Source organism: Pseudomonas sp. UBA4617 (genome assembly GCF_002386445.1).
GTDB lineage: Bacteria > Pseudomonadota > Gammaproteobacteria > Pseudomonadales > Pseudomonadaceae > Aquipseudomonas.
The window spans coordinates 1-114,431 of record NZ_DGIR01000022.1 but is presented as its reverse complement, the minus strand read 5'-3'; the positions used below and the strand labels follow the sequence as shown (position 1 = coordinate 114,431).

Genomic DNA, 114,431 nt, shown 5'->3' with positions numbered 1-114,431 from the left:
TCACCCTGCTCGTCGGCCTGTCGCTGTACCGCATGGACCACAGCTCGGACCTGGTCAAGGCCAGCAGCATGCAGATGCTCACCGAGTCGGCGCAGTCGCGCATCGAATCGCAGGGCGAAGTGCAGGCACTGAACATCCGCCGCCAGTTCATGGACGCCTACCAGTACGGTGCCGGCTTCGCCCGCCAGGTGCTGTTCCTGCGTGAGCAGGCCGAAAAGCGTTTTCTCGATGCCTTCGACCTGCGCGAGGACATGACCCGCCAGGTGCGCGCCGCCTTGCAGGCCAACCCTGACCTGCTGGGCCTGTCGCTGGTATTCGAACCCAATGCGCTGGACAACAAGGACAGCCTGTTCGCCGGCAAGGCGGACCTGGGTAGCAACGCAACCGGGCGCTTCGCCCTGTACTGGTCGCAGCCGCGGGTCGGCCAGCTGACTTCCATGGCCCTGCCGGAAAGCGACATGGCCAACACCGAGATCGGCCCCAGCGGCCAGCCAGCCAACACCTGGTGGGTCTGCCCGCGTACATCCGGCAAGGTCTGCGTGGTGGAACCGTACTTCTATGACATCGATGGCCAACAGGTACTGATGACCAGCATCGTCTTCCCGCTGCGGGTAGACGGCAAGGTGATCGCCACCCTGTCCGTGGACATCAACCTCAACAGTCTGCAGGCCCTGAGCCAAGAGGCCAGCCGCAGCCTTTACGAAGGCCGGACCACGGTCGGCATCCTCAGCCCGGTCGGCCTGCTGGCCGGCTACAGCGCCGACGCCAGCAAGCTGGCCCAGCGCTTCGACCAGGTCGATACGGCCAAGGGCGCCGAACTGGTGCGCACGCTGGCCGATGGTAAGTTGACCACCTTGCACGACCAGCAGCGCCTCAAAGTGCTGGCAGCGTTCCGTCCGATCCCGGATGCCCAGCCATGGGGCGTATTGCTGGACGTGCCGGAAGATGCCCTGACCGGGCCGGCCGAGGCGCTGAAGCAGGAACTGGACGCGCTGAACACCAGCGGCACCCTGCTGGAGCTGGGCCTTGGCCTGGCCGCGGCAGTTGCCGGCCTGTTACTGGTGTGGCTGATGGCCCGCGGCGTGACCCGGCCGATCCTCGGCGTGGCGGCCATGCTCAAGGACATCGCCAGTGGCGAAGGCGACCTGACCCGCCGCCTGACCTATCAGAAGCATGATGAGCTGGGCGAACTGGCCGGCTGGTTCAACCGCTTCCTCGACAAGCTGCAACCGACCATCGCCGAGGTCAAGCGCTCGGTGCAGGCTGCCCGTGGCACCGCCGACCAGTCTTCGGCCATTGCCACGCAGACCAGCGCCGGCATGGAGCAGCAGTACCGCCAGGTCGACCAGGTGGCCACCGCCTCGCACGAGATGAGTGCCACCGCCCAGGATGTCGCCCGCAGCGCCGCACAGGCCGCCCAGGCCGCACGTGACGCCGACCAGGCGACCCGCGAAGGCCTGGCGGTGATCGAGCGTACGACCACCAGCATCGATGCGCTGGCTGCCAACATGAGCGAAGCCATGGCCGAGGTCGAGGGCCTGGCGCAGAACAGCGAGAAGATCGGTTCGGTGCTGGAGGTGATCCGCTCGATCGCCGAACAGACCAACCTGCTGGCACTCAACGCCGCCATCGAGGCCGCCCGCGCCGGTGAGGCAGGACGTGGTTTTGCCGTGGTGGCCGACGAAGTGCGCAACCTGGCCCAGCGTACCCAGGAGTCGGTGGAAGAGACCCGCCAGGTGATCGAGGCGCTGCAGAACGGTACCCGTGAAGTGGTCGGGGCGATGGACAACAGCCACCGCCAGGCCCAGGGTGGTGTCGAGCAGGTTGGCCAGGCGGTCACTGCGCTGCAACGCATCGGCCAGGCGGTGACGGTGATTACCGACATGAACCTGCAGATCGCCTCGGCCGCCGAGGAACAGAGCGCCGTGGCCGAAGAAATCAACAGCAACGTGGCGACCATCCGCGACGTCACCGAGTCGCTGTCGGGCCAGGCCAACGAATCGGCGCGGGTCAGTCAGTCGCTGAACAGCCTGGCCAACCAGCAACAGGCCTTGATGGACCAGTTCCGCGTATGACCGCAGGCAGGGCGGGCCTCCGCCGGCCCTGCAACCTCGTGGTCGCCGGGCAACCGGGCGGGTCGTCTACACTTGCCGCACCACTCAACGGCAACCGACGAGGGCCTGGATGAAGAAGATCCCCACACTGTTGGCCGGCCTGCTGCTCACCGTAGGCCTGGCCAGCACCGACAGCGCCGCCTCGGCTGAACGCAGCGAGCCCATCCACTTTGGCGCCATAGGCTGGGAAAGCGGTGCCTTGACCACCGAAATCCTGCGGCTGATCGTGGAGCGTGGCTATGGCTACCCCACCGACACCCTGCCCGGCAGCACGGTCAGCATGGAGGTGGCGCTGGCCCGTAACGACCTGCAGGTGATAGCCGAGGAGTGGGCCGGGCGCAGCCCCGCCTGGGTCAAGGCCGAGCAGGCGGGTGAAGTGTATGCCTTGGGCGATACGGTGAAAAACGCCGAAGAAGGCTGGTGGGTGCCGGCTTATGTGGTCGAAGGCGACGCTTCCCGCAACCTGAAGCCCATGGCACCCGATCTTCGCAGTGTCGAGGACCTCAAGCGCTACCCGCAGGTTTTTCGTGACCCCGAATCGCCCGGAAAAGGGCGTTTTCTGAACAGCCCCAGCGGCTGGACCTCGGAAACCGTCAACACCCAGAAACTCAAGGCCTATGGCCTGGATACGCTGTACAGCAACTTTCGCACGGGCTCGGGCGCCGCGATGGATGCCGAGATCGGCTCGGCTATCCGCCGTGGTCAAGCCGTGCTGTTCTATTACTGGAACCCGACCCCGTTGATGGGCCGCTACAAGCTCATACGCCTGGAAGAACCGCCGTTCGATGCCCAGGCCTGGGCCACCCTCACCGATGCCGGCAACCCCAACCCGAAAGGCAGCCGTTCGCTGCCGGCGAAGTTGTCGATCGGGGTGTCCAAGGCCTTCCATCAACACTACCCGGAGCTGGTGAAGGTGTTCGAGCAGGTCGAGTTGCCCATCGATCGGTTGAACCAGGCGCTGGCCGAGATGAGCGAAAAGCGCACCCCACCCCGTGATGCCGCCCTCGCCTTCCTGCGCGACAACCGCGAAGTGTGGAAAGCCTGGCTGCCTGCGGATGTCGCTAGCAAGGTCGAGGCTAGCCTCTGAGCAGCGGCTTGCCGGCTACAGGGCCGGGCCTGACAATGCAGCACTGACCGTTCAGCCCGGACCCACCTGCATGTCCCTCAAAGCCCTGCGCACCTTGGTGACCATTGCCCGCCACGGCACTTTCGCCCGTGCCGCCGACCTGCTCAGCCTCACCCCCTCGGCGGTGAGCCTGCACATCAAGACCCTCGAAGACGAACTGCACGTGACACTGTTCGACCGCAGCCGCCGGCAAGTGGCATTGACCGAGGCCGGCCAGTTGGCGGTTGCCCGTGCCGAGACCATCCTGGCTGCCTATGACGAACTGGCCGACGCCCTGGCCAGCGGACCGAGCCTGCGCGGCCGCCTGCGCCTGGGGGCGATCCATACGGTACTGGCGCGGCGCTTGCCCAAGGCGCTGGTGTGGCTGAAGGCACACCACCTGCAGTTGCACATCAGCGTCGCCTCCGGCATGTCGGCAGAACTGGCGCGACGCGTGGAAGATGGCGAACTCGATGCAGCGATCACCACCGAACCGGTCAGTCCCTACCCGCAGAGCCTGGAATTCACAGCGCTGTTCGAAGACCGCTTCTGGGCCATCGCCAGCCCCGAGCTGGCCGGGCGCAGCGTGGCGCAGTTGCTGGCCAGCCAGCCGTTCCTGCGTTTCGACAAGCGGGCCTGGGCCGGGCGACAGATCGAACAGGAACTGCGCCGCCAGCATCTGCAAGTGAGCGAACAGATGGAGCTCGACAGCCAGGAAGCCTTGGCACGCATGGCCGTCATGGGCCTGGGCGTAGCCATCATTCCCATGGCTGACGAGGACCTTGCCCGGTTGCCACCGGCCACTTGCTTGCCGTTTGGCGAACCGCAACTGATACGGCGGGTGGTGTTGCTGGAGCATGAGAAAAGCCAGCGGCGCCATCTGAGTGCAGTGCTGAAGACCGCGCTTGAAGCTTGAGATCGCGGCCGCTGCTGCGTAAGCCTGCTTGCCGGCCAACATGCAGTTTTTCTCAACGGTCAATGAAGAAAACAACGTTTTTACAGATCGGTCGCGACCCGTAGTCTGTGCCTGGTACCCGTCCATGGAACACTGACCATGCTCCACTTGCTGCTGACCACCCTGCTACCGATCATCCTGCTGATTGCCCTGGGCTCCTTCCTGCGCTTGCGCGGCTTCCTCGCCGAAAGCTTCTGGCCTGGCGCCGAACGCCTGAGTTACTACGTGCTGTTGCCATCGTTGTTTCTGCACGGCCTGGCCAGCGCCAACCTCGACGGCGTGCCGGTGCTGGGCATGGTCGCCGTGCTGATGCTCTCGACCCTGGCCGGGGCGCTTCTGCTGGTGCTGTACCAGGGCGCAATGAACCACGATGGTGCCGATTTCACCTCGGTGTTCCAGGGCGGCATCCGCTTCAACAACTACATCGGGGCCACCCTGGCAGCCGGCATCTACGGCAGCGCCGGCATCGCCCTGGCTGCAGTAGCCAACGCCGCCATCGTACCCTTGGTCAACCTGCTTTGCGTGCTGGTGTTCGCCCGTTTCAGTGCCCGCCATAGCTCACCTGCCACGGTGCTACGGGCGATCTTCGCCAACCCCTTGATCATCGGTTGCGCTGGCGGCTTGCTGCTGCGTGCCAGCGGGCTCGGCCTGCCGGCCGGTCTCGAACCTACGATCAAGGCCCTGGGCCAGGCCGCCCTGCCGCTGGGCCTGCTGTGCGTCGGGGCCGCCCTGGGCGGCGCCAGCCTTGGCCGGCAGGTACGCCCGCTGATGGCCGCAGCGGCGTTCAAGTTCCTGGTCATGCCACTGACCACCTGGGGCTTGTGCCGGCTGCTCGGCCTGGGTGGTCAGGCGGCGACGGTGGCGGTGCTGTTCCAGGCGCTGCCCACGGCTTCCTCGTCCTATGTAATGGCCCGACAGATGGGCGGTAACGCACCGCTGATGGCGGCCATCATCGCCTTGCAGACCGTGGCCGCCGCCGCGACCTTGCCCTTGGTACTCATGCTTACGCTTGACTAGACTGTGAACCAGCCCACAGATCGGGAGCGTGCCCATGCGCCTTGCTTGGATAGTGATCGGCCTGGCCTCGGCGTTGCTCGCGGGCCCCTTGCAGGCGGCCGATGCGGCCAAGGCCGCCGTCGCCGAGGACAAGGCCGAAGTACTCGAAGAAAAAGTGGTGGATGACGCCCCACCTCCCAGGAAGGCCGAAATCCTCACCCCAGGTGAGGCGCAGGCCGTGGACCCGGCCGGCCAGGCGCCGCTGGATGACAGCCTCACCTGCCTGGCCCGCACCGTCTACTGGGAAGCCAAGGGTGCCGACGCCGAAGACATGGCCGCCGTGGCCAGTGTGGTGCTCAATCGCCTGGGCCGCGAGGGCTTCCCGGACACCATCTGCGGCGTGGTCAAGCAGGGTGTCGAAAGCAAGGCCTGCCAGTTCTCCTGGTGGTGCGACGGGCGACCCGACCAGGTGGAGGAGCCGCAGCGCTACGGCATCGCCAAGGAGATCGCGCGCAAGGCGCTCAACCAGCAACTGAAAGACACCACCGGTGGCGCGCTGTATTTTCATGATCGCAACGTGCACCCGGACTGGGCCAAGGTCTATCGCAGGACGGCCAAGACACGGCATTTTCTCTTCTATAAGCCAAACCAGGCGCTGGCCCGCTGAACCTCGCCCAGGTCAGTCACGGCAATGAGGCGCCTGATCGCACTTTTTCGGCGCTGGCAGGTCTACTCCATCTTTTGCCGCCAGCGACGAGTGCCGGCGTTTTCATTGCTTTGCACGATCCCGGGCCAAAAGCCCCGGGCTTGTGTAGGATGAGCAGCGCAAACCACGACGCTGCCAGTCATAGGGAGATCCACATGCGCGTCCTGTCATCCGTTGCCGCCTTGTCGCTGGCCCTGGTCGTCTCGACCAGTGCACTGGCTGCCACCGGCGAAGAGGCGCAACTGATCGATTCGATCAATACCTACCGCAGCAAGGCCCAGCCTTGTGGTGGCGAAGCGTCGCTGGAGCTGCCGCCGCTCAACAGCGATACCCGCCTGGCGTTGTCGCCAGAAGGTACCCGCGACCTGCAGCAGGCCATGACTCGCGCCGCCTACCCCATGGTCAACGTGCAAGCCATCAGCCTGTCCGGGCCGCGTGATGCGCGCGCCGCGATGCATGCCATCGAAGAAAGTTTCTGCCAGGTGGTGCTTGACCCGCAGTTCGTCGATATCGGCGTCAGCCAGGAAAGCCGCGAGTGGCGCATCGTGCTGGCCAGGCCGCTGCTCAGTGGCCGCCTGGGCGACTGGCAGGCCGAAGGACAGAAAGTGCTTCAGGAAATCAATGCCGCGCGCAAGGTGCCGCGCCAGTGCGGTGGCCAGCCGTTTGCCGCCGCCCCCGCGCTGAGCTGGAGCGGGGTATTGGCCGGCGTCGCCGCCAACCACACCCGGGCCATGGCCAACCAGAACTTCTTCGACCACATCGACAAGGATGGCCGTACCCCCGGTGACCGGGCCGAACTGGCCGGCTACCTGTACCGGCAGATTGGCGAGAACATCGCCGCAGGGCGTGATACCGCGCACAAGGTAGTCGATGGCTGGCTGGACAGCCCGGGGCATTGCGCCACGCTGATGAATCCGGAGTTCCGTGAACTGGGGGCTGCCTATGCGGTGGATCCTAAAAGCGATGCGGGCATCTACTGGACGGGGGTGTTCGGCGCCCCGCAATGAACCAGGTTCACAGGTGATGCGGCTACCGTCGATGCTGTACAGTTGCTCACTTACGTCGCCCTCAACGAGGCATACCCCGCCATGGCACTGGACACCTGGCTGATCTACCTGCTGGCCAGCATCGGCCTGTCGCTCACCCCAGGCCCCAACAGCCTGCTGGCCCTGAGCCACGGCGCCATGTACGGCGCACGGCGGACGTTGTTCACCATCATCGGCGGGGTGTTCGGCTTCAGCGCCCTGATCGCCCTGGCCATGTTCGGCCTCAGCGCGTTGCTGCAGGCCTCGGCCTCGGTACTGAACGTGCTCAAGTGGGTGGGGGGAGCCTACCTGGTCTGGCTGGGAATCCAGCTGTGGCGCAGCCCGGGCCTGCACCTTGAGTTGACCGGGCAAAGCGCCCGGATGGGTAATGCCAGCCTGTTCCGCCAGGGCCTGTTGTCGGCCATGGCCAACCCCAAGGTGCTGTTGTTCTATGGTGCGTTCCTGCCGCAATTCATCGATCCGCAGCGTGGGCTGTTGTCGCAGTTCGTGGTCATGGCCGCGACCTTTGCCAGTGTCGAGTGCCTGGTCGAATACCTGTTGGCCCGCCTGGCGTTTCGCATCCGCCCCTGGCTGGCCAAGGGCGGCAAAGGCTTCAATCGCTGCTGTGGCAGCCTGTTCGCCCTGATCGGCGTGGCGCTGCCGCTTGGGCGATGAGCCAGGCAGCTTGCGCAGCAGGCGCGTCGTCCTTCAGTTGCGGCGGGCCTTGGCCAGGAAGATGACCAAGGCTACACCCGGCAACCCTGCCCCCACCCACGCCACGCCCTGCCAGCCGAACTGGCTGAACACTGCGCTGGCGACCGCCGAGCCCAGCGCCCCGCCGAGGAAGATGCTGGTCATGTACACCGCGTTGAGCCGCCCGCGGCTGGCCGGGTCCAGCGCGTACACCTCGCGCTGGCCGATCACCATGTTCATCTGCACGGCGAAATCCAGCAGCACCCCGGTCACGCCCAGACCAATCACGCTGTAGCCCGGCGCTGTCAGCCCCAGTAGCAGGGCCGCCGGGGCCAGCAGCAGCGCCAGCAGCGAGCCAGCACGGGCATGCCCGGCATCGGCGAGGCGACCGGCCAGCGGGGCGGCAACGGCACCCACCGCGCCCACCAGGGCGAATACGGCGATCTGGCTCTGTGACAAGCCATGCTCACCGGCCAGGGCCATCGGCACCGCGGTCCAGTACAGGCTGAACGCCGCGAACATCAACGCCTGGTACAGCGAGCGCTGGCGCAGCAAGGGGTAGCGGCGCAGCAGTGTCAGCAGCGACAGCATCAAGCCGGCATAGCTGGCCTTGTGCTCGGGGCGACGCTGCGGCAAGGTCAGCGCCAGCAACAGGATGATCGCCAGCATGACCCCGGCGGCACCGATGAACACCGCGCGCCAGCCAAAGTGGTCGGCCACCACGCTCGACAGCGGGCGCGCCAGCAGGATGCCCAGCAGCAGGCCGCCCATGATGTTGCCGACCACGCGTCCACGCTGCTGCTCCGGCGCCAGGTGCGCCGCCAGCGGGATGAGCATCTGCACCGCTACCGAACTGAAACCGATCAGCAGCGCATAGCCGAGGAACAGCTGGCCCTGGTCACTGCGGCTGGTACCCGCCAGCAGCAGGCTGACCCCGGCGAGCACCGCCGTGGCCACCATCAGCCGGCGGTTTTCCAGCAGGTCGGCCAGCGGCACCAGCAACAACAGGCCCAAGGCGTAGCCTAGCTGGGTGAGCGAGACGATCAGGCTGGCATGTTCGGTGGACAGCCCAAGGTCCGGGGCGATCAGCCCGACGATGGGCTGGGCATAGTAGATGTTGGCGACAATCGCGCCGCAGCAGAACGCCAGCAGTGCGACCAGGGTCCGGCTCAGGCCGGTGACTGCCGGCTGCGCGGCGGCAAGGGAGGGATTCATGCGAGGTTCCTCGGCAACGGATGGAATATGCTGTCACCTTAACCAGCGACGCTGACGCCGGGAATCCGGCGCTGGCGCAACGCGCTTTTGCGGGCTGCGCAACGCTAGCCACGCGGTGTCAGCAAGTCTTCGCAAAAGTGCATGAACGCATTCACCCGCCTGGAGCCACGGTGGTTGGGCAGGTACAGGGCGTTGATACTGCTGTTGGCCGCCCCGGGGCTGGCTTGCCAGTCCGCAAACACCCGCTGCAGGCGCCCCGCGGCGACATCCTCGTGCACCAGCCAATCGGCCAGCAGCGCAATGCCGCTGCCGGCCAACGCGGTTTCGCGCAACAGGTCGGCATTGGCACTGCGCAACGGCCCGCTCACATCCAGTTCCAGGCTCTCCTGCGCCCGGGCCAGACGCCAGGGGCGGCCTTTCTGCCCGTAGCGAAAGCGCAGGCAGGCGTGCTCGAGCAACTGCCGTGGATGCTCCAGTGCCTCACGCCCGGCCAGGTAAGCCGGGCTGGCCACCAGCCACCGCTCGAAGCGACCCAACTGGCGACACACCAGCTCGTCATTGGGTGAAGGGTCACCCAGGCGGATCGACAGGTCGTAGCGGCCATCGAGCAAGTCATCCAGGCGGTCGCTGAGGTCGATGTCCAGTTCCAGTGCCGGGTGCTGCGCCAGGAACGCCCCGAGGTGCGGGGCGATGACCCGCCTGCCGAATTCCACCGGCAAGCACAGGCGCAGCACGCCAACAGGCTCCTCGCCGCGGTCGGCGACGCTGGCATCGGCCTCGTCCAGCGCTTCAAAAATGCCCCGGGCGCGCTCGTAATAGCGCGCGCCGGCCTCGGTCAGGCTGACCTGGCGCGTCGAGCGGTTGAGCAAGGTGGCGCCCAACGCGGTTTCCAGGGCATCGACCAGGCGCGTCACCGACGAGGTCGCCAGCCCAAGCCTGCGCGCGGCAGCCGAAAAGCCCTGGGCATCGACGGTGGCCACGAACATTTTCATCGCCAGGAGTTTGTCCATTTGCTGCCCGTCTTCCAAATCTCGGAAAGTTCTTACAAACGACCGGGCGGGTCAAGAAGCGCGGCGCCTGGAAATCGCGTCCATAGTGGAAGCAGTCCCCTTCGAGCGAGGCACTCCATGACTTTGCACAACCTCTTGACCGACCTGCCCCCTTGCGCCGCCACCAGCGCCGAACGTGTCGATGAACTGCTCAGCCGCCCGGGCGTACGCGTGGAACGTATCGTCTCCACTGGCCAGGCCAGCCCGCCCGGGTTCTGGTACGACCAGGCCGAAGGCGAATGGGTGGTCCTGCTCAGCGGTGCCGCGGGCCTGCGCTTCGAACATGAACAGTACACCCGCCTGCTGGCAGCGGGCGATTTTCTGGACATCCCGCCGCATTACCGCCATCGCGTGGAATGGACTGCCCCCGGCACAGCGACGATCTGGCTTGTGGTTTTCTACAGCAATGGCAGTCCGTGGCCGGCGCAACCGGAGGACCTCCCGGCCTGGCCCGCATGAACGGTTTCTTTCTCGTCATTTTCATCACCTGATCCATACTTTTAGCGGCACTCAGCCCAGTTAGACCCTGCGACAATCAGTCCCGGTAAATTATGTACCAACTTGTTAATTAGCAAGCTAAGCGTTTAAACTGCGCGCATTCCACCTGCTGAGATCCCTGGCATGAAAGCAATACCGCGCGCTTCCGGCGCCACACACATCATCCTGGTCGGCCTGGGCGTGATCATCGCCCTGCTTGGCCTCCTCCTGGCGGCGGGCGGCGTCAAGCTGGCCGGCCTGGGCGGTTCCTGGTACTTCCTGATCGGCGGCCTGGCCATGGCCATCGCCGGCGCTCTCATCGCATGTCGCAAGCCGGCTGGCGCCTGGCTGTACGCGGCGTTCCTGGTGGGTACCGCGATCTGGGCACTGGTCGACGCGGGCCTGGTGTTCTGGCCACTGTTCTCGCGCCTGTTCATGTTCGGCGCCATCGGCATGGTGGTGGCACTGGCCTATCCGCTGCTGGCGCGTGCCAGCGGCGCCAGCAGCGGCCGTGGTGCCTATGGCGTGGCCGCAGCCATGGCCGGGGCGCTGGTCATCGCCGTCGGCAACATGTTCGTTGCCCACCCCACTGTCGCCCCTGCCGGCAAAGGCCCGGGCATCACCCCGGTCGAAGCAGGCAAGCAGCAGAAGGACTGGGCTCACTACGGCAACACCGAAGGCGGCAGCCGCTTCGCCGCGCTGGACCAGATCAATCGCGACAACGTCAGCAAGCTGCAGGTGGCCTGGACCTACCACACCGGTGACTTGGCCATCAGCGACGGCAACGGTGCCGAGGACCAGCTGACCCCACTGCAGGTTGGCAACAAGGTGTTCATCTGCACCCCACACAACAATCTCATCGCGCTTGACGCCGACTCCGGCAAGGAGTTGTGGAAGAACCAGATCAACGCCCAGTCCAAGGTCTGGCAGCGCTGCCGTGGCATGGCCTATTTCGACGCCGGCGCGCCAATCGCCCAGCCAACCCAGCCCAACAGCACGCCGGTCACCCTCGGTAGCGTGCCGGCCGGTGCCAACTGCCAGCGTCGCCTGCTGACCAACACCATCGATGGCCGCCTGATTGCCGTAGACGCCGACACTGGCGAGTTCTGCCGGGGCTTCGGCAACAACGGCCAGGTCAACCTGATGGCCGGCCTGGGCAACGTACCGGACTCCTACTACCAGCTGTCCTCTGCACCGCTGATGGCCGGCACCACGGTGGTGGTCGGCGGGCGTGTCGCCGATAACGTGCAGACCGACATGCCTGGCGGCGTGATCCGTGGTTTCGACGTGTTCAGCGGTGAAATGCGCTGGGCCTTCGACCCGGGCAACCCGCAAGACCGGCAGGCGCCACAGGGCGACAAGACCTACGTGCGCAGCACCCCGAACAGCTGGGCACCGATGTCCTACGACCCGGCGATGAACACCGTATTCCTGCCGATGGGCTCGTCGTCCACCGATATCTACGGCGTCGAACGCACCCGGCTGGACCACACCTACGGCGCTTCGGTGCTGGCCCTGGACGCCACCACTGGCAACCAGAAATGGGTATTCCAGACCGTGCACAACGACCTGTGGGACTTCGACCTGCCGATGCAACCGAGCCTGATCGACTTCACCAAGGACGACGGCCAGGCGGTACCGGCGGTGGTGATCGGCACCAAGGCGGGGCAGATCTACGTGCTCGACCGCGCCACCGGCAAGCCGCTGACCCAGGTCGACGAAGTGCCGGTCAAGCCCGGCAACATTCCCAACGAACCCTATTCCCTGACCCAGCCGAAGTCGGTGGGCATGCCACAGATCGGCGCACAGACCCTGACCGAATCGGACATGTGGGGCGCCACCCCGTATGACCAGCTGCTGTGCCGTATCGACTTCAAGAAGATGCGTTATGACGGCCTGTACACCGCACCAGGCACCGACCTGTCGCTGAGCTTCCCGGGATCGTTGGGCGGCATGAACTGGGGCAGCATTTCCACCGACCCGGTGCATGGTTTCATCTTCGTCAATGACATGCGCCTGGGCCTGTGGATCCAGATGATTCCGTCGCAGAACAAGGGCAGCGCGGCCTCCGGGGGCGAGGCCCTGAACACCGGCATGGGCGCCGTACCGCTCAAGGGCACGCCGTATGCGGTGAACAAGAACCGCTTCCTGTCGGTAGCCGGTATTCCGTGCCAGGCGCCACCATTCGGCACCCTGACCGCCATCGACATGAAGACCCGCCAGGTGGCCTGGCAGGTGCCGGTCGGTACCGTCGAGGACACCGGCCCGCTCGGCATCCGCATGCACCTGCCGATCAAGATCGGCCTGCCGACCCTCGGCGGCACTCTGTCGACCCAAGGTGGCCTGGTGTTCATCGCCGGTACCCAGGATTTCTACCTGCGTGCCTATGACAGCAGCAACGGCAACGAGATCTGGAAAGCCCGCCTGCCCGTGGGCAGCCAGGGAGGCCCGATGACCTATGTCTCGCCGAAAACCGGCAAGCAATACGTGGTGGTCACTGCTGGCGGCGCGCGCCAGTCGACTGACCGTGGCGACTACGTGATGGCTTACGCGCTGCCTTAAGACCGCGTCGCCTGCTTCGCGGGGCACGCCCGCTCCCACAGGGCCACCAGCGGCCTTCGTGGGAAGCGGGCTGGCTTGCAAATACCCCTGGAACACACACCGAGATTCAGTAATGCCCTGCGTAACCCGCATCACCCCCACCCTGCTGCTGGCCCTGGCCAGCACCACCGCCCTGGCCGACGCCGACCTGACTACCCGCAGCACGCTTAGCGGCGACTGGGGCGGCCTGCGCCATCAACTGGAAGCAGATGGCGTCAAGTTCACAGGCGACTACAGTGGCGAAACCGCCTACAACGCCCATGGCGGCCTGCACCGCTCGGCACGCTATTCGCAAAACCTGAAACTGGGCGTGCAGTTCGACCTGTCGAAGCTGTATGGCCTGGACAATGGCGGAAAGGTCCAGCTGACCGTCAACGATCGCCGCGGCAACAGCGCCTCGGAAGACCTGGTAGGCAACCGCCTGCCGATCCAGGAAAACTACGGTGGCCTCTACACCCGGCTCACCGAACTGAGTTACGAGCGCACCCTGTTGACCCCGGCGCTGAACGTCAAGCTCGGCTACATGGCCATGGGCAATGACCTGGGTGGCCTGGACAGCGGCATCCTGTGCAACTTCATGAATGCCGGTTTCTGCGGCCACCCGCTGAACATGTCCAGCGGCAGTGGCTGGACCAACTACCCCAATGCGCACTTGGGCGTGCGGGTGAAATACGACTTGTCGCCAGCCTGGCAAGTGCGCGTGGCAGCGTTCAATGTCGACCCCGAGAGCAACGGCAACGCCAGCCGGGCCTGGCACCTGGGGCCCAAGCACACCACCGGCACCGTGGTACCGGTCGAGCTGGTGTACAGGCTGCAGCACGAGCTGCCTGGCGAGTACAAGCTGGGCTACTACTACGACAGCTCCGATGTGAAGCGCATCGGCAGCGATGAACACGTGTCAGGCCGCGGCGGCCACTACCTGCTGGTCGACCAGGCGCTGTGGAATGACCAACGCTCGCCGGGCCGCAGCCTGCATGCCTTCGGCCAGTACTCGGCATCGAGCAAGGCCGCCTCGCCGTTCACCCGCTGGTATGGTGCCGGCGTGGTGCTGTACCAGCCGTTCGAGGGGCGCCCGAAGGATACCGTGGCGCTGGGCTATGGCCGCGCCGTGCCCAACCCGCGTAGCCGCGACGTACTGGAGGATGCCGCATACAACGCTGGCCAGCCGTTCCCCGATATCGACAGCGCCGAGCAGCTGATCGAGCTGAGCTATGGCTACCAGGCCACGCCGTGGCTGAACCTGCGCCCGGACATGCAGTACATCATCGAGCCAGGGGCATTCTCCGGGAAAGCCATCGACAACGCGCTGGTGCTTGGCCTGCAGGTCAAGGCAACCTTCTGAATACCGGGGCCGCGGGCCCATTCGCGGGTGAACCCGCTCCCACAGGTACTGCATAGGCCTTGAGACTGACGAGATCCTGTGGGAGCGGGTTTACCCGCGAATGGGCCGCAGCGCAATCAATCCTGCCTGAGGTAATCCACCAGCCTCAGCAACATGGCATCACAGCCCCGCAACTGTTCGACACTGACAAACTCGTCCGGCTTATGCCCCTGCTCCATGCTCCCGGGCCCGCACACCACGGTCGGGATGCCCGCCTGGTCGAACAACCCGCCTTCGGTGCCAAACGCCACCGTACCGAATGCCTCCGAGCCGCTGAGCAACGCCACCAACTGCGCCGCCTCACCGTCTGCCGGTGTCGCCAGCCCGGGATAGGCACTCAACGGTTGCAGGCGTATGGCGCTGGCCGCGTCGACCTTGCGCATGCGCGGTAGCAGCTCGGTCTCGGCATAGGTCTGCAATTGGTCGGCCACTGCCTGCGCTGCAAAGCCTGGCAATGCGCGTACTTCGAAATCGAACTCGCACTCTGCCGGCACGATGTTCAGCGCCCTGCCCCCCTTGATCACACCGGTCTGCACCGTAGAGAACGGTGGATCGAAGCGCGTGTCGTGATGTTCCGGCAGGGCCAGGGCCTCACCGATATCGCCGAGCTTGCCGATCAGCTTCGCCGCAAATTCGATGGCATTCACCCCGTACGGCGCATAGGCCGAGTGACAAGCCGCACCCTGCACCTGGCAGCGCATCGCCAGCTTGCCCTTGTGCCCAAGTACCGGCTTGAGCTCGGTGGGTTCGCCAATCAGGCACAAGCGGGGCTTGTGCGGACGCTGCTCAAGGGCAGCCAGCATCGAGCGTACGCCCAGGCAGCCGACTTCCTCGTCATAGGAAAACGCCAGGTGCACCGGCAGACGCAACGGCTGCGCAACCAACGCAGGCACAGCCGCCAGGACCGAGGCGATGAAGCCCTTCATGTCGGCGGTGCCGCGGCCATACAGGCGGCCGTCACGCTCGCTCAGGGCAAACGGTTCGACGCTCCAGGCCTGGCCGTCCACCGGCACCACATCGGTATGCCCGGACAGCACTATGCCGCCAACGTCGCTGGGCCCGATGGTGGCGAACAGGTTGGCCTTGGTGCCCTCCGGGTTATGAAACAGTTCGCTTTCCACGCCCAGCCCGGCCAGGTAATCGCGGATGAAACCGATCAGCGCCAGGTTGGAGTCGCGGCTGACCGTGGCAAAACCGATCAACCGGGCCAGCAGCACGCGGCTGGCATCTTCACTCATCGCCTGGTACCCCGTAGCTTGGCGCCGCAGTGGGGTTGAGCGCACGGGTCACGTAGTCCTGCATCTGCGGCCGGTACGCCTGCCACAGGCCCTCGAGCACACCGATCGGGTCGGCATCGGCCCAGTCCACCCGCAGGTCCACCAGCGGCCAGGTCAATTCGCCGGCAATTTTCAATGCCGCCGAATGCACCGGCCCGGCCTCGCCACCAGCGGCCATCGCCGCCTGCATGGCCGCCAGCAGGCGATCGGCCAGGTGCCCTGCAGCCTGTTCGAAAGCCTGCACCATCGCCTCGATCACCTGGGGCGAAGCCAGCAGGTTGCCGGCTGCCGCGCATTGCCCACCGGCCACGGCATGGTGCTTGCCCAGGGCTTCCTTGCCGGTGAACAGCGCAACCTGGCCATGGCTGTCGATCACCGTCACCTGGCGGTATTCGCTCCAGCCATTGGCGCTCAGCACCCTGTCCAGCGCTGCGGCGGGTGGCAACTGGCCCTGTTCCAGGACATCGAGAATCTGCGGCCCGAGCGCCGGCAAGGTGATGTTCTGGGTGGCCACCGCGCCGACGCCGGCCCGCACCCACGGGCAGCGGGCGCCCACCGCGATGCTCGACGAGCTGATGGCGATACCTAGCTGCCCGGTTTCCTGACAGCGGCCGATGATGGAAAAAGTCATGTCATGGTTCCTGTTGTGCTGTGCGATACAGGGCATTCTGGGTGGACCTTCCGGGAGGCGAAACCACCTTTTTCCGAGGCCTTGCAGAGGAAAAAACTAAGGCTGGGCCAAGCCCCGCCGAATCCGCGCAAATGCTGCTGCACTCGGCCCTGCAAGCCACAGGAACCGGGGCCTTCGCCGATTTATCGGCAAGCCCAAGCTAAATACTATTTTCGCCGTTTCCACGGCATCCCTAGTCTGGCCCCAGGTAACGGCGGTCCTCCAAACCGACCTGACAAAAACCGCCTGAACAAGGGCTCGGACATGACACTGAACAATCTCGAAATCGACACCCTCGTGGTCGGCGCCGGCCAGGCCGGCGTGGCCATGAGCGAACACCTGAGCAAGCTTGGCGTGCCACACCTGGTGCTGGAGCGCAAGCGTATCGCCGAGGCCTGGCGCAGCGGCCGCTGGGACTCGTTGGTGGCCAATGGCCCGGCCTGGCACGACCGCTTCCCGGGGCTGGAATTCGACCTCGACGCCGATGCCTTTGCCGGTAAAGACCAGGTAGCCGAGTACTTCGAGCAATACGTACGCAAGTACAACCTGCCAGTGCGCACCGGTATCGAAGTGAAGAAGGTCGTGCGCAACAGCGACCGCCCCGGCTTCACCATCGAAACCAATGAAGGCGTTATCCGCGCCAACCGTGTCGTCGCTGCCACCGGCCCGTTCCAGAAACCGGTGATTCCGGCCATTGCGCCGCAAGACAGCAACCTGCACCAGATCCACTCGGCGGCCTATTACAACCCCGAACAACTGCCTGCAGGGGCTGTGCTGGTCGTGGGCGCCGGCTCCTCGGGTGTACAGATCGCCGAGGAGCTGATGCGCGCCGGGCGCCAGGTCTACCTGTCGGTCGGTGCCCACGACCGCCCGCCACGCGCCTACCGCAACCGTGACTTCTGCTGGTGGCTGGGGGTGCTGGGTGAGTGGGATGCGGAAGTCGCCAAGCCCGGCCGCGAGCACGTGACCATTGCCGTCAGCGGTGCCCGTGGTGGCCACACCGTGGACTTCCGTGCCCTCGCCCACCAAGGCATGACCCTGGTCGGCCTGACCCAGTCGTTCGAAAACGGAGTGGCACGCTTCCAGGACAACCTGGTCGAGAACATCAACCGTGGCGACGAAAACTACCTGGCCCTGCTGGACGCCGCCGATGCCTACATCCAGCGCAACGGCCTTGACCTGCCGGAAGAGCCCGAAGCCCGTGAACGCCTGGCCGACCCGGAATGCATGCGCAACCCACTGCTGCAACTGGACCTGGCCGAGGCCGGTGTCACCAGCATCATCTGGGCCACCGGTTACAGCGTGGATTTCAGCTGGCTGCAGGTCGACACCTTCGACGCCAATGGCAAGCCCCAGCACCAGCGCGGCGTGGCCCGCGAGCCGGGCATCTACTTCCTTGGCCTGCCGTGGCTGTCGCGGCGTGGCTCATCGTTCATCTGGGGCGTGTGGCACGACGCCAAGCACGTCGCCGGCCACATCGCCACGCAACGCACCTACAGCGCCTACCGCGACCGCCAGCAACGCGCCGCGGATGCGCAGCAACCAACCCGGATCAGCAACGTCAGCACCCTCGGAGCCCACTGATGCCTACCCATACTCGCATCCGCATGTTCAACACCAAGGCCACCTACCCCAACCAGACCCTGGACAACGACTTGTGCCAGGCAGTACGTGCCGGTAATACCATCTATGTGCGCGGCCAGGTCGGCACCGACTTCGAAGGCAACCTGGTGGGCCTGGGCGATCCGCGGGCGCAGGCCGAGCAGGCGATGAAAAACGTCAAGCAACTGCTCGAAGAGGCCGGCTCGGACCTGTCGCACATCGTCAAGACCACCACCTACATCACCGACCCGCGCTTCCGCGAGCCGGTGTACAAGGAAGTGGGTAAATGGTTGAAGGGGGTGTTCCCGATTTCCACCGGCCTGGTGGTGGCCGGGTTGGCCCAGGCCGAGTGGCTGATGGAAATCGACGTGATCGCCGTGGTGCCCGACCAGGCCTAGCGGGATAAGCGTAGCGGGCTTGCCCTGATACCTGTCAGTGCTCTTGCAGCTGCTTGATCTGACAGGCATCAGGCATCATGGCAGACAGGCCGCAACCACTGACCTGCTAGAAACCTACAGTCGCTGACAGCAAGTAGGTACGCGGCGTAGAAAGCGTCAACCCCGGCTCGCTGTCATCCGAGGCCCCGGCCGAACTCCAGTAGCGGTCGTCCAGCACGTTCTCGACACTGGCACGCAAGGTCAGCTGTGTGGCATCCACCTTGAAGGCATAACGCGCGCCCAGGTCATAACGCTCCCAACCGTCGATCTGCTTGCTGTTGTTCTGGTCCAGGTACTGCGAGCTCGAGTGGATGCCTCGCGCCGTGAGGGTCAGGCCGTTCACCCCAGGCACGTCCCATTCGGCGCCGAAGTTGACGTTGTACTCGGGCGTGGCCGGCGCCCGGTTGCCATCGTAGACGCCACCGATGGTGCCAGTCAGCTCGCTGTCGATGTACATCACCCCGCCCAGCACTCGCACGCCTTGCATGGGCTCGCCGAACACGCTCAGTTCGATACCGCGGTTGTCGCGCTTGCCATTGGGGCCGAACACCCGCGACCTGGGGTTGGTTTCATAGGCGGGCTGGCGGATGCGGAAGGCACTGGCAGTGAAGGCAACCTGACCCAGGTCGTACTTTGCCCCCACCTCGACCTGGCGGCTGGTGAACGGCGGGAAGATCTGGTCTTCGTTGATCGATGTCGATGGCGCAATCTTGCCCTGGCTCAGGCCCTCCATGTAGTTGGCATACAACGACAGCTGGTCGGTAACCTTGAGCAGCACACCGCCTGAGGGCGACACCTTCTCTTCATCGTAGGCGGTATCGCCCTTGATACCGTCGCTCCAGTCTTCCACCTGCACCCGTTGCCAGCGCGCGCCCAGGGTCAGCAGCAGGCGGTCGTCGAAGAAGCCGAGGGTGTCGGCCAGGGCCACGCCGGAAAAGCGGTTTTCCGTGTACACCTCGGGGTCGATGCGGGTTGGCGTGGCTGGGGTCGGCGTGGCTACCGGGTGATAGAGGTTGCTGGGCGCCGAGGCATAGCGGGCGCCGCCGTTGGTGAAGTCCATGTAGAAGTAGGTGGCGGCCAGGTTCAGCTCATGGCTGACCGGCCCGGTATGGAACCAGTTGCGCACACCGGCCATGGCGGTTCGCACGGATTCATCCCGGGTAAAGTCGCGCGGCTGCACGGTGAAGTCGCCGGCATCGTTGCTGATGGACACGTTGTGGCGCAGGAAGTCATGGTTGCTCTCGCGTGCACCGACCGCGCCATAGGCCAGCAGCGACTCGCTGATATCGTACTCGGCATGCAGCGCGCCAAAGGTGTCGTTGGTGCGCGCCTTGCTCCAGGCCTGGGCATAGTTGTGGCGCACGTCGTTGGCATCCGGCACCTTGGCATTGGCGCCGATCAGCACCCGCTCCTGCGGTGCATCGGTGTCGCGCTCGGTATGGCCCAGGTCTGCCGAAAGCCGCAGGCGCTCGCCACGAAAGTCCAGGCCCAACACCGCCATTTCGCGCTCGACACGCTGGTGGTCCCATTCGGTGTCGCCCGCCTGTTGCACGCCATTGAAGCGCACGCCGAACTGCTGGCCTTGGCCAAAGCGCCGGCCAACGTCCACCGCACCGCCTGCCTGGCCTGCCGACGCATAGCTGCCGGTAAACTCGGTGAGCGGCTGGTCACCGGCCCGCTTGGGTTGCACATTGATGCCGCCGCCGACACTGCCTCGCGGCGAAATGCCATTGATCAGCTGGCTGGGGCCTTTCAGCACGTCTACCCGGTCGGCCATTTCCATGTCGATGGAGTAGGTCGGCAGGATACCGTACAGTCCGTTGTAGGCCACATCACTGTTGAACAGGCTGAAGCCGCGAATGGTGAACTGCTCGAAGCGCCCACCCGCCGGGTTGGTGGCGCGCACCGATGGGTCGCTGGCGATCAGCTCGCCCAACGTCCGCGCCTGCTGGTTCTTCACCAGTTCGCTGGTGTAGCTGCTGATGCTGAACGGGGTTTCCATGAAGTCGCGCGTGCCAAGCAGGCCCTGTGAACCCTGACGGGCCACCTGGCCACCGGCATAAGGTTGCGTTTCGTTGCCTGCGGCCATGCCGCCGACGATGCTGGTCGGGGCGATTTCCAGGGCACCACCCGCCTGGGGGGCCGGCACCAAGGTGAAAGCGCCCTCGCCCACCGGCAGCAACTGCAGGCCGCTGCCGCGCAGCAGCTGGGTGAAGCCTTCGTTGACACTGTAGCTGCCGGACAGGCCACTGCTCTGCCGGCCGTTGACCAGCGTCGGGTCCAGCGACAGGCTGACCCCGGCCTGGTCGGCAAACCGGGTAAGTGCCGCACCCAGGCTTGCGGCCGGCACCTGATAGCTGCGCCGGGCGGGTTCATCGGCCCAGGCCGGTGCACACAACAACAGGCTCATGGCGAACAGCGGATGTGCCGCACGCGTCAGTGGACGCAGGCGGCAGGACATGACAACAGGCATTGAACAAGGCTCCCCTTTATTTGCTCCTACCGGTAATGACCGGCGAGCAGAAAAAAGGGGACAACCTCATGCGCGATTTTCTCGCGCGGTCAGGCTCACCCAGTAACGCGTGCGCGTGTGCACCTGCAACGGCAGGCTGCCGGCGAGCAAGGCCAGCACCCGGTCGGTGTCGTCGAGGCGGAACGTACCGGTCACCCGCAGGGCCTCCAGTTCAGGCGCCCAACGCAGCACGCCGGGGCGGTACCTGCGCAACTCGTGCAGCAGTTCGCCCAAGGGGCGATCTTCCAGGCGCAGCACACCTTCGCGCCAGCCCAGCAGCCAAGCGTCCAGGCCGGTGACTGGGCCAACTCCGGTCGCTTGCAGGCTGGCCTGCTGCCCAGCCTGCAGCAGCAGTGCCGGGCCTTGCTGCGGCAGCAGGTTGGCCGTGCCCTTGAGCAGCGTTACCCGGCAAGCCTGATCGACAAGGCGCAGGCACACCTCACCGGCATCCAGCACGACCTGGCCATAGGGCACCTGCAACGTCAGGCCCGGGGTGCCGGGCAACCTGACTGCCACTTCGCCACGCAGTAAAGTCAGGCGACGGCCACGCACGTCGATATCCGCCGCACTGTCGGTGTTCAACTGCAACAGTGTGCCATCGCTCAGCAGCACCCGCCGACGCTCTCCGACCGCGGTGTGCATGTCGGCGGTCCAGGCTTCCAGCGGCAGTTCGCGGCTTGCCAGCCAGGCCATCGGCAACAATGCCGCCACGCCCAGGGCCTGCTTGAGCAACGCCCGGCGACCAGCATCCGGGCGGTCCAGGGTGGCCATGGCCACTGCGCCGGGTAGCGCGGAAAAGCGCTGGCGCAACAGCATTGCCTTTTGCCAGGCGTGTTCGTGCAAGGTGTTGCTGGTACGCCATTGTTCCAGACGGCGCAGGTCGCTCTCGCTGGCACCGCCAGAATCCACCAGTGCCAGCCAGCGCGCGGCTGCCCGCAGTGCCTCGCGGGTTTCGGGAGAATGGCTGGTCACTGCAGTTCTGCCAGCAGGCAATGCTCGTAGGCCTGCGCCATGTAGCGTTTGACCGAGCGCTCGCAAACGCCTAGGCGCTTGCCGATCTCGGCATAGCCCAGGCCCTCCAGTTGGCTCCAGAGAAAGGCCTTGCGTACCGGCGCCTTGAGGCCGTCGAGCAACTCGTCGAGCGCTTGCAGGGTTTCCAGCAGCAGCCAGCGCTGCTCTGGCGAGGGCACATGCTGCTCGGGCAACTGCGCCAGTGCATCGAGGTAGGCTTGTTCCAGGCGGCGCCGTTGGTGGAAGTTGCTTAGCAGGCGCTTGCCGACGGTCAGCAGGTAAGCGCGCGGTTCGCGAATGTCTGCCAGCGGCTGCGCGCTGGCGAGGATACGCAGAAAGGTATCCTGACTAAGGTCGGCGGCATCCCAGGCATTGCCCAAGCGCAGCCGCAACCAGGTTTCCAGCCAGCCGCGATGGGCCCGGTACAGGGCTGGCAGGCTATGCTCCGGTGGCGGCGCGGCGTCGATCATGGGGTAGGCCCTGCGGTGGCGTAAATAAGATTAATTCTAATTTACACAATGCCGCAGAACCAAGCAGTTTGTTACCTGTCAGGCAATTGCCGCATCCACCAGCACCTGCGCTTCCTGCACCAGGCGCTGCAGGTGTGCCTCGTCGATGAAGCTTTCGGCGTAGATCTTGTAGATGTCCTCGGTGCCCGACGGCCGCGCGGCGAACCAGCCATTGGCGGTCATCACCTTCAGCCCGCCGATCGCCTGGCCATTGCCTGGCGCGTGGCTGAGGATCTGCACGATCGGCTCACCGGCCAGTTCGGTCGACTTCACCTGCTCCGGCGCCAGCTTGCTCAGCAGCGCCTTCTGCCGGGCATCGGCCTTGGCTTCAACCCGCGTGGCGAATGGTTTGCCCAGCGCCGCGGTGAGGTCAGCGTAGGCCTGGCTGGGGTTGCGCCCGGTGCGGGCAGTCATCTCGGCAGCCAGCAAGGCCGGGATCAGGCCGTCTTTGTCAGTGGCCCAGACCGAGCCATCGCGGCGCAGGAACGAAGCCCCTGCACTCTCCTCGCCACCAAAGCCGAGCGAACCGTCGAACAGCCCCTGGGCGAAGAACTTGAAGCCCACCGGCACTTCGTACAACTCGCGGCCCAGGCGCTGGGTAACACGGTCGATCAGGCCGCTGGACACCACCGTCTTGCCGACTGCCGCATCACTGCGCCATTGCGGGCGGTGGCGGTACAGGTAGTCGATGGCCACGGCCAGATAGTTGTTCGGTTGCAGCAGACCATCCGGGGTGACGATGCCATGGCGGTCATGGTCGGGGTCGCAGGCGAACGCCACGTCAAAGCGCTCGCGCAGGCCGATCAGGCCTTGCATGGCGTACGGTGAGGACGGGTCCATGCGGATCTGGCCATCCCAGTCGACGGTCATGAAGCGGAAGGTCGGGTCGACCTCGCTGTTCACCACTTCCAGGTCCAGCTGGTAGCGCTCGGCAATCGCCGACCAGTAACGTACCCCGGCCCCGCCCAGCGGGTCGACGCCCAGGCGCAGCCCGGCGCCACGGATGACGTCGAAGTCGATGACGTTTTCCAGGTCGGCCACGTAACTGCTGACATAGTCGTGACGCTGGGTGGTGGCCGCCTGCAGCGCCTGGGCATGCGCCATGCGCTTGACCCCCGCCAGGTTCGCCGCCAGCAGTTCGTTGGCCTTGGCCTCGATCCACTTGGTAACGTCGCTGTCGGCCGGGCCGCCATTGGGGGGGTTGTACTTGAACCCACCGCTCTGTGGCGGGTTGTGCGACGGCGTGATGACGATGCCGTCGGCCAGGCCCTGCACACGGCCACGGTTATGGCAAAGGATGGCGTGGGACACGGCCGGGGTAGGCGTGTATTCATCGTCCTTGGACAGCATCACCTGCACGCCGTTGGCCGCCAGCACTTCCAGGGCGCTGGCGGTGGCCGGTGCGGACAGGGCGTGGGTGTCGGCGCCGATGAACAGCGGACCGTCGATACCCTGCTCTTCGCGATACAGGCAGATGGCCTGGGTGATGGCCAGGACGTGGTATTCGTTGAAACTCAACTCAAGTGAAGTGCCCCGGTGCCCCGAGGTGCCGAAGGCCACCCGCTGGGCCGCCACGGACGCATCGGGGCGGCCGGTGTAGTAGGCGGTGAGCAGTCGTGGAATATCGACCAGCACGCTGGTCGGAGCCGGCTTGCCTGCCAAAGGACTGAGCGTCATGCAAAAACCTCGAGTTCAACGGATGTTGGAGATGTTGGGATTGGAGCGTCCAGTGTACTGAGAGTTGCAATGCCGTGCGATGGGCGAAATCAAAGAAACATCAGGCCACGCAGCCCGTGCCAATCACCGCGATGCTGCGTCGGGCACGCCCACGATGGACCCGGGCGTGCCGCTGGTCTCTGTCATGACCGTCTAGAGTAGTAGCCACACCCTTAGCCAGAGAGGCCACATGGCTTTCCACCGCCTGACCCACACCCATCCGCGCCTGACTCTCGCTACCTTGGTCGGCCTGCTCGGCGCGTGGCTGATCCCTGCAGACGACACCGTTCAGCACATCCTCGCCGGGTGGAACCTGGGTGTCTGGCTGTACCTGCTGCTGGTGTTCTACCTGACCTGGAACGCTACCCCGGAGAACGTGCACAAGGTCGCCCGCGTCGAAGACGAAAACGCCAGCCTGGTCCTGCTAACCGTGTGCATCGCCGCAATTGCCAGCCTCGCCGCCGTCACCTTGCAGCTGGTCTCCAGCCGCGGCCTGCAAGGCACAGCGTTGGCCCTGCACTACCTCTACACGGGCCTGACCGTGGCCGGTTCCTGGCTGCTGATCGGCTGCATTTTCAGCCTGCATTACGCCCGGCTGTTCTACACAGCGCAAAACCATGAACCAGGGTTGCGTTTCGCCGACGGCGAACGCCACCCGGATTACTGGGATTTTCACTACTTCTCGTTCACCATCAGCATGGCGGTGCAAACCTCGGATATCGGCGTCGCCGGGCGCGGCCTGCGCAAGGTGGTGCTGGCGCATTCACTGGTGGGGTTCGTGTTCAATACCGCGATACTCGGTTTCACCATCAACATCGCGGCAGGGTTGCTGGGTTAACCGCACCGTTCGTCCGAAAAAACCGTCACCTGACAGCGAGGCGACGCCAGGCTGACTGCCGCTATCCTGCGGGGAAGACGCTTGCCTGAGCGGCACGCGCAGGCCAAAGGCACAGCCAAAGATGTGACCGCCTTCATGCATTAGTACTTTTGTCGCATTTGCCAGCGAGAATCGCCCGTGACAGGTGCTATGGTTATCTTCCCGGCGGCCGCAGCCTGATGGCCACCCGCTCACCACGTCCTGGCAAGGACAAGGAGGCTGGCATGAACAAGATGACGTTCCCCAACGCCTGCCAGGTGATGCGCTGGCATTTCCACCCGCTGGGCTTCGAAGCCAGCATGGATGCGCCACGCAGCATGGTCGCGCGGCTGTTCGACCGCGCCACTGGCGAAACCCTGCTGGCCATTGCCGGCATCCCCTGCGCGGCGATCATGGCTGCTGCGGACGTGGAGCGCATTATCGAAGCCGTCGAAGCGGAAATGGATGCCTTCATCCCTGCCATCCCCCTGCGCGATGCGGTCTAACCCACTGCCGCACTGTCCTGACGCATGGCCTGCAACTTGCCCATGAACTGTTCAGCCGTCACTGGCTGGCCCAGCAGGTAGCCCTGCAGCGAATCACAACCCAGGCGGGTCAGGAAAGCCTGCTGCTTGTCGGTTTCTACCCCTTCGGCAACGATACGCAGGCCCAGCGCCCGGCCCAGTGCCACGATCGCCGAGACGATGGCCGCATCATCGCTATCCTGCTCCAGGTCGCGCACGAAACCGCGGTCGATCTTCAGCTCGTTGGCCGGCAGGCGCTTGAGATACATCAGGCTGGAATAGCCGGTACCAAAATCGTCGATGGACAGATCCACCCCCATGTCGGACAGGCGTTGCAGCACTGTCAGGCTGGCATCGGCGTCGTGCATGGCGGTGGTTTCGGTGATTTCCAGGGTCAGGCAGTTGGCTGGCAGGCCGCTCTGCTGCAACGCCCGGGCCACGCTTTCGACCAGCCCGGCATGGCAGAACTGAATGGCCGACAGGTTCACGGCCATCCGCCAGTCCTGGTACCCCTGCTCCAGCCATTGGCGCATCTGTCGGCAGGCCTCGATCAACACCCACTCACCGATGGGGATGATCAGGCCGGTCTTTTCCGCCAGGCCAATGAAGCGATCAGGCAGCAGCAGGCCCTGCTGCGGATGTTCCCAGCGCAGCAAGGCCTCGGCACCGATCGGCCGGCACGCCCGGGCGTCGAACTTGGGCTGATAGTGCAGGCGGAACTGGCGCTGCTCCAGGGCCTGGCGCAGGTCCTGCAACAGTTGCAGTTGCTGGCGGGCATTGCTGTTCATCGACACGTCGAAGAAGCTATAGCCATTCTTGCCGGCGCTTTTGACATGGTACATGGCGGCGTCGGCATTACGCAGCAGCTCGTGCTGGTCCTGACCATTGCCCGGGTACAGGACGATACCCAGGCTTGCCGACAGCTGCAGGTCATGCTCGGCCACGCGGAACGGCCGTGATACCAGGTTGACCTGCTTGACCGCCACGTCCACGGCATCGTTCGGCTCCTGCAATTCCACCAGCAGCACGAATTCGTCGCCGCCGATGCGCGCCAGCGTGTCCTGGCTGTGCAGGTGACCCCGCAGGCGGGCCGCCACGGCCTTGAGCAGCAGGTCGCCGATGTGGTGGCCGAAGGCATCATTGACCGGTTTGAAGCCATCCAGGTCGATGAACATCAAAGCAAAGCAGCCGCCCTGCTCCGCCACCTTGGCGATGGCCTGCTCGATACGGTCGGCCAGCAGGGTGCGGTTGGGCAGGTCGGTGAGGGTGTCGTGCAGCGCCAGCTGGGTGAGTTCCTGGTTGGCCAGGGTCAGCGACCGGGCCAGTTCGGCAGTACGCGCCTCCAGGCGGGCATCCAGCACCGACGTCAGCAAAGCGACGGCCAGCACGGCCAGGGTTGTGATCAGCACCAGGTAGACCAGACCATCGCCCTGCAAGCCCCCGGCCGCCAACGCGCCGCAGAAGCTGCCCTCGGGAAAATTCGCCGCAGCCATGCCGGTGTAGTGCATGCCGACGATGGCAAACCCCATCACCACCGCCGCCAGTCCGCGAATCTGCCGGACGTAGGGGGTGTGCGTGCGCAGGCGGAAGGCAATCCACAGGGCCGCCGCCGAGGCGCCCACGGCTATCAGCAACGAGACGCCGAACAGTGTCGGCTCGTAGTCGATGCCTGGCAGCATGCGCAGCGCCGCCATGCCGGTGTAGTGCATGCAGGCGATGCCGGCGCCCATGATCAACGCGCCAAAGACCAGCTGTAGCCACGGCAGGCTCGGCTGGCTGACCAGCCACAAGGCAAACCCTGAAGAAAGTACCGCGATCAACAGCGAAAAAGCGGTGAGGGCCAGGTCATAGCCCAGGTCGATGGGCAGGCTGAAGGCGAGCATGCCGATGAAGTGCATCGACCACACACCGATCCCCATGGCCAGTGCGCCACCGCCCATCCACAACAACGCAGCGCGCCCCTTTGCCGTGGCGATGCGGCCGGTCAGGTCAAGCGCGGTATAGGACGCCAGGATCGCCACGCACAGCGAAATCAACACCAGCGAAGAGGAGTAGCTACCGGTCAGCATTGGAAGTTCCAGGGGCGGGCCCAGGCCCGGAAAAAGCTGACGATTGTACTCAAGCTTAGGTGAAACGCACGGGGTTTTTTGTGCCTTGCAAGCGCCAGGCAGGTCAGTCTCGCCCGGCGAATTCCTGCTCGGCATCCCAGCCACCGCCCAGCGCGGCAACCAACTGCACGCTGGCCACCAGGCGCCCTTGCAGCAGGTTCAACACACTGCGCTCGTTGCTCAGCGCGGTGGTCTGCACATTGACCACATCGAGGTAGCCGATCAGCCCCGCGCGATACTGGTTCTCGGTCAGGCGCAGCGACTCGCGCGCAGCATCCAGCGCTTCCTGGCGCACCACTGCCTCATCGCCATACACCTTCAACTGCACCAGCAGGTTCTCCACTTCCTTGAAGCCGTCGAGCACGGTCTGGCGGTACTGCGCCACAGTCTGGTCATACACCGCCACGGTACGGTCCACTTCGGCGCTGCGCTTGCCGGCGTCGAACAGGGTCAGCGCCAGCTGCGGGCCCACCGACCAGTAGCGGTTGGGCAGCTCGATCCAGTTGTTGAAACTGCTGCTGGAATAGCCGCCGCTCATGCTCAGGCTGAGGTCCGGGAAATACGCCGCACGTGCCACGCCGATGTTGGCGTTGGCAGCCATCACATTGCGTTCGGCGGCGGCAATGTCCGGGCGCCGCTCGAGCAACTGCGAAGGCAGGGACACCGGTATCTGCGGCAGCGCCGGTATGCTCTTGCTGTCGGCCAGGGCAAACTCGGCCGGCGCCTTGCCCAGCAACACGGCAATGGCGTTCTCGAATTGCGCACGCTGCCAGGCCAGGTCGATCAGGTCGGCCTGAGTGGTTTTCAGCTGGGTGCGCGCCTGGGCCACCGCATCCGGGCCGGCAACGCCCGCGCGGTATTGGTTCTGGGTCATCCGCAGCGAACGCTCATAGGCCGCCACGGTGGCTTCCAGCAGGCGCTTCTGCTCGTCGATCACCCGCAATTGCAGGTAGTTCTGCACCAGTTCCGACTGCTGGCTGAGGCGGATCGCGGCCAGGTCGGCCAAGCTCGCTTCGGCACTGGCCTGGTTGGCATCGAGGGTTTCGCGCAGCTTGCCCCACAGGTCGATTTCCCAGCTGACGCCGAGCTGGGCATTGTAGGTGTTGCGAATACCGCTGCTGTTGTTGGACAGGCTGGAACTGGAGCTGCCGGTGCCCTGGGCCGAGCGGTTCTTGCCGACACTCAGGTCGAGGCTGGGGAACAGGGCTGCGCGGCTGCTGCGCACCAGCGCCTGGGCCTGACGATACTGGGCTTCGGATTGTGCCACGGTCTGGTTGCTGCGGTTCAGTTCCTCGACCAGCGCATTGAGCCCGGCATCGCCGTAGATTTCCCACCAGGCCCCGCGGGCGATGGCATCGGACGGCGTGGCCTGGGTCCAGCCTGCGGCGTGTTTGAATTGCGCCGTGGCACTCGTCTCAGGGCGATGATAGTCCGGGCTCAGGGTACAGGCACTGAGCAAGGCTACGCACAACCCGGCACCGAGCAGGCGTGAGCCACGCGCACGGGCCAGCACCTGCAGGGTTCGGTGAAGCGGGGTCTGGGCAAAATTCATAGCGGGGTATCCAGGGCGGCGTCGGTGCGCACGCCGCGCCAACGGTTGAAACGGTGCCGCAGGCGGTCCAGGTACAGGTACACCACCGGCGTCGTGTAAAGGGTGAGGACCTGGCTGAACACCAGCCCTCCGATGATGGTCAGGCCCAGCGGCTGGCGCATTTCCGCACCTTCGGCGCGGCTCAGCAGCAGCGGCAAGGCGCCGAGAATGGCCGCCAGGGTGGTCATCAGGATCGGTCGCAGGCGCAGCAGGCAGGCACGGCGGATCGACTCCTCCGGTGACAGGCCCTGATGACGCTCCAGTTGCAAGGCCAGGTCGATCATCAGGATGGCGTTTTTCTTCACCACGCCGATCAGCAGAAACAACCCGAGCAACGAGATCAGGCTGAACTCGCCTCCAGTGAGGTACAACGCCAGCAAGGCGCCAACGCCGGCCGAGGGTAACGTCGACAGAATGGTCAACGGGTGGATATAGCTCTCATAGAGGATGCCCAATACCAGGTACACCAGCACCAGCGCGCCAAGGATCATCAGCGGCTGGCCTTGCTGGGTCTTGGCAAAGGCGTCGGCACTACCACCGAGCCTGGCAATCACTTCCTCCGGCAGGCCCAGCTTGGCCACCGCGCGCTCCAGCGCCGCCATGGCCTGGTCGGGGCTGTAGCCTTCGGCGATGTCGAAGGCGATGCTCTCGGCGGCGAATTGCCCTTCGTGGCTGACCCGGTCGTTGGCCAGGCTGTTCTCGTAATGGGCGATGGTCGACAACGGAACGCGGGCACCATCGGCGGTGATTACCTGCACCTGCTCCAGCGTGCTCGGGTCCCAGGCGTATTTCGGGTTGATCTCCAGTACCACCTGGTACTGGTTGAGGCTGTCGTAGATGGTGGAGATCTGCCGTTGGCTGTAGGCGTTGTTCAGCACCGTGGTGACCATGTCCATGTCGATCCCCAGGCGCTTGGCCTGGTCACGGTCGACCACCAGGGTCACCTGCTGGGTCCCGGCCCCGTCGCGGGCATCAATGGCCGTCAGCTGCGGCAGCGCACGCAGTGCTGCGACCACTTTCGGGAACCACTCGCGCAACGCCGCCAGGTCGCCACTCTGCAGGGTGTACAGGTACTGCGACGAGGTCTGGTCACGGCCACCACCGCCCAGTTGCAGATCCTGGTCGGCCATCAGGAACAGGCGCCCGCCTGGCACCTTGGGCATCTCTTTGCGCAGACGTTCGATCACCTTCTGCGCATCAAGCTTGCGCTCGTGAATCGGCTTCAGGCGCACCAGCACGAAGGCGTTGTTGGTGCCGCTGTTGCCGCCGATGAAGCCGGCAACGCTCTGCACCGCTGGGTCGGCCAGCAGGGCACGGCGGTAGATTTCCATCTTCGGTTGCATCACGCTGAACGACAAACCGTCATCGCCACGGATGAAGCCCATCAGCTGGCCAGTGTCCTGCTGCGGCATCAGTGTCTTGGGGACCACCACGTACAGGGCGATGTTAATGGCGATGGTCGCCAGCAGGCTGACCAGGGTCAGGCGCTTGTGCCGCAAGGCCCAGCCCAGACTGCGATCATAGGCATCGACCATGTTCCGGTGCAGCTTGTCGCTCCAGCGCTGCAGGCGGGTCTGCTCGGCCCGGTGCGGTTTCAGCCAGCGGGCACACAGCATCGGCGTGAGGGTCAGCGAAACCACCAGCGACACGATGATCGCCGCCGCCAGGGTGACCGAGAACTCCTGGAACAGGTTGCGCACGATGCCGCCCATGAACAGGATGGACACGAACACCGCCACCAGGGACACGTTCATCGACAGCAAGGTGAAGCCCACCTCCCTGGCACCGAGATAGGCCGCCTTCAACGGCGGCTGGCCATCCTCGATATGCCGGGAAATGTTTTCCAGCACCACGATGGCATCGTCCACCACCAGACCGGTGGCCAGGATCAGCGCCATCAGCGACAGGTTGTTGAGCGAGAAGCCACACAGGTACATGACCGCGAAGGTGCCCACCAGCGACACCGGCACTGCCAGGCTGGGGATCAGCGAGGCGCGCAGGCTGCCCAGGAACAGGTAGACCACCAGGATCACCAGCACCACCGCGATCAGCAGGGTATGCTCGGCCTCCTTCAGGGTGGCCTTGATCACCGGCGAGCGGTCCATGGCCACGTCCAGTTGCACGCTGGCCGGTAACAACGACTGCAAGGCCGGCAGTTGCGCCTTGATCTGTTCCACTGTCTCGATGATGTTGGCGCCGCTCTGGCGGTTGACCACCAGCAGGACGGCACTCTGGTCATTGAAGAAACCGCTGTTGTAGCGGTTCTCGACACCATCGGTAATGGTCGCCACGTCGGACAGGCGCAGGATGGTACCGTTTTGCTGGCGGATCACCACCGGCTCGTAGTCAGTGGCGCTTTCCAGCTGGTCGTTGGCCCGCACCTGCCAGTTACGCCCGGCATCCTCGACAAAACCCATGGGCCGGCGTTGGTTGGCGTTGGCCACCGCCGTGCGCACCTCGTCCAGCGACAGGCCGTACTGGTTGAGCAATTGCGGCTCGACGGCGATACGCACAGCCGGCAACGAGCTGCCGCCGATCTGCACCTCCCCTACCCCCGGCACCTGGGCCAGGCTTTGTGCCAGGATGGTGTCGGCCAGGTCATACAGCTGGCCTTTCTGCAGTACCTCGGAGGTCAGCGACAACACCATGATCGGCGCCTGCGAGGGGTTGACCTTCTTGTAGGTGGGCATGCTGCGCATGCCGCTGGGCAACAGGTTGCGGGTGGCGTTGATCGCGGCCTGCACCTCGCGCGCCGCCCCGTCGATGTCCCGGCCGATCTCGAAACCGATGATCACCCGGGTGGAGCCCTGGTTGGAGCTGCTGGTCAACGTGGTCACGCCAGCGATGCTGCCCAGCTTGCGTTCCAGCGGCGTGGCCACGGTGGAGGCCATGACCTCGGGGCTGGCGCCGGGCAGGTTGGCCGTCACCACGATCACCGGGAAGTCCATCTGCGGCAGCGGTGCCACCGGCAGCAGGCCGAAGCTGACCCCACCCAGCAGCATGATCGCCAGGCTCAGCAGCATGGTCGCCACCGGGCGACGGATGAACGGGCCGGACAGGTTCATGCCTCGGCCTGCCTGGCGTCAGTGGCCGGGCGCCAGCGCCGGGCCAGGCGGTCGAAATACAGGTAGATCACCGGCGTGGTGAACAGCGTCAGCACCTGGCTGACCAGCAACCCGCCGACCATCACCAGGCCCAGCGGCTGGCGCAGCTCGGCGCCGGAGCCGGTAGCGAGCATCAGTGGCACGGCGCCGAACAGCGCGGCCAGGGTGGTCATCAGGATCGGCCGGAAGCGCAACAGTGCCGCCTGGTAGATGGCATCGCGCGGGCTCATGCCCTGGTGGCGCTCGGCCTCGAGGGCAAAGTCGATCATCATGATCGCGTTCTTCTTGACGATGCCGATCAGCAGAATGATGCCGATGATGGCGATCATGCCCAGGTCATTGCCGCTGATGAGCAAGGCCAGCAAGGCCCCAACCGCTGCCGAAGGCAGGGTGGACAGGATGGTCACCGGGTGGATGTAGCTTTCGTACAGCACGCCGAGCACGATGTACATTGTCACCACCGCCGCCAGAATCAGCAGCAGGGTGCTCGACAGCGACGCCTGGAAAGCCTCGGCGGCGCCCTGGAAGCGGGTTTGTACGCCCAGCGGCATGCCGATGTCCTGTTGCACCTGATCGATCACCTGCACCGCCTCGCCCAGCGACGCGCCGTGGGCCAGGTTGAACGACAGGGTCACCGCCGGGAACTGGCCAATGTGGGAAATCGCCAACTGCGCCTGGCGCTGCTCGATGCGCGCCAGGGCCGACAGCCGCACCTGGCCGCCATCGCTGGCCTTGACATGGACCGACTCCAGCGCCTGCGGGCCGATGACCGCCGCGTCTTTCGACTGCAGCACCACGCGGTACTGGCTGGCCTGGGTGTAAATGGTGGAGATCTGCCGCTGGCCAAACGCGTCATACAGGGCGTTGGTGATCTGCGACACGCTGATGCCCAGTCGGCTGGCCATATCGCGGTCAATCACCAGGTACACCTGCAGGCCCTTGTCCTGCAGGTCGCTGGCCACGTCGGCCAGCTCCGGGCGCTGCTGCAGCGCCTGCACCAGTTTGCCGCTCCACTGCGCCAGCAGGTCGGCATCCGGCGAGGACAGGCTGAACTGGTACTGGGTGCGGCTGACCCGATCTTCGATGCTCAGGTCCTGCACCGGCTGCATGAACAGGCGAATGCCCACCAGGCGGTCGAGTTGCGGCTGCAGGCGGCTGATCACCTCGCTGGCGCTGACATCACGCTCGCCATGCGGCTTGAGGTTGATCAGCAGGCGGCCGCTGTTGAGCGTGGCGTTGTCGCCATCGACACCTATGTAGGACGACAGACTCTGCACTGCCGGGTCCTGCAGGATCACCTTGCTCAAGGCTTGCTGGCGCTCGCTCATGGCGGCGAACGAGGTGGCCTGCGGCGCTTCGGAAATGCCCTGGATCACCCCGGTATCCTGCACCGGGAAGAACCCTTTGGGCACCACCATGTACAGGAACACGGTCAGCGCCAGGCTGGCCACGGCGACCAGCAGGGTCAGCGGCTGGTGCTTGAGGACCCACTGCAGGGCATTGCCGTAATGCCTGATCAGCCAGTCGATCCAGGCGCCACTGGCGCGGTAGAAACGGCCCTGTGCTTCAGGCTCGGGCTCACGCTTGAGCAGGCGCGCGCACATCATCGGAGTGAGGGTCAGCGACACCACCAGGGAAATCAGGATGGCCACTGCCAGGGTGATGGCGAACTCACGGAACAGGCGGCCAACCACATCAGCCATGAACAACAGTGGGATCAGTACCGCAATCAGCGAGAAAGTCAGCGAAACCAGGGTGAAGCCGATCTGGCGCGCGCCCTTGAGCGCCGCCTGCAGGGGCGTCTCGCCCTCCTCGATGTGCCGGGAGATGTTCTCCAGCATGACGATGGCGTCGTCGACCACGAAGCCGGTGGCTATGGTCAGGGCCATCAGCGTCAGGTTGTTGACCGAGAAACCGGCCAGGTACATGACACCGAAGGTGCCGATCAGCGACAACGGTACGGCAATCGACGGAATGATGGTGGCACTGAAGCGGCGCAGGAAAACGAAGGTGACCATCACCACCAGGGCGATGGCGATCAGCAGTTCGTGCTGCACGTCCTTGACCGCGGCACGGATGGTCTGCGTGCGGTCGGTCAGCACCGAGACATCGAGGCCGGCCGGCAGGTTGTCGGTGATCGACGGCAACAGGTTCTTGATGCGGTCAACCACCTCGATGACGTTGGCGCCCGGTTGGCGCTGGATATTCAGCAGCACCGCGTGGTTGTCGTTGGCCCAGGCGGCCAGGCGCTCGTTTTCCGCGCCGTCGACGATTTCGGCGACGTCCTTCAGGCGCAGCGGTGCCCCGTTGTTGTAGGCCAGGATCAGGTTGGCGTATTCCTCGGGAGAGCGCAGCTGGTCGTTGGCGTCGAGCATCGAGACGCGGGTCGGCCCGTCGAAGTTGCCCTTGGGCTGGTTGACGTTGGAGGCGCCGATCAGGGTGCGCACGTCCTCCAGGTTCAGGCCGTTGGCGGCCAGCGCATCGACGTTGACCTTGATCCGCACTGCCTGGCGTTGGCCACCGGCGATGCTGACCATGCCCACGCCACTGATTTGCGCGAGCTTCTGCGCCACACGGGTGTCGACCAGGTCGTTGAGTTTGGGCAGCGGCATGGTCTTGCTGGATATGGCCAAGGTCAGTACCGGGGTGTCGGCCGGGTTGACCTTGTTGTACACCGGCGGCGCCGGCAGGTCGCTGGGCAGCAGGTTGCTGGCGGCATTGATCGCGGCCTGCACCTGCTGCTCGGCAACGTCCATGTTCATGTCGAGGTTGAAGCGCAGGGTCAGCACCGAGGCGCCGCCGGAGCTGGTCGAAGCCATCTGTTCCAGGCCCGGCATCTGCCCGAACTGGCGCTCCAGTGGTGCGGTAACGGCACTGGTCATGACCTGCGGGCTGGCGCCGGGATACAGGGTCATGACCCGGATGGTCGGGTAATCGACCTGCGGCAAGGCGGAAACCGGCAGCAGCTTGTAGGCGATCAGGCCGGCCAGGACGATGGCCAGCATGCTCAGCGTGGTGGCGACCGGCCGCAGGATGAACAGGCGCGAGAGGTTCATGCGCCCGCCTTGCCTGCTGTTTTACCGGGCTGTGTTTCACCGGCGTGAGCCGAGCCCTTGGCCTCCTGCCCCTGCAGGTGCTGGCCGGGTGTGGTCGGCACTTGCGAGCTGTCGTCGACCACTTCCACCTTGCTGCCTTCGCGCAGGCGGTCGGTGCCTTCCAGTACCAGGCGCTCGCCGGCCTTGAGGCCGTCGAGGATGACGCTGCGCTCGCCGTCGCTGGCGCCCACCTTGAGCTTGCGCACGTTCACCGTGTTCTGCTCGTTGACCACGTAGGCGAAGGTGCCATCATTGCCGAACTGGATCGCCGCTGTCGGGGCCATGGTCACCTGCCTGAGGGTGTCGGCCAGCAGGCGCACGTTGACGAACTGGTTGGGGAACAGGGCGAGGTCCTTGTTCTCGAAGCGGCCCTTGAACTTGAGGGTACCGGTGGTGGTGTCGATCTGGTTGTCGATGCTGCCCAGCACACCGCTGGCCTGCAGCTTGCTGTCGCTGCGGTCCCAGGCTTCGACCGGCAGGCTGGCACCACTACGATAGCGCTCCAGCACAGTGTTCAGCTCGGTTTCCGGCAGGGTGAAGGCAACGCTGATCGGTTCGGTCTGGGTGATCACTACCAGTGCGGTGGTGTCGTTGGCCGCGACCAGGTTGCCCAGGTCGAGCTGGCGCAAACCCACACGGCCGTTGATCGGCGCACGGATCTGGGTGAATTCGAGGTTCAGCCGGGCGTCGTTGACCTGCGCCTGGTTGGTCTTGATCAACCCCTGGAATTGCGCGACCTGCGCCTCGGCGGTGTCGAGGGTTTGCTTGGCGATGCTGTCTTCGGCGTACAGGCCCTTGTAACGGGCCAGGTCGACCTGGGCGTTCTTCAGCTGAGCCTGGTTCTGCGCCAGGGTGCCTTCGGCCTGTTGCAGGGCGATGCGATAGGGGCGCGGGTCGATCTCGGCGAGCAGGTCGCCGGCCTTGACCTGCTGGCCTTCCTTGAAGTGGATCTTCACCAGCTCGCCGGCCACGCGGCTGCGCACGTTCACGGTGTTGGTCGCGGTGACCGTGCCCAGGGCCTTGTAGTACAGCGGAAAGTCGCCCACCCGCACTGGCTCGACACGCACCGGTACCGGGTCGCTGGAGCCGCCGAAGCCCGGGCGGCCGCCCATCATGCCCATGCCCGCGCCCTTGCCGCCGCGCCCGCCACCGGCTTCCTTGTGTGCCGGCGTCGGGGCAGGCCACAGCCACCAGGCCAGTGCAGCCACCAGCAGGAGGATCAGCAGGCCGACGAGCCAGCGACGGGGGGAACGGAAATTGGGCACTTGCATGGGTTGAACGAACCTTGTCCGGAATGACGACCTGGGAGGATGAAACGATAAGCACTGACATCGCTTTAGCAAAGGGCCTTTACCAGAGGTTTACCTTTGCCTGACGTTGCCAAGACCCTGAACTTTAAATGAAAACGGCCCGGAACGCGTTCCGGGCCATTTACAGGGTATTGCCTGGAGCGGTGCGGGCCCGAGGATTCCGTAGCCCATGCCCGCGAAAGGGCCAGTACAGGCTATAAATGCCCGCACCGCCCTGACACAACCCTTACTTCAGTGCAGCCAGCGCCGCATCGTAGTTCGGCTCGTCGGCGATTTCGCCAACCAGCTCGCTGTGCAGCACCTTGTCGTTTTCGTCCAGCACCACCACCGCGCGCGCAGCCAGGCCGGCCAGCGGGCCGTCGGCGATGGCGACGCCGTAGTTGTCGAGGAACTCGCGGCCACGCAGGGTCGACAGGTTCTTCACGTTGTCCAGGCCTTCGGCACCGCAGAAGCGTGCCTGGGCGAATGGCAGGTCGGCGGAGATGCACAGCACCACGGTGTTGCCCAGATTGTTGGCCTGGGCGTTGAACTTGCGCACGGAGGTGGCGCAGGTCGGGGTATCGACGCTTGGGAAAATGTTCAGCACCTTGCGCTTGCCGGCGTAGTCCTGCAGTGACTTGTCGGCCAGGCCTTCACCGACCAGGGTGAAAGCCGGAGCCTGCGCGCCTGGCTGCGGCAGCTTGCCGTTGACCTGGACCGGGTTGCCTTTGAGAGTCACTTGAGCCATGACGAATTCCTTATGCGGGGGTTTGGAAAAGGACACTGAGTTAAGCATGAAGGCGGCCAGGTGCCTATGGGGCAAGTGAAATTGTTCTATTGCCAGGTTTTTATGTAGACAACATACAGATGCCCGGCGTCGAGTCAGCAGCCAAGCCCCATTCCGGGCTGCGAATACGAGCCTGTTACAAGTTGAGCTATCCCTGACAAGTACCGAAGTAACAAGTCGCCCTTGTCTGCTGGAACTTCAGGAACCACAAGCAATACATTGCTGAAACCTGGATCAGGTTGCAAAAAAATGCCCGGGGAGCGACAAACACCCCGGGCATGCTTTATCGCAAGAAGTGCATCAGCTCATCAGGCTGTACACCACCGAGCTCAGCGCAACCAGGCCGACCACCACGACGAACACATTGGACGCCGCGCCGCTGTATTTGCGCATCGACGGTACGCGGCGAATGGCGTACATCGGCATCAGGAACAGCAGCACTGCGAGAATAGGCCCGCCCAGCGACTCGATCATGCCGAGGATGCTCGGGTTGAGGGTGGCAACGATCCAGCACACCACCAGCATCAGCGCGGCAACCATGCGGTCCAGGGCCTTGGCACCCGGGCGCGCGCCGGTCTTGGCGATAATGCCCTTGAGGCCTTCGCTGGCGCCGATGTAATGGCCGAGGAACGACTTGGCGATGGCCACGAAGGCGATCAGCGGCGCGGCAAAGGCAATGGTCGGGTTGCTGAAGTGGTTGGCCAGGTACGACAGGATCGACAGGTTCTGGGCCTTGGCTTCGGCCAGCTGGGCGCTGCTCAGGGTGAGCACGCAGCTGAACACGAAGAACAGCACCATCAGCACCATCAGCAGGTGGGCACGACGCAGGATCTGGCCACTGCGTTCATCGGCGTGCGCGCCGTAGCGGCGTTTCTGGTCGACGGCAAAGGCCGAAATGATCGGCGAGTGGTTGAAGGAGAACACCATCACCGGAATCGCCAGCCACAGGGTATGCAGGAACGCCGACGCCTGTGGCACCTGGTGGGCGCTGTCGAGGATGCCGCCGGTCCAGTGCGGGACCAGATACAGGCCCAGCAGCGCCAGGGCAACGATGAACGGGTAGACCAGCAGGCTCATGACCTTGACGGTGGCCTGCTCGCCGCAGCGCACGATTGCCAGCAGGCCGAGGATCAGCACGAACGACAGGATGGCCCGCGGCGGCGGCTCGATGTGCAGCTGGTGCTCGAGAAAGCTGGCCACGGTGTTGGTCAACGCCACGCTGTAGATCAGCAGGATCGGGAATATCGCGAAGAAGTACAGCACGGTGATCGCGGCGCCGGCGGATGCGCCGAAGTGCTCCTTCACCACCTCGGTGATGTCGCCGTCATCGCGCCCCGAGAGAACGAAGCGGGTCAGCCCACGGTGGGCAAAGTAGGTCATCGGGAAAGCCAGCGCGGCCAGGATCAGCAGCGGCCAGAAACCGCCAAGGCCAGCGTTGATCGGCAGGAACAGGGTTCCGGCGCCGATGGCTGTGCCGAACAGGCCCAGCATCCAGGTGGTGTCGTGACGCGACCAGCTGCCAAGGGTGGCGGGGGTCGATTCTGCAAAGCGTTGTTCAACGCTTGGGGCCTGCTCATTCATTCCGGGTGAAGCTCCACTCGCAAGACTGCAACAGGCTGAGAATGGCGAAATAGACGTTCCGCCCAACTCAACCGGAAAAGAGGGGCGCGATTGTGCACGGAAAGGGTGCACTTGCGAAGCCCTATCCGAGGGACGGTTGCACTTGTCTTTACAAGCGGGTTGTGCCTGCAGGCTGAAGCAAAGCTGAAGGAGCGTCCTGTGGGAGCGGCCGTGCGTCGCGAAAGGTGTGCGCAGCGCCCCAGCTTCGCCATCAAATAGTGCTCAGAACGGGCACACGTGGCGGGATGACCTGCCAAGACGCGAGGATCCAACGCAGATGCAGAGTTCCGCGTGATCAATGTGGGAGCGGTTTACCCGCGAAGCAGGCGACGCGGTGGATGGCACAGGCTTCGCCCGTGTTCGCTGGGCAAGCCCGCTCCCACAGGAATAACGCCAGCTTTGGACATTTGAGCAAGACAGTTGCTCACACAAAGGCCAGCTCCCACAGGAGGGGCCGCTCAGGCCCCTGCCGGTCTTACTTCTGCACCGCAGCGAACGCTTCGGCAACCCGTTGCAGGTTCGCCGGGCGCAGGCCGGACATGCACACCCGGCCGCTGTCGATCAGGTACACGCCGAACTCGTCGCGCAGGCGGCGTACCTGCTCGACGCTGAAGCCGGTGTAGCTGAACATGCCGCGCTGACGCAGGAAGAACTGGAAGTCCTGGCCTGGCAACAGCACAGCCAGGGCATCGACCAGCGCCTGGCGCATGTCGAGGATCCGCTTGCGCATCACTTCGACTTCGGCCGCCCACTGGGCATTCAGGCCGGCATCGCCGAGCACACCCGCGACCAGTTGGGCACCGAAGTTGGGTGGGCTGGAGTAGTTGCGGCGCACGGTGGCCTTGAGCTGGCCCAGCACGCTCTGGGCAGTGGCCTCGTCGTCGCAGACCACCGACAGGCCACCGACGCGCTCGCCATACAGCGAGAAAATTTTCGAGAACGAATTGCTGACCAGGCACGGCACGCCGGCGCGGGCCATTTCACGGATGGCGTAGGCGTCTTCTACCAGGCCTTCGGCGAAGCCCTGGTAGGCGATGTCGAGGAACGGTATCAGCTGGCGCGCCTTGACCACTTCGACCACTTGCTGCCACTGGTTCTGGTTCAGGTCGGCACCAGTCGGGTTGTGACAGCACGGGTGCAGCAGCACCACGCTGTTGGCCGGCAACGCCTGCAAGGTCGTCAGCATGCCATCGAAGTCCACGCCACGGGTGGCCTGGTCGAAGTACGGGTAGGTGTGCACCTTGAAACCGGCGCCTTCGAAGATGGCGCGGTGGTTGTCCCAGGTCGGGTTGCTGACCCAGACTTCCGATTGCGGGAAGTAACGCTTGAGGAAGTCGGCACCGACTTTCAGCGCGCCGGAACCGCCCACGGTCTGCACGGTGGCCACCCGGCCAGAGGTCACGGCCGGGTGATCGGCCCCGAACAGCAGCGTCTGGATTGCCTGGCGATAGCTGGCCAGGCCTTCCATCGGCAGGTACAGCGAAGCTTCGTGGTCCTGGCCGGCGATGCGTTTTTCCACCGCATCCACAGCCGCCAGTTGCGGCACCACGCCGGCCTCATCGTAGTACAGGCCGATACTCAGGTTGACCTTGTCGGCGCGCGGGTCGGCCTTGAAGGTTTCCATCAGCGAGAGGATCGGGTCGCCGGCATAGGCATCGACATGTTTGAACACAGCGTGCAGCTCCTTGGATCAGGACAGTACGGAAAGTCAGCCCTGAGCATACCCGCAGAGCGAGGCCAGGAACATCAACTATTGTGCAAGGTTGTCCATGCAACAATGCATGGCTGCGAATCGGGCGGCTGAATTCTTCGCAGGCCTGCCCGCGAAGATGGCGGTTCAGCCAAGCAGCGCCTTGAGGCCCTGCAGCTCCTGCTCGGTCAGCGCCACGCCCTCCTCCTCGGCCACTTCCCGCTCCCGATAACGCCGTTCACCTGGCATACGGCTCAGCCCGGCCGCCTGCATCTGCTCCACCAGTTCGCGGCTGCGCTGGGCAAAGCGCTCGCCCTCGGCCTTGCTCGGGTCGATGACGATGATCAGCTGGCCGGTCCATGGCGTCTTCGCGCCGGGGTGCCCCGACCAGTCGAACTCCCAGGAGAAATGCCCGCCGGTCAGAGCCGCCGCCAGCAACTCGACCATCATCGACAGTGCCGAGCCCTTGTGCCCGCCAAACGGCAGCAAGGCGCCGCCCTCCAGGATCGCCTGGGGGTCGGTGGTCGGCTTGCCATTGGCATCCACGCCCATGCCTTCAGGCAACTGCTGGCCGGCGCGCGCGGCGATCTGTACGTCGCCGTGGGCCATGGCGCTGGTGGCCATGTCGAAGACGATCGGGTCATGTTCGGCGCAGGGCGCGGCGAAGGCGATGGGGTTGGTGCCGAACAGCGGCTTGCGCGCGCCATGCGGCACCACGCAGGTCATGCTGTTGACCACGCTCAACGCCACCAGGCCTTCGTCAGCGAAGGGTTCCACGTCTGGCCACAGCGCGGCGAAGTGGTGCGAGTTGTGAATCGCCAGCACGGCGATACCAGCGTTGCGCGCCTTGGCCACCAGCAAGTCACGGGCCGCCGCCAGCGCCGGCTGGGCAAAGCCGCCTGCGGCATCGACACGTACGTAGCCAGCCGCGACATCGCTGACCTGCGGCGTGGCCTGGCCATCGACCCAGCCGCTGGCCAGGGTCGAAACGTAGCCGGGCATGCGGAACACACCATGGCTGTGGGCACCATCGCGCTGGGCGCTGGCGCAATTGTGGGCCAGCACGCTGGCGACGCCATCGCTGCAGCCGTGGCGCTGGAAAATGGCCTGCAAGAGGCACTGGAGCTCGGTGAAAGGCACACGCACGACGGTGCTGGGGGAAGGTGCGGACATCTGAAGCTCCTTGTTGGAATTGGAATGGCTACAGCGTTGCAACGACAAAAACTTTCCTGCATGTGACAGCTATCTGTCAATTGTTGACTTGATGACAGAAAACATTCATTTTCTTTCGCAAGCCTCACCCATGGAGCCGCAGCATGAGCCAAATGATCAAGCAACGTCTGGAACACAGCCTCGAAGGGGCCGCTGCTTCGGGCCGCAAGATCGCCACCTACATGCTTGCCAACCTGCATGAGCTGCCATTTCAGACCTCGGCCAGTATTGCGGCGAAGCTGGGCGTCAGCGAATCCAGCGTAGGCCGCTTCTGCCGCTCGCTGGGTTATGCCCACCTCAAGGCGCTCAAGCAAGACCTGCAGAACGACCTGGGCGATGGCCCGTGGTTGGTGGGTGACCGCTTGCAAGATTACCGCCAGAACCAGGACGCGAGCGACAACGTCGGCAGCCTGAAGCTGGAAATCGCCGCCCTGGTGCGTGTGCACGAGTATCGCCAGAGCAGCGCCTGGCACACCGTTGCGCAACGCCTGGCAAGCAAGCCGCGGGTGTTCATCGCCGGTTTCCAGACCGAACGCGGCATCGCCATGTGCATGAGCCATCTGCTGCAGTACCTGCGTGATGGCGTGCAACTGGTCGATCTCGGCGCCGGGCACTTTGGCGACGTGTTGCTGGGCCGCGTCGAAGACAGCGCCCTGCTGGTGTTCGAGGCGCGCCGTTATTCCCGCCACGCCCTGCTGTTGTGCCAGAAGGCGCGCGAGGCTGGCATTGCGGTCACCTTGGTCACCGACACCTTCTGTGACTGGGCCGATGCCAACGCCGACGAGGTGTTCCGTATCCCCACCGAGTTCAACCTGTTCTGGGAGTCCACCTCGGCCATGCTGTCGTGGGTACACCTGATGGTCAACGAGGTCTGCAAGAAGCTCGGGCCGGATGTTGAAAGACGCTTGGAAGCAACTGCCGCTCTACATAACGAGTTCGTCGGCTACACCTCGTGGTCGACGGGAAAACAACAATAGCAAGAGTGCAAGAGGTGCGAGATGAACAAGACCATGGCCTTGGTGGGTGCGTGCGCCCTGCTGCTGTCGGGTGCCGCCAGTGCCGAAACCCTGCGCTTCGCCACCGAGGGTGCCTACCCGCCCTTCAACTATGTCGACGCCGATAACCAGCTGCACGGCTTCGATGTCGACATCACCCACGCCCTGTGCGAGCAGATGAAAGTCGAATGCACCCTGGTGGCACAGGACTGGGAAGGCATCATCCCCGCCCTGATGGCACGCAAGTACGACGCGGTGGTGGCCTCGATGATCAACACCGAGGAGCGGCGCAGGAAGATCGCCTTCACCGACCATTACTACCGCACACCGCTGACCGTCGCCGTGGCCAAGGACAGCAAGATCAGCGACGCCCAGACCAACTTCGACGGCTATACCGTCGGCGCGCAGTCGTCGTCGACCCAGGCCATCTACGCCGAAGACGTCTATGCCAGGGCGGGCGCCGACGTGAAGCTGTACCCGACCATGGACGAAGCCAACGCCGACCTCGCTGCCGGCCGTCTGGACGGCGTGATTGCCGACAAGTTTCCGCTGCAGGAGTGGATGACCAGGAACGGCGGCGACTGCTGCAAGATCCTCGGCGATGTGGCCAACACCAAGGCTGACGCCGCGATTGCCGTGCGCAAGGACGACGAAGCCTTGCGCCAGCGCCTGAACACCGCACTGCAACAGATCGTGGCCAACGGCACCTACCAGAAGATCGCCAGCAAGTACTTTGCTTTCGACATCTACAACTGATCTTCAGGAAACTGCGCAATCTGTAGGAGCGGCCTTGCGTCGCGACAGGGCCGCAAGGTGGCCCCGGCAATCCCTGCCACGGCATAGATCCCGGGGCTGCTCCGCAGCCCTTTCGCGACACAAGGCCGCTCCTGCAATGAGTCCGCATTGCCCATCCTAGGGGTTTGTCATGCTCGATCAATTGTCCTTGCTGTCCTTCGCCAGCGGAGGCTGGGGCCAGGCGCTGCTGGCCGGCGCCCTGGTCACCCTGTCCCTGGCCCTGGCCTGCTTGCCCATCGGCCTGCCGCTGGGCCTGCTCGTGGCCCTCGCGGCACGCTCGCGCAAGCGCTTGCCACGGCTATGGGCCACCACCTTTTCCACCGTGTTCCGTGGCCTGCCCGAACTGCTGACGCTGCTGATCATCTATTACGGCTGCCAGATCGCCGCGCAGAAGATCCTCGCGGCCATGGGCTATCCGGGCGAGTTTTTGATCAACACCTTCCTCGCCGCGATGATCGCCTTCAGCCTGGTATTCGCCGCGTTTTCCAGCGAAATCTGGCTGGCAGCCTTCAAGACCTTGCCCAAGGGCCAGTGGGAAGCGTGTTCGGCGCTAGGCCTGAGCAAACGCACCGGCTTCTTCAAGGTGCTGCTGCCGCAACTGACCCGCATCGCCCTGCCCGGCCTGTCCAACAACTGGCTGTCGCTGCTCAAGGACACTTCACTGGTGTCCACCATTTCGCTGGTCGACCTGATGCGCCAGACCAACCTGGCGGTCAGCGTGACCAAGGAACCGATGTTCTTCTATGGCGTCGCCTGCCTGGGCTACCTGCTGTTCGCCGCCCTCTCCGGACGGGTGTTCGCCTGCATCGAACGGCGCAGCAACCGCCACCTGCAAGGAGCACGCGCATGAGCCTCGAACAACTGCTGGCGCTGGTTATCGACCCCAACCTGCTGGAGCGCTACGGCCCGCGCTTCCTCGACGGCCTGCTGGTGACCGCCAAGCTGGTGGCGATTTCCTTCAGCCTGGGTGCGGTGCTGGGCCTGCTGCTGGCCCTGGCGCGCATGTCGCGCAGCCTGTTGCTGCAACGCATGGCGGCCGGCTACGTGTACTTCTTCCGCGGCTCGCCGCTGCTGGCCCAGCTGTTCCTGCTGTACTACGGCCTGGGCTCGTTCAAAGGCTTCTGGCAGGACGTCGGCCTGTGGTGGTTCTTCCGCGAGGCGTGGTTCTGCACACTGCTGGCATTCACCCTGAACACTGCCGCCTACCAGGCCGAGATATTCCGCGGCAGCCTGATGGCCGTGGCTCCTGGCCAGCATGAAGCAGCGCGGGCGCTGAACCTGAAGCGCTCGACCACCTTCTTCAAGGTGATCCTGCCGCAGTCGCTGCTGGTGGCCATCGGCCCGCTGGGCAACGAACTGATTCTGATGATCAAGGCCAGCGCGATCGCCTCGCTGGTGACCATCTACGACCTCATGGGCGTGACCAAGCTGGCCTTCTCGCGCAGTTTCGACTTCCAGATCTACCTGTGGGCCGCGGTGCTCTACCTGCTGATCGTCGAACTGGTACGGCGCCTGTTGAAACACCTGGAAGCCCGCCTGGGCCGCCACCTGAATTGACCGAAGGATACGTTCCAATGCATTGCCAGACCCTTGTCCTCGGCGCCGGCATCGTCGGCGTCAGCACCGCGCTGCACCTGCAGGCCCGCGGGCGCCAGGTGATCCTGATCGACCGCGACGAACCGGGCAGCGGCACCAGCCACGGCAATGCCGGGTTGATCGAGCGCTCCAGTGTCATCCCCTACGCCTTCCCCCGGCAGTTGGGCGCGCTGCTGCGCTATGGTCTGAACCGCCAGCCCGATGTGCGTTACAGCCTGCTGCACCTGCCCAAGGCGGCACCGTGGCTGTGGCGTTACTGGCGTCAGTCGGCCCCTGGCCGCCTGGCCGGGGCTGCCGCCGACATGCTGCCGCTGGTGCAGCGTTGCGTCGAGGAACACGATGCACTGATCGCTGCCGCCGGCCTGGAAGGCCTGGTGCAGGCCAAAGGCTGGATCGAAGTGTTCCGCGACCCGGCGTTGTTCGCGCAGGCCAAGGCCGACGCCAAAGGCCTGAGCCGCTATGGCCTGCAGTTCGAAATCCTCGAATGCGGGCAACTGCAGGCCCGCGAACAGCAACTGGACGCTACCGTGGTCGGCGGTATCCACTGGCTCGACCCCAAGACCGTGAACAACCCTGGCGCCCTCACCCGTGGCTACGCCAGCCTGTTCCTGCAACGCGGCGGGCAGTTCCTGCATGGCGATGCACGCAGCCTGCGCCAGGTCGCCGGCCAATGGCAGGTCGGCAGCCGCCGCGGCCCGATCACCGCCGATGAAGTGGTGGCCTGCCTCGGCCCACAGTCCGCCGACCTGTTCAGCGGCCTGGGCTATGAGATCCCACTGGCGATCAAGCGTGGTTACCACATGCATTACAGCATCCGCGACGGTGCGCAGCTGGAGCACTCCATCTGCGATACCCAGGGTGGCTACGTGCTTGCGCCCATGGCCCGCGGCGTGCGCCTGACCACCGGCATCGAGTTCGCGGCCAGCAGCGCACCGGGCAACCAGATTCAGCTGGGCCGCTGCGAAGCCCTGGCCCGCAAGCTGTTTCCGGCGCTCGGCGAGCGCCTGGACGACACCCCCTGGCTGGGCCGCCGCCCATGCCTGCCGGACATGCGCCCGGTGATCGGCCCGGCCCCGCGCCACCCAGGGCTCTGGTTCAACTTCGGCCATGCCCACCACGGCCTCACCCTGGGGCCGGTCAGCGGTCGCCTGGTGGCCGAACTGGTCACTGGCGAACACCCCTTCACCGACCCCGCGCCCTATAGCGCGACCCGTTTCGACTGAACCCACGCGGGAGAACAACAAAGATGACCGCACCACTGAGCCTTGCCAGCCTTGCCCCCGAACCCGACCCGCGCCCGGTGCTGATCCGCATCGAGGGCCTCAACAAGCACTACGGCGCGTTCCATGTACTGCGCGATATCAACCTGCAGGTGCGCGAAGGCGAACGCATCGTGCTATGCGGGCCGTCCGGTTCGGGCAAGTCGACCCTGATCCGTTGCATCAACCGCCTGGAAGTGGCCCAGCAGGGCAGCATCAAGGTCGATGGCATCGACCTGGCTGCCACCACTCGCGAAGCGGCACGTGTGCGCAGCGACATCGGCATGGTGTTTCAGCATTTCAACCTGTTCCCGCACATGAGCGTGCTGGACAACTGCCTGCTGGCGCCCACCAGCGTGCGCGGGTTGTCGCGCAAGGACGCCGAGGAGCGGGCGCGCATGTACCTGAGCAAGGTGGGTATCGAAAGCCAGGCGCACAAGTACCCCAGCCAGCTGTCCGGTGGCCAGCAGCAGCGTGTGGCGATTGCCCGGGCGCTGTGCATGAAGCCACGCATCATGCTGTTCGACGAGCCCACCTCGGCGCTGGACCCGGAAATGGTTGCCGAAGTGCTGGATGTGCTGGTGCAACTGGCCGGCACCGGTATGACCATGCTCTGTGTCACCCATGAAATGGGCTTTGCCCGGCAGGTTGCCGAGCGGGTGCTGTTCCTTGAGGGCGGGCAGATCATCGAGGACAGCCCGCCGCAGGTGTTCTTCAACCAGCCGCGTACCGACCGGGCCAAAGGCTTCCTGGCGCAGATACTGCACTGAGCGCAGCGAGGAATGCCGGTGCTACCCTACCGCCGCCCAGCCAGCCCTGGGGAGTTGCAGCCTTCAGGCCTTGCGTACCTGTGGGAACTGGCTGGCCGACGATGGGGCGGTGGCACACACCCAGTGTCACCTTCATTGCAGTGCTGCAAAGACCCGACTGCATCGTTAAATATTATTGACCATACCCCCCACCAAACCCACGCCGCAACAGGCCTGCATCGGTTTCACCGCCCAAAAAACGGTGCATCCCGCATGTTCGAGCCCCTTCCACTCGTTTGACATATCGAACGGCTCTGGCAAGCTATCTACAAGCCCCGACCGGAATCGTCGCCTCTGACGAGCCGGCAGTGCTCGGGGCTTCAGGCTGCACCCAAGGCCGCGCGCCGTGCACCTGCACAACAACGACAGGCCGAACCTGTCCCAAGGTGACATATGTCCAACAGCAACATTGGCAACAAGCAACCTTCCCTGCGCAAACCCGTCGTCCTGATGACCATGGGCAGCCAAGAGCGCAAAGGCCATGACTACCAGGTCATGACCCACAAATACATCACTCCGCTGGTCGAATTCGCCGATTGCGTACCGGTGCTGGTACCCACCTGCTGCGGCATCGATGACCTCGAAACCTATCTGGACATGGCCGACGGCGTGTACCTGACCGGCGCTGGCAGCAACATCGACCCGGCCCTGTACGGCCAGGAAAACCAGACTCCCGGCAAAAGCCAGGACAAGAACCGCGACCTGTTCGACATCCCGCTGGTCAAGGCGGCGATCAAGCGTGGCCTGCCGATCTTCGGCATCTGCCGTGGCATGCAGGAAATCAACGTGGCCCTGGGTGGCGACATCTACCAGAAGGTCTACGCCGAGCCCGGCTTCAATGACCACCGGGAAAACCCGGAAGACCCGGTGGAGGTGCAATACGCCCAGGTCCATGGGGTGAAGATCGAGCCAGGCAGCTGGCTGCATGACACCTTGGGCACCGACGAAATTCGCGTCAACTCGCTGCATGGCCAGGGCCTGCGCAAGCTCGGCACCGGCATCGAGGCCATCGCCCACGCCGAAGACGGCCTGGTCGAGGCGATTCACGCCCCGAGCCTCTCGCCGTTCCTGTTCGCCGTGCAATGGCACCCAGAGTGGCAAGCGGCGAGCAACCCGGACTCGATCAAGATCTTCCAGGCCTTCGGCGATGCGTGCCGGGCCCAGGTACGCAAGGCGCAGATCAAGCGCCAGCAGGCTGCCTGACCTTCGTTTTACTGCGCTTTGATCGCGGGGCGGCGCAAGGCCGCCTCAGCTTCCCCGGTCACCCTCTGCTGGTCCCAGAACATTTCCCGTGGAAGCGGGCGGCGGGCTTGTGCCTGTCTCCGCGATCTTTTTTCTTCCCTCAAGAGATACGATGACTACTGAGTGTTTGTCATCAGATCTTCTGCGCCTTCGAAATCGAGCGCCGCCCGCACAGCGCTCGCTTTACGCAATCACATACAAGTACAGCCAATCCCCAGGCATGCCCGAAAAAAATTCCCAATAGGCACTAGTCATCGCACAAGTTGTACGATAACTTACCTCCAACACAGAGCAACACCCTTCACCCAAGTGCCACAGGATGCCTACAACAATGACGCCACAAGAACTGAAATCCATCCTCTCCCACGGCCTGCTGTCCTTCCCTGTCACCGACTTCAATGCCCAGGGCGACTTCAACCCTGCAGGCTACGTCAAGCGCCTGGAATGGCTCGCCCCCTACGGCGCCAGCGCCCTGTTCGCCGCCGGCGGCACCGGCGAGTTCTTCTCCCTGGCCGCCAGCGAGTACAGCCAGGTGATCAAGACCGCAGTCGACACCTGTGCCACTTCGGTACCGATCCTCGCCGGCGTCGGTGGCGCCACCCGCCAGGCCATCGAGTACGCGCAAGAAGCCGAGCGCCTGGGAGCCAAAGGCCTGCTGCTGCTGCCGCACTACCTGACCGAGGCCAGCCAGGAAGGCGTTGCAGCGCACGTCGAAGCGGTGTGCAAATCGGTGAACATTGGTGTAGTGGTATACAACCGTAACGTCTGCCGGCTGAACGCCGACCTGCTGGAAAAGCTTGCCGAGCGCTGCCCGAACCTGATCGGCTACAAGGACGGCCTGGGCGACATCGAGCTGATGGTGTCGATCCGTCGTCGCCTGGGCGAGCGCTTCAGCTACCTGGGTGGCCTGCCGACCGCCGAGGTGTATGCTGCTGCCTACAAGGCCCTGGGTGTGCCGGTGTATTCCTCCGCCGTGTTCAACTTTGTGCCGAAGACCGCCATGGCCTTCTACAACGCTATTGCCCGTGACGATCACGCCACCGTGGCCAAGCTGATCGACGACTTCTTCCTGCCCTACCTGGACATCCGCAACCGCAAGGCCGGTTACGCCGTCAGTATCGTCAAGGCCGGCGCCAGGATTGCCGGTTACGACGCAGGCCCGGTGCGTACCCCGCTGACCGACCTTACTGCCGATGAGTACGACCAGCTCGCCGCACTGATGGACAAGATGGGCCCGCAATAAGGGCAGCCAGCGGCCTGCCAGATGCCGCCCCCGGAGTGGCCAGCCACTCCGGTTACCATTCGTGAGCCCGCACAAAAATAACTAGTGGGAGTATTGCCAGCATGCAAGCGAGCCAAAAGACGCATGTGCGCTACCTGATCCTGTTCATGCTGTTCCTGGTGACCACGATCAACTATGCCGACCGCGCCACCATCGCCATTGCAGGCTCCAGCCTGCAGAAAGACCTCGGCATCGATGCCGTCACCCTGGGTTATATCTTCTCTGCGTTCGGCTGGGCCTATGTGGCGGGTCAGATTCCCGGCGGCTGGCTGCTCGATCGCTTCGGTTCGAAGAATGTCTATGCCTTCAGCATCTTCACCTGGTCGTTGTTCACCCTGCTGCAGGGCTTTGTCGGTGGTCTGCCGGTGGCATGGGCAGTGGTGACGCTGTTCACCCTGCGCTTCCTGGTCGGTTTTGCCGAAGCCCCGTCGTTCCCGGGCAATGCCCGCATCGTCGCGGCCTGGTTCCCGACCCAGGAACGCGGCACCGCCTCGGCCATCTTCAACTCGGCGCAATACTTCGCCACGGCCCTGTTCGCGCCGCTGATGGGCTGGATCGTGTTCAGCTTCGGCTGGGAGCACGTGTTCATCGTCATGGGCGCACTGGGCATCGTATTCTCCATGGTCTGGCTGAAGACCATCTACAACCCACGCCAACACCCGCGCATCAGCCCGGCCGAGCTCGAACATATCGAGCGCAATGGCGGCCTGGTGGACATCGACCAGAAGCGCGCTAGTGACGGCCCGAAATGGGGCTATATCAGGCAACTGCTGACCAGCCGCATGCTGCTGGGCGTGTACCTGGGCCAGTACTGCATCAACGCCATCACCTACTTCTTCCTCACCTGGTTCCCGGTCTACCTGGTGCAGGAGCGCGGCATGACCATCCTCAAGGCCGGCTTCATCGCCTCGTTGCCGGCGGTCTGCGGTTTCATCGGCGGCGTGCTGGGCGGGGTGATCTCCGACTGGCTGCTGCGCCGCGGCAACTCGCTGACCTTCTCGCGCAAGTTGCCGATCGTCTGCGGCCTGCTGCTGTCGACCACCATGGTGTTCTGCAACTACGTCGATGCCGAATGGATGGTGGTCGGCTTCATGACCCTGGCGTTCTTCGGCAAAGGCATCGGTGCACTGGGCTGGGCGGTGGTCGCCGACACTTCACCCAAGCAGATCGCCGGGCTGTCTGGCGGCCTGTTCAATACCTTCGGCAACATCGCCTCGATCACCACCCCGATCGTCATCGGCTACATCATCAGCGCCACCGGCTCGTTCAAGTGGGCACTGGTGTATGTAGGCGCCAATGCTCTGGTGGCGGTGTTCAGCTACCTGGTCATCGTCGGCCCGATCAAGCGCATCGAGCTGCGCGAAACCCCAAAGCCTGACGCCGGGCCAGCCGCCAGCGGCGAACTGGCCAGCTCGCACCACTGACTGGGCACGCCTGCGCTGCCCCTCTCCGGCGCAGGCGGATGTACAAAAGCCTGAGAACCTGACAAGTAGGGCCCGAACATGCAGTTGATCGAACATTCCGACTCGCCCCGCTACGTCCGCCTGCACGATGACGATAACGTCGTGGTGGTGGTCAATGCCGGCGGCCTGGGCGAGGGCGCCCGCTTCGCCGATGGCCTGACCCTGGTCGAAGGCGTGCCGCAAAGCCACAAGGTGGCCACCGTGGCCATTGCCAAGGACGAGCCCGTGCGCCGCTATGGGCAGGTGATCGGCTACGCACTGGAAGACCTGCGCCAGGGCAGCTGGGTGCAGGAGAGCCAGCTGGCCATGCCAGCCGCCCCAGCGCTGGACAACCTGCCACGCTGCAATGCCATCCCGCAACCGCTGGCGCCGCTCGAAGGCTTCAGCTTCGAAGGCTACCGCAATGCCGACGGCAGCGTCGGCACCCGCAACATACTTGGCATCACCACCACCGTACAGTGCGTGGCTGGCGTGCTGGAGCATGCCGTCAAACGCATTCGCAGCGAGCTGCTGCCCAGTTACCCAAACGTCGATGACGTGGTAGCCATCACCCACAGCTATGGCTGCGGTGTAGCGATCAACGCACGCGATGCCTACATCCCGATCCGCACGGTGCGCAACCTGGCACGCAACCCCAACCTGGGCGGCGAAGCCCTGGTCATCAGCCTGGGTTGTGAAAAGCTGCAGGCCGACCAGGTGATGCACGCCGACGATCCCTCGGTGGACCTCAGCGACCCATGGCTGTACCGCCTGCAGGACGCCAGCCTGGGCTTTGCGGAAATGATCGAACAGATCATGCAACTGGCCGAAACCCGCCTGAAGAAACTCGACCAGCGCCGCCGCGAAAGCGTACCGGCCAGCGAACTGATCCTGGGCATGCAGTGCGGGGGCAGCGATGCATTCTCCGGGATTACCGCCAACCCAGCGCTGGGCTACGCCGCCGACCTGCTGGTTCGTGCCGGTGCCACCGTGTTGTTTTCGGAAGTGACCGAAGTGCGCGATGCGATCTACATGCTCACTTCGCGCGCGCAAGACCAGGAGGTGGCCGATGCGCTGGTCCGCGAGATGGACTGGTACGACCGTTACCTGCAACAGGGCGCCGCCGACCGCAGCGCCAACACCACCCCGGGCAACAAGAAAGGCGGCCTGTCAAACATCGTCGAGAAGGCCCTGGGGTCGATCGTCAAGTCCGGCAGCGGCGCCATCCAGGGCGTGCTTGGCCCGGGCGAGCGGGTCAAGCGCAAAGGCCTGATCTTCTGCGCCACCCCGGCCAGCGACTTTGTCTGCGGCACCTTGCAGCTGGCCGCCGGGATGAACCTGCATGTGTTCACGACTGGCCGAGGTACGCCCTATGGCCTGGCCATGGCGCCGGTGGTCAAGGTCTGCACCCGCAGCGAGCTGGCCCAACGCTGGCCGGACCTGATCGACATCGATGCCGGGCGCATCGCCAGCGGCCGCGCGACCATCGAAGAGCTGGGCTGGGAGCTGTTCCACTACTACCTGGACGTGGCCAGCGGCCGCAAGCGGACCTGGGCCGAGCAGCACCGCCTGCATAACGACATCACCCTGTTCAACCCGGCGCCGATTACCTGATGCCCCAAGGTTTCCCGGACGTATGCGATTTCGCGATCCCTGCAGAGGCGGGTTCACCCGGATCACCGCCAAGGCCGGTGCCATACACCGCGTTGGACTCTTTCGGGTGAACCCGCGCCTACAGGGACTGCGTGCTTCGCATGAGATTCACTTTCCCCCTTCAAGCCCAACAGGAGCATCCCATGCCTGAAATCCTCGGCCACAACTTCATCGCCGGCCAGCGCAGCGCCGCGGGCCAACACCGCCTGCAGAGCCTGGACGCCAGCACTGGCGAGGCCCTGCCATACAGTTTCTTCCAGGCCACCGAAGGCGAAGTGGACCAGGCCGCCAGGGCCGCTGCCGCAGCCTTCGCCGAGTTCCGTCAACTGGCCCCGGCACGGCGCGCCGAGTTCCTCGACGCCATTGCCGCCGAACTGGATGAACTGGACGACGCCTTCATCGCCATCGTCTGTCGCGAAACCGCCCTGCCCACCGCGCGTATCCAAGGCGAACGCGCGCGTACCAGCGGCCAGATGCGCCTGTTCGCCCAGGTGTTGCGCCGTGGTGATTTCCTCGGTGCGCGCATCGACCTTGCCCTGCCCGATCGCCAGCCGTTGCCACGCGTAGATTTGCGCCAGATGCGCATCGGCGTCGGCCCGGTTGCCGTGTTCGGCGCCAGCAATTTCCCGCTGGCGTTCTCCACTGCCGGAGGCGACACCGCCGCCGCCCTGGCCGCCGGTTGCCCGGTGGTGTTCAAGGCCCACAGCGGCCACATGGCCACTGCCGACCTGGTTGCCTGCGCCATCCAGCGCGCCGCCGAGCGCACCGGGATGCCCAGGGGAGTGTTCAACATGGTCTTCGGTGGTGGCGTCGGCGAGTGGCTGGTCAAGCACCCGGCGATCCAGGCGGTTGGCTTCACTGGTTCGCTGAAAGGCGGTGACGCCCTGTGTCGCATGGCCGCCGAACGCCCGCAGCCGATCCCGGTGTTCGCCGAGATGTCCAGTATCAACCCAGTGATCATCCTGCCGGGCGCCCTGGCCAAGCGTGGCGATTCGATTGCCCGCGAACTGGCGGGTTCGGTCTGCCTCGGCGCTGGCCAGTTCTGTACCAACCCAGGCCTGGTGGTCGGCCTGCAGTCGCCGCAGTACAGCCAGTTGCTGGCCGACCTTGGCCACCAGCTGGCTCAACAGGCCGGCCAGACGCTGCTCAACGCCGCAGGCTTGCGCAATTACGTTGGTGGTCTGGAACACTTGCATGCCCACGCCGCTATCCAGCACCTGGCCGGCCAGGCTCAAACAGGCAGCCAGGCCCATGCCCAGCTGTTCAAGGCCGATGCCCGCCTGCTCATCGAGTCTGACCCACTGCTGCAGGAGGAAGTGTTCGGCCCCACCACCGTGGCCGTCGAAGTGCAGGACAACGCGCAATTGCGCGCCGCCTTGCTTGGCTTGCGGGGCCAACTGACCGCGACGCTGATCGGCGAGCCGGAAGACTTCGAGGCTTTTGCCTGGCTGGTGCCACTGCTGGAAGAAAAGGTCGGGCGGATTCTGGTCAACGGCTACCCGACCGGTGTCGAGGTCTGTGATGCGATGGTACATGGCGGACCGTACCCGGCAACCTCGGATGCGCGCGGCACTTCGGTCGGCACCCTGGCCATCGACCGCTTCCTGCGCCCGGTGTGCTACCAGAACTACCCGCAGGCCCTGTTGCCCGCGGCACTGCGCGATGACAACCCGCTGGGGCTGCGTCGGCTGGTGAATGGCCAATGGCGTGAAGGGGCGATCTGACCGGTTGCCCGAACCCGAAACAACAAAGCCCCGCGCATGGCGGGGCTTTTCTTCTGCTTGCCGGCGAACAGGCCGGCCTGCCAGCCAAGCGGGTTCAGGCCCCCTGCGCCTCGGCCTCGGCATGGGCCTGGCGCAAACGCTCACGGCTATTGCTCAGGTGCATGCGCATGGCCATCTTGGCCCCTTCGCTGTCACGCCGCGCGATGGCTTCGTAGATCGCTTCATGCTCATGCATTAGCCGGCTCATGTAATGCGCCTGGTCATCATGCGCCAACCGCGCCGAATTGAGCCGGGTACGCGGGATGATGCTGGTGCCAAGGTGGTTGATGATGTCGGCGAAATAGTGGTTGCCGCTGGCCTGGGCAATGCGCAGGTGGAACTGGAAGTCGGCCGACACCGCATCGCTGGCGTGGGCTGCCCCTTCGTTGATTTCATCCAGCGCCGCGCGCATGCCGGCCAGCTGTTCATCGCTGCGACGCTGTGCAGCCAGGCCTGCCGACTCGATCTCCAGGGCAATGCGCAACTCCAGCACCGCCAGCACTTCGCGCAGCGTGACGACGGTCGCCGGGTCGATGCGCAAGCCGCCCGTGGCCGGCGCGTCCAGAACGAAGGTGCCGATCCCATGGCGGGTCTCGACCTGCCCGGCGGCCTGCAACCGCGAGATCGCCTCCCGCACTACCGTGCGGCTGACGCCCTCTTCGGCCATGATCTGCGATTCGGTCGGCAGCTTGTCGCCGCGCTTGAGCTGGCCGCTGCGAATGCGCTCGGTCAGCACCGTGACCAGTTCCTGGGCCAGACTGCGCGGCTTGCGCCGGGTCCTTGCCTGTACCTGCTGCTCTGTCATTACGCTGTGTTTCACCTAGGAAGACAGCGCCCATCATAGCGCAAGCAGTTGTACGATCACATACATACGGTGCGGTATTTCTTGCCTCACGGCCCGGCGCTGCACAGGGCCACGCACTGACGGCATATTGCTGGCCCCCGGTCTTCGCAAGCGTAGGCAAACTTCCTGTTCCTTCAGATATTTAGGACAGCAACATGCGAGTAATTCTAGCCACGATGGCCGGCTGCCTGCTGGCCACGCTCGCTTTCGGCGCCCAGGCACGGGCGTTGAGCCAGAACGATCGCCACACCTGCCACTGGGGCGCGCAGATTGCCGCCGAAGCCCAGCAGGCCAAGCTTTCCGGGGTAACGCTGTATGCCACCCGCAAGAAGCTGCAGGTACGCAAGTTCGCCAAACCGTGGATGCGCATGACCGCCTTCGGGATTACCGAGCAGACTTATAACAGCCGCTCACGGCTCAAGCCGGCGGCGATCAGGCAGACTTACTACGAGCAGTGTGTGCAGCATGCCATAGCAAGACGTTAAAACCATTTATATCAGTAAGTTACAGCTCAAACTTGACGTTTTGCATGAACGTGTCAGGGGCGCCAAGGGGCGCCAGCCTCGAAGCAGGCTTCCAGCCAGGCTTTGAAAGCCCCCAAGGCGGCAGAGTTGAGGCGCGCGGTAGGCCGAACCAGGTAGATGCCTGCCGCTACGTCGAGTTGCCATTGCGGCAGCACCCGCACCAGACGCCCGCTGCCGAGGTCCTCCCATCAGCCAGTCTCCTCCCGCCAGAATGCCAACACCGCGCCGCGCCGCTGCCAGCAGCGCTTCGTTGTCATTACTGCGCAGGCTACCTGCAACCCTGACAATCATCTGCTGCTCGTCATTCATCAGGCGCCAATCAGGAAAGCTACGCAACCCGCTGAAACCCAGGCAATTATGCTTGGCCAAGTCTTCAGGCTGTACAGGTACGCCATGCCGGGCCAAGTATTCGGGCGATGCGCACAGGATACGCCGGTGATCGCATAGCTTCGTCGCCACCAAGCGGTTATCAGCCAGCTCACCAATGCGAATGGCGGCGTCGAAACCCTCACCGATCAGGTCGACGAAACGGTCTGCATACTCGGCTTCCACCCTCACCTGCGGGTAAGCCAGCACGAAGTCAGCCAGCATCCCGCTCAGCCAGCGCCGCCCCATGGCCGCCGGCAATGCCAGGCGCAGGCGCCCACGGACCGTTACCGCGCCTTCGGCCGCCTCCTGCTCTGCCTCGGCGAGCATCCGGTTGGCCTCCCGCACTTTGATCACCAGCCGTTCGCCTTCATCGGTGAAGCGCAACTGCCGCGTGCTGCGCTCCACCAGGCGGATACCCAGGCGCGTTTCCAGTGCAGTCAGGCGCTTCGACAATACCGTGGGGTGGCGGGCCAACTGCCGCCCGGCAGCGGCAAACGAGCCCTGCTCATGCAGGGCCAGCAAGGTGGCGAGTTCATCGGCGCGGCGGCTATCGAAGGCATCCATGGCAGGGCTCGGCGTGGAACAGGTAGCGGTTTTCAGGTAACAAGCACTAGCGCGCCTGCCGACAAGCCTTGCTCAAGGTCCTCATGGGCCCTTGCCGCTTCGGCCAGCGGGTAGCGACGCCAGACCCTAGGCTGGATGATACCCTGGGCGAGCGCCGCCAGCACATCGGCGGCCCGCCGCTGGTACTCGTCAACCGTACGCGTATGCGCCGCCAGCGAAGGCCGGGTCAGGTACAGCGACCCTTTGGCATTGAGCGTGGCAACCTCGATGGCTGGCGGCGTACCCGAGGTGCCGCCAAACGACACCAGCAAGCCACGCACCCGCAGACTGTCCAGCGAGGCGTCCAGCGATACCTTGCCAACGCAGTCGTACACCACGTCCACCCCTTGCCCGTGGGTCAGTTTTCGCACCCGGCTGGCCAAGGTGGACGCATCGAACACCAACACATGGTGGCAACCCGATGCTTGTGCCCGGGCCACGCTCTGCGGGCGTGACACCACGCCAATCACGGTCGCGCCCAGGTGACGCGCCCAGGGCACCATCAGCTGGCCCAGCGCACCGGCGGCACCGTACAGCAGCAGTTGCGTACCCGGCCCCACGGCATAGGTGGTTTTCAGCAGGTACTGCGCGGTGATGCCCTTGAACATGAGCGCCGCAGCAGCCTGGTCTGGAACAGACGGTGGCAGTTTCACCAACCGTTCGGCCGGATACAGGCGAGCGCTGGCGTAACCGCCAACCGGGCCCATCGCATAGGCAACCCGGTCGCCCACCTGCACGTTGTCCACCCCCTCCCCGATGGCAGCCACCCGCCCGGCACCTTCCAGCCCCAGCCCGGACGGCAACGCCAGAGGGGAACCGCCCTTGCGTTGCAGCACGTCCAGCGGATTCACGCCGATGGCTGTCTGTTCCAGCCAGACCTGGGCGGGCCCTGGAGCTTGTACTGGCAGGTGTTCAAGCTGCAGCACGTCGGCAGTGCCGGTACTGTTGAGAACGATGCGGGTTGGCATGATGGAATCCTGTCGGGTAGGTGTTCTGGTCAGGCTAATCAGGCAAGCAGTATTGAACAATCCGCCACGAAGCAGATCATTCCTGCACCCTTTGCAGTAATGACAGTTATCACTACTGCAGCCCCGCATCAGCATTGGCATTTGTTAAGCTAATCGCTCCGTCGCACAGGACCCAGGCCATTCGCCCCATGGATGAACTGCGCAAGATTGACCTCAACCTGCTCTTGGCCCTGCACGCCTTGCTATGCGAAAAGCATGTCACCCGTGCTGCCCTGCGCCTGCACCGGAGCCAACCTGCGGTCAGCCATGCGCTGGCGCAGTTGCGCAAGCATTTCGACGACCCTTTGCTGGTTCGCCAGCATGGCCGCATGGTCCTGACCAGCCGCGCCCAATCGCTGGCCGGGCCTCTGCAAGACGCTTTGAACAACCTCAACGGCCTGCTGGCCACCCCGCAGTTCGAACCGGCCAAGGCCCAGCGCCGCTTCCGCCTGTCGCTGTCGGACTACGCGTCTCGCATCATCCTGCCGCCCCTGCTGAGGCATCTGCGCCGGGTCGCCCCGGGAGTGGACCTGGCCATCAGCCAGGCCAGCCGCGAAGCCATGTCGGCGCAATTGCTCGATGGCGAACTGGACCTGGCGATGGGCTTGTTCCCCGACCCGCCCGAAGAAATCATCACCGAGGCGTTGTTTGCCGACGATTTCATCAGCGTCGCCGATTGCCAGGTATTGCCCGCCAGCGGTGGCCTGGCCCTGGAGGACTGGCTGACCCGACCGCATGTGTTGATGGCGATGCGCCCGGATGCTTTCGATGAGATCGAACGTGCCCTGGCCGCGCTGGGGCTGCGCCGTCGCATTGCCTTGGCATTGCCCCATTGGAGCGCAGCCGTCGAAGTGCTGGCCGGTACCGACCTGATCCTTACCGTAGCCCGGCGGGCAGCAGGTTCGCTGCAGCAACATCCGACGCTGCGCCAGTTCGCACCGCCCTTGACCATCGCCCCCTTCGATTACCAGCAAGCCTGGCACATTCGCAAGGACAACGACCCGGGGCATCGCTGGCTGCGCGAAACCGTGCGGGCCTGCAGCCAGCCGGAGCCCTGATCAGCCCTCTTGCTGTTTCGCGACCACAGCGCTGCTGGCCGGTGCGCCCGCCGCCCAATTGCCCTGCACCAGCATCACGCCCGCCAGGATCAGCACCACGCCAGCCACTCTGGCCAGGCTGAGTGGCTTGCCGCCCAGCCCCATCAACCCGAAGTGATCGGCGACCACCGCCGTGATGATCTGCCCCGCCACGACCAACACCAGAAATCCCGCAGCGCCCAGCCTGGGTGTCAGCGCTGCCGCGCCGGCCACGTACAGGGCTCCCAGTACCCCCCCGATCCACAGCCACCAAGGCCCTTGCAGGGCCTTGCCGATGTCGGGCGCCGGCACCCTCAGCAACAGCAACGCAGCAATCACCACCAGTGAGCTCACAGTCAACGAGGTGAACGCCGCCCACAACCAGTGCCCCAGTGCGCGCCCGACTGCGGCGTTGCCGGCAGCCTGGAACGGCAACACGGCACCGGCAAGCAACGCCATGGCCACGGGTAATGACAGCAGAATCATCGATTTACTGACCACGACCGTCCTCCTTATCGTGTGGATGGATGTGGCCATGATGGTGCAATCGGCTAAACTGATGGAAATCGAAATGCTGCACGCGCATTATTCGTAGTGTGCATGGACAATGGGTCGTCGCGGCGGATACAGAGCCGCGCCACCTGAAGCCTGACCCCGGCAGCAGCCGAGGTCGGTACCGTAGTCGAGATCAGCGTGAGGTTTCGATGCGCAGCACTTCGGTGTAGATCGCATCGACGGTCTGCCCGACCTTGAGGTTTTTCATGCGTGCCTGCAGGTCGGGGTCTTCGACCTTGACTACCTGCAGCTTGCCTTCCGGGGGCAGCAAGCTGACTTCATGCTGTTTTAGGTCGATCTTCTTGATCTGCGAGGTGACCTTGACCTGGCGGAATGCCTCGCCACCTGGGTTGGGGTTGTCCGCCGTGGCACGGATGCTACCGGACTCGTCAGTCGCCTTTGGCGCCCCGCCCACTTCGGGATTCAACACGTAGGCCACCGCGCGTGTCACGTAGATGTCGACCTGGTCGCCCACCTTGAGGTTGGGCAGCGCCTTGGCCTTTTCCGTCAACTGGAAGGTCACATCCTTCCTGGAATCCGGGCCTTTCACCGTGACTTGGCGATTGGCCAGATCGATGGCCGTGACTTGCGTGGTGACGTGGCTTTCCAGTGCCTCGCTGCCGATAGGGATACCAGCGGCGTGCACGGTGAAACTGGCAGCGGAGGCCAGCGTGGCCAGAGCGACAGCACGAGCAATGGAGCGGATCGGATTCATAGGCCTGCTTCCCTGTAATCAAGACCGGAGGGGTTGTGCAAAATGTTCACGCGCTGGCAAGCATAGCCCCTGCCAGCCGACCTGCCTGACTCCCCTCGCAAAGCACTCCTCGTGTGTACCTGCTCACCATTGCAAGAGTAAATGAGAATTCTTTACACTTGCTTTACGTTTACAAATCATTACTATTCGCACTCTCAAATACAACAAAGAGTCACCTGTAATGGCAAAAAAGTCTGTTGCCCCAGCATCGCTTTCCATGCTGGGCATTCTGGTTGTGCCTGCTGTTCACGCGGCCGTTCAACCCGGGTCGCAGGGTTCGCTGGCCCTGCCCGCTACCGCCGTCAGCAGCGTCTACGAGCAACAAAGCTACAAAGCAGGTGAAAGCCGCAGTGCCCTGAAGATCGACGCTCCGCTGCGCGACATTCCGCAAACCGTCAACGTCGTGCCGGAAAGCGTGATCAGGGACCAGGGCGCGCAGTCGATGGAAGACGTGTTGAAGAATGTGCCCGGCGTCGGTCTGTCCAATGGCGACGGCCAGCGCGACCAGGTGACTATTCGAGGCTTCAGCGCCATTGGCGACATGTACATCGACGGTGTGCGCGATGACGCACTGTACTTCCGCGACCTGTCCAATATCGAGCGGGTCGAGGTGATCAAGGGCCCCGCCGCCGTGCTGTATGGCCGTGGCTCTTCAGGTGGCCTGATCAACAGCATCAGCAAGAAACCCAGCTTCACGCCCAAGCGCGAAGTCGGCCTGAGCTTCGACAGCGAGGGCAAGCGCCGCACCCAGCTCGACAGTGGCTGGGCCGACCCGCAGGGCAACCAGGCCTACCGCGTGACCGGCGCCTTCGAAGACAGCGACACCTTTCGCGATGATGGCTACATAGACCGCAAGGCTATCGCGCCATCGGCCTACTGGCGCCTCTCCGACGACCTGGAACTGAACCTGGGCGCCACCTACCTGTACGACAAGCGCCTGATCGACTTCGGCATCCCGGCCCTGGGCAAGCGTCCGGTGGATGTGCACCGTGACAAGCGCTTCGGTTCCGGCGATGCCGACCAGGACTATGCCCGCAGCGAAGTGTTCTCGCTGACCGCAAGCCTTGATTACCGCATCAATGACGACTTTACCCTGAGCAATACCAGCCGTTACTACCGCTACGACCTGGACCGCAACAACACCCTCGCCGACAGCAGCCCGACGCGCTTTGTCACTGCGCCCAATGGCGAACTGCTGGTCAAGCTCAACCGCGGCAACGTCGCCCGTGACGAGTACGGCATGTTCAACCAGACCGAGCTCAAGCAACAGGCGCAGCTGGCCGGGATGCAGCACAACCTGTTGTATGGCGTGGAGGTTGGCTTCCAGGACAAATACCAACGGGTGCTGAGCCAGAGCAACGTGGCCCAGGTGCCGGTGTACCGCGAGGCCCTGGTGCCGGTGCCGGAACACGCCGCCAACCTGTCGTCGCAGGGCACCAACTTCCAGCAGACCACTGGCCTGTACGTTCAGGACATGATCGAGCTGAATGAGCACTGGAAAGCGCTGGTCGGCGTACGTTATGACATCTTTGGGCAGGAGTACGACGACGACCGCGTGCAGAATGTCGACCTCGACCGCACCGACAAGACCTGGAGCCCGCGCGCCGGCCTGGTCTACCAGCCGGATGCCATGCAGTCCTACTACGTTTCGGTCAGCCGCAGTTACCAGCCCTCGGGCGAGGTGTTCGCGGTCAGCCCGAGCAACCAGCACCTGGAGCCGGAAGAAACCACCAACTACGAAATTGGCGCCAAGTGGGACCTGCTCGACAGCCGCCTGTCGTTGACCGCAGCGGTGTTCCGCCTCGAGCGCACCAACATGAAGACCGCCGACCCGGCCAACCCCAATCTCACCGTGCTGGCTGGCGAGCAGCGCACCGACGGCTTCGAAGCCACCGTCAGCGGCCAACTGAGCGACAAGTGGCAGGTCTACGCCGGCTACGCCTACCTCGATGCCGAGATCACCAAGTCCAACAGCAAGACCAATGGCGTCGCCAACGAAGGCCAGACCCCAACCCTGACGCCGCGCAACAGCGCCAACGTCTGGCTGGTGCGTACCTTGACCCCGCAATGGCGCATGGCCGCCGGTGCCAACTACGTCGATGAGCGCTACACCGCTCTGGACAACGTGGTGGTAATGCCGGGCTACACCACCTTCGACGCCGCGCTGCTCTACAGCGTGCCGCAGTGGGATGCCGCGCTGCGCCTGAAGAACGTGTTCGACCGCAACTACTATGCCGCTGCGCACGGCTCGGTGGACCTGATCACCCCAGGCGCACCGCGTACACTGGAAGCCAGCTTCAACTACCGCTTCTGATCGCTGGGCAAGTAGCCCGCTCGCCCCCGCAGGAACGGCCCTCTGGCAACACTGGCCGCTCCTGCGGGCGCATGCAATACACATGCAATCAACGGTTGGGCGTTACCCGCCAGACCGTATTGGCCAGGTCATCGGCAATGATCAAGGCGCCACGCGGGTCCACCGTCACCCCCACCGGGCGCCCACGGGTCTTGCCATCCTCACCGCGAAAGCCAGTGGCGAAGTCGATCGGTTCGCCGGCCGGCTTGCCATTGCTGAACGGCACGAAGATCACCTTGTAGCCCACCGGGTTGGGCCGGTTCCAGCTACCGTGTTCACCCACGAAGGCACCGTCGGCGAAGCGCTCGCCCATGGCCGGGATGGAAAAGCCCACGCCCAATGCAGCCACGTGCGAGCCGAGGCTGTAATCCGGCTTGATCGCCGCCGCTACCCTTTCCGGGTTCTGCGGTCGTACCCGCTCATCCACGTTCTGGCCCCAGTAGCTGTAAGGCCAGCCGTAGAACCCACCTTCACGCACCGAGGTCAGGTAGTCCGGCACCAGGTCGGGCCCGAGCTCATCACGCTCGTTGACGACCGCCCACAGCTGCCCGGTCTGCGGCTGGATAGCCAGCGCCGTCGGGTTGCGCAGGCCTGTGGCATAGGGCCGGTGCGCGCCGGTTGCAGCATCGACCTGCCAGACCATGGCCCGATCGATCTCCACTTCCATCCCGCGTTCGGTGATGTTGCTGTTCGAACCGATGCCCACATACAGGTAACGACCATCCGGGCTGATTGTCAGCGCCTTGGTCCAATGGTGGTTGATCGCAGCCGGCAGGTCGGTAACCTTGGTTGGCGGGCCATCGGCCCGCGTCTGGCCGTCCTGGTAGTCGAAGCGCACCAGGGCATCCTGGTTGGCCACGTACAGCTTGCCGTCGGCAAAGGCCAGGCCGTACGGCGCATTGAGGTTTTCTGCAAACACCGTCTGCACCTCGTAGCGACCGTCACCGTCGGCATCGCGCAGCAAGGTCAGGCGGTTGCCACCCTTGACCTGGGTATTGCCCTCGGCCTTGATCTGGCTGGCGATGACATCCTTGGGCTTGAGCTTGGCCGCGCTGCCACCGCGGCCCTCGGCGACGAGGATATCGCCATTGGGCAACACCAGGGTCTGCCGCGGGATCTTCAGGCCAGTGGCAATGGCGGTAATGCTGAAGCCTTCAGGCACCGTCGGTTTCTGTTCACCCCAGGCTGCCGGCTGGGCGATCTTCATGCTTGGCAGCAGGCCACGTTGTGGCGCCGGCAGTTTAGGGTCGGGCCCAAGCGCCTGGTTCGGCTCGCCATCACCACCACAAGCAGCCAGCAGCAACGCCATGCTCAACAGGCCCAACGCAGGTACAAGCTTCATGCCGCACCTCCCGAGCGCAGGCCGCTCAAACCGGTGAAGGCAGCCACGGTCGCGAGCACGCTCACGATCACTGACAGCACCAGCCCGGACGGCATTACCGCCCAGGCGTCCTTGGCGTGCTCGAAGGCATTGATCAAGCCCAGTACCCAGGTCACCAGCAGCAGCACGAAGTACAGGGTCGGCCGGCCACGCTTGCGTTCGGCACGGATCAGGTTGGCCAACGCGAACAACAACGCCAGCCCGCAGAACACCAGGGCGCCGGCGATCAACCAGGCGGCGAAGTTGCTCCACTGGATCTGGTAACTGTTGAAATAGGCAATGTCGCTGAGTAGCGCAGCGAGGAACAACGGAACGCTGCCGGACAGCAGCAGGGCATGTAGCGGGCCGGGTGTACAGCGGCACAAGGTTTGGTCGGATACGGTCACGGTGCCTCCTTTTCATTCAGTGACCCAAGGACTGATGGCATGGCCACCAGGCGTGCACGGGGCGCGCCTAGTAAAGGAGCCTCTCGGCAAGGCGATAGTTCACCGTTTGGTTTGAATGGCCTATGCTGCGAAGCGTTGGCGCAAGGAGACAACTGATGAGCAGCAACCCGATTCGCCCGCGCTCGCCCTGGGCGTTGGCCACGCTGCTGGCCCTCAGCCTGGTGCTTGTGGCCGGTTGCTCCAGCAAACCCGGCAAAGCCAACCATGCGTCACGCACAATAGGCTCCAACTGCTTCGCCAAAGCCGTCCCCACCACTGGCGAAGGTGGCCTGGCGTGGGGCGATACCTTGAGCATTGCCCGGAAGAAATCGCTGGACAACTGCGTGCGCTATGCCGGCCGGTCGGGGGGATCACCAAGAACTTGCCAGGTGGTCATGGCCAAGTGCAAGAACTAGAGCCTGCAGATAGGCGCGCATCTGATGAATCCCTGGGCGATGCGATGGACTGATCGGTCGTGAACCAGGCTTGTTGTTTTCATCATTTACACAGATTGCCCCTGGATAATGAGTTCCAATGAGCGACGCCTCCGTGAGCAGCGCCACCTCCGGCCCTGCCTGCAGCGCAGAGGCGGTCGAAGGAACCCCTGTCAAGAAGCGCAGCGCAGATCCTTCTGGCGATTAATGCGCCATGGATTCAGAGGATGGCAGCAAAACGCTACGCGCCTGGCAGGCGAAGCGACGAGGCAGACTGGAAACAGCGGCTTGAACCGATAGATACGAGCGCGCGCGTGGCAGGAGCGGCCTTGTGTCGCGAAGGGCCGCAAAGCGGCCCCTGGCGACATCAGCCTGTCACGCGTGGTCAGGCCAGCCTGGCCCGAGCCGCATGCAGCTTTTTGTAACTTTCGATCAGGCGCAAGTGGCGATCGAGGCCTTCGAGCTTCATGCTGGTCGGGGTCAGGCCATGGAAGCGCACGCTGCCATCGACCGAACCCAACACCGCGTCCATGCGCGAGTCGCCGAACATACGCCGGAAGTTGGCCTCGTAGTCGTCCATTTCCAGCTCGTCGTCCAGCAACACTTCCAGCACCACGTTCAATGCCTGGTAGAACAACCCGCGCTCGACGGTGTTGTCGTTGAACTGCAGGAACGCCTCGACCAGTTCCTTGGCATCCTCGAAACGCTGCACTGCCAGGCAGATCAGCAGCTTCAGTTCCAGAATGGTCAGCTGGCCCCACACGGTATTCTCGTCGAACTCCACGCCGATCAGCGTGGTGATCGTGGTGTAGTCATCGACGTCGCAGTTGTCCAGGCGCTTGAGCAGCAACTTGAGGGCGCGGTTGTCGAGGCTGTGCAGATTGAGGATATCGGCGCGGAATGACAAGGCGCGGTTGGTGTTGTCCCAGATCAGGTCCTCCACCGGGTAGATTTCCGAGTAGCCCGGCACCAGAATGCGGCAGGCGGTGGCGCCAAGGTTGTCGTACACGGCCATGTACACCTCCTTGCCAAGGTCTTCGAGGATGCCGAACAGGGTCGCGGCCTCCTGCACGTTGGAGTCCTCGCCATGGCCGGAGAAGTCCCACTCGACGAACTCGAAGTCGGCCTTGGCGCTGAAGAAGCGCCACGACACCACGCCGCTGGAGTCGATGAAATGCTCGACGAAGTTGTTCGGTTCGGTCAGCGCGTGGCTTTCGAAGGTCGGCTGCGGCAGGTCGTTCAAGCCCTCGAAGCTGCGCCCCTGCAGCAGTTCGGTAAGGCTGCGCTCCAGCGCCACCTCCAGGCTCGGATGGGCTCCGAACGAGGCGAATACGCCGCCGGTACGCGGGTTCATCAGGGTCACGCACATGACCGGGAACTCGCCCCCCAGCGAAGCATCCTTGACCAGTACCGGGAAGCCCTGCTCCTCCAGGCCCTGGATGCCGGCAACGATGGTCGGGTACTTGGCCAATACCTCCTGCGGCACATCCGGCAGGCACAGCTCGCCTTCGAGGATCTCGCGCTTCACTGCCCGCTCGAAGATTTCCGACAGGCACTGCACCTGCGCCTCGGCCAGGGTATTGCCGGCGCTCATGCCGTTGCTGAGGAACAGGTTCTCGATCAGGTTGGACGGGAAGTAGACCACCTGCTGGTCGGACTGGCGCACGAACGGCAGCGAGCAGATGCCACGAGCCGTGTTGCCCGAGTTGGTGTCGTACAGGTGTGAACCGCGCAGCTCACCGTCCGGGTTGTAGATGGCCAGGCAGTGCTCGTCGAGGATCTCGACCGGCAGCGCATCCCGCGGGCCCGGTTTGAACCATTGCTCGTTCGGGTAGTGCACGAACGGCGCGTTGGCCAGGTCCTCACCCCAGTACTGGTCGTTATAGAAGAAGTTGCAGTTCAGGCGTTCGATGAATTCGCCCAGCGCCGAGGCCAGCGCGGCTTCCTTGGTCGCGCCCTTGCCGTTGGTGAAGCACATTGGCGACTGGGCATCGCGCACATGCAGCGACCACACGTTGGGCACGATGTTGCGCCACGAAGCGATCTCGATCTTCATCCCCAGCCCGGCCAGGATGCCCGACATGTTGGCGATGGTCTGCTCCAGCGGCAGGTCCTTGCCGGGGATGTAGGTGCTGGTGTCCGACACCGGCATCAACAGGCCCTGGGCATCGGCGTCGAGGTTGTCGACCACTTCGATCACGAACTCGGGGCCGGTCTGTACCACCTTCTTCACGGTGCAACGGTCGATGGAACGCAGGATGCCCTGACGGTCCTTCTCCGAGATGTCCTCGGGCAGCTCGACCTGGATCTTGAAGATCTGGTTGTAGCGGTTTTCCGGATCGACGATGTTGTTTTGCGCCAGGCGAATGTTCTCGGTCGGGATGTTGCGGGTCTGGCAGTACAGCTTGACGAAGTAAGCCGCGCACAAGGCCGAGGACGCCAGGAAATAGTCGAACGGCCCCGGGGCCGAGCCATCACCCTTGTAACGGATAGGTTGGTCGGCGATCACCGTGAAGTCGTCGAACTTGGCTTCGAGCCGGAGATTGTCGAGAAAATTGACCTTGATTTCCATGCGGGATTACCGTGATTTAAGCGTGCAAAACGAAAGTGGCCGGCATTATCCGGGTTTTCCCGGCGGAAGTCCTGTTTGCGCGACCAGCTTGCGCATTCCGCCGAATTACTTGCCTGATCCTCTGAACCTGCCCCTTGCAGCCGACCAGCGGTCAGCCCCCTGTGCTAGCGTTTCCGGACTGGGGAACAGCGTATTCCCCGATCAGCAAAAGCACAGCGACAGCAACCGTTGACGGGCAGGTGAACCATGGAGCTACGCATCAACCAGAAGACCTACCAGGTCGAGGCAGACGCCGACACGCCACTGCTGTGGGTGATCCGCGACGACCTGGGTCTGACCGGCACCAAGTATGGCTGCGGCCTGGCCCAGTGCGGCGCCTGTTCGGTGCTGGTGGACGGCAATGTGGTGCGCGCTTGCGTCACGCCGGTGGCCGGTGTGGTCGGGCGCGAGGTGACTACCATCGAGGCGATCGAGGCCGACGCCGTCGGCAAGCGGGTGGTCGCGGCGTGGGTCGAGCACCAGGTTGCCCAGTGCGGCTATTGCCAGTCCGGCCAGGTGATGGCGGCTACTGCTCTGCTCAAGCACACGCCCAGGCCCACTGATGCGCAGATCGACGCGGCGATGGTCAACCTGTGCCGCTGCGGCACCTACAACGCCATCCATGCCGCCATGCATGACCTGGCCCAAGGGGAGAAGGCCTGATGCGCACGCCCGTCGATACCCCTGCAGAAGAACTGCTCAAGTTGCAGCACGGCGCGACCCTCAACCTGTCGCGTCGGCGCTTCCTCGCCGGTACGGCTGTCGGGGCTCTGGTGCTTGGCTTTGGCCTGCCCATGGGCTCGGCCCGCGTGCAGGCAGCGGCCGCAGCCAGCGCCGAACGCGGTACCCAGGTGCCGGCCTTCCTGGAGATCCGCCCGGACGGCACGGTGCGTCTGCTCAGCCCGTTCATGGAAGGCGGGCAAGGCCCTTTCACCGCCATGGCCCAGATCGTCGGCGAAGAGCTGGATGTCGACCCGGCCAGGTTCGTGGTCGACAGCGCCCCGCCTGGGGAAGCCTATGTAGTGATGGAAAACGGCATGCGTATCACCGGCGGCAGCATGTCGGTACGCATGAGCTACCCGACCATGCGCCGCCTGGGCGCCCTCGCCCGCGCCATGCTCCTGCAGGCAGGCGCCGAGCAGTTGGGCGTACCGGTTGAGCAACTCACTACCACGCCGGGTACCGTGGTACATACCACGAGCGGGCGCTCTGTGCCCTATGGTGAACTGGCCGCACGGGCCATGGACCTGCCGGTACCCGACCCGGCCAGCGTCAAGCTGCGCGACCCCAGCCAGTTTCGCTGGATCGGCAAACCGGTACGCCGCCTGGATGCCTATGACAAGTCCACCGGCAAGGCCGTGTACAGCATCGACGTCAAGGTCGACGGCATGCTCCATGCTGCCGTGCAGCACGCGCCACGCCTGGGCATGACTGTCGGTAGCCTGCGCAACGAAGAGCAGGTCAAGGCCATGCCGGGCGTGCACTCGGTGCATCAGCTGCCAGGCGCCGTGGCCGTGGTTGCCGAGCGCTGGTGGCACGCCAAGCGTGCGGTAGAAGCCATCCAGGTGGACTGGCAGGAGCCTGCCGCCGACAGCCCGGTACGGCCAATGCCGGCCGATTTCTCCAGCGATGGCTGGCGCGAGCATCTGGCCACGGTAGAAGCCCCGGCCCGTGATGAGGAAAACCAGGGCGATGTGGCTGGCATGCTGGCCAGTGCCAAGACCCGCGTCGAGGCGACCTACCACAACCAGTACCTCAACCATGCCCAGCTTGAGCCACCCTCGGCACTGGCGCGCTTCAATGGCGACGGTTCGCTGGAGGTGTGGCTGCCCAACCAGGCGCCGGACATGTTCCGTGACGACATCGCCCGGCGCACCGGCCTGGCCCCGGCACAGATCACCCTGCATTCGCCGTTGCTGGGTGGCTTCTTCGGCCGCCACTTCCTGTACGATTCGGCCAACCCCTACCCTCAGGCGATTGCCCTGGCCAAGGCGGTCGGCCGCCCGGTGAAGCTCATCTGGAGCCGCGAGGAAGAGTTCCTGCGTGACGTATTGCGCCCGGTGGCCGTGGTGAAATTCCGTGCCGGGCTGGACGCCGACGGCCTGCCGGTGGCCATCGAGGCCGTGAGCGCCACCGAAGGCCCGACCGAAGCCCTCGCCGGCAAACAGGGCGAGAAGCTCGACCCGACTGCGCTCGAAGGGCTGTCGGGCAAGTCCTACGCCATCGCCAACAAACGCATCGCCCAGGTCTACGTCAAAGGCCCGGCCATGCTTGGCTACTGGCGCTCGGTGGGCAATTCGCTGAATGACTTCTTCTATGAATCGTTCCTTGACGAACTGGCCGACAAGGGCGGCAAGGACCCGTTCGAGCTGCGCCTGCACCTGCTGCGCGACAACCCGCGCCTGACCACCCTGCTGCAGGCGGTTGCCGAACTGTCTGGCGGCTGGAAGCGCGGGCCGTTCACTGCCGAGGACGGCAGCAAGCGCGCACGCGGCGTGGCCATGGCCTCGCCGTTCGGCTCCGAGGCGGCGGTGATTGCCGAGGTGTCGATCGAGAACGGCCAGGTCAAGGTGCACGACATCTGGCAGGCCATCGACCCGGGCAGCATCGTCAACCCGGCGATCATCGAGCACCAGGTCAACGGCGCCGTCGCCCTGGGCCTGTCGCAGACGCTGTTGGAAGAAGCGGTATACGTCGACGGCAAGCCACGCGCGCGCAACTACGACCTGTACCCGATCCTGCCGCCTTCGCGCATGGCCCGGGTGCATGTCCGTATCGTCGAGAGTGGGGCGAAGATGGGCGGTATCGGCGAGCCACCGCTGCCCGCCGTCGCCCCGGCGGTGGTCAACGCGGTCGCGCAACTGACCGGCCAGCGCGTGCGCAGCCTGCCGCTGAGCCGCCATACCTTCGGCTGACCGTACAAGGACGCACCATGACCCATCGTTTCGCAAGAACCGCTGGCTGGCTGGCGGTGCCATGCCTGGTCGCGGCAGGCCTGCTGGCCTGGTATGTCACCCGCGAGCCCGTTTCGCCGTTTACCGGCGAACAGGCCACGGCCGCCGACCCGGCGCTGGTCAGCCGTGGCGAGTACGTGGCCCGGCTCAGCGACTGCGTAGCCTGCCACAGCGTGCCGGACGGCAAACCGTTCGCCGGCGGGCTGAAAATGGCCACCCCGCTGGGCGCCATTCATGCCACCAATATCACCCCCGACCGCGACAACGGCATCGGTCGCTACAGCCTGGCCGACTTCGACCGCGCCGTGCGCCATGGCGTCACGCCCGACGGCCGGCGGTTGTACCCGGCGATGCCCTACCCGTCCTACGCCAGGCTTGGCGATGACGATGTCAAGGCGCTGTATGCCTTCTTCATGCTCGGCGTGCAACCGGCAGCGCAGGCCAACCAGCCCGGCGACATTCCCTGGCCGCTGAACCTGCGTTGGCCCATCGCCGTGTGGAACGGCCTGTTCGCCACCAGCACGCCGTACGCCGACCAGCCAGGCAAGGATGCACAATGGAACCGCGGCGCCTACCTGGTCCAGGGCCCTGGCCACTGCGGCAGCTGTCACACTCCGCGCGGCCTGGCTTTCAACGAGAAGGCCCTGGATGACAGTGGCAAGCCGTTCCTCGCCGGCGCCCTCCTCGATGGCTGGTACGCACCGAGCTTGCGCGCCGACCACAACACCGGGCTGGGGCGCTGGAGCGAAGCGGAAATAGCGCAATTCCTCAAGACCGGGCGCAACCGCCACGCCGTGGTATTCGGTTCGATGACCGAGGCCTTCAACAACTCCACGCAATTCATGAGCGACACGGACCTGGCAGCGATCGCGCATTACCTGAAGTCGCTGCCTGGCGATCCGCAACGCGACGGCCCACCGTGGCAGTACCAGGCCCAATCGACGGCAATGCGGCTCGACAGCCCCGGGGCACATACCTATGTGACCCGTTGCGCATCGTGCCACGGCCTGGATGGCAAGGGCCAGGTCGAGTGGATGCCACCCTTGGCTGGAGCCACCTCGGCACTGGCCAAGGAAGACGCTTCGGCGATCAACATCACCCTCAACGGTTCGCAGCGGGTGGTCACGGCGGGCTTGCCGGATGCCTATCGCATGCCAGCGTTCCGCGAACAGTTGAGCAATGAGGAAATTGCCGCAGTGCTGAGCTTCGTGCGCACAGCCTGGGGCAATCAGGGCGGTGCAGTGAGTGCACAGGCGGTAGGTAAGCTGCGTGGGCATACCGGCCCGGCCAGCAGCAGCCCGATCATCCTGCATATGCGCTGAGATGCCTCTGGCGGCCCTTGAACATCAGGTTTAGCGGAGTAACCATGGAAAGCATCGATCTGCTGGTGCTGCGCACCACCCGCGACTGGCTCGCCGCCGGTCACCGTGCCCTGCTCGCCACGGTCGCGCGCACCTGGGGCTCCTCACCGCGCCCGGTGGGCTCGATGATGGCCCTGCGCAACGATGGCCGGGTAGTCGGCAGTGTCTCCGGCGGCTGTATCGAAGACGACCTCATCCAGCGCTACACCAGCGCCCATGGTGGCCCCGGAATGCCTGAGGGCCTGCCGCAGCTGGTGCGCTATGGCGTCAGCGCCGACGACGCCCACCGTTTCGGCCTGCCCTGCGGCGGCACCCTGGAACTGGTGCTGGAGTTCGCCCCATCGCTGCCACAGCTGGAACAGCTGCTGGCCGGCCTCGACAGCGGCAATCTGGTGCGCCGCGACCTCGACCTGCGTAGCGGCCAAGCCAGCCTCACCGCCACCCGCACGCCCGAGCTGTTCAGCTTCGATGGCCAGCGCCTGTGCACCACCCTCGGCCCGGGCTACCGCTTGCTGCTGATCGGTGCCGGTGCGCTGGCCGAATACCTGGCGACCATGGCCCTGTTCAACGGCTTCAGTGTTTCCCTGTGCGACCCGCGCCCGGAGTACACGGCCGGTTGGAATGTCGCCGGCGTCACCCGCCTGACCGGTATGCCGGACGACGTCGTGCGCGCCTTTGCCCCGGACCTGCGCAGCGCCATCGTCGCGGTCAGCCACGACCCCAAGCTGGACGACCTGGCGCTGCTCGAAGCCTTGCACAGCCCGGCGTTCTACATCGGTGCCATTGGCTCGCGGCGCAATAGCCAGCTGCGCCGTGAGCGCCTGATCGAACACTTCGGCGAAAGCGAAGCATCGCTGCAGCGCCTGCACGGCCCTATCGGTATCTATATCGGCAGCAAGACACCGGCGGAGATCGCCGTCAGCGTGATGGCCGAGCTCCTCGCTGCGAAGAACGCCGTCAGCCTGCCCGGTGCGCTAAGCGTGACCCGGGCCAAGGAGGCCGAACAGCTGGCGCGGTCGCTGTAGGAGCCGCAGGCGGTTACTGCCAGCGCTCCAGGCTCTGTTGCAGCAACTGCTCGGGCAGCGCCCCGGCAACGACCTTTTCCATCTCCCGCGCCAGCGCTTCACGCAAACGCGGCTGGTTGCAGGGCGAGTGATGCGACATCGCCAGGTACAGCCCTTCGCTGGAAATCGGCGGCGCCAGCACCTGTACCGTCCCCGCGATACCCAGGCTGCGCACCAGCGCCATGCCGGGATACTGCTCATACACCACGTAATCGCTGCGCTTGTGCAGCAGCTTCTCGAACGCCTGCCTGGCCCCCGGTACAGCTTCGAGGGTGAGGTTGGCCCTGGCATAGTCGTCGAACTGCTGGCCATGGCTGTTGCTGACCAGCGTGCCGCCCTTGCGGCCTTTGAGATCGGCCCATTGCCGGTAGGCGAAGATATTGTCCTGGCGCACCCAGACCACGCTCGGGGTATGCAGGAATGGCGGGTAGATGAAATCCATCTGCTGTTGGCGGGCCTGGGTCAGGAAATACCCGGCCATCAGGTCGATACGGCCACTACGCACTTCTTCCTGCGCGCGCGACCATGGCCCGCCGTAAATCACTTCGATGTCCAGCCCCAGCTGCTTGCCCAGGTACTTCAGCAGGTCGGCATTGGCACCGATCAGTTGCCGGGGGTTCTGCGGGTCACGCCACAGGTAGGGCGGGTATTCGGCATTGCCGGTGGCTGTCAGCCGCCGGCACGCTTCGTCTGCTACCGCCGCCATGGGCAGCAGCCACAGGCACGGCAACAGCCGCAAGGCGTGGCGAAAGCAACGCTCGATCATCGACTACCCTCGGTCGGCGGCAGCAACCCGCTGTGCACGTCATGGACAGTCTGGACCACTGGCGGGCAACAGGCTGGCCGTCTATCGCCCGGCACAACACAGGCCGGCAAAACGCTGCCGGCCAGAATAGGTGTATAGAAGCCCGGGAGTTGCTCGCACATCACACGTACTTCAGGCCCCTTGCCGTCGCATCGCCAGGATCGCCGCGCCAAAGCCGATAAAGGTGGTGCCCACCACCCGGCTTACCCAGCGCGAAAGCGCCGGCCGAGTGAGTACACCCTTGGCACGTGCCGCCAGTGCGGCATACAGGCTCAGCGAAACCAGCGACAACGCGACGAAAATCCCGGTCAGTACCAGGAACTGGGGCAGCAACGCCGCGCCCTGGTCGATGAACTGGGGGAACAGCGCGGTAAAGAACATGGTCGCCTTGGGGTTGGTGACTGCCGTGAAGAACGCCGACTTGTACAACTTCAGCGGCGTGGGCCGCACCTTGGCCGCCCCCTCTGCGCCACCCTGTGCCAGCATCGGGCTGGTTTTCAGCAACTGCCGCGCCCCCAGGTAGAACAGGTAGCCGGCGCCCAGGACCTTCACGGCATTGAAGAGCATTTCAGAACTGGCCAGCAGTGCGCCAAGCCCGAGCATGGCTGCAGCCGACAGGCAGAACAGGCCCGAGCCATTGCCCAGCGACGACCAGATGGCGCTGCGCTGGCCGTGGGCAAGGCTGTTGTTGATAGCCATCAGGGTGGCAGGGCCAGGGCTGGCGATCGCGATGGCCGCGACCAGGGTAAAGGCTAACAGCGAGTGAGAATCCATTTCAGGCTCGTCAGACGACAAAAACAGGAAGGGCAGCGTGCAGGATACGCAGGTTCAGTCGGCATTCTGCCGCTTGGCCGCCTTCTTGGCGATAGCTTTCATGCGCGTGGCCGACCGCTGCACGGTGGCCATCTTCTCGGGGCGTTTCATGCCCCGCCATTTGCGGATTTCGTCGCGGGTGCGGCCACAGCGCATGCATAACTCGCTATTGAGCTGGCACAGCGAGACGCAAGGGTTGTCGATGTCTTTGGCCATGCTGCCACTTAGCCAGGCATGGCTGCGCGCGCCTGTGCGGCGGCGCCCTGGAACACCTGGCGTACGTCCTCGGCCTTGACCTTGCTGACCGACCTCGCTTTCAGCAACTCATCGACCACACGCTGGCCCTGCTCCAGGGCGGTGTCCAGTTGCTCGTGGTCGGAGGCGTCGGCGATATCACCCAGATAAGGAGCGATGAGGTACACGTAACGGTCCTGCAGCTTGAGCGCTTCCAGCGCGTCGAGGGCTTTCTGGAACCGGTCGGCAGCGGCAGGGCTCATGCTCAATTTATCGAAATGAATCAGGCTCACACGGTCAGTGGCCATGTTGACGAATCTCCGTTTCCTGGTACGGCCAGGCCCGCAAGCAGCAACGCTTCTACGGTGCTCGTATGTGCGGGCCCGGGTAATGCCCTTCAGGGTACCAGAACGCGGGGCAGAAAGGGCCATCCGCCCTCAGAACTAAAAATATTTGCCAGGTCGCGTAATGGACGCCCCACGGCGCTATCGGGACAGGTGTCGGCATTTCCTGCGCAGGATAATCGCGCCAGCAGTTTCCCGCCGAGGCAATGCTCCAGCTCGGTAGCCCACACACAACAAGCCTGCGCCAGCAGGTAAGCCAGAAAAAGGGCCCCAACATACATGGCAAAGGAACACATCACCGAAACGCTCGACCTTGGCGTGACGGACCCCTCGAAAACCGCAGAAGCGCGCCAGGACCGGCATTTCGAGGGCAAGCTCGACTGGATCGTCTTCGGCTTCACCAGCCTGCTGGCAATCGCTTTCGTCCTCTGGGGCTTCCTCAACCAGGCCAGCCTGGCCAGCAGTGCCTCCAGCGCGCAATCCTGGGTCATTCTCAACTTCGGCTGGTTCTTCGTGCTGACGTCCACCTTGTTCGTGGTGTTCGTGCTGTGGCTGGCCGCCAGCCGCTACGGCCGGGTTCCGCTAGGGCGTGACGGTGAGCAGCCTGAATTCCGCACAGTGTCCTGGGTGGCGATGATGTTCAGCGCCGGCATGGGTATCGGCCTGATGTTCTTCGGCGTTGCCGAGCCCCTGTCGCACTATGTGTCACCACCGCCAGGGTCGGCCAGCGGCCAATCGAGCGAAGCGATGCAGGTGGCCATGGCTACCACGCTGTTCCACTGGACCCTGCACCCCTGGGCCATGTACGCCATCGTCGGCCTGGTGATTGCCTACGGCACCTTCCGGCGGGGCCGCTCGCAGCTGATTTCCGCGGCCTTCCGGCCGTTGATCGGCAAGCATGCCAACGGCCCGCTGGGCCGCCTGATCGACATGATGGCGATCTTCGCCACGTTGTTCGGCTCGGCCGCTTCACTGGGCCTGGGTGCCCTGCAGATCGCTGGCGGCCTGGAATACAACGGCTGGATCGAAAGCCCCGGCAAGCTGTTCTATATCTCGGTCATCACCCTGCTGACCATTGCCTTCGTCACTTCGGCGGTCTCGGGCATCGGCAAGGGTATCCAGTGGCTGTCCAACACCAACATGGTACTGGCACTGGTGCTGGCGGCATTCGTGTTCATGGTCGGCCCGACCTTGCTGATGCTCAACCTGCTGCCCACTTCGATCGGCATCTACATAAAGATGCTGCCGGAAATGATGGCCCGCACCAACGCCAGCGGCGGTGAGCAGATGAACAGCTGGCTGGCCGGCTGGACCGTGTTCTACTGGGCCTGGTGGATCTCCTGGACGCCCTTCGTCGGCATGTTCATTGCCCGTATCAGCCGCGGGCGCACCATCCGCCAGTTCGTTACCGGCGTATTGCTGGTACCGAGCCTGGTCAGCCTGGTGTGGTTCACCATCTTCGGCGGCGCGGGCATCGAGGCCCTGCGCGAAGGCGCCTTCCAGCTGGCCAATGGTGCAGTCAACAGTAACCATGCGTTGTACCAGCTGCTGGACAGCTACCCGCTGGCGTCGGCGACCTCGGTGCTGGTGATGGTCCTGGTAGGCATCTTCTTCGTCTCGGGTGCCGACGCCGCCTCGCTGGTCATGGGCACGCTGTCGGAGCACGGCACTACCACGCCATCGCGGCGCACGGTGATCTTCTGGGGTGCGCTGACCGGTACGGTGGCGGCAATCATGCTGGCCATCGGCGACCCGCGCGCGCCCGGCGAGGCCCTGACCGGGCTGCAGAACCTGACCATCGTCGTGGCCCTGCCATTCGTGGTGGTGATGGCGCTGTTGTGCCTGGCGCTGTACCGCGACCTGCGCAAGGACCCGATGATGCTGCGCCACCTGCGTGGCAACGAACTGATCGAAAAGGCCGTGTTGTATGGTGCGGTCAAGCACGGCGAGGAGTTCTATATCGTGGTACAGGAGAAAAAGGCGTCCAGCAAGGCAACCGTGGCGGCAAGCGAAGTGTCCGAAACCTGATGCGGCCTGCGTGGGAGCGGGTATCCGGCAGAAAATCCGGCATGTGGCACCGGCTTCGCCGCTGTTCGCCGGTGGCCCCGCTCTCACACGCGCTGCTGCCGACCCTCAGCTCACCCCCTTCAGCGCAGCCTCGATCCTGGCCACGTCGATCTTGCCCATCTGCATCATGGCGTCGAACGCGCGCTTGGCCGCCGCACGATCCGGGTGGCCGATGGCTTCGATCAGGATGCGTGGGGTGATCTGCCAGGAAATCCCCCATCGATCCTTGCACCAGCCGCAAACGCTGGCTTCGCCGCCATTATCGACAATGGCATGCCAATAACGGTCAGTCTCGGCCTGGTCCTCGGTACTGACCTGGAACGAAAACGCCTCGCAATGGGTGAAAGCCTTGCCGCCATTGAGCCCCACGCAGGGTAGGCCCATGACGGTGAATTCGACCGTGATCACATCGTCCTGCTTGCCCGACGGGTAATCGCCCGGCGCCCTGTGCACCGCAGTCACCCGGGTATCGGGAAAGATGCGGGCGTAGAAGTTCGCCGCCGCCTCGGCATCGTTGTCGTACCAGAGGCAAATGGTGTTCTTGGCAGTCATGGTATTGCTCCATGAAAGAGGTGAGCAGTTGAGTCTAGCCCGTCTTGGCAATCACGGCGCCATACCTGGCATGGTGGCGGTCTCAGCAACATTCTGCAGACATTTCCGATATCAGGTGGTGAACCTGCTGACAAAAAAGCGGTCTTTCGCTGGCGGTCAACTCACCGACCGGTTCATCGGCCCAGGTCACCGGGCCTACTTTTGTCCTGTTTCAGCGAAGACCAACATGCCCGATTCCCGCCCAACTGCTTCCGCCCTCACTGCCCTGCGCAGCGGCCTGATCGCCACCCTGCTGGCCCTTGCCGCACCGGTGCACGCCGAAGAGCCCGCCAGCGATGCACGCTGGGTCAGCGACAACCTGAGCACCTACGTGCGTAGCGGCCCGACCGACGGCCACCGCATCGTCGGCACCCTCAAGTCCGGGCAGAAACTGACCCTGATCGGCACCCAGGGCAACTACAGCCAGGTGCGAGGCCAGAATGGCGATCTCGTGTGGATTCTCAGCAGCGACCTGCAAGCGGTACCAGGCCAGGGCGAGCGCCTGCCGCAGCTCGACGCCCAGGTCGCGGACCTGACCGGGCAACTGAAAACCATCGACGACAGCTGGAAGAATCGCGTACAGGGCATGCAGGAAACGCTCGATTCGCGGAAGAAGCTGATCGACGAACTGCAGGCGCGCAACCAGGTGTTGAGCGAGCAACTGGACCAGAGCCAGTCGGACCTGCGCGACACCAAGGCCCGCCTGGGTGACGAGAACAAGCAGGTGATGATGCGCTACATGGTGTATGGCGGCAGCATTGCCGGCGCGGGCCTGCTGGCGGGGCTGATCCTGCCGGCGCTGACCCGTGGGCGCAAGAAGAATGATCGCTGGTTCTGAGTAGGCCCCATCCTGCGCCGGCCTCTTCGCCGGGAAACCCGCTGCCACAGGTATTGCAGCAGTCCTGGATCGGGTGGCAATCCTGTGGATGCGGGTTTAGCTGCGAAGAGGCTGCCATCGGCAGCCGCTACCTGCTGCGCGCCTTGTTGTAGATGGTCTTGGCACGGTCAGCCGAGGCCTGGCACTTGGTCATGTCGCCTGCAGCCTGCCCCTCCTTGGCCTGTTTCAACAGCTCGTGATAGTCATGCGCCATGCCACCGTGCAGGGCCTGACCGTCGGATTTGTTGATGTCTTCAAGCTCCTTGATCTTGGCCGCGCAGTTGCTCGACGGGTCTGCGTGAGCGGCAAAACTGAGGACGGAGGCAATCACCAGCAGAGGGATGCATTTCGAAAGGCTCATGGAGCATTCTCCTGAAAAACCATAAGGTCCGTCGGGCTTCATTCAACCCGACGCAGCGAAAAGCATAGAACGTCCTCGCCGGCCGTACAGCCCTTCAGCCTGCCGGCAAGCCTGCTTCGGCGAACAGGAAGTCGATGAACACCCGCACCCGCAACGGCATGTAGCGGGCCTGAGGGTAGAGCAACATGAAGGGCCGGGAGGTCCCGCCATACTCGCTCAGCACCTCCACCAACTCGCCACTGGCCAGGGCATCCTGCACGGTAAACCGGTAAGCCTGCATCAACCCGCCGCCATGGCGCACCAGCGTAGCGGTAGCGAGGAAGTCACCGAGGCAGGTGAACGCGCCCTGGGTGTCAATTTCTACCAGGCCCCCGTCCTGGCGAAAGGTCCAGGGCGGGCGACGGCCGCTGCTCGGCATCTCGAACTGGATGCAGTCGTGCTGCAGCAGGTCATGCGGCGTCTGCGGCGTGCCGGCGCGGGCAAGGTAGCCCGGCGTGCCCACCACCACCAGCTCGGCCTCCTCCAGGCGGCGCGCCACCAGGCGTGAATCAGCCGGCTCACGGCCACGAATGGCCAGGTCGAACGGTTCCTCGGCAAAGTCGACGTTGCGGTTGCTGACATGCACGTCCACCTGCACGCGTGGGTAGCGCTGGCGGAACCGCGGCAGCAGCGGCAGCAAACGGTGGTGGGCATAAGGCGTGGGCGCGCTGATGCGCAAGCGGCCGCTCGGCTCGGCCTGACCACCCGCGACCTGACGCTCGGCCTCGACCAGTTGCCCCAGCGCCTGCCGACAGTGCTGGTAATAGGCCTGCCCCGCAGCAGACAGGCGCATCTGCCGGGTGGTGCGGACAAACAGGCGCACACCCAGGCGTTCCTCCAGGCGTGCCACGCTGCGGCTGACCGCCGCCGGCGTAACGCCAGCCTCGGTGGCCGCCGCGCTGAAACTGCCGCGGTCGGCAGCCAGGCAGAACAGCTCCAGGCTGCCCAGTTGAAGGTCATCGAAATGGCGGGTCATGGCAGCTCGATTGATTACATGGTGTATCGATTGAAATGCCTTGCGCCTCATTTTTCAAGTTTCGGTAACGGCCTAGAGTGTCTCCACACCGAGCTCATGGCTCACTTCACTGGAGATCCGCCACATGCACACCGCACGCACCGTCATCATCACCGGGGCCTCCAGCGGCCTGGGCTTCGCCCTCGCCGAGGCCTTCCTCGAACGCGGCGACAACGTGATCGGCAACGCTCGCAGCCAGGCCCGCCTGGAGCAGGCTGCTGCCCGCCTCGGCCACCCTTCGCGTTTCATCGGCGTAGCCGGCGACATCGCCGAGCCAGACACCGCACAGCGCCTGTTCGCCCGCGCCGAGCAAGCCTTCGGCGGTGTCGACCTGCTGATCAACAACGCTGGCATCTTCATTGCCAAACCGGCCACGGAGTACAGCGCGGCGGATGTCGACGCCCTGGTCGGCACCAACCTCAAGGGGTTCTTCTACCCGGCCCAGGAAGCGGCGCGGATCATGACCCGCCAGGGGCATGGCAAGATCATCGCCATCACCGCCTCCATCGCCCTGCAACCAGACACCCGTGTGCCGGCCCTGCTGCCGGTGCTGGTCAAGGGCGGCCTGAACCAGGCGGTGAAAGGCCTGGCACTGGAGCTGGCGGCCAGCGGCGTGCAGGTCAACGCCGTAGCGCCCGGGATCATCGACACGCCGCTGCACGGTGGCAACATGCAGGGGATGGGCGCGCTGTCACCCAGTGGCCGCACCGGCTCGCCGCAGGATGTCGTGGACGCCGTGCTGTACCTGGCGGATTCACGCTTCGTCAGCGGTGTCATCCTGCCGGTGGACGGCGGTAGCACCGCTGGCACCTGGCACTGAACGGAGGCGCGAACAACATGCCGTATGTCCATATTCGCGTGACCGATGAAGGGGTGAGCGCCGAACACAAGCGCCAGTTGATCGAACAGACCACGCGCATGCTGCAGCAGGTGCTGGGCAAGCCGCCGGCCAGTACTTTCGTGGTAATCGAGGAAGTGCCGACCGATAACTGGGGGGTGGGTGGCGAGACGGTGACCGCGGTACGCGCGCGAGAACGCGGGTGAAGCCTGGGGCTGCTGTGCAGCCCCCTTACTGCCGCAACCGCTGCAATGCCTGCAGCACATGCCCGGTGGCTCGCTCCACCTGCCCGTAACGGCAGGCAATGCCCAATTGCCGCCACAGCCCCGGGCGCAGCGGTCGGCGGACGATGCGCCGATCCAGTTCGGCCACCTCCCCCTCCTGCGGCAGCAAGGTCGCCCCGTATCCGGCCCCGACCAGGCTCTTGATGGCATCGTTATAGTTCAGCTCGATCCGTGCTTCGGGGTAAAACCCTGCCGCCGCGAACCACTCGCCGGTTACCCGCGACAACTGGGTACTGCTGTCGTTGAGGATCAACGCCCGCTGCGCCAGCCAGGCCGGCGTGACCTTGGCCGGCGGCTGCCAGTCGGCCGGCACATAGGCGAGGATCGGGTCGCGCCGCCAAGGGGTGACCTCTAGCCCTTTGCCAGCCACCTGCGGCAAGGCGACCAGGCCGATATCCAGGGTGCCCTCGCGCAAGCGGGCCAGCGATGCCTGGGACGTCAGCACCTGTACTTGCACGTCGATCCCCGGGTGCGCGGTACGCAAATGCTCCAGCGCCTGCGGCAGCAGGTGGGCAATGGCACCGGTCGAAGCACCCAGGCGCACCCTGCCGGTCAACCCCTCGACCTGCCGGCGCACTTCATCCAGCGCCTGGTCGGCATCGGCCAGCAGGCGTCGCGCGCGGGCCAGCAGGGTTTCGCCGATGGCGGTCGGGCGTACCTGAGCGCGGGCGCGGGTGAGCAATGGCGCGCCGATGCGCGCCTCCAGCTCGGCCACGTGCAGGCTGATGGTAGGCGGCGCCAGGTTGAGCTGGCGGGCGGCCTCGGCAAACGAGCCCAGGTCGACGATCACCACCAGCGTGCGCAGGCGGTCGAGGCTGATTTCACGCATATCAAGAGCCGTCACGTTCAGAAACACTGAATATTGCCGTCATGATATTCAAATTTCCTTTATCTACACCACAAGCGAGCATAGGCCATCCCCTCCCGACCGGACGCTGACCATGCACACTCCTGTTGTCTTCATCGACGGTGACCAAGGCACCACCGGCCTGCAGATCCATGCGCGCCTGCAAGGCCGCCGCGACCTGAGCCTGTTGACCCTGCCGGACGCCGAACGCAAAGACCCGCAACGTCGCCGCGAGGCGATCAACAGCGCCGACATCGCCCTGCTGTGCCTGCCCGACGATGCCGCGCGCGAAGCGGTGGCGACGATCGACAACCCGCAGGTGCGGGTGATCGACGCAAGCTCGGCGCACCGCACGGCCCCTGGCTGGGTCTATGGCCTGCCGGAGCTCGACGAGCAGCAAGCCGAACGCATCGCCCACAGCAAACGCGTCAGCAACCCCGGCTGCTACCCCACCGGCGCCATCGCCCTGCTGCGGCCACTGGTCAAGGCTGGCCTGCTGCCAGCGGATTACCCGCTGAACATCCACGCCATCTCCGGCTATTCCGGTGGTGGCCGCGCGGCTGTCGAACGCCATGAGCAGCCCGGTGCCGACAAAGCCCCGACCTTGCAACTGTATGGCCTGGAGCTGGCGCACAAGCACGTGCCGGAAATTCAGCAGCACGCCGGGCTGTCGGCACGGCCGATGTTCCTGCCCGGTTATGCGGCCTACCGCCAGGGCATCGTGCTGAGCATCCCGCTACAGTTGCGCCTGCTGCCCGGCCAGGTCAGCGCTGCGCAGTTGCAGGCTTGCCTGGAGCAGCACTACCAGGGTGCCCGCCACGTCCAGGTCCTGCCCCTGCATCAGCACGGCGCGGCGCCGAACCTGGACCCGGAGGCGTTGAACGACAGCAATGACCTGCGCCTGGCACTGTTCGCCAACCCTGAACATGGCCAGGTATTGTTGACCGCCGTGTTCGACAACCTCGGCAAAGGCGCCGCTGGCGCAGCAGTGCAGAACCTCGATCTGATGCTTGGTGCCTTGCAGCTACAAGGCTGATGGGCAAAACCGGTTAGACTAAGGGCCCGCGCCGACACGGCGCGGGCCGTCTACCCAACCGCCGGAGCCCACCCCCCGATGTTCATCCTGAGCCGCCTCGACAGCGTGCCGCCTGAAGCCTTCCAGAACCAGATCCGCGAACTGGTGATCCACCATGTCGGCCAACTGAGCAGCGTTGCCATCAGCGCCGACAACCCGCTGTATCCGCTGTATCAATACGGCGTTGGCATGGAGGTGCACCAGTACCTGCAGGCGCTGGACGGCACCCGCGGCCTGGCCGTGGCGCTGACCCTGGCGCTGGACGCCGAAGCACCGGACCAACTGCTGGGCTTTGCCCTGTCGTTACCTGCCGAGGACGACGAGCAGGTGTGTGCGCTGGCGTTTCTGGCCGTGCGCCCCAGCCATCGCCGCCAGGGCATTGCCCGCGCCCTGTTGGCCGACCTGCAGGCGCGCCATGCCTGCGTCGAGCTGAATGCCTTTGCCAGCCAGGTGCCGTGGTTCGAGGCCATGGGCATGCAGGTGGTGGCCGCCAATGGCCCGCAAGTGCTGATGAGCAGCACCGGGCGCGCCAGCGGTGCGCTGATCGGGCGCCTGGATATCGCGCCGATCTACCAGACGGCCGAAGTGATGCAGATCCATACCTACCTGCTCAACCAGCAGGGTGAGGATGCCATGCTCGAAGCGGAACAGCAGCGCGATGAGCGGCTGGATGAGTTGACCGCTCAGGCCCAGGCGTGTGTACGCCAGCGCAATAGCGTGCACTGACCCACGGGCTTCTCGCGGGCCTGCTCGCGGAGAAGCCCCGTTGGCCCTTCAGCCATGTACCCAGCGCCGATGCAACCCACGCGCCAGGGCATCCAGCACGAACCCCAGCACGCCGATCAGCAACACCATCGCCATCAGCTCGGAATACGCCAGGCGGTCGCGGGTATCGAGAATGAAGTAGCCCAGCCCGGCGCTCACCCCGAGCATTTCGCACGGCACCAGCACGATCCATAGAATGCCGATGGCCAGGCGTACACCGGTGAGCACATGGCCGATCACCCCCGGCACGATCACCTTGCACAAGGTTTCCCAGCGCGTGGCACTCAGACTGCGGCTCAACTGCAACCAGCGCGGGTCCAGCTGCCGGACCCCGGCGGCAGTATTCAGCAGGATCGGCCACAACGCGGCAAACGCCAGCAGGAAGTAGATCGGCTGGTCACCCACACCCATCAGCATCACCACCACCGGCATCCACGACAACGGCGAAATCATGCGCAAGAACTGGAACGCCGGCGTGGTCGCGGCCTCCAGCTGCCGATAGCTGCCCACCAGCAAGCCCAGCGGCACACCGATCAGCAACGCCAGCAGCAACCCGACCAGGATGCGCTTGAGGCTGACCCAGACATGCCCGTAGACCTCGCCCTGGCCGAGCAACTCGACCAGGCTGGCCAGGGTCGCCTGGGGCGAGAAGCGTGCCGACAGGCCATCGGCCTCGCCGAATACCTGCACACCCGCCCACCACAACAACAGCAACCCCAGCAGACCGACCAGGCCGAGGCCGGCATGTACGACATGCTTGCGCATCAGACCGCGAACTCCTCGCTACGCTGGTAGTTCTCGGCAATGCCGAACACCGAGGGGCCGCCGACGGCGGCGATGGCGTTGCGCACGAAGCGATCGTCAACCAGGTCGCGGGCGGTTTGCGCCGGGTCCAGGCCGGCAAGGAAACCATTCTCGCCCTCGATCAAGGTGTGCTTGAGGCGCTTGACCAACTCTTCGGTATAGCTGGGGTACGGGTAGGGCTGGAAGTCGATGCGCTTTTCATCCCACTGCTGATGCTGGATCGCCCCACTGGCAATGTAGCCGGCGCGGTCTTCGGCAGCCGGGGCCAGCACCTTGGTCAGCACCGCCGGTTCATGCGGCGTGTACTTGTTGGGGCCGGCCTTGGACAACAGCGCCGCGGCTTCGGCGCGGTGGTCGCGGGTCCATTGCTGGGCCTTGACGATGGCATTGACCACCTTCTGCGACCACTCCGGGCGGTTGTTCAGGTCATGCTCATGCATGAACACCACGCAGCAGGCGTGGTTGCGCCAGACGTCGCCGGTGAAGCGCTGCACACGGCCGACCTTGAGGTTCTCGGCCAGGGCATTGAACGGTTCGGCGACGATATAGCCGGCGATGCGCTTGCTGGCCAGGGCCGGCGGCATGTCCGAGGGCGGCAGCACCAGCAGGTTGACCTCGTTGGCCGCCAGTTGGCTGTTGGCGGGCTTCGATACCGGCGTCAGGCCGTTGTCGCCGAGCATCTGCTGCAGCACCACGTTGTGGATCGAGTACCAGAACGGGATGGCCACGGTCTTGCCGCCCAACTGCTTCATCTCGGTGATGTCCGGCGCCACGGTCAGGCCCGAGCCCCCCACATGGTTCCAGGCCACCACCTTGGCCGGCACCTTGCTGCCATAACGTGCCCACACGGTCATCGGCGACAGCAGGTGAATGACGTTGACCTGGCCAGAAATGAACGCCTCGATCACCTGCGCCCAGCTGCGCAGCAGCACCGGGCGCTCGGCCTTGATGCCTTCGGCCTCGAACAGGCCGTTGTTGTGCGCCACCAGCAACGGCGTGGCATCGGTGATCGGCAGGTAGCCGATGCGCACCGGCGCGTCGGGCTCGGCGGCAGCCCGGGCCTGCAGGCTGGACAGCAGCGGCACGGCCCCGGCAGCCGTCAGCATGGCGCTGAGCTTGAGAAAATCACGACGCGAGGTGGAGGAACAGCAGTCATCCATGCACATGTGCAGGCTCCGAAGGCAACGAGGTAGAGGAAGGTACAGCGGTGCGGCTGGCCCGCCGAAGGGTCTTGAGGATCTCGATTCGCAGTGCGCCCAGTTCCTCGACCCGCTGCGCGCGCGGTTGGGGCAGGTCGATGTGCCATTGGCCGAGGATGTGCGCCGGGTGATCACCCAGTAGCAGCACCCGGTCGGACAACAACAAGGCTTCGTCGATATCGTGGGTAATCAGTACGGCTGCGGTGTTATGGGTAGCGATCAGCTGCAGCAGCAATTGCTGCATGTCGGCACGGGTCACTTCGTCGAGCGCCCCGAACGGCTCGTCAAGCAACAGCACCTCAGGCTGGCGCGCCAGGCAGCGTGCCAATGCGGTGCGCTGGGCCATGCCGCCGGACAGCTGCGCCGGGTACTGGCTGCGCGCATGGGCCAGGCCCACCGCGCTGATGGCATGGTCGATGCGTGCACGGCGCTCGGCTGCGGCCAGCTTTGGCTGGCGGGCGAAATCCAGGCCAAAGGCGACGTTCTTTTCCAGGCTCAGCCAGGGCAGCAGGCTCGGGTCCTGGAAAGCCACCGCCAGGCGCGGGTGGGGGCCTTGCAGCAGCTCACCGTGCAGGGCCACGCTGCCGCCATGCGGCTGCTGCAGGCCGGCCAGCACCCGCAGCAGGCTGGACTTGCCCACCCCACTGGGGCCAAGGATGCTCACCACCTCCCCTGGCGCCAGTTGCAGGTCGAAGCGCGCCAGCACTTGCTGCCAGCCGCCGTCGCGCGGGTAGCCCAGGCTGATCTCGCGGGCTTCGAGCAATGCCTGGCTCATGCGCCGGCAGCCTGGCGATGCAGCTCGGCACGCAGTTGCACCAGGCTTGGGGTAACGATGGGCACGAACGCCGATTCGCGCCAGCGGCGGGCGAAACCGGCACCGAACTCATCGAGGTACGCCTTGCCGCCGCTGGCCTGCAGCTCCAGCTGCACGGCATCGGCAGCACATTCAGCGAGGATGATGCGCAACTTGAACAGGGCCGCCGGCTGGCTCTGGAAGCGCCCTTCGAGCAAGCCTTGCTTGAGTTCGGCCACGGTGTTTTCCAGCCGCTCGTCGAGGACCTGGCGATGCTCTTCGAGGAACGACAACCGCCCATGGAGGTGATCGTGCACTTCGTGCAGCGAACGCCGCGCCAGGCCAATGGCCATGCCGCACTGCAAGGCAAGAAACGCCGGGCGCACCTTGGGCAGGAACTCGCGGGCATTGTCGTGCAGCAGCCAGTCACGGCCGAGCTCTACCTGGTGGAACGCCAGCGCTGCGGTATTGCTCGATTGCAGGCCCATCAGCTCCAGGTCGTCAGAACGCTCCAGTCCCTGGCTGACGGAGGGGATGGCCAGCACGAAGGGTGAACCGCCAGCATCATCTTCAATGGCTGCCGCCACCACGAACCCGCTCTTGCGCAGGTTGGTCACCCAGTGCAGCCGGCCTTCCAGTGTCCAGCCCGCCGCCCCAGGGCGGCCACGCACTTGCAGCGCCTCGATCCCGGAAAGGAACTTCATGGCATTGGACAAGCCGGTGGCCCCCGCCAGCTCGCCGGTCAGCAGGCTGGGCAGCAGGCGCTCACGCAGGGCCTGGTTAGGGCTTTGCAGCAGGTATTCGATGAACGCCCGCTGGCCCCAGCAGACAAAGGCTGCGGCCAGTGAGCGGCTGGCGATGGCGGCGATGGCCTCGACCGCATCGGTGACCGCGCCACCGTTGCCACCCAGTGCGGGGGCGACGCCAATGCGCAGCAGCTGCGATTCGGCGATGTGCGCCAGCACCAGTTGCGGGTCGCACTGCCCCTGGTCAATTGCCTCGGCATTGGCATCCAGCCATTGACGAAATGCAGTATCAAGCATGTCCCTACTCCTTTTGATATCGCAGGCGCCACCAGCGCCAGGCGTACAGTTACGCGGTTGGCTGCCAGCGGTACTTGCTCAGCTCGTCGTTGAGCGGCGTCTGGGCGAACACATTAGCAAAGTTGCACAGGGTTGCGAGGCTCACCCCCAGAATCACTTCCAGCGCGTTACCTTCGCTGAAACCGGCTGCGCGGAAGGCCTGGTAAGTCGCCTCGCTGACGTTGCCACGGGTGGCGATCACTTCGCGGGCAAAAGCGGCCAGGGTTTCGTAACGGGCATCCGGCAGTTCGCCACGGGCACGCAGGGCTTCGACCACCTCCGGTGGCAGCTTGGCCTTGTTCAGCGCCACCGCCGTATGGCCGGCCACGCAGAAGTCACAGCCATGCTGGGTGGCGGCAATCAGCTGCACCACTTCGCGCTCGGCCAGGCTCAGCTCGGTCTTGCCGTTGAGTGCCGAAACGGTCACGTAGGTTTCCAGTGCCGCCGGAGCGTTGGCCAGCACACCCAGCAGGTTGGGGATGAAGCCGGAATTCTTCTGGGCGTTCTCGAGGAATGGACGGGCCGCTTCCGGGGCGCTCTGCAGGGTGTGTAAAGTAATGCGCGACGACATGCAGTAGTCTCCTTTGATGGGTGTCACTACAGTCTGTTGGTTATAAGAATTACCCTCCATATTCATCAGTCGCCTTTCCTTGCTCTTGAGTCTTTGCATTAGATGATTTCGTCCAGCCGTCTTGTCGATTGGTTATTAGAGGGTCTGGAACTCGATGCCAGCCTGTTTCATGTCGGCCGTTACTGCGGCGGCTGGCACGCCAGCACCCAGGGCATGGGCCGCGCCAGCTTCCACCTGGTGGTACAGGGGCATTGCTGGCTGCACATCGACGGCCAGCCCGATGCCATACGCCTGGCGGCCGGCGATGCGGTATTCCTGCTGCGCGACCTTGGCTATCGCCTGGCCAGCGAACCGGACCTGGCCGCTGCTTGTGCCCAGCCACGCCAAGCCATGCAGGCACTGGATGGCGAAGCGGTCGATGGCGTCGGGCTGGTGTGCGGCTTCTTCCATTTCAAGCCAGGTCTGTCAGCGCTGATCATCGAAGGCCTGGCCGACTGGATACTGCTGCGCGCCGACGAACCGGCCGGGCATGCGGCGCGGGCGTTGTTCGAGTTGATCCTGGAGGAATGCCGGCGTGCCGCCGGCCCTTCGCAAACATTGCTGGAGCGGTTGACGCACCTGCTGTTCCTCTATGTGCTACGCCAGCAGGTGCATGCCGGACAGGCACTGGGCGGGCTGGTCGCACTCGCCCGCCAGCCGGCTTATGCCGGGCTGCTGGCGCAATTGATCGAGCACCCAGGGCAGGCCTGGACCCTGGAAAGCATGGCAGCCTGCACCGGCCTGTCACGTTCGGCATTTTTCAAGCGTTTCAATGAACTGGCCGGGCAGTCCCCGGGGCAAGTGCTGCTGGCATTGCGCATGCGTCATGCCAGCCAGCTGCTGCAGGCAGGGCACACCGTGGAACAGGTCGGCGCACAGGTGGGGTATCAGTCGGTTGCGGCCTTTACCCGGGCGTTCGCCAAGGCGGTGGGAATGCAACCGGGGGCGTATCGCCGGCAGCATGAAGGGCGCTGAACGCGCGGTATTCCTGCACCGGCCCTTCGCGGGCACGCTCGCGAAGGGCCGTATCGTGGCCCCGGCAGGGGGCTGTCAGTCGTTGACAGTCACAACCCGCCCTGCCTTCTCGCCTGCGGCGCCGCGAGTGGCCAGGCAGTAGTACAGCGGCACCGTCACCAGCAAGCCGAACAGCCAGGACAGGTCCGCCCCTTCGACGATGTTCGAGTATGGCCCCACATACAGCGACGTATTGGCAAACGGCAACTGCACCAGGATGCCGCAGGCATAGGCAATGATTGCGTGGTGATTGAAGCGGCCGTAGATACCGCCGTCGGCACGAAAGATCGAGGCGATGTCGTACTGGCCTTTCTTGATCAGGTAGAAATCGATCAGGTTGATCGACGCCCAGGGTACCAGCACCAGCAACAAGGCCAGGATCAGGCCGATGAACTGGCCGATGAAGCCCGCCGAAGCATTCAGCGCCACCAGGCCGCAACCTACCAGGATCACCGCAGCCAGCATTACCCGGACCTTGATGCTCGGTGTCCAGGCCGCGGCGAAGGTCTGGATCGCAGTAACGATCGACAGCACCGCGCCATACAGGTTGAGGGCGTTGTGGCTGATGATGTTGAGCAGGAACAGTACCATCAGGACCGGGCCCAGCCAGCCCGTGGCCTGCTTGACCGCATCCATCGCGTCGGTGCCTTCGGGCACGCACAGCACCGCCACCGCACCGAAGCTGAAACACAGGATGGTGCCGAGGGTGGCGCCGAAGTAGGTGGCCCAGAACGGTCTGGCAATCCCCACTTCACGCGGCAGGTAGCGCGAGTAGTCTGAGGTGTACGGCGAGAAGCTGATCTGCCAGATGGTGCCCAGCGAAACCGTGGCGATGAAACCCGACAGGTTGAACCCGCCACGGCTGAAGAAGTCGGCCGGCAGCGCCTGGGCGAACATCATGATGAAGCCGGCCAGCAGCGCCGAGCCCATCACCCAGGTACCGATGCGGTTGAGAACGTGTATGAAGCGGTAGCCGATCACGCCGATGGCAGTGGCGCTCAGCGCGCCGATCACGATCGCGCCCGGCATCGGCACGCCCGGGGCAATGCCATGGATGGTCTTGCCCGCCAGGACGATGTTGGAAATGAAGAAACCGACATAGATCAGCGCGGTGAAGAACACGATCAGCAGCGCGCCGTAACGCCCGAACTGGCCACGGCTCTGCACCATCTGCGGAATGCCCAGCTGCGGTCCCTGCGCAGAGGCCAGGGCGATCACCACGCCGCCGGCAAGATGGCCCAGCACGATGGCGACCAGCCCCCACAGCAGGTTCAGGTGGAACACCTGGACCACCATGGCACCGGTGACGATGGGCAGTGGCGCGATGTTGGTACTGAACCAGAGGGTGAACAGGTCACGCGCCTTCCCGTGGCGCTCGGCAGGTGGAACGTAATCGACCGTGTGGTTCTCGACAAACGGGTGTTGCGACGACGGTTGGGACATAGGATTTCAGCTCGAAAGGTCGTTTTTATCTTTGTAAGGAAACCGCATCAAGGCGGCCTCTCAGCTGCGGACCATATTATGGTATTCCAAACATTTGACAACACTGATCCGCAGGAAAAACTGCCCACTGATCCGTTTGAAAAGCCTTGCCAGCGAACCGACTTGGCTACCAAACCCGCGGCATCCGTGGCCTTGCGCCGCTCATCGTGATAACCGTAAGCGTGAAAATTCCGCTTGCAAAATAGGTATTACGGTATACCATCAGACACATCAACGATAAAAACCGCGGACCACCGCAGCCCTTCAGAGGTATACCCCGATGATCGACGCAACCGTCTACAAGCACGTTCTGGGCTCCTTCCCGTCCGGCGTTACCGTCATCACCACCCTGGACGACGACGGCTCGGTCGTCGGCCTGACCGCCAGCGCGTTCTCCTCGCTGTCGATGGACCCGCCGCTGGTGCTGTTCTGCCCCAACTACAGCTCCGACTCCTACCCTGTACTGATCCGCCAGAAGCGCTTCGCCATCCACTTGCTCTCCGGTGAACAGCAAGCTGAAGCCTATGCGTTCGCCAAGAAAGGCAAGGACAAGGCCAGCGGCATCGAATGGACCCTGAGTGAACTGGGCAACCCGATCCTGGCCGGCGCCACCGCGGTCATCGAGTGCGAACTGTGGCGTGAATATGAGGGTGGCGACCACGCCATCATGGTCGGCAAGGTGCACAACCTGATCGTCCCGGCAGAGGCGCCACGGCCAATGGTGTACTGCCGCGGCAAGATGGCCAGCCTGCCCGCCTTTGCCTGAGCCTGGCAGCCAGACGCAGGCACGCTCCCACACTGAAGCCCGCTGCATTGGCGGGCGAAAACAACAAGCGTTGAGGAAAGCCCCATGAAATTTTCGTTGTTCGTGCACATGGAACGTTGGGATGAACAGGTCAGCCACCGCCAGTTGTTCGAAGACCTCACCGAACTGACCCTGATGGCCGAAGACGGCGGTTTCAGCACCGTGTGGATCGGCGAACACCACGCCATGGAATACACCATCTCGCCAAGCCCGATGCCATTGCTGGCCTACCTGGCCGCACGCACCGAAAAGATCCGCCTGGGCGCCGGCACCATCATCGCGCCGTTCTGGAACCCGATCCGGGTCGCCGGCGAGTGCGCCCTGCTCGATGTGATCAGCAAGGGCCGCATGGAAGTGGGCCTGGCCCGAGGCGCCTACCAGTTCGAGTTCGACCGCATGGCCGGTGGCATGCCGGCCACCAACGGCGGCAAGGCCCTGCGCGAAATGGTGCCGGTGGTGCGCAAGCTGTGGGAAGGCGACTATGCCCATGACGGCGAGGTGTACAAGTTCCCCACCTCCACCAGCGTGCCGAAGCCCTACAACGCTGTGCCGCCGATGTGGATCGCCGCCCGCGACCCGGACTCGCACAACTTCGCCGTGGCCAACGGCTGCAACGTCATGGTGACGCCGTTGATGAAGGGCGACGAAGAGGTGCTGGACCTGAAGAACAAGTTCCAGGCAGCCCTCGACAACAATCCTGGCGTGCCGCGCCCGCAACTGATGGTGCTGCGCCACACCCACGTGCACAGCCCGGCCGAGCCGGATGGCTGGAAGGTCGGAGCCCAGGCCATCTCGCGCTTCTATCGCACCTTCGATGCCTGGTTCGGCAACAAGACTACCCCGGTCAACGGCTTCCTTGAACCTAGCCCGGAGTCGAAGTTTGCCGAAGTGCCGGCGTTCGAACTGGAGAACATCCGCAAGAACACCATGATCGGCACCCCGGAAGAGATCATCGCCCGCATCAGGTACTACCAGGCGCTTGGCGTCGACGAGTTCAGCTTCTGGTGCGACAACAGCCTGCCGCATGCCGAGAAGAAGAAATCGCTCGAGCTGTTCATCAAGGAAGTGGTGCCAGCGTTCGCCTGAATTCCCTTTACCTGAACCATTGCGGGACGCGCCCGCTCTCGTGGGCCATCGTGGCCCGCAGGAGCGGGTTTTTTTATGGGTATTTCCTGTGTTGCCTGAACGGGCCTCTTCGCGGGTAAACCCGCTCCCACAGGTGCTCCGCTAGAGGTGCCTGTGGGAGCGGGTTTACCCGCGGAAAGGCCAGTACAGACAGTAGAGAATTCAAGGCATCAGGCCACCTTTCGTCCCCTCGCAAGAGAGAAATTTCCCGCCACCTCTTGCACAACAAATATTATGGTATACCATCAGACAAGAAGAGCTGATAACCCTCACCAGGAGCCATCCATGAGTTTCGAAATCCGCAAGATCGTCACCTACTCCGAAGAGACCCGCATCGAAGGCGGCAAGGCCACTGACAAGCCGGTGACCATGGTCGGCCTGGCCGTGGTCATCAAGAACCCGTGGGCCGGTCGCGGTTTCGTTGAGGATCTGAAGCCGGAAATCCGCGCCAACTGCTCGGACCTGGGGGCCCTGATGGTCGAGCGCCTGACTGCCGCCATTGGTGGTGCCGACAAGATCGAAGCCTATGGCAAAGCGGCCGTGGTCGGCGCCGATGGCGAAATCGAACACGCTTCGGCGGTGATCCACACCCTGCGCTTCGGCAACCACTATCGCGAAGCGGTACAGGCCAAGAGCTACCTGAGCTTCACCAACAAGCGCGGAGGCCCGGGCACCTCGATCCAGATCCCGATGATGCAGAAGGACGACGAAGGCCTGCGTTCGCACTACATCACCCTGGAAATGCAGATCGAGGACGCCCCGCGCGCCGATGAAATCGTCGTGGTCCTGGGCGCTTCCGACGGTGGCCGCCTGCACCCGCGCATCGGCAACCGCTACATCGACCTGGAAGAACTGGCTGCCGAAAAAGCCAACGCTCAATAACAACAACCAGGACGGGCCGGGGCGTAACCTGCCTACCCGCCGTGCCCGCCCCTGAAGGAGCGCCCTCCATGATTCAGCCTGTTGCTGAACGCACCCCCGCCGGCACCAGCTACCTGTCGGTTGGCCAGGGCCAACCCGTGGTACTGATCCATGGCGTGGGCCTGAACAAGGAAATGTGGGGCGGTCAGTTCGTTGGCCTGGCCAACGACTACCGCGTCATCGCCTACGACATGCTCGGCCATGGCCAAAGTGCCCTGCCGGCCGCCGACATTGGCCTGGAAGGCTATGCCGCCCAGCTTGCCGAGCTGCTCGACCACCTGCAGATCGCGCAGGCCACCGTGATCGGCTTCTCCATGGGTGGCCTGGTCGCCCGCGCGTTCGCCCTGCATCACCCGCAGCGCCTGGCAGCGCTAGTGATACTCAACAGTGTGTTCAACCGCACCCCCGAACAGAGTGCCGGGGTTATCGCCCGCGCCGCCCAGGCAGCCGAGCAAGGCCCCGACGCCAATGTCGACGCCGCGCTCGACCGCTGGTTCAGCCGTGAATACAAGGCTGCCAACCCGGCGCAGGTCGCCGCTATCCGCCAGGTCCTGGCGAGCAACGACCCACAGGGCTACCACACCACTTATTCGCTGTTCGCCACCCAGGACATGTACCGCGCCGCCGACCTGGGCAGCATCCAGGTGCCGACGCTGATCGCCACCGGCGAACTCGACGCGGGCTCCACCCCGGCCATGGCCCGCCAACTCGCCGCCAGCATTCCGGGGGCGCACTGTGTGGTCCTCGCCGAGCAACGGCATATGATGCCGGTGGAAGCACCGCGCGAAGTCAACAAGATGCTGCTGGACTTCCTCGCGCAAGCCCGCACCCTCACCGAATCCGCCAAGGGGATTGTTGCATGACCCTCGTTCGTTTCCAGATGTGCATCGACGGCCAATGGCGCGATGCCCAGAGCGGCAAGACCTTCGACAGCCTCAACCCGGCCACCGCCCAGGCCTGGGCGCAGTTGCCCGACGCCGACGAAGCCGATGTGGAGCTGGCCGTACAGGCCGCCCAGCGGGCGTTCGACAGCCAGCAATGGCGCAGCATCAGCGCCACCGCGCGCGGCAAGCTGCTGCGCCGCCTGGGCGACCTGATTGCCGAGAACAAGGAGCACCTGGCCCAGCTGGAAAGCCGTGACAACGGCAAGCTGATCCGCGAAACCCGCGGCCAGGTCGGCTACCTGCCAGAGTTCTTCCACTACACCGCAGGCCTGGCCGACAAGCTTGAAGGTGGCACCTTGCCACTGGACAAGCCCGACCTGTTCGCCTACACCGTGCACGAGCCGATCGGCGTGGTCGCCGGGATCATCCCGTGGAACAGCCCGCTGTACCTCACCGCGATCAAGCTGGCGCCGGCCCTGGCCGCTGGCAATACCATCGTGCTCAAGCCGTCCGAGCACGCCTCGGCGACCATCCTCGAGCTGGCCCGCCTGGCCCTCGAGGCCGGTTTCCCGCCCGGCGTGGTCAACGTGGTCACCGGCTACGGCCCGAGCACCGGCGCGGCGCTGACCCGCCACCCGCTGGTGCGCAAGATCGCCTTTACCGGCGGCGCTGCCACCGCCCGCCACGTGGTGCGCAGCAGTGCCGAGAACTTCGCCAAGCTGTCGCTGGAGCTGGGTGGCAAGTCGCCGAACATCATCTTTGCCGACGCCGACCTGGACAGCGCCATCAACGGTGCAGTGGCCGGCATCTACGCCGCCTCCGGGCAAAGCTGCGTGGCCGGCTCGCGCCTGCTGGTGCAGGACGAGATCTTCGACGAGTTCGTCACCCGCCTGGTCGCCCGCGCCAAGCGCATCCGTATCGGCAACCCGCAGGACGACGCCAGCGAAATGGGCCCGATGGCTACCGCGCAGCAGCTGGCCGTGGTCGAAGGCCTGGTGGCTGCGGCCAAGGCCGAAGGTGCCAGGCTGCACATGGGCGGCAAACGTGCCGAGGTCGAAGGTGACGGTTGGTTCTACGAGCCGACCCTGTTCGAGTGCGACAGCAACTCGATGACCATCATGCAGGAAGAAGTCTTCGGCCCGGTTGCTGCGGTGATCCGCTTCAAGACCGAAGAAGAAGCCCTGGCCATCGCCAACGACTCGCAGTTCGGCCTGGCCGCCGGTATCTGGACCCGCGACCTGGGCCGTGCGCATCGCCTGGCCCGCGACGTGCGTTCGGGGATCATCTGGGTCAACACCTACCGCGCCGTATCGGCCATGGCACCGATCGGCGGGTTCAAGAACAGCGGCTACGGCCGTGAGAGCGGCATCGATTCGGTGCTGGCCTATACCGAGCTGAAGACGGTGTGGATCAACCTGTCCACTGCGCCCATGCCCGACCCCTTTGTCATGCGCTAGGAGAACTGCGCCCATGATCGAACCCGGCATCTACAAAGACGTGATGGGCTCCTTCCCGTCCGGCGTCACGGTGGTCACCACGCTGGACGCCGACGGCGGCATCGTCGGCATCACCGCCAGTGCGTTCAGCGCGTTGTCGATCGACCCGGCACTGGTGCTGTTCTGTCCCAACTATGCCTCGGACACCTACCCGATCCTGCGTGACAGCAAGCAGTTCGCCATTCACCTGCTGTCCGCCGACCAGACCGCCGAGGCCTACGCGTTCGCTGGCAAGGGCAAGGACAAGGCCAAAGGCATCGAGTGGCACTTGAGCGAGCTGGGCAACCCGCTGCTGACCAAGGCCACGGCGATCATCGAATGCGAACTGTGGCGCGAATACGACGGCGGCGATCACGCCATCATCGTTGGCGCGGTGAAGAACCTGGTGTTGCCGGCCGAGCCGGTGACGCCGATGGTCTACCACAAAGGCAAGCTGGGCGCGCTGCCTGCGCTTGGCTGATACACCCATGCGCTTCTTCGCGCGCTCGCCCGCGAGGAAGCCAGCACCGCTGACCGTGTATTTCCGGAGGTATGCATGAGCAATGAAAAGTACGAAAAAGGCCTGCAGATCCGCACCCAGGTGCTTGGCGAAGACTACGTCAACCGCTCGCTGCAGAATGCCGACGATTTCACCAGGCCATTGCAGGAGCTGGTCACCGAGTACTGCTGGGGCCACGTCTGGGGCCGTGAAGGCTTGTCGCTGAAAGAGCGCAGCATGATAAACTTGGCCATGATTTCCGCGCTCAACCGGCCCCACGAGCTCAAGCTGCACATTCGCGGCGCCTTGCGTAATGGCCTGAGCCGTGAACAGATTCGCGAGATCCTGCTCCAGGTCGGCATTTATTGCGGCGTGCCCGCGGCGGTGGACAGCTTCCGCCTGGCCCGCGAAGCGTTCGCTGAAGCCGATGCGGAGTCAACCCGTTAACACCGGGCTGTTCGAACCCATGCAAGGAGCACCCGAGGTTCGTGGTGCTGTTGCAGTTGCGGTCGGGCAGCCTCTTTCAGAGCGCACTCGATGAAACGCCTGCCACTCGACGACAGCTTCAAGGTCAACCGCAACCCCGTTACCCTGCGCGAAATCGTGCTCGACAAGCTGCGCGCCGCGATCATGAACTTCCACCTGCTGCCAGGCGACCGCCTGGTCGAGCGCGACCTCTGCGACCGCCTCGGCGTCAGCCGCACCTCGGTACGTGAGGCCCTGCGCCATCTGGAGTCGGAAGGCCTGGTGGAGTTCGCCGATGCCAAGGGCCCGCGCGTGGCCATCATCACCCTCGAAGACGCTCGCGACATCTATGAATTGCGCTGCGTGCTCGAAGGGCTGATCGTACAACTGTTCACCCTCAACGCCAAGGCGAAGGACATCCGGGCCCTGGAGCGCGCCCTGGAAGTCAACCGCGAGGCCCTCGAAGAAGGCGAGCTGCCACAGGTGCTGGATTCGGTACAAGGCTTCTACGATGTGCTGCTGGAGGGTTCCGGCAACCAGGTGGCAGCCCAGCAGCTGCGCCAGTTGCAAGCACGCATCAGCTACCTGCGCGCTACCTCGGTTTCACAGGAAAACCGCCGCGGCGCCAGTAACCGGGAAATGGAAAAGATCGTCGAGGCGATCAAGAGCGGCGACCCGCTGCTGGCCCACCAGGCCTCGGTCGATCACGTCCGCGCCGCAGCCAAGGTGGCCCTGGACTACCTGCGCCAGAAGCAGGATGACAATACCAAGGTGCGCGACATGGTCGAGCCCCTGGCCCTCAAGGAGCCACGTATACAACCCCGCACAGGCCGCTGACCATGCCCAACGCCCCGCGCTACTGCCCGCACTGCACCACGGAACTGGCCCGGGGCGTTCCTACAGGCGACACCCACGAACGCCTGCACTGCACTGGCTGCGGCTACATCCACTACATCAACCCGAAGATCATCGCCGGCTGCATCATCGAGCGCGATGGCAAGTACCTGCTATGCCAGCGCGCCATCCCCCCGCGCCCGGGCACCTGGACCTTGCCCGCCGGTTTCATGGAGGCCGGTGAGACCACCGAACAGGCGGCATTGCGCGAGGTCTGGGAAGAGACCGGCGTACGCGCCGAAATCGTCTCGCCGTATTCGATCTTCAGCGTGCCGAAGATCAGCGAGGTGTACATCATCTTCCGCGCCATCGCCACCGAGGAAACCGGGCAATACGGGGCGGAAACACTGGCCTGCAAGTTCTTCGAGCCGGACGAGGTCCCCTGGGACGACATCTACTACCCGGCGATCCGGCAGATTCTGGAGCGCTACATCCTCGAGCGGCAGGCAGGGGTGTACGGCATCTACATGGGCAATGACGACACCGGCAAGGTGCACTTCATTCGCTAGCCTGTGCCGGCCTTTCAACCCCGGCCATCCGCAGGCCTCAACTTCAGCGCCGCCCCTCGGCCAGCATGCGCACGGCCAGGGCCGCCAGCACCGTGCCCATCAGCCAGCGTTGTACCTGTTGCCACAATGGGCGCCCGGCCAGGAACACGGCAATCGACCCGGCCATGAGCGCGATCAGGGCATTCACCGTGACACTGATGGCGATCTGCGTCGATCCCAGCACCAGCGACTGCAACAGCACGCTGCCATGGCCCGGTTCAATGAACTGTGGCATCAACGACAGGTACATGACGGCGATCTTGGGATTGAGCAGGCTGGTGGCAAAGCCCATGGTGAACAGCCGCCGCGGGCTGTCGGCCGGTAGTTCGCGAACCTGGAATGGCGAACGCCCGCCAGGGCGCAGCGCCTGCCAGGCCAGGTACAACAGGTACAGCGCGCCGCCGATACGCAGCGCGTCGTAGGCAAACGGTACGGCCATCACCAGGGCGGTGATACCGAGTGCGGCGCAGACCATGTAGATGACGAAGCCAAGGGCCACACCGCCCAACGAGATCAGCCCGGCCTTGCGGCCCTGGCAGATCGAGCGGGAAATCAGGTAGATCATGTTCGGCCCCGGGGTCAGGACCATGCCGAGGCAGATCAGGGCGAAGGTGAGCAGTTGCGCGGTGTCGGGCATGGGCACGTCCTGGTTGTGCGTTAAGGTGTTGCGAGTTTATCCAGGGCCGTGCCTGTCGTCTGCTCCGATCTCACCTCACCTGCCCGGCGATCAAGCCCACGGCCACCGCGATCATCGCTACCCCGGAAACCCGCCCGACCAGCTTCGCCGCCTGTGGCCGGGTGCTCAGTACGGTTTTGGCGCCATAGCCGACCAGCGAATAGATCACCAGCGAACTGCACAGGTGTACCAGCCCCAGCAGCAGGATCTGCACCGGCACCGGCCAGCTCGACTGCGGGTCGGTGAATTGCGGCAGCAAGGCCAGGAACAGCAGGAACACTTTCGGGTTGAGGCCACTGACGCAGAATCCCTTGACCGCCCAGCGCGACCCCGATTCCCCCGCCCCTCCCTGCCCGGCCGACGGCAATGCCGGGCTCAGCAGCAGGTTGCCGCCCAGCCACAGCAGGTAGCCGCACCCTGCCAGGGTCAGCAAGGTCAGCGCCAGCGGGTGGCCCGCCAGCAGGCTGCCGACGCCGACCGCCACCAGTAAAGTCGCCAGGAAATGCCCCGACAACATCCCCGCGACCGCAGGCATTACCCAGCGCCCGCGCATGCCCGCCGAAATGGCATAGGCCCAGTCCGCACCGGGGGTCATCACGAACAGCATCGACACGGCCCAGAACGCCGTCAGAACACTGAGAGCCACTTGAATAGTCCTTCTTCCACTGCTTGGGATGAACAAAGACTACGTATTTCGCCGGAGCATTTTCTTTCGTATATTCCTCACCAGCCTCCAATCAATGGAAGATTCTTCTCAATGGACAGGATCGATCGAAAAATCCTTGCCGAGCTGCAAAAAGATGGTCGGCTATCGGTGACCGAACTGGCCGACCGCGTCGGGCTCAGCCTGTCGCCCTGCCACCGGCGCTTGAAGGTGCTGGAAGAAAGCGGCGCGATCCTTGGTTATCACGCCCGGTTGGCGCCCAGTGCCCTGGGCCTGAACTTTGCCGCCCTGGTATTCGTGACCCTGCGTGAAGTCACCCGCCAGCCAGTGGCGGACTTTGAAGCAGCCTTGGCCGAGATCCCGCAGATCGTCGAAGCACAACGGCTGTTTGGCGACCCGGATTACCTGCTGCATGTGGTGGCCAGGGACTTGCCTGCATTCCAGAAACTGTACGACGAGCAGCTGACCAGCATTCCCAATGTAAAACGGTTGAGTTCGACCCTGGTGATGAAAGAGGTGATCCAGGATCGCTTGCTGCCGATGTAGCGGTTGGCTTCTGCTGCCGGCTCCCTTTCACCACCTTTATCAGCTGCCCCGCAAAGGCGCACAGCGCACCACCACAGCCCAGCGCAAATCGCCCGCCAGCCGCCCAGCCCGTCTACTCCAGGCGCTCCCGGCCAGTGGCATCCTTCTTGCTGCCGTCACCCGCTTAAGCTTTTGTCAGCCTTAGGTTTTTTAAGGTTTATGGGTACATATTTACTAATTTCTCGTTATCCCCGCGCCCCGCATCATCACTCCAACAAGAACGCGTCGCCCTTCGTCGGCACGCCCCCGGGCAGTTCCCGATGCCCCACCTTGCCTTGGAGTCAGTCATGACCAGTGCAGCCAATTCGGCCCCCCTGATAGAAAAACACACGATCGGCTATGTGCCCCCGCAGGACCGCCATGGAAAGGTAAGGGATCTGTTCACCCTGTGGTTCGGCGGCAACATCGCGCCGCTGCCCATCGTTACCGGCGCATTGGGCGTGCAGCTGTTCCACCTGAACCTGCTGTGGGGCGTCGTCGCCATTCTGGTCGGCCATTTGCTTGGCGGTGTGCTGATGGCACTGCACTCGGCCCAGGGCCCGCAGATGGGCATCCCGCAGATGATCCAGAGCCGTGCCCAGTTCGGCTCGCTCGGCGCGTTGCTGGTGGTGGTGATTGCAGGGGTCATGTACATCGGCTTCTTCGCCTCCAACATCGTCCTCGCCGGCAAGTCGCTGCACGGTGTGGTGGATGCCGTGCCCGTGCCGGTGGGCATCGTCATCGGTGCACTGGGCTCGGGCATCATCGGCATCATCGGCTACCGCTTCATCCATGTGCTCAACCGCATCGGCACCTGGGTACTGGGCATCGGCATCGTGGTCGGCTTCGGCTACATCTTCAGCCATGTGCAAAGTGACGACTTCCTTACCCGCGGCGGCTTCAACCTGGCCGGCTGGCTGGCCACCGTGTCGCTGGCGGCGCTGTGGCAGATCGCCTTCGCCCCGTACGTGTCGGACTATTCGCGCTACCTGCCGGCCGACGTCAAGGTCAGCGCGACGTTCTGGACCACCTACCTGGGCTCCGCGCTGGGTTCGAGCCTGTCGTTCATCTTCGGCGCCGTGGCGGTCCTGGCGCTCCCGGCCGGCATGGACACCATGGACGCCGTCAAGCTGGCCACCGGGACCCTGGGGCCGATCATGCTGGTGCTGTTCCTGCTCAGCGTGATCAGCCACAACGCCCTCAACCTGTATGGTGCGGTACTGTCGATCATCACCCTGGTGCAAACCTTCGCCTACCGCTGGATCCCCACCGCCAACAGCCGTGCAGTGCTGTCACTGGTGGTGCTGAGCGCCTGCTGCGTGGTGGCGGTATTCGCCTCGGCAGACTTCATCGGCCACTTCGTCGACATGGTGCTGGTACTGCTGGTAGTGCTGGTGCCATGGACGGCGATCAACCTGATCGACTTCTACGCCATTCACAAGGGTGACTACGACATCCAGTCGATCTTCCAGGTCGATGGTGGCATCTACGGGCGTTACAACCCGCAGGCGCTGGTTGCCTATGCGGTGGGCATCGTGGTGCAGATCCCGTTCATGAACACGCCACTGTATGTCGGGCCGATTGCCGAGCACATCAACGGCGCAGACTTGTCGTGGCTGGTGGGCCTGGCGATCACTTCGCCGCTTTACTGGTGGCTGGCCAGCCGCGATAGCGCCTACCGTCGTCGCCAGGCCGGTGCCAAGGTAGCCATGGGGCACTGACCTCGTCTGTGCTCGATCAGGCACCAAGGGGTGAGCGGCAAGCCAGTCAGGCGCCCTCGGGCAACAGGCTACGGTCGAACATGAACGCCCGCTCCCCCTGAGGTGTATAGGCATACAACTGCTGCGGTCGCCCCAACCGCGGCTGATTCTTCTCCCCGGTATCCCTCACCCAGCCCAGCTCGCGCAAACGCTCCAGCCGTTTGCGCAGCGAGGTGTTGTTCACCGCTTGGCCCAGGCAGGCTTGCACGGCCCCCAGCGCATCCAGCACGGTGAACTTCTCTGCCAGCAAGTAAAGCGGCAAGCTGCTGTACACCGTCTTCGCGGCAAGGCGCTCGCGGGCGCGGCCGACCAGCAGGTTATGGTCGAACGGCAGCAGCACCTTGCGCTCCAGCACGCTGTCCAGATCGAAGAACGCCAGCTGCTCGCCCTCGACCTGCTGTTGCGGGTCGAGCAGCGCCAGGTAGAAGGTGCTCATCGACCAGCCCCTGGGGTCACGGAAGGCGTTACCTTCGGTACCCACCTGTTCCAGGTAACGCGGCACTACCCGGGCCTTTTCGCGCAGGGCCCGGTCGGCAGCGCCTTCCAGGCTGGTGTCGGGGGTTCTGCCATTGACGATGACCCCGGGCAAGGCCCACTGGCCGGCATGTGGTTCTCGCTCGCGACGGTGCAACAACACTTGCAGATGCTGCGCTTCAGGGGCCATACGCAGGGCGATGATATCGACGCTGGCCAGGACTTCGGTGCTACTCACGGGATGGCTCCGCTCAGGAATGCGCCTATATTCCACCAGAGATGTTAAGTAACACAAGCAAAAACCTTTGAATAAAAAGCGCTTGACACACTTATAACACCAGGTGAATTATATGACCAACCCAGCAAGGAGAACCGCCATGAAGATCGCCAGCTTCGATGTCGACGCGCAAAATGGCTTCACCGCCAACGCCCCGCAAGAGCTACCTGTGCCCGAAGGTGACGAAGTCGTGGCGGATCTGAATGCCATGGCGCTGCGCGCCGACCTGCGACTGGGCAGCAAGGACGCTCATCCAGCCAACGCCGCCTGGGTGGTCGGCGACCACGCCGACATGTTGCAGCCGCTGCAACTGGCGGATGCCGACCTGACCTGGGTCAGCCACTGCGTACCCGGCACCGCAGGTTTCGAACTGCTGCCCGGGCTGCCCGCGCCGATCGATTATGACTACTTCGTCTGGAAAGGCGTCGAGCCCGACCTGCACCCCTATGGTGCCTGTTACCACGACCTGGCCGAGCGCCGCTCCACCGGGGTGATCGAATACCTCAAGGTACACCAGGTGGGCGCGGTGATCGTCGGCGGCCTGGCCCTGGACTACTGTGTCAGGACCACCGCCCGGCAACTGCGCCAGGCCGGCTTCCAGGTGCTGCTGTATCTGCCCGCCTGCCGCGCCCTCACCCAGGCGGGGGCGATCGAGGCGTGTGGCGCGCTGGCCGCCGAGGGCGTGATCCTCTGCGGCGACGAAGCGGCACTCGACCACCAGCTTGCCCGAATCAAGGAAGACCGCCCATGAGCGATAGCGTTTTCGGCCCGCGTATCATCCAGAACCTGCTGGATACCGACTTCTACAAGATCACCATGATGCAGGCAGTGCTGCACAACTACCCCAACGCCGAGGTGGAGTGGGAGTTCCGCTGCCGCAACAACGAGAACCTTGCCCCCTACCTGGCGGAGATCCGCTACCAGGTGGAACAGTTGGCCGAGGTCAGCGTCACCCACGACCAACTCGCCTACCTGGAGAAGATCCCCTTCATCAAGGCGGATTTCATCCGGTTTCTCAGCCTGTTCCGCTTCAACCTGCGCTATGTCCAGGTGTACCTGGATGATGCCGGGCAACTGGCGATCCGCGTGCGTGGGCCATGGCTGCACGTGATTCTCTACGAAATCCCGCTGCTGGCGATCATCAGCGAGGTGCGCAACCGCTACCGCTACCGCGAGGTGGTGATCGAGCAGGTGCGCGAACGCCTGTATCAGAAACTCGACTGGCTGAAAGCCGAAGCCAGCCCAGATGAACTGGCCGGTTTCCAACTCGCCGACTTCGGTACCCGGCGGCGCTTTTCCTACCGGATGCAGGAAGAGGTGGTACACATCCTCAAGCGCGACTTCCCGGGCCGCTTTGTCGGTACCAGCAATGTGCACCTGGCCCGGGAGTACCAGCTCAAACCGATCGGTACCATGGCCCACGAGTGGTTCATGGCCCACCAGCAGCTCGGTCCGCGGCTGGTCGACAGCCAGGCTGCCGCGCTGGAATGCTGGGTGCGGGAATACCGCGGGTTGCTCGGCATCGCCCTGACCGACTGCATCACCATGGACGCGTTCCTGGGCGATTTCGACCTGTACTTCGCCAAGCTGTTCGATGGCCTGCGGCACGACTCGGGCGATCCGCTGGCCTGGGCGGAAAAAGCCATTGCCCACTACGAAAGGCTGGGGATCGATCCGAAGAGCAAGACGCTGATATTTTCCGACGGGCTGGATTTTGCCAAGGCGCTGGCGTTGTACCGGGCGCTGCATGAGCGGATCAATGTGAGCTTTGGCATTGGCACTCGGCTAACATGCGATATTCCGGATGTGGAACCGATGAACATCGTGATCAAGATGACCGCCTGCAACGGCGCGCCGGTAGCCAAGATTTCCGACAGCCCGGGCAAGACCCAGTGCCGCGATGAGAACTTCGTGGCTTATCTGAAGCATGTGTTTCAGGTGAACTGAAGCCGGTGTTGCTAACGCTCCTCTGACTGCCCTGCACACAACTCCAGAAACTGCGCCGCCGCTCGCGATGGCGTGGCTGCATGCGGCACCAGGATGGAAAACCGCCGCACCAGCGCCTGCGGCGCAACCTGCAACCGGCGTAGCGCACCATCTTCGTGCCGGATCGACATCGCCGAGACGAAACCGATGCCCATCCCGGCTCGCACCGCCTCCTTCACCCCTTCCACCCCGGCGATTTCCAGCGCCACGCGCATCGCCACGCCACTGCGGGCAAAAGCCCGCTCGACGATTTGTCGCACTCCCGAGCCGCTTTCGCGCAACACCAGCGGGTAAGCCCCCAGCGCAGCCAGCGTCTGCTGGTCGCTGCCAGCCAGCGGATGTCCACGCGGCACGATGGCCACGATCTCGTCTTGCCGCCACCCCGTCACCGCCGTGCCCAATGGCAGTTCCTGCCCAGGGGGGCCTTCGATCAGGGCGATGTCAACGCTGTCCAGCGCGGCGACGATTTCCGCCGTGTTGCCATGGGAGGTGCTGACCTGCACCTGCGGATAGCGGGCATGGAAATCGGCAATCAGGTACGGCAGCAGGTAGCTGGCCGGCGTGGTACTGGCGCCGATGCGCAGGGTCCCACGCTCCAGCCCGCGCATCGCTTCGCGCAGCGCCTGGGCCTGGCGGAAGGTTTCGCGCAGCCGCTCGGCATAGGCCAGCAACTGCTCACCGGCCGCGGTCAGCCGCACGCCGCGGCCAGCGCGTTGGTAGAGGGGCTCGCCAAAAGTCTCCTGCAGCAGTTTTAGCTGGCCTGACACCGCCGGTTGCGACAGGTGCAGGGCCTGGGCCGCATGGCTGATGTTTCCATGCTCGGCGACGGTGGCGAATGTTATCAGCTGTTCCGGGGTCATTAGTCAAAAATATCAGGTTCACGGATATTTGCCATTTCAAATTACGATTTTTTATAAGCTTATAACCGGATTAACGTAAGCCATGTCGAAACACCCTCCCGGAGGACTCACATGGCCACGGTAACGTCCAACCCCGCTATTGCACCCACCCTCTCCACCCGCGGGCGGCTCAATGGCATTCTGTTCGTCGCGTTGTTCGCGTTTGCGGTCACCCAACTGGCCGCCCTGCCTGCCATCGCCAGCCTGGGTATCAGCCCGCTGATTGTCGGTATCGTCGCCGGTGCGCTTTACGCCAACGCACTGCGCGACGGTGTGCCCGCAAGCTGGGCGGCAGGCATCAACTTTTCCGCGCGCGGCCTGTTGCGCATTGCCGTTGCCTGTTTCGGCCTGCGGGTCAGCCTGCAGGAAATCGCCGAAGTCGGCTGGGCGGGGCTAATCGTGTCATTGCTGGTGGTAGCCAGCACCCTGCTGATCGGCCTGTGGTGCGGCATGAAGGTGTTCAAGCTGGACCGCGACAGCGCCTTGCTGACCGCTGCCGGCAGCGCCATATGCGGCGCGGCTGCGGTACTGGCGTTCGAATCGGCCCTGCGCAGCGCCCCGCACAAGAGTGCCATGGCGGTCGGTAGCGTGGTGCTGTTCGGCACCCTGTCGATGTTCCTCTACCCGTTGGCGATCAACGCCGGCTGGCTACAGCTGGATACCCTGGGCGCTGGCCTGTTCCTCGGCGGCACCCTTCACGAGGTGGCGCAGGTGGTTGGCGCGGCCAGCAATGTCAGCGCCGATGCCACGCATATCGCCACGATCGTCAAGATGACCCGGGTGATGCTGCTGGTGCCGGTGCTGCTGTTGGCAGGGTTGTGGATCAGCCGTACACGCCAGCCGGGCCAGGCACAGGGCAACGGGCGCATTGCCATGCCCTGGTTCGCCTTCGGCTTCCTTGCACTGGTGCTGGTCAATTCCTCCCAGTTGCTGCCGGGCGGCGTGACACAGGCCATCAACAGCCTGGATACCTTCGCCCTGACCATGGCCATGACCGCGCTGGGCATGGAAACACGCTTCAGCCAGATCCGCCAGGCCGGGCCGCGGGCACTGGCCACCGGAGCGATCCTGAACCTGTGGCTGATCGGGGGTGGGCTGGCAATCACCCTCGGCGTACAGAAGTTGCTGGGATGAGGTGAGCGCTGATTTACCGGCGAAGTAGCCAACCAGGTCTCAAGCTTTTTTGGTATTCCCCTCGTTGCCGCTCCAATTTCTCGGTATGGTGTTGTCAAAGAAGGATGTTTTACCCGCACAGGAAAGACTTAGATGCCCCAACGCCATGTCATCAATGCATCCGTCAGCCCCAAAGGCAGCCTGGAGACGCTGTCACAACGTGAAGTGCAGCAGCTGAGTGAAGTCGGTACCGGAAGCCTTTACACCCTGTTTCGCCAGTGCGCCCTGGCCATCCTCAACACCGGCGCCCATGTCGACAATGCCAAGACCATCCTCGAGGCCTACCAGGACTTCGAAGTACGTATCCACCAACAGGACCGTGGCGTGCGCCTGGAGTTGCTGAATGCCCCAGCCGACGCCTTCGTCGATGGCGAGATGATCGCCAGTACCCGTGAAATGCTGTTCAGCGCCCTGCGCGACATCGTCTACACCGAAAGCGAGCTGGCCAGCCAGCGCATCGACCTGGAAAGCTCCCAGGGCATCACCGACTACGTGTTCCACCTGCTGCGCAACGCCCGCACCCTGCGCCCGGGCGTGGAGCCGAAGATGGTAGTGTGCTGGGGCGGCCATTCGATCAGCAGCGAAGAATACCAGTACACCAAGAAGGTCGGCCACGAACTGGGCCTGCGCAAACTGGACGTTTGCACCGGCTGCGGCCCGGGCGTGATGAAGGGCCCGATGAAAGGCGCAACCATTGCCCACGCCAAGCAGCGCATGCACGGCAGCCGCTACCTGGGCCTTACCGAGCCAGGGATCATTGCCGCCGAGGCACCCAACCCGATCGTCAACGAACTGGTGATCCTGCCGGACATCGAGAAGCGCCTGGAAGCCTTTGTCCGTGTCGGCCACGGCATCATCATCTTCCCGGGCGGCGCCGGTACGGCCGAGGAATTCCTCTACCTGCTGGGTATCCTCATGCACCCGGACAACCAGGACCTGCCGTTCCCGGTGGTGCTCACCGGCCCGCGCAGTGCCGAGCCGTACCTGCAACAATTGCACGCCTTCGTCGGCGCCACGCTTGGTGAAGCGGCACATCGCCTGTACCAGATCATCATCGACGACCCGGCAGAAGTGGCCCGACACATGGTCGAGGGGCTCAAGGAGGTCAAACAGTTCCGCCGTGAGCGCAACGATGCGTTCCATTTCAACTGGCTGCTGAAGATCGAAGAAAGCTTCCAGCGCCCGTTCGACCCAACACACCAGGCCATGGCTGACCTGGACCTGCGGCGCGAACTGCCTGCGCATGAACTGGCCGCCAACCTGCGCCGGGCGTTCTCCGGCATAGTTGCAGGCAACGTCAAGGACAAGGGCATCCGCCTGATCGAGGAACACGGGCCGTATCAGATCCGTGGCGACAGCGCCGTGCTGGACCCACTCGGCCGGCTGTTGCAGGCGTTCGTCGACCAGCACCGGATGAAGCTGCCCGGCGGCGCGGCGTACGTACCGTGCTACCAGGTAGTGACCTGACCCCGGCGCCGGGTTTCTTCGCAGCGTCGTTGCGGCCCAGGCTGAAGGCCTTGTGCCAGGCCTTCAGCCGAGGTCGGCCAGTGGCCTTTTGACAAAACGTATACTGTCCCGTCCACTGCGCTTTGACTGGTACAACGCCACATCCCCCTGCTCGATCAGCGCCGCCAGGCTTGCCGGCGGCTGATCGAACAGATTGACACCAATGCTCAGCGTGACGGGCTGCGGCGTGGGTGCCGTGTTGCCGGCAAACTGCTGGAACTGCTCACGCAGCAATCCGCCCAGTTCCAGCACGCGCTCGCTGCTCGAGCCCCACAGCAGGATGACAAATTCATCGCCGCCCAGGCGTGCGGCCAGCGAGCGCTCGGGCAGCAGCGTGCGGATCATCTCGGCCAGAGCAACCAGCAAGCGGTCACCTGCCACATGCCCGTGCAGGTCATTGACCAGTTTGAAATTGTCGATGTCGATCAGCAGCAAGGCACCGGGCTGCGCCGGGCTCACACCCTTGAAGAAATGCCCCGCACGCACCTCCAGGGCACGCCGGTTATACAGCGCAGTCAATGGGTCGCGCGCGGCCAGCCGGGCGATCCGCTCCTCGCGCCGGTAGCGCACCGTGCCGGTCATCGACAAGGCGATCAGCATGATCGCCATCGTCCCCTCCACCAGGGAAACCTGGATGATCAGCCCGCCGAAGGTGGCCAGGTCGATCAGCGTACCCGGGGTGATCGCGATGATCGCCTTGGCCAGGTAGAACAGCCCGTGCACCAGCAATACATAGCGCAACTGCACCGCGCCAACACTCAGCGACCGGCCATGCGGGCGCAACAACAGGCTGGCCTTGAGCGTCAGCAGTGCCACCAGCAACGAGTTGGCCATCAACATCACGTTCGACCACTGTGGCCCCACGGGCAACAGCAGCAAGGCGAACCACAGCGGGACCAGCAGCAACCAGCGAGGTGACAGGCGCACCTGGGTGAAGCGCAACACGCCCACCAGGAACAGCCCGTGCGCCACCACCAGCAAGCCATTGGCGAACCAGATGCCGATCAGCAGCAAACCGATGCCGCGCAGCAAGGCCAGGGTCGAACCAACCGCGATGGTGGCAAAGCCTGCGCTCCAGAACAGCAGCGGCGGCTCGCGGACACTGCGCCATTCGATCGCCAGGTACAACGCTGCAGCAGCGGCCAGGGCGATCGAGATAGTCAGCATTGTGGGTGGATCAAGCGCCATGGAGGGTTTGCCCTGTCTGGTTAACGAGGAAGGACGCGATTGTATGCGCTGTCACTGATTCTACAGAGCGCATACGTGCAAATGTTCCGCTGACCGTTTGCACAATTGATCACGCCTCGCCACGCAAACAGCCCCAGCCACGCCCTACCCCACAAACGTAGCCTGACACGTGCCGTGCGGCACACTACACTCGGCCTATCCATCAGGAGGGATCGACGTGCCCATTGCCGCAAGCGAGCACCAGCCCCAGCCGAGCCGACGTGGTGCGGTTATCTGGCTGACCGGCCTGTCCGGTGCAGGCAAATCAACCCTGGCCACAGCCCTGGCCTGCAGCCTGAATGCGCTGGGACACGCCAGCTATGTGCTTGATGGCGATGCACTGCGCGCCGGCCTGAACGCCGACCTTGGCTTTTCCCCCGCCGACCGGCATGAAAACATTCGCCGTGCCGGCGAGGTGGCCGCATTGTTCGCCGATGCCGGCCTGATCTGCATCGCCGCGCTCATTTCCCCCTATCGCGCCGATCGCGCCGCCGCGCGCAAGGCGTGCAAAACGGGGTTTCATGAGGTGCATGTCAGCGCCGACCTGGCAACCTGCGAGGCACGTGACCCCAAGGGCCTGTATCGACGGGCAAGGGCTGGTGAACTGCGGGGGTTCACCGGCATCGATGCACCTTATGAGACACCGCTGCACGCCGAGCTGGTGCTGGACACTGCCGGCGTCGCAGCAGAAATGGCGCAACAACAGCTGCTGCGCTATGTGCAGGCGCATGTTCTGCATCAGGCAGTCGCGCAGGTGCCGGGGCAGCAGGTCGCCCCGGCCGGCTCGGTAACGGGGCTCAGGTCCCCGGTGTGATGTCCCCTTGCTGCCAGCGCGCCTCGCTGCTGCTCAGGGCTTGGGCAATGTCGGCAAGCTCGCCGGACGGCAGGGTCGCCGGCAGCGGGTCCAGCCCGGCACTGGCGAACAGTTGCCCATAACTGTTACGTAACTCGGCATAGGCCAGGTCGCGCCGCAGGTCAGCCTGCAAGGCGTTCAGCTCGCCCTGGATCAGTTCCAGCTCGCCGATGCCTTCGGCCTGATGGCGGTTGCGCAGCTGCTCGACGATCTGCTGGTCGAGAAGCACCAGCTGCTGGCTGGTGACGAATTGCCGGCGGGCCTCGCTGAAGTTGGCATTGGCCACGTACAGCTGGGCCAGGATGGCCATCGACATCGCCTGGCGGCGCGCCTCGACCACCTGCTCGCCAGCCTTGGCGACATCGATCGAAGCAGGGCCAGACAGCACGTTGAACAGGTTCCAGGTGACTTTCACGCCATAGTCGGCCCAGTGCTGGTTGGTCAGGAAGCTGTTACTGTCGTAATGGCCTCCTGCGGAGAATTCCAGCCCCGGCAGCATGCGCAGCATCGATTTGCGCACCTCGGCGGCGCTGATGCGCGCCTGGTAGTCCTGCTCGCGCAGTTCCGGGCGCGATGCCAAGGCCTGCTGTTCCAGGCTGTCCAGGCCCACCTTCAGTTCGGGCACAGCATAATCGGTGTTCTCCGCCAGGCTCAGTTCACTGCCCGGCGGCAGATTGATCAACGCGCCCAGTTCGGTCTTGGCCAACGACAAGGCCCGGCGCTGCTCTTCCAGCTGGCGCGTCGCCTCGATCAGCGAACGCTGGTAGGTCAGCGCCTGGATCGGGTCACCAATACGCTGGTCGCCCATGCGCTGGCTGTTATCGCGAGCCTGCTCGACGCGCACCATCAAGGTGTCGATCTGCTTGAGCAGGCGCTCGGCGGCCACTGCCCGCCAGTAGGCCGAACGCACGTCCTGGATGATGGTCTGCACCACCTTGCGGCGGCGCTCCTGCACGATCAGGCGCTGGTCGCCCTGCTGCTTGGCACTGACATAGCTGACGCCGAAATCCAGCACGTTCCAGACCATGGTCAGGTCGGCCACGTCTCGGTCGCGGTCCTGGGAAGTCGAGGGTTCCAGGGATTGGGTATTGGTCAGCACGCTGCGGCTGCTGGAAGCGCTGACGTTGCTGCGCCCGGCATAGCCCGCGGAGGCAGCCATACGGGGCAGCATGTCGAACGTGGCCAGGTCCACCTGACGCTGGGCCAGGGCTTCTTCCATGACCTTCAGGCGAGCCTCCAGGTTGTACTTGACTGCCCGCGCCATCGCCTGGTGCAGTGTCAGCGGGCCTTGCAACGCCTCCTGGCCCTTGAACATGCTGGCCAGATCCTGCCGTGCCCGCTGCTCGCTGACGCTGCGCTCGATCGGCTGGGTCTTGACGGCACAACCGGTCACCGTCAATGCCAACAGGCTCACCGCAAATATCCTTGACGCTTTACTCATCCCTTCCGCCCCCTTTGGCACGGCAAATTGCTTGTTTTTCTGGTCTGTCGGCCCTCACGGCCAACGCTCACGCCTGAGGTGCAGCTGCCTCGATCTGTTCCAGCGCCTGGGCCAGCTTGCTGACCTGGCGCTGCTCACCGTCCTTGAAGGCCTGCAGTTGCTGGCCAAGGGTCGGTGCCCCGGACAGGCCCTTGCCTGCCCCCGCATCGGCACCCTGGCGCCACGGTTTACCCCCGTTCAGCTCGTACTGGCCGCCGTCATCCGGCAGCGTCTTGTCGAAGATATTGGCCAGGCTGCTGGCCCCGAACACATTGGCATCGCCGCCGCCGAAGCCGAGGAAGCCTGCGCCCGAACCATCGCCAATGGCATGGTGCTGCCCCACGAAAACCTGGGCCAGGTAGCTCGGCGCCAAGGCACCATTGCGAATGAAGATATCGCCAACGGTCGGCAAGCCACCGCCCGGGCTCGGCACCTCGAACAATGGTTGTGGTACCAGTGGCGACTGGAACGGCGGCAGCGGCGCTGCAAGCGGCGCGAGCACCGCTGCAGTCGAGCCGGGAAGGCCCGGTTTTGCAGGCGGATAGGCGCGGTACTCCGGGTCGCCATCGCTGGACGGCAATGCCTGGCCCTGGCCGCTGAAACCGCCCACCACGGCATTCCCGGCAATGTCACTGATGCCGGTGCCAGCGGCTTTCAGCGCCAGTGCCAGCGTGCCGCTGCCCGCCACTGCAGCGACATTGACCTGCCAGGTGTGGCCATCGATACGCACCAGCGATTGCAAGGTACCCGTGGCATTGCCGGTCGTTACCAGTTCGAAATCAGCCAGGTCGACACCCCTGACCTCCTCGCTGAAGGTGACCGTGAACGCTTGGCTGCCGGGCGTGGAAACCGGAACCGGGACGATCGACTCGACGCTTGGCAGACGCGTGTCGACAGTCACTCCGGCGCTGTCCCCCACTGCATTGAGCCCCGGGTTCAGCGCATTGCCGAGCGCATCGTGCAGGGTCGCACCATTGGCCGAAAGGCCCAGTACCTGCACGCCATCGGCATCGTTGTCGCCGGCCTGGATGCGGTACTGGAACACCAGCGTGGTGGTCGCCGATCCGGCGACGAAATCGGCAAACACCGTACGCCCACCAATGTCCAGCGCCAGCTGTGGAACGCCATCGACGATGACCGCTTCGCTGGTATTGACCACGAAGGTCAGGACATCACCCGCGTTGTAGGCGACCCCGGCCGGCACGCCGACACTGCTTACCCTGGGCGCGTCGCGATCGATGCTGTAGGCCGCGCCCACCAGGCCGCCACCGAGCAGGTTGCCGGCGACGTCGCCGATGCCGGTACCGTTGGCCTTGAGGTTCAGCCCCAAGGTGCCGGTGCCGCTCACGCCACTGACGGTGATTTCGTAGACACCTTCGCCGAGCTGGCGCAGGCCGCTCAACGTACTGCTGGCGGAACCGCTGCTGGCCAGGCTGAAGTCACTCAGGTCCACGCCATTGACGCGTTCGCTGAAGGTCACGGTGAAGCGCACGCTCTGTGCATTGCTTGGCGATGGGTCGAGGGTGACGATGGCAAGCGCGGTCGGTGCCTGGGTGTCGACCAGCACCTGGTGCATATCGGCAATGTTGTTCAGCGTGAGGTTCATGGCGTTGCCAAGGGCGTCGTTCAAGGCCGCACCGTTGGCCGCCAGGCCGGTCACGCTGATGCCGTCGCTGTCGTTGTCGCCGGCCTGGACGATGTACTGGAACACCAGGGTCGCCGTGCCTGCGCCGGCTACCAGCTCGGCATATGCCGCACGCCCGCCCACATCCAGCAGCAACCGTGGCGAGCCATTGACTTCCACGGCCTCACTGGCATTGACCACGAACACCAGAGCATCTCCGGCATTGTAGGTCACACCGCCAACCGGACCGCCGACGCTGGTTACGCTCGGGGCGCGGGTATCGACGAGATAGGCGTTGGATTGCGCCGGGCTGTCGCCGTGATTGCCTTGGCCGTCGGTAACCGAGCTGACATCCAGGTGGACGCGGTTGCCGTTGCTCTGGCTGCCGGTGGTTGGCGTCAAGGTGGCCGTCCAGGTGATACCACCATCGCTGCTTGCCAGGTTACTCAGCACGCCGTTATCGGCCTGGAGCTGGGCCAGGGACAGTCCGGTTACCGCTTCATTGAAGGTGATGGTCACCAGGCTGGTCTGGCCGATACTCAGCTGGCTATCGGCAACCACGATGCTGGCCGTCGGGCGCTGGGTGTCGATGGCATAGTTGTTGGAGTCGGTGGTGCCGACCCCGGCATTGCCGG

At 64.4% G+C, this 114,431-nt stretch carries 101 protein-coding genes and 2 pseudogenes (1 of these 103 running past the window's edge); 57 read left to right on the top strand and 46 right to left on the bottom strand.

The features are described from left to right. The 8 genes and pseudogenes from B4L76_RS24325 to B4L76_RS09710 all read left to right on the top strand — a co-directional run. Nucleotides 1–1,217: pseudogene (locus B4L76_RS24325) on the top strand (HAMP domain-containing protein) (its annotated part extends 70 nt beyond the left edge of the window); the annotation flags it as partial. A gap of 102 nt (nt 1,218–1,319) precedes the next feature. Then, nucleotides 1,320–2,075, top strand: a complete 756-nt coding sequence (locus B4L76_RS24320) for a methyl-accepting chemotaxis protein (RefSeq protein ID WP_414707184.1) — start codon at nt 1,320–1,322, stop codon at nt 2,073–2,075. Between the two features lie 109 nt (nt 2,076–2,184). Continuing rightward, nucleotides 2,185–3,201: an ABC transporter substrate-binding protein gene (locus B4L76_RS09735; RefSeq protein WP_296232090.1), complete on the top strand. Its 1,017-nt coding sequence runs from the start codon at nt 2,185–2,187 to the stop codon at nt 3,199–3,201. A gap of 70 nt (nt 3,202–3,271) precedes the next feature. Then, nucleotides 3,272–4,135, top strand: coding sequence for a LysR family transcriptional regulator (locus B4L76_RS09730; protein ID WP_296232089.1), 864 nt, complete (start codon nt 3,272–3,274; stop codon nt 4,133–4,135). A 138-nt stretch (nt 4,136–4,273) separates the two neighbouring features. Further along, nucleotides 4,274–5,191 carry an AEC family transporter gene (locus B4L76_RS09725; protein ID WP_296232087.1) on the top strand — a complete coding sequence of 306 codons (918 nt, stop codon included), beginning with the start codon at nt 4,274–4,276 and terminating at the stop codon, nt 5,189–5,191. Nucleotides 5,192–5,225: 34 nt separating this feature from the next. Next, a complete protein-coding gene (locus B4L76_RS09720) occupies nt 5,226–5,837 on the top strand; it encodes a cell wall hydrolase (RefSeq protein WP_296232086.1) in 612 nt (203 codons plus the stop codon). 194 nt (nt 5,838–6,031) lie between these two features. After that, nucleotides 6,032–6,883: a CAP domain-containing protein gene (locus B4L76_RS09715; protein ID WP_296232085.1), complete on the top strand. Its 852-nt coding sequence runs from the start codon at nt 6,032–6,034 to the stop codon at nt 6,881–6,883. Between the two features lie 81 nt (nt 6,884–6,964). Continuing rightward, nucleotides 6,965–7,576 (top strand): LysE family translocator, encoded by a 612-nt coding sequence (locus B4L76_RS09710; protein ID WP_296232084.1) that lies wholly within the window; start codon nt 6,965–6,967, stop codon nt 7,574–7,576. A gap of 33 nt (nt 7,577–7,609) precedes the next feature. On the opposite strand, the gene B4L76_RS09705 is transcribed toward B4L76_RS09710, so the two are convergent. Together B4L76_RS09705 and B4L76_RS09700 are read right to left on the bottom strand one after the other, a co-directional pair. After that, nucleotides 7,610–8,809: an MFS transporter gene (locus B4L76_RS09705; protein WP_296232082.1), complete on the bottom strand. Its 1,200-nt coding sequence runs from the start codon at nt 8,807–8,809 to the stop codon at nt 7,610–7,612. A gap of 104 nt (nt 8,810–8,913) precedes the next feature. Beyond that, entirely contained in the window at nt 8,914–9,819 is a 906-nt protein-coding gene (locus B4L76_RS09700; protein WP_296232081.1) for a LysR family transcriptional regulator, read from the bottom strand. A 117-nt stretch (nt 9,820–9,936) separates the two neighbouring features. On the opposite strand from B4L76_RS09700, the gene B4L76_RS09695 reads away from it, so the two are divergent. The 3 genes from B4L76_RS09695 (at nt 9,937) to B4L76_RS09685 (ending at nt 14,278) form a co-directional block, all read left to right on the top strand. Next, the gene (locus B4L76_RS09695; protein WP_296232080.1) at nt 9,937–10,317 is read left to right on the top strand and encodes a cupin; all 381 of its coding nucleotides are present in this window, start codon (nt 9,937–9,939) and stop codon (nt 10,315–10,317) included. 162 nt (nt 10,318–10,479) lie between these two features. Further along, nucleotides 10,480–12,897 (top strand): glucose/quinate/shikimate family membrane-bound PQQ-dependent dehydrogenase, encoded by a 2,418-nt coding sequence (locus B4L76_RS09690; RefSeq protein WP_296232079.1) that lies wholly within the window; start codon nt 10,480–10,482, stop codon nt 12,895–12,897. A gap of 112 nt (nt 12,898–13,009) precedes the next feature. Next, nucleotides 13,010–14,278, top strand: coding sequence for a carbohydrate porin (locus B4L76_RS09685; RefSeq protein ID WP_296232078.1), 1,269 nt, complete (start codon nt 13,010–13,012; stop codon nt 14,276–14,278). Nucleotides 14,279–14,394: 116 nt separating this feature from the next. On the opposite strand, the gene argE is transcribed toward B4L76_RS09685, so the two are convergent. Both argE and B4L76_RS09675 read right to left on the bottom strand, forming a co-directional pair. Beyond that, complete coding sequence (gene argE, locus B4L76_RS09680) at nt 14,395–15,555, bottom strand: acetylornithine deacetylase (protein ID WP_296232076.1); 1,161 nt, start codon at nt 15,553–15,555, stop codon at nt 14,395–14,397. Continuing rightward, nucleotides 15,548–16,225: a DUF1028 domain-containing protein gene (locus tag B4L76_RS09675; protein WP_296232074.1), complete on the bottom strand. Its 678-nt coding sequence runs from the start codon at nt 16,223–16,225 to the stop codon at nt 15,548–15,550. Before B4L76_RS09675 ends, argE begins: the two co-directional genes overlap by 8 nt. A gap of 303 nt (nt 16,226–16,528) precedes the next feature. Here B4L76_RS09675 and B4L76_RS09670 point away from each other — a divergent pair, with 303 nt between their 5' ends. Both B4L76_RS09670 and B4L76_RS09665 read left to right on the top strand, forming a co-directional pair. Next, nucleotides 16,529–17,848 (top strand): flavin-containing monooxygenase, encoded by a 1,320-nt coding sequence (locus B4L76_RS09670; RefSeq protein WP_296232073.1) that lies wholly within the window; start codon nt 16,529–16,531, stop codon nt 17,846–17,848. After that, nucleotides 17,848–18,264, top strand: a complete 417-nt coding sequence (locus tag B4L76_RS09665) for a RidA family protein (RefSeq protein WP_085599032.1) — start codon at nt 17,848–17,850, stop codon at nt 18,262–18,264. The genes B4L76_RS09670 and B4L76_RS09665 overlap by 1 nt, the downstream gene beginning before the upstream one ends. A gap of 106 nt (nt 18,265–18,370) precedes the next feature. Here B4L76_RS09665 and B4L76_RS09660 read toward each other — a convergent pair whose 3' ends face one another. The 4 genes from B4L76_RS09660 to pgm form a co-directional block, all read right to left on the bottom strand. After that, the gene (locus tag B4L76_RS09660) at nt 18,371–20,776 is read right to left on the bottom strand and encodes a TonB-dependent receptor (RefSeq protein WP_296232068.1); all 2,406 of its coding nucleotides are present in this window, start codon (nt 20,774–20,776) and stop codon (nt 18,371–18,373) included. A gap of 66 nt (nt 20,777–20,842) precedes the next feature. After that, the gene (locus B4L76_RS09655; RefSeq protein ID WP_296232066.1) at nt 20,843–21,787 is read right to left on the bottom strand and encodes a FecR domain-containing protein; all 945 of its coding nucleotides are present in this window, start codon (nt 21,785–21,787) and stop codon (nt 20,843–20,845) included. After that, entirely contained in the window at nt 21,784–22,296 is a 513-nt protein-coding gene (locus tag B4L76_RS09650) for a sigma-70 family RNA polymerase sigma factor (RefSeq protein WP_296232064.1), read from the bottom strand. The genes B4L76_RS09655 and B4L76_RS09650 overlap by 4 nt, the downstream gene beginning before the upstream one ends. Nucleotides 22,297–22,374: 78 nt before the next feature. Beyond that, complete coding sequence (gene pgm / locus B4L76_RS09645; RefSeq protein ID WP_296232062.1) at nt 22,375–24,012, bottom strand: phosphoglucomutase (alpha-D-glucose-1,6-bisphosphate-dependent); 1,638 nt, start codon at nt 24,010–24,012, stop codon at nt 22,375–22,377. A gap of 229 nt (nt 24,013–24,241) precedes the next feature. Here pgm and B4L76_RS09640 point away from each other — a divergent pair, with 229 nt between their 5' ends. Beyond that, nucleotides 24,242–24,889 carry a DUF1345 domain-containing protein gene (locus B4L76_RS09640; protein ID WP_296232059.1) on the top strand — a complete coding sequence of 216 codons (648 nt, stop codon included), beginning with the start codon at nt 24,242–24,244 and terminating at the stop codon, nt 24,887–24,889. A 263-nt stretch (nt 24,890–25,152) separates the two neighbouring features. After that, nucleotides 25,153–25,413 carry a DUF1652 domain-containing protein gene (locus B4L76_RS09635; RefSeq protein ID WP_170030233.1) on the top strand — a complete coding sequence of 87 codons (261 nt, stop codon included), beginning with the start codon at nt 25,153–25,155 and terminating at the stop codon, nt 25,411–25,413. Here B4L76_RS09635 and B4L76_RS09630 read toward each other — a convergent pair. The 9 genes from B4L76_RS09630 to B4L76_RS09590 all read right to left on the bottom strand — a co-directional run bounded on the left by B4L76_RS09630 (nt 25,410) and on the right by B4L76_RS09590 (nt 41,888). After that, the gene (locus tag B4L76_RS09630) at nt 25,410–27,500 is read right to left on the bottom strand and encodes a putative bifunctional diguanylate cyclase/phosphodiesterase (protein ID WP_296232056.1); all 2,091 of its coding nucleotides are present in this window, start codon (nt 27,498–27,500) and stop codon (nt 25,410–25,412) included. The two genes, B4L76_RS09635 and B4L76_RS09630, sit on opposite strands and share 4 nt — an antisense overlap. A gap of 103 nt (nt 27,501–27,603) precedes the next feature. Then, nucleotides 27,604–29,091: an efflux transporter outer membrane subunit gene (locus B4L76_RS09625; protein WP_296232050.1), complete on the bottom strand. Its 1,488-nt coding sequence runs from the start codon at nt 29,089–29,091 to the stop codon at nt 27,604–27,606. Beyond that, a complete protein-coding gene (locus tag B4L76_RS09620) occupies nt 29,088–32,195 on the bottom strand; it encodes an efflux RND transporter permease subunit (protein ID WP_296232049.1) in 3,108 nt (1,035 codons plus the stop codon). The genes B4L76_RS09625 and B4L76_RS09620 overlap by 4 nt, the downstream gene beginning before the upstream one ends. Beyond that, entirely contained in the window at nt 32,192–35,290 is a 3,099-nt protein-coding gene (locus B4L76_RS09615; protein WP_296232048.1) for an MdtB/MuxB family multidrug efflux RND transporter permease subunit, read from the bottom strand. Before B4L76_RS09615 ends, B4L76_RS09620 begins: the two co-directional genes overlap by 4 nt. Next, nucleotides 35,287–36,600, bottom strand: coding sequence for an MdtA/MuxA family multidrug efflux RND transporter periplasmic adaptor subunit (locus B4L76_RS09610; RefSeq protein WP_296232046.1), 1,314 nt, complete (start codon nt 36,598–36,600; stop codon nt 35,287–35,289). The genes B4L76_RS09615 and B4L76_RS09610 overlap by 4 nt, the downstream gene beginning before the upstream one ends. Nucleotides 36,601–36,865: 265 nt before the next feature. Further along, a complete protein-coding gene (gene tpx / locus B4L76_RS09605) occupies nt 36,866–37,366 on the bottom strand; it encodes a thiol peroxidase (protein ID WP_296232045.1) in 501 nt (166 codons plus the stop codon). A 339-nt stretch (nt 37,367–37,705) separates the two neighbouring features. Beyond that, nucleotides 37,706–38,986, bottom strand: coding sequence for a serine/threonine transporter (locus B4L76_RS09600; protein ID WP_296232043.1), 1,281 nt, complete (start codon nt 38,984–38,986; stop codon nt 37,706–37,708). 514 nt (nt 38,987–39,500) lie between these two features. Further along, nucleotides 39,501–40,697, bottom strand: coding sequence for an aromatic amino acid transaminase (locus tag B4L76_RS09595; protein WP_296232042.1), 1,197 nt, complete (start codon nt 40,695–40,697; stop codon nt 39,501–39,503). Between the two features lie 165 nt (nt 40,698–40,862). After that, nucleotides 40,863–41,888: an Ldh family oxidoreductase gene (locus tag B4L76_RS09590; RefSeq protein ID WP_296232041.1), complete on the bottom strand. Its 1,026-nt coding sequence runs from the start codon at nt 41,886–41,888 to the stop codon at nt 40,863–40,865. A gap of 143 nt (nt 41,889–42,031) precedes the next feature. On the opposite strand from B4L76_RS09590, the gene B4L76_RS09585 reads away from it, so the two are divergent. The 11 genes from B4L76_RS09585 (at nt 42,032) to B4L76_RS09535 (ending at nt 54,724) form a co-directional block, all read left to right on the top strand. After that, entirely contained in the window at nt 42,032–42,904 is an 873-nt protein-coding gene (locus B4L76_RS09585) for a MurR/RpiR family transcriptional regulator (RefSeq protein ID WP_296232040.1), read from the top strand. Between the two features lie 21 nt (nt 42,905–42,925). Next, complete coding sequence (locus B4L76_RS09580; protein WP_296232039.1) at nt 42,926–43,678, top strand: transporter substrate-binding domain-containing protein; 753 nt, start codon at nt 42,926–42,928, stop codon at nt 43,676–43,678. 169 nt (nt 43,679–43,847) lie between these two features. Then, nucleotides 43,848–44,567 carry an ABC transporter permease gene (locus B4L76_RS09575; protein ID WP_296232038.1) on the top strand — a complete coding sequence of 240 codons (720 nt, stop codon included), beginning with the start codon at nt 43,848–43,850 and terminating at the stop codon, nt 44,565–44,567. Then, complete coding sequence (locus B4L76_RS09570) at nt 44,564–45,274, top strand: ABC transporter permease (RefSeq protein WP_296232036.1); 711 nt, start codon at nt 44,564–44,566, stop codon at nt 45,272–45,274. The genes B4L76_RS09575 and B4L76_RS09570 overlap by 4 nt, the downstream gene beginning before the upstream one ends. A 17-nt stretch (nt 45,275–45,291) precedes the next feature. Then, nucleotides 45,292–46,536, top strand: coding sequence for an NAD(P)/FAD-dependent oxidoreductase (locus B4L76_RS09565; RefSeq protein WP_296232034.1), 1,245 nt, complete (start codon nt 45,292–45,294; stop codon nt 46,534–46,536). 23 nt (nt 46,537–46,559) lie between these two features. Then, nucleotides 46,560–47,342, top strand: a complete 783-nt coding sequence (locus B4L76_RS09560; RefSeq protein WP_296232032.1) for an amino acid ABC transporter ATP-binding protein — start codon at nt 46,560–46,562, stop codon at nt 47,340–47,342. Between the two features lie 432 nt (nt 47,343–47,774). Beyond that, a complete protein-coding gene (locus B4L76_RS09555) occupies nt 47,775–48,584 on the top strand; it encodes a gamma-glutamyl-gamma-aminobutyrate hydrolase family protein (protein WP_296232030.1) in 810 nt (269 codons plus the stop codon). A 370-nt stretch (nt 48,585–48,954) separates the two neighbouring features. Beyond that, entirely contained in the window at nt 48,955–49,866 is a 912-nt protein-coding gene (gene kdgD, locus B4L76_RS09550; protein WP_296232028.1) for a 5-dehydro-4-deoxyglucarate dehydratase, read from the top strand. A gap of 101 nt (nt 49,867–49,967) precedes the next feature. Next, nucleotides 49,968–51,329 carry an MFS transporter gene (locus B4L76_RS09545; RefSeq protein ID WP_296232026.1) on the top strand — a complete coding sequence of 454 codons (1,362 nt, stop codon included), beginning with the start codon at nt 49,968–49,970 and terminating at the stop codon, nt 51,327–51,329. A gap of 78 nt (nt 51,330–51,407) precedes the next feature. Next, nucleotides 51,408–52,961, top strand: coding sequence for a galactarate dehydratase (garD, locus tag B4L76_RS09540; protein WP_296232024.1), 1,554 nt, complete (start codon nt 51,408–51,410; stop codon nt 52,959–52,961). A gap of 182 nt (nt 52,962–53,143) precedes the next feature. After that, complete coding sequence (locus B4L76_RS09535; protein ID WP_296232022.1) at nt 53,144–54,724, top strand: aldehyde dehydrogenase (NADP(+)); 1,581 nt, start codon at nt 53,144–53,146, stop codon at nt 54,722–54,724. 94 nt (nt 54,725–54,818) lie between these two features. Here B4L76_RS09535 and B4L76_RS09530 read toward each other — a convergent pair whose 3' ends face one another. Further along, nucleotides 54,819–55,568 carry a FadR/GntR family transcriptional regulator gene (locus B4L76_RS09530; RefSeq protein ID WP_296232021.1) on the bottom strand — a complete coding sequence of 250 codons (750 nt, stop codon included), beginning with the start codon at nt 55,566–55,568 and terminating at the stop codon, nt 54,819–54,821. A 194-nt stretch (nt 55,569–55,762) separates the two neighbouring features. On the opposite strand from B4L76_RS09530, the gene B4L76_RS09525 reads away from it, so the two are divergent. Beyond that, nucleotides 55,763–56,092: a hypothetical protein gene (locus B4L76_RS09525; RefSeq protein ID WP_296232019.1), complete on the top strand. Its 330-nt coding sequence runs from the start codon at nt 55,763–55,765 to the stop codon at nt 56,090–56,092. A gap of 53 nt (nt 56,093–56,145) precedes the next feature. Here B4L76_RS09525 and B4L76_RS09520 read toward each other — a convergent pair. Together B4L76_RS09520 and B4L76_RS09515 are read right to left on the bottom strand one after the other, a co-directional pair. Next, nucleotides 56,146–57,064, bottom strand: a pseudogene (locus tag B4L76_RS09520) (LysR family transcriptional regulator). A gap of 32 nt (nt 57,065–57,096) precedes the next feature. Next, nucleotides 57,097–58,071: a quinone oxidoreductase family protein gene (locus B4L76_RS09515; RefSeq protein ID WP_296232018.1), complete on the bottom strand. Its 975-nt coding sequence runs from the start codon at nt 58,069–58,071 to the stop codon at nt 57,097–57,099. A 188-nt stretch (nt 58,072–58,259) separates the two neighbouring features. Here B4L76_RS09515 and B4L76_RS09510 point away from each other — a divergent pair, with 188 nt between their 5' ends. After that, a complete protein-coding gene (locus B4L76_RS09510) occupies nt 58,260–59,168 on the top strand; it encodes a LysR family transcriptional regulator (protein WP_296232016.1) in 909 nt (302 codons plus the stop codon). On the opposite strand, the gene B4L76_RS09505 is transcribed toward B4L76_RS09510, so the two are convergent. Together B4L76_RS09505 and B4L76_RS09500 are read right to left on the bottom strand one after the other, a co-directional pair. Continuing rightward, on the bottom strand, nt 59,169–59,687 hold the full coding sequence (locus B4L76_RS09505; protein ID WP_296232014.1) for a DMT family transporter: 519 nt from the start codon (nt 59,685–59,687) through the stop codon (nt 59,169–59,171). A gap of 187 nt (nt 59,688–59,874) precedes the next feature. Continuing rightward, complete coding sequence (locus B4L76_RS09500) at nt 59,875–60,456, bottom strand: hypothetical protein (RefSeq protein ID WP_296232011.1); 582 nt, start codon at nt 60,454–60,456, stop codon at nt 59,875–59,877. Nucleotides 60,457–60,676: 220 nt separating this feature from the next. Between B4L76_RS09500 and B4L76_RS09495 the strand changes: the two genes are divergently transcribed. Continuing rightward, a complete protein-coding gene (locus B4L76_RS09495; protein ID WP_296232009.1) occupies nt 60,677–62,809 on the top strand; it encodes a TonB-dependent receptor in 2,133 nt (710 codons plus the stop codon). 88 nt (nt 62,810–62,897) lie between these two features. Here B4L76_RS09495 and B4L76_RS09490 read toward each other — a convergent pair whose 3' ends face one another. Next, nucleotides 62,898–64,190 carry a PQQ-dependent sugar dehydrogenase gene (locus B4L76_RS09490; protein ID WP_296232008.1) on the bottom strand — a complete coding sequence of 431 codons (1,293 nt, stop codon included), beginning with the start codon at nt 64,188–64,190 and terminating at the stop codon, nt 62,898–62,900. Beyond that, nucleotides 64,187–64,615, bottom strand: coding sequence for a DUF2231 domain-containing protein (locus tag B4L76_RS09485; RefSeq protein WP_296232007.1), 429 nt, complete (start codon nt 64,613–64,615; stop codon nt 64,187–64,189). The genes B4L76_RS09490 and B4L76_RS09485 overlap by 4 nt, the downstream gene beginning before the upstream one ends. 155 nt (nt 64,616–64,770) lie before the next feature. On the opposite strand from B4L76_RS09485, the gene B4L76_RS09480 reads away from it, so the two are divergent. Further along, the gene (locus B4L76_RS09480; protein ID WP_296232006.1) at nt 64,771–65,070 is read left to right on the top strand and encodes a hypothetical protein; all 300 of its coding nucleotides are present in this window, start codon (nt 64,771–64,773) and stop codon (nt 65,068–65,070) included. A gap of 403 nt (nt 65,071–65,473) precedes the next feature. Here the strand turns inward: B4L76_RS09480 and B4L76_RS09475 are convergent, their stop codons facing one another. Beyond that, the gene (locus B4L76_RS09475) at nt 65,474–67,660 is read right to left on the bottom strand and encodes an OsmC domain/YcaO domain-containing protein (RefSeq protein WP_296232005.1); all 2,187 of its coding nucleotides are present in this window, start codon (nt 67,658–67,660) and stop codon (nt 65,474–65,476) included. Nucleotides 67,661–67,906: 246 nt separating this feature from the next. Between B4L76_RS09475 and B4L76_RS09470 the strand changes: the two genes are divergently transcribed. Genes B4L76_RS09470 through B4L76_RS09455 form a run of 4 tightly spaced genes read left to right on the top strand, consistent with a single transcriptional unit; the run spans nt 67,907 to nt 73,039 of the window. After that, nucleotides 67,907–68,362 carry a (2Fe-2S)-binding protein gene (locus tag B4L76_RS09470; protein WP_296232002.1) on the top strand — a complete coding sequence of 152 codons (456 nt, stop codon included), beginning with the start codon at nt 67,907–67,909 and terminating at the stop codon, nt 68,360–68,362. Beyond that, the gene (locus tag B4L76_RS09465; protein WP_296232001.1) at nt 68,362–70,614 is read left to right on the top strand and encodes a xanthine dehydrogenase family protein molybdopterin-binding subunit; all 2,253 of its coding nucleotides are present in this window, start codon (nt 68,362–68,364) and stop codon (nt 70,612–70,614) included. The genes B4L76_RS09470 and B4L76_RS09465 overlap by 1 nt, the downstream gene beginning before the upstream one ends. Before the next feature lie 17 nt (nt 70,615–70,631). Further along, the gene (locus B4L76_RS09460; protein ID WP_296232000.1) at nt 70,632–71,975 is read left to right on the top strand and encodes a cytochrome c; all 1,344 of its coding nucleotides are present in this window, start codon (nt 70,632–70,634) and stop codon (nt 71,973–71,975) included. Between the two features lie 44 nt (nt 71,976–72,019). After that, nucleotides 72,020–73,039, top strand: coding sequence for an XdhC family protein (locus tag B4L76_RS09455; RefSeq protein ID WP_296231999.1), 1,020 nt, complete (start codon nt 72,020–72,022; stop codon nt 73,037–73,039). A gap of 13 nt (nt 73,040–73,052) precedes the next feature. Here B4L76_RS09455 and B4L76_RS09450 read toward each other — a convergent pair whose 3' ends face one another. The 4 genes from B4L76_RS09450 to B4L76_RS09435 form a co-directional block, all read right to left on the bottom strand. Continuing rightward, nucleotides 73,053–73,844, bottom strand: coding sequence for a substrate-binding periplasmic protein (locus B4L76_RS09450; RefSeq protein ID WP_296231998.1), 792 nt, complete (start codon nt 73,842–73,844; stop codon nt 73,053–73,055). Between the two features lie 171 nt (nt 73,845–74,015). After that, the gene (locus B4L76_RS09445; RefSeq protein ID WP_296231996.1) at nt 74,016–74,657 is read right to left on the bottom strand and encodes a LysE family translocator; all 642 of its coding nucleotides are present in this window, start codon (nt 74,655–74,657) and stop codon (nt 74,016–74,018) included. Nucleotides 74,658–74,711: 54 nt separating this feature from the next. Then, entirely contained in the window at nt 74,712–74,912 is a 201-nt protein-coding gene (locus B4L76_RS09440) for a DUF1289 domain-containing protein (RefSeq protein WP_296231994.1), read from the bottom strand. An 8-nt stretch (nt 74,913–74,920) separates the two neighbouring features. Further along, nucleotides 74,921–75,238, bottom strand: coding sequence for a hypothetical protein (locus tag B4L76_RS09435; protein WP_296231993.1), 318 nt, complete (start codon nt 75,236–75,238; stop codon nt 74,921–74,923). 315 nt (nt 75,239–75,553) lie between these two features. On the opposite strand from B4L76_RS09435, the gene B4L76_RS09430 reads away from it, so the two are divergent. Continuing rightward, nucleotides 75,554–77,302 (top strand): BCCT family transporter, encoded by a 1,749-nt coding sequence (locus tag B4L76_RS09430; RefSeq protein WP_296231991.1) that lies wholly within the window; start codon nt 75,554–75,556, stop codon nt 77,300–77,302. 105 nt (nt 77,303–77,407) lie between these two features. Here B4L76_RS09430 and B4L76_RS09425 read toward each other — a convergent pair whose 3' ends face one another. Further along, nucleotides 77,408–77,893: a VOC family protein gene (locus B4L76_RS09425; protein ID WP_296231989.1), complete on the bottom strand. Its 486-nt coding sequence runs from the start codon at nt 77,891–77,893 to the stop codon at nt 77,408–77,410. A 226-nt stretch (nt 77,894–78,119) separates the two neighbouring features. Here B4L76_RS09425 and B4L76_RS09420 point away from each other — a divergent pair, with 226 nt between their 5' ends. Further along, entirely contained in the window at nt 78,120–78,770 is a 651-nt protein-coding gene (locus tag B4L76_RS09420; RefSeq protein ID WP_296231988.1) for a TIGR04211 family SH3 domain-containing protein, read from the top strand. Between the two features lie 127 nt (nt 78,771–78,897). On the opposite strand, the gene B4L76_RS09415 is transcribed toward B4L76_RS09420, so the two are convergent. Together B4L76_RS09415 and B4L76_RS09410 are read right to left on the bottom strand one after the other, a co-directional pair. Then, nucleotides 78,898–79,170: a hypothetical protein gene (locus B4L76_RS09415; protein WP_296231987.1), complete on the bottom strand. Its 273-nt coding sequence runs from the start codon at nt 79,168–79,170 to the stop codon at nt 78,898–78,900. 94 nt (nt 79,171–79,264) lie between these two features. After that, the gene (locus B4L76_RS09410; protein WP_296231986.1) at nt 79,265–80,185 is read right to left on the bottom strand and encodes a LysR family transcriptional regulator; all 921 of its coding nucleotides are present in this window, start codon (nt 80,183–80,185) and stop codon (nt 79,265–79,267) included. A 124-nt stretch (nt 80,186–80,309) separates the two neighbouring features. On the opposite strand from B4L76_RS09410, the gene B4L76_RS09405 reads away from it, so the two are divergent. Both B4L76_RS09405 and B4L76_RS09400 read left to right on the top strand, forming a co-directional pair. After that, nucleotides 80,310–81,044: an SDR family NAD(P)-dependent oxidoreductase gene (locus B4L76_RS09405; protein WP_296231985.1), complete on the top strand. Its 735-nt coding sequence runs from the start codon at nt 80,310–80,312 to the stop codon at nt 81,042–81,044. Between the two features lie 17 nt (nt 81,045–81,061). Further along, the gene (locus B4L76_RS09400; protein ID WP_061551649.1) at nt 81,062–81,268 is read left to right on the top strand and encodes a tautomerase family protein; all 207 of its coding nucleotides are present in this window, start codon (nt 81,062–81,064) and stop codon (nt 81,266–81,268) included. Between the two features lie 25 nt (nt 81,269–81,293). On the opposite strand, the gene B4L76_RS09395 is transcribed toward B4L76_RS09400, so the two are convergent. Further along, a complete protein-coding gene (locus B4L76_RS09395) occupies nt 81,294–82,175 on the bottom strand; it encodes a LysR family transcriptional regulator (RefSeq protein WP_296231983.1) in 882 nt (293 codons plus the stop codon). 112 nt (nt 82,176–82,287) lie between these two features. Here B4L76_RS09395 and argC point away from each other — a divergent pair, with 112 nt between their 5' ends. Together argC and B4L76_RS09385 are read left to right on the top strand one after the other, a co-directional pair. Further along, a complete protein-coding gene (gene argC, locus B4L76_RS09390) occupies nt 82,288–83,229 on the top strand; it encodes an N-acetyl-gamma-glutamyl-phosphate reductase (protein ID WP_296231982.1) in 942 nt (313 codons plus the stop codon). A 78-nt stretch (nt 83,230–83,307) separates the two neighbouring features. Then, nucleotides 83,308–83,994, top strand: coding sequence for a GNAT family N-acetyltransferase (locus B4L76_RS09385; RefSeq protein ID WP_296231981.1), 687 nt, complete (start codon nt 83,308–83,310; stop codon nt 83,992–83,994). Between the two features lie 48 nt (nt 83,995–84,042). Here the strand turns inward: B4L76_RS09385 and B4L76_RS09380 are convergent, their stop codons facing one another. Genes B4L76_RS09380 through B4L76_RS09360 form a run of 5 tightly spaced genes read right to left on the bottom strand, consistent with a single transcriptional unit; the run spans nt 84,043 to nt 88,482 of the window. Next, nucleotides 84,043–84,798: an ABC transporter permease gene (locus tag B4L76_RS09380; RefSeq protein WP_296231980.1), complete on the bottom strand. Its 756-nt coding sequence runs from the start codon at nt 84,796–84,798 to the stop codon at nt 84,043–84,045. Further along, nucleotides 84,798–86,003 (bottom strand): ABC transporter substrate-binding protein, encoded by a 1,206-nt coding sequence (locus tag B4L76_RS09375; protein WP_296231979.1) that lies wholly within the window; start codon nt 86,001–86,003, stop codon nt 84,798–84,800. The genes B4L76_RS09380 and B4L76_RS09375 overlap by 1 nt, the downstream gene beginning before the upstream one ends. Then, the gene (locus B4L76_RS09370; protein ID WP_296231978.1) at nt 85,990–86,811 is read right to left on the bottom strand and encodes an ABC transporter ATP-binding protein; all 822 of its coding nucleotides are present in this window, start codon (nt 86,809–86,811) and stop codon (nt 85,990–85,992) included. Before B4L76_RS09370 ends, B4L76_RS09375 begins: the two co-directional genes overlap by 14 nt. Beyond that, on the bottom strand, nt 86,808–87,872 hold the full coding sequence (locus B4L76_RS09365; protein WP_296231977.1) for an acyl-CoA dehydrogenase family protein: 1,065 nt from the start codon (nt 87,870–87,872) through the stop codon (nt 86,808–86,810). Before B4L76_RS09365 ends, B4L76_RS09370 begins: the two co-directional genes overlap by 4 nt. A gap of 49 nt (nt 87,873–87,921) precedes the next feature. Then, entirely contained in the window at nt 87,922–88,482 is a 561-nt protein-coding gene (locus tag B4L76_RS09360) for a carboxymuconolactone decarboxylase family protein (RefSeq protein WP_296231976.1), read from the bottom strand. Between the two features lie 102 nt (nt 88,483–88,584). On the opposite strand from B4L76_RS09360, the gene B4L76_RS09355 reads away from it, so the two are divergent. Beyond that, nucleotides 88,585–89,496, top strand: a complete 912-nt coding sequence (locus B4L76_RS09355; protein ID WP_296231975.1) for an AraC family transcriptional regulator — start codon at nt 88,585–88,587, stop codon at nt 89,494–89,496. Nucleotides 89,497–89,571: 75 nt separating this feature from the next. Here the strand turns inward: B4L76_RS09355 and B4L76_RS09350 are convergent, their stop codons facing one another. Next, a complete protein-coding gene (locus B4L76_RS09350; RefSeq protein WP_296231974.1) occupies nt 89,572–90,978 on the bottom strand; it encodes a purine-cytosine permease family protein in 1,407 nt (468 codons plus the stop codon). A 319-nt stretch (nt 90,979–91,297) separates the two neighbouring features. Here B4L76_RS09350 and B4L76_RS09345 point away from each other — a divergent pair, with 319 nt between their 5' ends. From B4L76_RS09345 to B4L76_RS09305, 9 genes are all read left to right on the top strand, one after another. After that, nucleotides 91,298–91,783: a flavin reductase family protein gene (locus B4L76_RS09345; protein ID WP_289132323.1), complete on the top strand. Its 486-nt coding sequence runs from the start codon at nt 91,298–91,300 to the stop codon at nt 91,781–91,783. A gap of 84 nt (nt 91,784–91,867) precedes the next feature. Continuing rightward, nucleotides 91,868–92,908 (top strand): LLM class flavin-dependent oxidoreductase, encoded by a 1,041-nt coding sequence (locus B4L76_RS09340; RefSeq protein ID WP_296231972.1) that lies wholly within the window; start codon nt 91,868–91,870, stop codon nt 92,906–92,908. A 324-nt stretch (nt 92,909–93,232) separates the two neighbouring features. Continuing rightward, nucleotides 93,233–93,829, top strand: a complete 597-nt coding sequence (locus B4L76_RS09335) for an amino acid synthesis family protein (protein ID WP_003258678.1) — start codon at nt 93,233–93,235, stop codon at nt 93,827–93,829. 68 nt (nt 93,830–93,897) lie between these two features. Further along, nucleotides 93,898–94,731: an alpha/beta fold hydrolase gene (locus B4L76_RS09330; RefSeq protein WP_296231970.1), complete on the top strand. Its 834-nt coding sequence runs from the start codon at nt 93,898–93,900 to the stop codon at nt 94,729–94,731. After that, on the top strand, nt 94,728–96,209 hold the full coding sequence (locus tag B4L76_RS09325) for an aldehyde dehydrogenase (protein ID WP_296231969.1): 1,482 nt from the start codon (nt 94,728–94,730) through the stop codon (nt 96,207–96,209). The genes B4L76_RS09330 and B4L76_RS09325 overlap by 4 nt, the downstream gene beginning before the upstream one ends. A 13-nt stretch (nt 96,210–96,222) precedes the next feature. After that, nucleotides 96,223–96,708, top strand: coding sequence for a flavin reductase family protein (locus tag B4L76_RS09320; protein ID WP_296231968.1), 486 nt, complete (start codon nt 96,223–96,225; stop codon nt 96,706–96,708). Between the two features lie 75 nt (nt 96,709–96,783). Next, nucleotides 96,784–97,173 carry a carboxymuconolactone decarboxylase family protein gene (locus B4L76_RS09315; RefSeq protein WP_296231967.1) on the top strand — a complete coding sequence of 130 codons (390 nt, stop codon included), beginning with the start codon at nt 96,784–96,786 and terminating at the stop codon, nt 97,171–97,173. A gap of 90 nt (nt 97,174–97,263) precedes the next feature. Continuing rightward, nucleotides 97,264–98,028 carry a GntR family transcriptional regulator gene (locus B4L76_RS09310; RefSeq protein ID WP_296231966.1) on the top strand — a complete coding sequence of 255 codons (765 nt, stop codon included), beginning with the start codon at nt 97,264–97,266 and terminating at the stop codon, nt 98,026–98,028. 2 nt (nt 98,029–98,030) lie between these two features. Further along, on the top strand, nt 98,031–98,594 hold the full coding sequence (locus B4L76_RS09305; RefSeq protein ID WP_225777441.1) for an NUDIX hydrolase: 564 nt from the start codon (nt 98,031–98,033) through the stop codon (nt 98,592–98,594). A gap of 43 nt (nt 98,595–98,637) precedes the next feature. On the opposite strand, the gene B4L76_RS09300 is transcribed toward B4L76_RS09305, so the two are convergent. Both B4L76_RS09300 and B4L76_RS09295 read right to left on the bottom strand, forming a co-directional pair. Continuing rightward, nucleotides 98,638–99,270, bottom strand: coding sequence for a LysE family translocator (locus B4L76_RS09300; protein ID WP_296231965.1), 633 nt, complete (start codon nt 99,268–99,270; stop codon nt 98,638–98,640). Between the two features lie 70 nt (nt 99,271–99,340). Next, nucleotides 99,341–99,955, bottom strand: a complete 615-nt coding sequence (locus tag B4L76_RS09295) for a LysE family translocator (RefSeq protein ID WP_296231964.1) — start codon at nt 99,953–99,955, stop codon at nt 99,341–99,343. A gap of 111 nt (nt 99,956–100,066) precedes the next feature. Between B4L76_RS09295 and B4L76_RS09290 the strand changes: the two genes are divergently transcribed. Further along, nucleotides 100,067–100,519: an Lrp/AsnC family transcriptional regulator gene (locus B4L76_RS09290; protein WP_296231963.1), complete on the top strand. Its 453-nt coding sequence runs from the start codon at nt 100,067–100,069 to the stop codon at nt 100,517–100,519. 326 nt (nt 100,520–100,845) lie between these two features. Beyond that, nucleotides 100,846–102,258, top strand: a complete 1,413-nt coding sequence (locus B4L76_RS09285) for a purine-cytosine permease family protein (RefSeq protein ID WP_296231962.1) — start codon at nt 100,846–100,848, stop codon at nt 102,256–102,258. Between the two features lie 46 nt (nt 102,259–102,304). Here the strand turns inward: B4L76_RS09285 and B4L76_RS09280 are convergent, their stop codons facing one another. Beyond that, nucleotides 102,305–103,009: an NrtR DNA-binding winged helix domain-containing protein gene (locus B4L76_RS09280; protein ID WP_296231961.1), complete on the bottom strand. Its 705-nt coding sequence runs from the start codon at nt 103,007–103,009 to the stop codon at nt 102,305–102,307. A 139-nt stretch (nt 103,010–103,148) separates the two neighbouring features. Between B4L76_RS09280 and B4L76_RS09275 the strand changes: the two genes are divergently transcribed. After that, the gene (locus tag B4L76_RS09275) at nt 103,149–103,799 is read left to right on the top strand and encodes an isochorismatase family protein (RefSeq protein WP_296231959.1); all 651 of its coding nucleotides are present in this window, start codon (nt 103,149–103,151) and stop codon (nt 103,797–103,799) included. After that, entirely contained in the window at nt 103,796–104,995 is a 1,200-nt protein-coding gene (pncB, locus tag B4L76_RS09270) for a nicotinate phosphoribosyltransferase (protein WP_296231957.1), read from the top strand. Before B4L76_RS09275 ends, pncB begins: the two co-directional genes overlap by 4 nt. Before the next feature lie 11 nt (nt 104,996–105,006). Here the strand turns inward: pncB and B4L76_RS09265 are convergent, their stop codons facing one another. After that, nucleotides 105,007–105,894, bottom strand: coding sequence for a LysR family transcriptional regulator (locus B4L76_RS09265; RefSeq protein WP_296231956.1), 888 nt, complete (start codon nt 105,892–105,894; stop codon nt 105,007–105,009). Between the two features lie 111 nt (nt 105,895–106,005). Here B4L76_RS09265 and B4L76_RS09260 point away from each other — a divergent pair, with 111 nt between their 5' ends. Both B4L76_RS09260 and ppnN read left to right on the top strand, forming a co-directional pair. Beyond that, on the top strand, nt 106,006–107,067 hold the full coding sequence (locus B4L76_RS09260) for a YeiH family protein (RefSeq protein WP_296231955.1): 1,062 nt from the start codon (nt 106,006–106,008) through the stop codon (nt 107,065–107,067). 132 nt (nt 107,068–107,199) lie between these two features. Then, nucleotides 107,200–108,573, top strand: a complete 1,374-nt coding sequence (ppnN, locus tag B4L76_RS09255; protein WP_186679885.1) for a nucleotide 5'-monophosphate nucleosidase PpnN — start codon at nt 107,200–107,202, stop codon at nt 108,571–108,573. Between the two features lie 63 nt (nt 108,574–108,636). On the opposite strand, the gene B4L76_RS09250 is transcribed toward ppnN, so the two are convergent. Beyond that, nucleotides 108,637–109,800 (bottom strand): GGDEF domain-containing protein, encoded by a 1,164-nt coding sequence (locus B4L76_RS09250; RefSeq protein WP_296231954.1) that lies wholly within the window; start codon nt 109,798–109,800, stop codon nt 108,637–108,639. Nucleotides 109,801–110,017: 217 nt separating this feature from the next. Here B4L76_RS09250 and cysC point away from each other — a divergent pair, with 217 nt between their 5' ends. After that, nucleotides 110,018–110,653 (top strand): adenylyl-sulfate kinase, encoded by a 636-nt coding sequence (cysC, locus tag B4L76_RS09245; RefSeq protein WP_296231953.1) that lies wholly within the window; start codon nt 110,018–110,020, stop codon nt 110,651–110,653. Here the strand turns inward: cysC and B4L76_RS09240 are convergent. Next, the gene (locus B4L76_RS09240; RefSeq protein ID WP_296231952.1) at nt 110,637–112,133 is read right to left on the bottom strand and encodes a TolC family protein; all 1,497 of its coding nucleotides are present in this window, start codon (nt 112,131–112,133) and stop codon (nt 110,637–110,639) included. The two genes, cysC and B4L76_RS09240, sit on opposite strands and share 17 nt — an antisense overlap. Before the next feature lie 67 nt (nt 112,134–112,200). Next, nucleotides 112,201–114,431, bottom strand: a 2,231-nt coding sequence (locus B4L76_RS09235) for an Ig-like domain-containing protein (RefSeq protein WP_296231950.1), incomplete at its 5' end; no start/stop codon positions are given.

Bases quoted from the DNA above. Each gene is read 5' to 3' on its own strand.
- B4L76_RS09700 (WP_296232081.1), bottom strand. From the start codon at position 9,819: ATGGACAAACTCCTGGCGATGAAAATGTTCGTGGCCACCGTCGATGCC.
- B4L76_RS09705 (WP_296232082.1), bottom strand. From the start codon at position 8,809: ATGAATCCCTCCCTTGCCGCCGCGCAGCCGGCAGTCACCGGCCTGAGC.
- B4L76_RS09610 (WP_296232046.1), bottom strand. From the start codon at position 36,600: ATGCAAGTGCCCAATTTCCGTTCCCCCCGTCGCTGGCTCGTCGGCCTG.
- B4L76_RS09590 (WP_296232041.1), bottom strand. From the start codon at position 41,888: ATGTCCGCACCTTCCCCCAGCACCGTCGTGCGTGTGCCTTTCACCGAG.
- B4L76_RS09425 (WP_296231989.1), bottom strand. From the start codon at position 77,893: ATGACTGCCAAGAACACCATTTGCCTCTGGTACGACAACGATGCCGAG.
- B4L76_RS09565 (WP_296232034.1), top strand. From the start codon at position 45,292: ATGCATTGCCAGACCCTTGTCCTCGGCGCCGGCATCGTCGGCGTCAGC.
- B4L76_RS09530 (WP_296232021.1), bottom strand. From the start codon at position 55,568: ATGACAGAGCAGCAGGTACAGGCAAGGACCCGGCGCAAGCCGCGCAGT.
- B4L76_RS09640 (WP_296232059.1), top strand. From the start codon at position 24,242: ATGGCTTTCCACCGCCTGACCCACACCCATCCGCGCCTGACTCTCGCT.
- B4L76_RS09320 (WP_296231968.1), top strand. From the start codon at position 96,223: ATGATCGAACCCGGCATCTACAAAGACGTGATGGGCTCCTTCCCGTCC.
- argE (WP_296232076.1), bottom strand. From the start codon at position 15,555: ATGAGTGAAGATGCCAGCCGCGTGCTGCTGGCCCGGTTGATCGGTTTT.
- B4L76_RS09650 (WP_296232064.1), bottom strand. From the start codon at position 22,296: ATGATCGACGCCGCGCCGCCACCGGAGCATAGCCTGCCAGCCCTGTAC.
- B4L76_RS09250 (WP_296231954.1), bottom strand. From the start codon at position 109,800: ATGGCGCTTGATCCACCCACAATGCTGACTATCTCGATCGCCCTGGCC.
- B4L76_RS09515 (WP_296232018.1), bottom strand. From the start codon at position 58,071: ATGCCAACCCGCATCGTTCTCAACAGTACCGGCACTGCCGACGTGCTG.
- B4L76_RS09365 (WP_296231977.1), bottom strand. From the start codon at position 87,872: ATGCTTGATACTGCATTTCGTCAATGGCTGGATGCCAATGCCGAGGCA.
- B4L76_RS09500 (WP_296232011.1), bottom strand. From the start codon at position 60,456: ATGAATCCGATCCGCTCCATTGCTCGTGCTGTCGCTCTGGCCACGCTG.
- B4L76_RS09380 (WP_296231980.1), bottom strand. From the start codon at position 84,798: ATGCGCAAGCATGTCGTACATGCCGGCCTCGGCCTGGTCGGTCTGCTG.
- B4L76_RS09735 (WP_296232090.1), top strand. From the start codon at position 2,185: ATGAAGAAGATCCCCACACTGTTGGCCGGCCTGCTGCTCACCGTAGGC.
- B4L76_RS09525 (WP_296232019.1), top strand. From the start codon at position 55,763: ATGCGAGTAATTCTAGCCACGATGGCCGGCTGCCTGCTGGCCACGCTC.
- B4L76_RS09315 (WP_296231967.1), top strand. From the start codon at position 96,784: ATGAGCAATGAAAAGTACGAAAAAGGCCTGCAGATCCGCACCCAGGTG.
- B4L76_RS09275 (WP_296231959.1), top strand. From the start codon at position 103,149: ATGAAGATCGCCAGCTTCGATGTCGACGCGCAAAATGGCTTCACCGCC.
- ppnN (WP_186679885.1), top strand. From the start codon at position 107,200: ATGCCCCAACGCCATGTCATCAATGCATCCGTCAGCCCCAAAGGCAGC.
- B4L76_RS09670 (WP_296232073.1), top strand. From the start codon at position 16,529: ATGACACTGAACAATCTCGAAATCGACACCCTCGTGGTCGGCGCCGGC.
- B4L76_RS09370 (WP_296231978.1), bottom strand. From the start codon at position 86,811: ATGAGCCAGGCATTGCTCGAAGCCCGCGAGATCAGCCTGGGCTACCCG.
- argC (WP_296231982.1), top strand. From the start codon at position 82,288: ATGCACACTCCTGTTGTCTTCATCGACGGTGACCAAGGCACCACCGGC.
- tpx (WP_296232045.1), bottom strand. From the start codon at position 37,366: ATGGCTCAAGTGACTCTCAAAGGCAACCCGGTCCAGGTCAACGGCAAG.
- B4L76_RS09405 (WP_296231985.1), top strand. From the start codon at position 80,310: ATGCACACCGCACGCACCGTCATCATCACCGGGGCCTCCAGCGGCCTG.
- B4L76_RS09665 (WP_085599032.1), top strand. From the start codon at position 17,848: ATGCCTACCCATACTCGCATCCGCATGTTCAACACCAAGGCCACCTAC.
- B4L76_RS09455 (WP_296231999.1), top strand. From the start codon at position 72,020: ATGGAAAGCATCGATCTGCTGGTGCTGCGCACCACCCGCGACTGGCTC.
- B4L76_RS09240 (WP_296231952.1), bottom strand. From the start codon at position 112,133: ATGAGTAAAGCGTCAAGGATATTTGCGGTGAGCCTGTTGGCATTGACG.
- B4L76_RS09690 (WP_296232079.1), top strand. From the start codon at position 10,480: ATGAAAGCAATACCGCGCGCTTCCGGCGCCACACACATCATCCTGGTC.
- B4L76_RS09535 (WP_296232022.1), top strand. From the start codon at position 53,144: ATGCCTGAAATCCTCGGCCACAACTTCATCGCCGGCCAGCGCAGCGCC.
- B4L76_RS09510 (WP_296232016.1), top strand. From the start codon at position 58,260: ATGGATGAACTGCGCAAGATTGACCTCAACCTGCTCTTGGCCCTGCAC.
- B4L76_RS09660 (WP_296232068.1), bottom strand. From the start codon at position 20,776: ATGCCTGTTGTCATGTCCTGCCGCCTGCGTCCACTGACGCGTGCGGCA.
- B4L76_RS09325 (WP_296231969.1), top strand. From the start codon at position 94,728: ATGACCCTCGTTCGTTTCCAGATGTGCATCGACGGCCAATGGCGCGAT.
- B4L76_RS09600 (WP_296232043.1), bottom strand. From the start codon at position 38,986: ATGAATGAGCAGGCCCCAAGCGTTGAACAACGCTTTGCAGAATCGACC.
- B4L76_RS09480 (WP_296232006.1), top strand. From the start codon at position 64,771: ATGAGCAGCAACCCGATTCGCCCGCGCTCGCCCTGGGCGTTGGCCACG.
- B4L76_RS09300 (WP_296231965.1), bottom strand. From the start codon at position 99,270: ATGCCCGACACCGCGCAACTGCTCACCTTCGCCCTGATCTGCCTCGGC.
- B4L76_RS09560 (WP_296232032.1), top strand. From the start codon at position 46,560: ATGACCGCACCACTGAGCCTTGCCAGCCTTGCCCCCGAACCCGACCCG.
- B4L76_RS09460 (WP_296232000.1), top strand. From the start codon at position 70,632: ATGACCCATCGTTTCGCAAGAACCGCTGGCTGGCTGGCGGTGCCATGC.
- B4L76_RS09580 (WP_296232039.1), top strand. From the start codon at position 42,926: ATGAACAAGACCATGGCCTTGGTGGGTGCGTGCGCCCTGCTGCTGTCG.
- B4L76_RS09310 (WP_296231966.1), top strand. From the start codon at position 97,264: ATGAAACGCCTGCCACTCGACGACAGCTTCAAGGTCAACCGCAACCCC.
- B4L76_RS09490 (WP_296232008.1), bottom strand. From the start codon at position 64,190: ATGAAGCTTGTACCTGCGTTGGGCCTGTTGAGCATGGCGTTGCTGCTG.
- B4L76_RS09465 (WP_296232001.1), top strand. From the start codon at position 68,362: ATGCGCACGCCCGTCGATACCCCTGCAGAAGAACTGCTCAAGTTGCAG.
- B4L76_RS09575 (WP_296232038.1), top strand. From the start codon at position 43,848: ATGCTCGATCAATTGTCCTTGCTGTCCTTCGCCAGCGGAGGCTGGGGC.
- B4L76_RS09585 (WP_296232040.1), top strand. From the start codon at position 42,032: ATGAGCCAAATGATCAAGCAACGTCTGGAACACAGCCTCGAAGGGGCC.
- B4L76_RS09420 (WP_296231988.1), top strand. From the start codon at position 78,120: ATGCCCGATTCCCGCCCAACTGCTTCCGCCCTCACTGCCCTGCGCAGC.
- garD (WP_296232024.1), top strand. From the start codon at position 51,408: ATGCAGTTGATCGAACATTCCGACTCGCCCCGCTACGTCCGCCTGCAC.
- B4L76_RS09710 (WP_296232084.1), top strand. From the start codon at position 6,965: ATGGCACTGGACACCTGGCTGATCTACCTGCTGGCCAGCATCGGCCTG.
- B4L76_RS09415 (WP_296231987.1), bottom strand. From the start codon at position 79,170: ATGAGCCTTTCGAAATGCATCCCTCTGCTGGTGATTGCCTCCGTCCTC.
- B4L76_RS09410 (WP_296231986.1), bottom strand. From the start codon at position 80,185: ATGACCCGCCATTTCGATGACCTTCAACTGGGCAGCCTGGAGCTGTTC.
- B4L76_RS09360 (WP_296231976.1), bottom strand. From the start codon at position 88,482: ATGTCGTCGCGCATTACTTTACACACCCTGCAGAGCGCCCCGGAAGCG.
- pncB (WP_296231957.1), top strand. From the start codon at position 103,796: ATGAGCGATAGCGTTTTCGGCCCGCGTATCATCCAGAACCTGCTGGAT.
- B4L76_RS09675 (WP_296232074.1), bottom strand. From the start codon at position 16,225: ATGACTTTTTCCATCATCGGCCGCTGTCAGGAAACCGGGCAGCTAGGT.
- B4L76_RS09450 (WP_296231998.1), bottom strand. From the start codon at position 73,844: ATGATCGAGCGTTGCTTTCGCCACGCCTTGCGGCTGTTGCCGTGCCTG.
- B4L76_RS09385 (WP_296231981.1), top strand. From the start codon at position 83,308: ATGTTCATCCTGAGCCGCCTCGACAGCGTGCCGCCTGAAGCCTTCCAG.
- B4L76_RS09330 (WP_296231970.1), top strand. From the start codon at position 93,898: ATGATTCAGCCTGTTGCTGAACGCACCCCCGCCGGCACCAGCTACCTG.
- B4L76_RS09730 (WP_296232089.1), top strand. From the start codon at position 3,272: ATGTCCCTCAAAGCCCTGCGCACCTTGGTGACCATTGCCCGCCACGGC.
- B4L76_RS09345 (WP_289132323.1), top strand. From the start codon at position 91,298: ATGATCGACGCAACCGTCTACAAGCACGTTCTGGGCTCCTTCCCGTCC.
- B4L76_RS09355 (WP_296231975.1), top strand. From the start codon at position 88,585: ATGATTTCGTCCAGCCGTCTTGTCGATTGGTTATTAGAGGGTCTGGAA.
- B4L76_RS09290 (WP_296231963.1), top strand. From the start codon at position 100,067: ATGGACAGGATCGATCGAAAAATCCTTGCCGAGCTGCAAAAAGATGGT.
- B4L76_RS09725 (WP_296232087.1), top strand. From the start codon at position 4,274: ATGCTCCACTTGCTGCTGACCACCCTGCTACCGATCATCCTGCTGATT.
- B4L76_RS09695 (WP_296232080.1), top strand. From the start codon at position 9,937: ATGACTTTGCACAACCTCTTGACCGACCTGCCCCCTTGCGCCGCCACC.
- B4L76_RS09615 (WP_296232048.1), bottom strand. From the start codon at position 35,290: ATGAACCTCTCGCGCCTGTTCATCCTGCGGCCGGTCGCCACCACGCTG.
- B4L76_RS09475 (WP_296232005.1), bottom strand. From the start codon at position 67,660: ATGGAAATCAAGGTCAATTTTCTCGACAATCTCCGGCTCGAAGCCAAG.
- B4L76_RS09445 (WP_296231996.1), bottom strand. From the start codon at position 74,657: ATGGATTCTCACTCGCTGTTAGCCTTTACCCTGGTCGCGGCCATCGCG.
- B4L76_RS09635 (WP_170030233.1), top strand. From the start codon at position 25,153: ATGAACAAGATGACGTTCCCCAACGCCTGCCAGGTGATGCGCTGGCAT.
- B4L76_RS09440 (WP_296231994.1), bottom strand. From the start codon at position 74,912: ATGGCCAAAGACATCGACAACCCTTGCGTCTCGCTGTGCCAGCTCAAT.
- B4L76_RS09495 (WP_296232009.1), top strand. From the start codon at position 60,677: ATGGCAAAAAAGTCTGTTGCCCCAGCATCGCTTTCCATGCTGGGCATT.
- B4L76_RS09470 (WP_296232002.1), top strand. From the start codon at position 67,907: ATGGAGCTACGCATCAACCAGAAGACCTACCAGGTCGAGGCAGACGCC.
- kdgD (WP_296232028.1), top strand. From the start codon at position 48,955: ATGACGCCACAAGAACTGAAATCCATCCTCTCCCACGGCCTGCTGTCC.
- B4L76_RS09340 (WP_296231972.1), top strand. From the start codon at position 91,868: ATGAAATTTTCGTTGTTCGTGCACATGGAACGTTGGGATGAACAGGTC.
- B4L76_RS09630 (WP_296232056.1), bottom strand. From the start codon at position 27,500: ATGCTGACCGGTAGCTACTCCTCTTCGCTGGTGTTGATTTCGCTGTGC.
- B4L76_RS09545 (WP_296232026.1), top strand. From the start codon at position 49,968: ATGCAAGCGAGCCAAAAGACGCATGTGCGCTACCTGATCCTGTTCATG.
- B4L76_RS09620 (WP_296232049.1), bottom strand. From the start codon at position 32,195: ATGAACCTGTCCGGCCCGTTCATCCGTCGCCCGGTGGCGACCATGCTG.
- B4L76_RS09395 (WP_296231983.1), bottom strand. From the start codon at position 82,175: ATGCGTGAAATCAGCCTCGACCGCCTGCGCACGCTGGTGGTGATCGTC.
- B4L76_RS09400 (WP_061551649.1), top strand. From the start codon at position 81,062: ATGCCGTATGTCCATATTCGCGTGACCGATGAAGGGGTGAGCGCCGAA.
- B4L76_RS09555 (WP_296232030.1), top strand. From the start codon at position 47,775: ATGTCCAACAGCAACATTGGCAACAAGCAACCTTCCCTGCGCAAACCC.
- pgm (WP_296232062.1), bottom strand. From the start codon at position 24,012: ATGACGCTCAGTCCTTTGGCAGGCAAGCCGGCTCCGACCAGCGTGCTG.
- B4L76_RS09260 (WP_296231955.1), top strand. From the start codon at position 106,006: ATGGCCACGGTAACGTCCAACCCCGCTATTGCACCCACCCTCTCCACC.
- B4L76_RS09305 (WP_225777441.1), top strand. From the start codon at position 98,031: ATGCCCAACGCCCCGCGCTACTGCCCGCACTGCACCACGGAACTGGCC.
- B4L76_RS09265 (WP_296231956.1), bottom strand. From the start codon at position 105,894: ATGACCCCGGAACAGCTGATAACATTCGCCACCGTCGCCGAGCATGGA.
- B4L76_RS09720 (WP_296232086.1), top strand. From the start codon at position 5,226: ATGCGCCTTGCTTGGATAGTGATCGGCCTGGCCTCGGCGTTGCTCGCG.
- B4L76_RS09625 (WP_296232050.1), bottom strand. From the start codon at position 29,091: ATGAATTTTGCCCAGACCCCGCTTCACCGAACCCTGCAGGTGCTGGCC.
- B4L76_RS09350 (WP_296231974.1), bottom strand. From the start codon at position 90,978: ATGTCCCAACCGTCGTCGCAACACCCGTTTGTCGAGAACCACACGGTC.
- B4L76_RS09715 (WP_296232085.1), top strand. From the start codon at position 6,032: ATGCGCGTCCTGTCATCCGTTGCCGCCTTGTCGCTGGCCCTGGTCGTC.
- B4L76_RS24320 (WP_414707184.1), top strand. From the start codon at position 1,320: ATGGAGCAGCAGTACCGCCAGGTCGACCAGGTGGCCACCGCCTCGCAC.
- B4L76_RS09685 (WP_296232078.1), top strand. From the start codon at position 13,010: ATGCCCTGCGTAACCCGCATCACCCCCACCCTGCTGCTGGCCCTGGCC.
- B4L76_RS09335 (WP_003258678.1), top strand. From the start codon at position 93,233: ATGAGTTTCGAAATCCGCAAGATCGTCACCTACTCCGAAGAGACCCGC.
- B4L76_RS09430 (WP_296231991.1), top strand. From the start codon at position 75,554: ATGGCAAAGGAACACATCACCGAAACGCTCGACCTTGGCGTGACGGAC.
- B4L76_RS09570 (WP_296232036.1), top strand. From the start codon at position 44,564: ATGAGCCTCGAACAACTGCTGGCGCTGGTTATCGACCCCAACCTGCTG.
- B4L76_RS09435 (WP_296231993.1), bottom strand. From the start codon at position 75,238: ATGGCCACTGACCGTGTGAGCCTGATTCATTTCGATAAATTGAGCATG.
- B4L76_RS09375 (WP_296231979.1), bottom strand. From the start codon at position 86,003: ATGTGCATGGATGACTGCTGTTCCTCCACCTCGCGTCGTGATTTTCTC.
- B4L76_RS09285 (WP_296231962.1), top strand. From the start codon at position 100,846: ATGACCAGTGCAGCCAATTCGGCCCCCCTGATAGAAAAACACACGATC.